This window comes from Chryseobacterium sp. TQ-BC-N36, from assembly GCF_058382295.1.
In genome coordinates this window covers 2,479,875-2,595,217 of the sequence record NZ_CM178175.1, presented here as the reverse complement: position 1 = coordinate 2,595,217, position 115,343 = coordinate 2,479,875, and the positions used below count along the sequence as shown (strand labels likewise).

Genomic DNA, 115,343 nt, shown 5'->3' with positions numbered 1-115,343 from the left:
GACTTTGCCTGGGAAGATTTTAATGGTTTCTCAGAAGATTCCTGTATTTCAAAGGAGTGATTCCTATGTTTTCTTTAAAACATCTGGTAAAATGACTCTGATCCGCAAAACCGCATTCCAAAGCAATATCTGTTAAAGAAGAAGGGGTGTTGAGAAGTTTCATGGATTGGCTGACTTTTATTTTCCGGAGGTATTCCCCCAGATTGCAATGGAAATATTTATGAAAATCTCTGCTTAAATGAACAGGGTGGATGTTCAGAGTCTTGGAAATTCCGCTAAGGGTAAGTTTTTCGGTAATACTTTCATGCAGAATTTCATTGATCTGACCTACCCATACAGGTTTTCTTTCTTTGTTTTCCTTTTCGCAGGTCAGTTCGCCGAAAAGATGTAATAACAGCTGATTGACGTTGGCTTCCAAAGAGTTGTTATTCATTTTGGTTTCTTTGAATAGCTGATAAACCAATAACTTTAAGGCTGGATTTTTTATGCTAAAGCTTCCCTCAGCTTTATTTTTCTGAATATCAAACCGATCAAGCCAATCCTGGGTGATTTCAATGTGAAAGCCTCTTGTAAAGATATCCGGTTTAATATTATAGTGTGGATCTTCCCAATGATGATATAATAATGTTCCGGCAGAACAGTCATAGGTTTCTTTCCGGTTTCCTTCCGTCATATTACCCTGAAGCAGGAAGGTAAAATAAGCGTTTTCATGATAATGCCAGTCTACATAAGGATGGGTATATTCCGTATCGGTAATGGTCAATCCTTCCAGGTTGATCATTTGATTGGTTTCTCCGAAATATTCGCCTTTACGAAGACTGTTCATAATAAATTCTGTTTTAACTGTTCAATCTGTTCATACATCTTATTAAAAAATATTTTCCTTTCACGGTTTCCGGATTCATTTAATGATTTTGAGTTTTTGATCTGATGTTCAAAATAGCTCAGAGAATCTTCACAGGTGATTTTATCATTGGTCATCATATATCCGAACATGCTGAAAGGAACAAAAAAGGAACACTGTTCTTCATTTTTGAATAAAATACTGTTGTTTAAAATTACTAAATCATTTACATATATCTGGAAATTAGTTTTTTCCAGTGTTTTTATTTCAAGTCCTTCCAATAATTTCCTCAGATCATCAAGGATAAGTTCTGCATCATTTTTCTTCAGTAATCCCATTTCATAATAAAACGAAATCTGTCTTAGGGCGCTCATAATAGTAGTGTCATTCCAGATTTCGGTTACATTTTGTTTGTCATAAAGATCTTTCAGCATTTCATTTTTTACAGAATGGTATTTCATCGTAAATTCATGAAACGGACTTAAGAACTTATCCTGGTTCAGTAAATTCATCCAGACGTAAAACTTGAAACGGGACAAAATAGAATCTGAAATGGTATAGAAAAAAGGGATGTCTTTTGCCGAATAAAATACCTGAGAATGGGTGATATTCTGGAAAACATTCAGAATTTTCAAAGAGTTTTCAAAATAATTTAAAAGGTCCTCGGTAGTTTTTACAGGCTGTGTTCTCTTGACTACTAATTGATTTTCTGTTCCCAGAAACTGATCCAGTGAGATCTGATAATATCTGGCAAGTTCCAGGGCTTCCTCAAAACTGAACTTCGCTTTCATAGAAGTTCTTCTGTGGGCCGCATCATAGCTGATATTAAGGATGTTGGCGATCTCATCATTTAAAGATTTTTCTCCTATTTTTCTCCGGATTTCCTTCAGTAGAGCTTCCTGGTGCATGGTTTTGTGATTTTCACAAATGTAGTATTTTTTGAGGAAAGAGTTTTTGATTTTCTGCTTTGAAGGCTGGAAGCCTGAAGCTGGGAGCAGGGAATTATTGAGTGGCGAAAGAATTACTAACAATTTAAGACAATTTGATATTGTAATGATTATTAATATTGATTACTGAAAATCACTTCCAGCCTCCTTCTTCCCGCTTCCGGCACCATGATGTGAAAAAAAAATCATTGTCATTATTTATACTTTTTGTGATTTTCGCAAACAGTATATTTTTTTTTATTTTTTTTCACATTCGGAACCTTGATTTCTGCCGATAATTTTGAACTGTAATTTTAAAATAATGAGTTATGAAAACACGGATTTTAGTAATAGCAGTTTTTTTAGTCCATAGTCTGATATACGCATCAGACAGTCTGAAGGTAGATTCTTTGAAGCCAAGATTAATTGCAGCTTCGCCCTCAAAGCATGTTCGGAATGTCAACGGGATTTTATTTAAATATTTTGATGAGGAAGACCATTTTAAGCCTAAGAAAGTAAACGGATTAGGAATGGGATTTAATTTTATAGGGATTTTCCTTCCACCACTGATGCTTGTCACCCTCCAGCCGGGTAATTGGAATCTTAGTGATTATGTAATTGTTCCCCGTAAGAAAATGAATACGATTAACGGGCTGCAATTATCCATCATCAATATGGAGCCTACATTAACCAATGGTTTGGAAATCAATATTTCCAGTAATGTCAATACCTATGCTATCACGAACGGGATCTCTGTTTCTCCGTTTTTTAATCTGCACCATGAGATAAAAGGAGTTTCTGTAGCACCTTTTGCCAATATTGGCCAAAAGTGTAGAGGAGTTCAGATCGGATTGTATAATAAATGTGAGAATTTCAGAGGAGTACAAATCGGGATGTGGAATGAGAATGGAAAGAGAAAGCTTCCTCTCATCAACTGGAATTTTAAAAAACAGAAAACAAATAAGGAACTATGAGAAAGTTTGTTGCAATCATTACCATATTTCTTTGTGGCTTTCTGAAAGCCCAGTTTGAAGAAATCAAAGAGAAAGAATGGCTGGTCTTTCTTCTCAGTACGAGAATTGAGGGAACTTCAATGGATAATAAGGCATTTCTCTCAATAGGAACAAAACTTACTGATGGTGATAAGAATTACTACAGTTTAAGAGGGTATTTCCCACTAAAGGATTTCGCTACGGTATAGGAATTAACCTTGTTTTTTAAATAATTAACACAATAATTATGAAACCAAAAATCAGATTTAAAAAAGCAACCTCTCCTTTCTATTCGGAATTACGTGAAGAGGTCAATATATTACTGACAGATGAAATCACTAAAAAGGCAGAAAGATTGATGATCATCAAATTCTTATTGTATTCTCTGACCTTCTTGTTTTTATATACCAATCTTTTTAATCCGTTTATAGAAGATAAGAACTGGCTGGTAACCTTGAATTATATTGCTTTAGGGCTTGCCGGAATATTGCTCGCTTTTAACTGCGCCCATGATTGCGTTCATAATACCTTTTCAAAGTATAAAAAACTCAACAGGATCATTTACTACATTACATTTAATCTGCAGGGAGTGAATGCGAGGTTGTGGAGAAAAAGACATATAGCGTCTCATCATGTATTTCCTAATGTGGATGGCTGTGATGCTGATATCGATGATAATATTTTTTTAAGGCTGTCTGCCCATCATCCTAAAAGGAGTATCCATGCTTATCAGCATTTGTATGCTACGGTGCTGTATTGCTTTTATACACTGCACTGGATTGTTATCAAGGATTTTATATATGTCAGGAAAAAAGATTTGGCTAATCTCAGAAATCAGAAACATACAATAATCTCTGTGGCTGAAGTTATCCTGTTGAAATTAGCTTACTTCGTTTATATGCTGGTTGTTCCTGCTGTTTTTACCCCTATTCCGGTACTGACGATACTAGTATCCTTTATTATCATGCACTTAACGATTTCATTATTCTTTGTTTTGACTTTGATTATTTCTCATCTGAGCCTTGAAACGGATTTTCCCGAACCGGATGATGAAGGATATCTGCCTTATGACTATTACGAACATCAGTTAGCCGTATCGTTGGATTATCACCCGACCAGTATGTTTGCGAACTGGATTTTCGGAGGATTCAATTCTCATGCAGCGCATCATCTGTTTCCTGGTCTGCCACATACTGTTTATACCCTTATTACTCCGGCTATCAAAAAAGCGGCCGCCAGAAACAGCTTTCCTTATCATGAGAAAAGTATTGTTAATGCTGTGGTTTCACACTATCAGTATCTTAAAAAATTAAGTAAATAATTGTAACCATAATATAATAAAACCATGAAAAATTATAAATTGATCTTGTTTTTACTGATGATGTCAGTCCGTATTTTTTCACAAAATGCAGTGAATGATACATTGAAAACCAATATTGAAGAGCCTTTCGACTATAAAAAATATTATGACTGTGATTTTGGAGAAGGAAATGTTTTGATTATCATTAAAAAAGGAAAAGAATTTACGGACCTTAAAGATTTAAGAAAATCTGGAAAAGGTTTTGCCGTTAAAATGGAAGCCATATACAGCATGGAATTTGCAGATGGCCAGAGATATGAATCAAGTGTGGTGAAAACTATTACACAGGATAGTATTTCGATCACGAATTTTTTCAATGAGAATGCAGCGAAGCTGGCAGGAAAGCCTTTTAAGTTAATTACTTATCCTCTTTCATCTTTGAAATATATTCGTTTTATTAATGATCGGATGTTGTCTCTGTATAATAGAAAAAATATTCAGAAGGATTTTGATCTTATTGTGAAGAAAATGGAACAGGCAAAAATGTGTCCCGCAGTTCTTCAGTTTAAAGAAAGGAATGGTGAAATGAAGGTCTGTCATTTTTATCTTACCTCTCAGGGCTATGACCTTTTGTATGAGAGCAATGGAAGAGTATATTATCTGGAAGGGAAAGTAGAATGGAAATAATATTGTAACAATATCATTTTGGCTGGCAGATCATCATGGATGATTTTCATAAAAATATTGAATAATAACAGGAAAAAAGCAAATGCAGTGATGCGTCTACTGAAGAAAAATAATATTTTTGTAGTATAGCTCGGATGAATGATGAAAATAAAATGTTTAATACTGTTTTTTATTATTGGAAATCTGTTTTTTCATGCACAAACCAATAATATAGAAAAAAATACTTCGGAAAAGCGGACTTATAAAGAATTGGAAAAAGAATTCTACAGTAGTCATATCGGAGATGTGAACAGTAAAAGAATTGCAGAAAGTTATCTTAAAAAGGCAAAAGCTGAAAAAAATACCACTCAGATTGCTGAGGGATATGTTATGCTTCATTTTGAAGAGACTCTGCCCAATGCATTAAAATATCTTGACAGCTTACAGAATATCACAAAGAACTCTAAAGAAAATACATATCCGGCTAGAATCTATCTTTTAAAAGGAAATCTGTATTTCAATACAGATAAACTTCAGTCTGCATTAAATAATTATATCCTGGGACTGAAATATGCTAAGGAAAAAGGAAATAAAAGGCAAATTGCTATGGCGCATATCAGTATTGCTTACCTGAATAATTATATCGGGAAGCATGCAGAGACAGCAAAAGTACTCAGACATTATGCATATGATGCCGATTATATGAACGAAGATGAGAAGAATTCTCTCAAATTAAATCTGGCTGATGCTTATATAGAGATTAATAAGATGGATTCCGCCTATATCCTCATAAAGGAAGGCTTACTGGATTCTAAAAAGAATAAGAATGTCTACCGCTATCATCAGAACCTTGGACTGTTAGGATACTTTTATTTACATTCAAAAAATTATAAGAAAGCGATTGATGGCTTATTGGAGTGTGAAAAATATTTCTTTACCAACAATAACGGAACTAAAAGAAATCATAATTATACTTTTTTATATTTAGGAAAATCCTATGCAGGGCTCAACGAAAAAGAGAAAGCAGTAGACTATTTCCGGAAGATTGATTCTATGGTTCTTAAAACCAACTATATCTATCCGGAGCTGAGAGATGTATATACTTATCTTATTGATTATTATAAAGAAAACGGGGATAAGGAAAAACAACTGTATTATGTAGATCGTTTTTTAAAAGTTGATCAGGTGCTCGATACCCAGTTCAGGTATATTTCCAGAGAACTTCCTAGAAGATACGATACTCCGGAACTTCAGCAGGAAAAAGAAAGCATTACCAATGAGCTTACCAAAAGAAAAAGTCTTTTTTATATTGTCTTAAGTCTTTTGTTGATATCCCATTTATTATTTATCAACGTTTATTTTAAATACAAAAAATCCGAGAAGAACTATAAGAAGATTGCCCAGGACCTTATCCTGTCTGTTAACGAAAACAAGGTGGGGAAAAACAGGGAGGTTGAGGCCCGAGAAATTCTTCATGACATTCCTGGGTCAGAAAATACAGAAGGTTCTGAGGACAGAACATCCAGAACCATTTCTGAAGATGTAGCCCAGACCATCTTAAAAGAGCTTGAAATATTTGAAAACAAAGATCAGTTTTTGAATAAAGGAATTACACTGGGAAGTCTTGCCAAAAAAATAAAAACAAACTCAAAATACCTGTCGGAAATTATCAATACCTATAAAGGGAAAAACTTTGCTACCTATCTTAATGATCTTCGTATTGATTATGCCATCAACAGATTGGCTAATGACAAAAAATTCAGGTCTTATAAAATTCCTTTTATCGCTGAAGAATTAGGATATAATAATGAACAGGCCTTCACTTTGGCTTTCAAAAAGCGAACCGGAACCCCTCTTTCTATCTATCTGAAAGAAATTGAAAACATGCTGGAGTGATTTTTTTAATTTGTTGATTTTCATTTATTTGTATTTATAAATTCATGATTTTAAATATATAGATTTATGAATCTATATACCATTCACTTGCCTCGTTGCTCCTCTTTTCTGCATCTTTGCTTCAAGGTAAAAACGCAACATTTTTTGTATGTGCACAATACAAAATATCAGTTCTGAACAATAGGTTGATTAAAAATAAAATTCGGAACTGCAGTAACAAAATTATTAACGAGGCTGATAAAAATGAGAAATAAAATCAGCGCAAAAAAACAAAGATGTAGTAATGAATCAATTGTTCATAAGTTAGAGATGTAAAGAATAGTGATCATTTAAAAAATCATGAAACAAGTAAACAAAATCCGTGAATCCTTCATAATGTTTAAAAGTAGTATAGTATAGTCTAAAAATGGATGTAAGACCCGGTGGTTGGCCATAAGTTATCGCTTAAAAACTAATAACCATTTCAATACATTAAAACTAATTCCATGAAAACTCAGAGTAAAATGAAAGTTTTATTCTTTCTAAAAGTGGTAGCGTAGTGGTGTTCACTCCGGGTCAAATACGGATTTATTTTGAAATTCAGGGCAATATTGAGTGGAAATGTAACCTGAAAATGAAGAAGAACAGGCAGGAGAAAAGGTAAAATTCCTGAATCAAAAATTTAAATGTTTGTTAAATGATTTTTAAAGACGGCGCAATCATCAAGTTGCGCTGTTTTTTTGTAACTTTGCAGACATTAATTTTTACACAAAAAATTTATCATCAACAAATGAAAAAGCAAACGATCAAAGAAATCCTGAAGGATTACAAGAAAGTATTACATCATGACATTACAGTTTACGGATGGGTAAGATCATTCCGTGCTAATCGCTTTATTGCACTTAATGATGGTTCTACGATTAATAATTTGCAGATAGTTGTTGATTTCGAAAATTTTGATGAAACGATCATCAAGAATATCAGTACAGCTTCATCCCTTAAAGTAGTAGGTGAAGTGGTGGAGAGCCAGGGTGCAGGACAGTCTGTGGAAATTATTGCTAAAAAGATCATTATTTTAGGGGATAACTTTACGGAAGAACTTCAGAGTACAATTCTTCAGCCGAAGAAACACAGCCTTGAAAAACTTCGTGAGCAGGCGCATTTAAGATTCAGAACAAACCTTTTCGGGGCAGTTTTCAGAGTGCGTCACGCAGTAAGTTTTGCTGTTCATTCATTCTTTAACCAGAACCAGTTTTTCTATATCAATACACCGGTTATTACAGGTGCTGATGCGGAAGGGGCAGGCGAAATGTTTGGGGTAACCAACTTTGACCTGAACAATATGCCAAGAACAGAAGAAGGAGAGATTGATTTTGCGCAGGATTTCTTCGGCAGAAAAACAAACCTTACCGTTTCCGGACAGTTGGAAGGAGAAACTGCAGCTATGGGATTGGGAAGAATTTATACTTTCGGACCGACTTTCCGTGCTGAAAATTCCAACACGACAAGACACCTTGCTGAATTCTGGATGATAGAACCGGAAGTGGCTTTCAATAATCTTGAAGACAATATCGACCTTGCGGAAGATTTCTTAAAGTATGTAATCCAGTACGTATTGGATAACTGTAAAGATGACCTTGAATTCTTAGACAAACGTTTTGAAGAAGAACAAAAATCAAAACCTGAAAAAGAAAGAGCAAAAGAAGGTCTTATCGAAAAGCTTCAGAACGTAGTGGCAAAACGTTTCAAGCGTGTAAGCTACACAGAAGCGATTGAAATTTTATTAAATTCTAAAGAGAATAAAAAAGGAAAATTTGCTTACCCGGTTGAAAAATGGGGAACTGACCTTCAGTCTGAGCATGAAAGATACCTTGTTGAGAAACACTTTGAAAGCCCGGTAGTATTATTTGACTATCCAAAGGAAATCAAAGCTTTCTACATGAAACTTAACGATGACAATAAAACCGTTGCAGCCATGGATGTTCTCTTCCCAGGTATTGGTGAAATCATCGGTGGATCAGAGAGAGAAGCAAGATTAGATGTTTTAAAACAGAAAATGACGGATATGCACGTAGATGAGCACGAACTTTGGTGGTATCTTGATACCAGAAAATTCGGTTCTGTACCGCATGCCGGCTTTGGTTTAGGATTAGAAAGATTAGTTCTTTTCGTAACGGGAATGACGAATATCAGAGATGTAATCCCTTTCCCTAGAACGCCGAAAAGCGCTGAATTCTAGAACAATAAAAAAAGCCTTAATCAGAAGTTAAGGCTTTTTTTATTCTTTAATAGTTTATTATGTTAGGATAAGTAATGCAAAAATCATGCTAAATGCGTTTTTTATCAAATAAATTTATTAAATTCGTAGAATATGTTATGTTAAAACGCAAATAAAGAATATGCTTAAACAACACTTACAACTCAAATTAGGACAGAAGCTGGCCCCTCAGCAGATCCAGTTGATGAAGCTTATTCAGCTTCATACTCTTGAATTTGAAGAGGAGTTGGAGAGAGAGTTAGAAGAAAACCCAGCTTTGGAAATTGCGAAAGAAGATTCTAAGGAAGATGATTACTCTTCCCTTGAAGACGCTTATCAGGATGAGGGTACAGAAAGCATTGAAACAGATTTCGACGTCAATGAATATATTTATGACGATGAACCCAGCTATAAAACCGCATCCAGCAACTACTCTCCGGATGATGAGGAATTTGATAACGAGAGTCTTTTAACGGAAGGACAGTCCTTATATGATTATCTTACAGAACAGATTCATCTGGTGAATATCAGTGATGAAGATCTGAAGATTGCAGAATATCTTATCGGGAATTTAGATACGGACGGCTATCTGAGAAGAGAGATCAAATCTATTGTTGATGATCTGGCTTTCTCACAGGGAATTTATACCACCAAAGAAAGAGTGGAGGATATCCTGGAAAATTATGTTCAGAAACTTGATCCGCCAGGAGTGGGAGCAAGAGGACTGCAGGAATGTCTGTTATTACAGATTGAAAAGAAAGTGAGTTCTGACAAAGCGGTTTCTTTGGCTGCCAACATCCTGAGACATCAGTTTGAAGCTTTAACCAATAAGCACTATAATAAGATCATTCAGAAATATGATATTGAAGAAGATGATCTGAAAGATGCACTGGATGAAATATCAAAACTATCTCCTAAAGTGGGAGGAAATTTTGATACACAGACGATTACAATCAATCAGGAAATTATTCCGGATTTTGTGATTCAGGTGAAAGATGGTCAGGTAATCCCTATGCTGAACAGTAAAAATGCACCTACTTTAAGGGTTTCTGAAGAATACAAAGACATTCTGACAACGTATTCCCATGATAAAAATTCATCAGAGCATAAGCAAGCCGCTTTGTTTATCAAGCAGAAACTGGATGCTGCAAAATGGTATATCGATGCCATTAATCAGCGTCAGAATACTTTATTGCAGACGATTACAGCCATTGTGAAATTTCAGAAAGATTATTTCATCACTGGAGATGAAAAATCTCTGAAACCAATGATCTTGAAGGATGTTGCTGACATTACAGGATTTGATATCTCTACGATTTCAAGGGTAGTAAAAAGTAAATATGCAGATACACCTAACGGTATTGTATATCTTAAAGACCTGTTCTCAGACAGCTTAACGAATGATGATGGGGAAGAAGTTTCCACCAAAGAAATCAAAACTCATCTTCAGGAAGTGATTGATAAAGAAAATAAGAGAAAACCGCTTACCGATGATGCGTTAGTGGTCATTCTGAAAGAACAGGGATATAATATAGCAAGAAGAACGATTGCAAAATATCGTGAACAGCTCAATATTCCGGTAGCAAGGTTAAGAAAAGAACTTTAAAATAAAAAAACAAAAAGCATTTCAATCTGAAATGCTTTTTGTTTTTTTATAATAGATGAAGCAATGGCTCTTTGCCCTTTTACAATTTAGCTTTTCTGCCAAATTAATTTTGTCTTACATTTTCAAGTCCAAGTTCTCGCATCGAAATCTCCCGCATCTCCACTTTTCTTATTTTTCCGGAAATAGTCATTGGGAATTCATCTACAAATTTCCAGTATTTCGGAACTTTATAATGGGCTATTCTGTCTTTGCAGTATTCCTGAAGTTCTTCCGCGGTGATGGTAAATCCTTTTCTTACCTTCACCCAGGCCATTACTTCTTCCCCGAATTTTTCACTGGGAACTCCAATGATCTGAACATCCAGGATATTGGTATAGGTGTATAAGAAATCTTCAATTTCTTTTGGAGAAATATTTTCTCCGCCACGGATGATGAGGTCTTTTATTCTGCCGGAAATAGTGATATAACCGTCTTTATCCATTATGGCCATATCTCCGGTATGCATCCATCGGGCATCATCCAGCACCTTCCTGGTATTTACAGGATCATTCCAGTATTTCAGCATGACAGAATATCCCCTTGTGCAAAGCTCGCCATGTTCCCCGCGTTTTAATGTTCTTCCGTTTTCATCAATAATTTTTATTTCAAGATGATCCTGAGCTGTTCCTACAGTGCTGACCTGTTTATCCAGCGGTGTTCCAATTAAAGTCTGGGTAGATACAGGTGATGTTTCCGTCATGCCGTAGCAGATGCTCATTTCTTTTATATTCATCAGGCTTTCCACTTTCTTCATGATTTCCGGAGGACATACAGAACCTGCCATAACACCGGTCCTTAAGCTTGAAAAATCATAGGTTTCAAAATCTTTTACGGCCAGTTCAGCAATAAACATAGTCGGTACACCATATAAAGAAGTACATTTCTCTTCCGAAACGGCTTTTAAAGTAATCTCCGGATCAAAACTGTCATTAGGGATGACCATACAGGCGCCATGAGCAGTACAGCATATATTTCCGATTACCATGCCGAAGCAATGATAAAAAGGTACGGGAATACAGACACGGTCTTTTTCAGAATATTTTAATCGGATACCTATAAAATAGCCGTTATTGAGGATATTATGGTGAGAAAGCGTAACGCCTTTCGGGAAACCCGTAGTTCCGGAAGTATACTGGATGTTAACAGGATCATCAAACTGTACGTGCTCTTCAAAGCTGTGAAGGACTTCATCTGAAATTTCCTGTCCGTTATTGACAAAATCTTCCCAGTTTTCATCGAAGAATATTTCGTGTTCCAGGGTTGGGCATACTTCTTTTGCATACTCAACCATTTCTTTGTAATTGCTGGTTTTAAAATTTAAGGAAGAGAAAATAAAGCGAACTTCGGATTGATTAAGTACATAAGTTAATTCATGAGTTCTGTACGCCGGATTGATATTCACTAAAATAGTTCCTATCCTCGCAGTAGCATACTGCAAAAGTACCCATTCATAACGGTTGGAAGACCAGATCCCGATTCTGTCACCTGCTTTAGCTCCCAAAAACAATAACGCTTTTGCAACAGCGGTTGTCTGATTATAAAATTCCTGGTAAGTAGCTCTGTAATTCTGATGAACGCAGACTAAAGCTTCCTGATGAGGGTATTTTTCGACAGTACTTTTAAGATTAGCTCCGATGGTCTGTCCTAATAATGGAACCTCAGAAGTTCCATACACATAAGATAAGGGCATAGTTTAAGATTTGGTGGAATAAAATTAATAATTATATCCCGAATTATGCCTATGGATATTAATTTTCCTGAGAATCTATTTCTTTAAGCTGCTTTAGATTTTTATCAAGCTTTTTGATAATCGTGCCATATACCAGTCTGTAGTAAAGCCAGATCATAGAGACTGCGAGCAATGTGCTTACAGCAATTCCAACAATAATAATGGTAAGATTGGAGCCGCTGGGCTGTATATTCTGGGAATTCAATATATAAAATATAAAAGCAATCAGTACAAAAGTGAATATTAAAAGTAATACAATGCTGATCAGGATAAAAGCATTGACGGTGGTTTTGAATTTAATGATCCTGGTGATAAGTCCTTTCAGGTTTTCTTCGATCTTTATTTTCCGGTAATTCTGATAAAATTTCAATACAAAATAGGCTGTGATTAACAGGCTTAAGACTTTTATAGCCAGATAAACATGACCGAAATTATTTTCTGCTTCGGGAGCTTCCTGAGCTCCTAATCTTTCAAGCATCTTACGGAAACTGTCTGACTCTTCTTCCGGGAAAAAGTAGAACAGTCCCAATACTGAAAAGAACAGTAATTCTACAACACTGATCCAGAAAATATATTTCACATAGTTGCGTGACTTTCTGTTCAACATCTGAAGAATTTCACTGTTGTCATATTTAGGCTGAACAGGCTGTTCCTGCCACGTTTTCTTAAAGCTGTCTAAATCAAATTCAGGCATATTTTTCCATCTGTTCTTTAAGGGTTTTCTTTAATCTGTTCATTTTCACGCGTGCATTGACTTCAGTGATTCCGAGGTTTTCTGCAATATCCTTGTATGGCAGATCGTCAAGATACATCATGACAATGGCTCTTTCTACATTGGGAAGAGTCTTGATTACAGTATACAAAAGTGATACCTGCTGCTGTTTTTCATCGTCATCTTCCACAAAATCCCTGTGGTTGATGTCCAGCTCATTTGTAGGAAGGCTTTTGCTTTTTTTTCTAAAGAGGGTAATGGCTGTATTGAGCGCTACACGGTACATCCATGTGGAAATTTTGGAATTTCCTTTAAAAGAATCATAACTTCTCCAGAGCTGTAACACGATTTCCTGGAAAAGATCCTCCTCATCTTCCAGAGAATTGGTATACAGGCGCGATACTTTGATAATCAGTCCCTGATTATCCTTAATAAGCTGCGCAAATTCTTTTTCTCTGGAATTCATAGATATATAATGGCACGAAGATAATAATAAACTGGTAATTAGGGAAAATTATCATGTAAAATAGTAAACAGGCAAAAAAGTAAAAGAGAAATATTATAAATGAGGATCATTTATACAGAACCAAAAACCATTGGGGTGTTTAGCTGTTTTATCTTTTTACCACAAAATTTGTGTACCTTTGCCTCCGCGAGAAAATCGGCCTGTTGATTTCCCGTTTAGCGGGAGGTAGGAAAGTCCGGACACCACAGAGCAGCAAAGCGGATAACATCCGTCATCCGTGAGGGTAGGACAAGTGCAACAGAAAGCAGGTACAGTTCGGCTGTAGTGAAACCAGGTAAACTCTTTGCGGTGCAATGGTAAGTATATCGGTTCTTTTCAGCAATGAAAATAGGGGCGGCTCGTCCTGAAAACCGAGGGGTAATCAGCTCAAGTGCTGCAGCAATGTAGCACGCAGATAAATAACAGGCACTTCTTCGGAAGTACAGAATCCGGCTTATAGATTTTCTCGTGATTTTTTTTAAAAGCTGAAAGTTAGAAGCTGGAAGAGTGAAGTTTTCTAAACGTAATGATTTAAATCTCCATCTTCATGCTTCCTTCTTAAAGCCAATTTTATTCGCTCTCCAATTGTTTTTTGGAATCCTGTAATTCCTGCCTGTCTTTATCGGAAAGGATAGGGTATTTAAGATTCATTTTTTCCAGCGTATCAATAATGATCTGGATAGCAGCTACTCTTGCAAACCACTTGTTGTCAGCTGGAAGAACATACCATGGAGCATGCTCTTTTGATGTTTCGTTAATAGCTGTTTCATAGGCTTCCATATACTGATCGAATAATGCTCTTTCCGGAAGATCTCCTGCAGAGAATTTCCAGTTTTTTTCCTGTTCATCAATTCGATCCAAGAGCCTTTTTTTCTGTTCATCTTTAGATACGTTTAAAAAGATTTTTACAACTGTGGTTCCGTTCTGTGAAAGGTGTTTTTCAAAATTCCGGATGCTTTCATATCTGTTTTCCCAAAATTTGGCATCGAAATCTTTTACGGAAGACCATGTTTTTTCACTCAGATTATATTCAGGATGCACTTTGCATACAAGAACGCTTTCATAATGGGAACGGTTGAAAATTCCTATCATTCCTTTTTGTGGAAGAGCCAGATAATGCCTCCATAGAAAATCATGGGAATATTCTTTGGAACTGGGTGTCTTAAAACTGGTTACATTACATCCCTGGGGATTCACTCCTCCGAAAACATGTTCTATCATGCTGTCTTTCCCTGCGGCATCCATAGCCTGTAATACAACCAACAGAGACTGGCTCCCGTCGGCATATAACTTTTCCTGCAGTTCACGGAGCTTTTCTTTCTCCTGAATCAGCATCTGCTCTCCTTCTTCTTTAGTGAGCTTTCCTTTATAGGAAGTTGAAGCTTTTTTTATTGAAAATTTTCCGTTTATCTTGAAGTCATCTGAGAAATTGGTGTCCATATATTTAAGATTAAAAAATTAAAAAATTAAAAAATTAAAAAATTAAAAAATTAAAAAGATTTTGATATTAAAATTCAATAGGGAGGGCTTTAGCCCATCCATTTAAAGGTAAATCCCGGGGCTTCAGCCAAAACCTAAATAATATATTTGATCAATGTCAATACATTTACTTCAGACTATTACCTATCATCTGCAACCTAATCCAACATAAATGTAATAAAAAAACCGCCTCAATAGAGACGGTTTCTTTATTTTTTGAGTAGAGCTTACTTTGCAGCAGCCTTTTTAGCAAGTTTTGCAGCTTTTTTCTCAGCTTTAGCAGCTTCTTTCTGCTCAGCAGGAGTCAATACTTTTGGCTCAGGAGCGTTAGCATCTACGTTACCTTTGATGTAGATTACACTTCTGTTGTTTGCAGGGTCATTAGAGAAAACTTCAATCATTTTGTTGAAAGGTCCAGGGATTGCTGTGTTATACCCAACCTTAATCTTAGCAGATTTACCCGGCATGATCGGATCCTGACTGAATTCAGGAGTCGTACATCCACAAGAAGGCTTTACATTTGAAAGGATCAAAGGCTTATCACCTGAATTCGTTACTGTAAAGAATCTTGTACCATCAGCATTAGGCTTGATCGTTCCGTAATCGAAAGTTGTTTTATCAAATGTAATTGTTTGTGCAGATGCCAGAGCAAATGTCCCGAATAGTGCAATTCCTGCAATTAGTTTTTTCATATTCTTGAATGTTAATATGTTTGTTAGATAAATTTTGTGAAACAAAGTTAAAAATTATTTTAATTCATGCTTAAAAATTTTTTTCTTTAGACTATTTTTGCAAATTGCAAGCCAAAGAAATAGAATTTATGCAGATTTCAGAAAAGTACAATCCACAGGAAACAGAACAGAAATGGTACAATTACTGGCTGGAAAATAAATTTTTCCACTCAGAGCCTAATGACAAACCACCATATACCGTGGTCATTCCTCCGCCAAACGTAACGGGGATATTACACATGGGGCATATGTTGAATAATACCCTTCAGGATGTTCTGGTCCGCCGTGCAAGAATGCGCGGATTTAATGCTTGTTGGATTCCGGGAACAGATCATGCTTCCATTGCTACCGAAGCTAAAGTTGTTGCTAAACTGAAATCTGAAGGAGTCAGTAAATCAGATATTACCCGTGAAGAGTTTTTAACCCATGCCTGGGACTGGACCAATAAATATGGCGGAACCATTCTTGAGCAGCTCAAAAAATTAGGATGTTCATGTGACTGGGACAGAACCAGATTCACTATGGAAGATAAACTTTCGCAACAGGTTATCAAAAGCTTTGTAGACCTTTATAATAAAGGGCTGATCTACAGAGGTTACAGGATGGTCAACTGGGATCCGGAAGCGAAAACCAATATTTCTGATGAGGAGGTAATATTTAAAGAGCAAAACGGGAAATTATATTTCCTTAAATATAAGATTGAAGGTTCAGAAGAGTTTCTTTCAGTGGCGACTACACGTCCCGAAACTATTTTTGGAGATACAGCGGTATGCATCAATCCTAACGATGAAAGATATGCCCATCTGAAAGGTAAAAACGTAATTGTACCGATTGTTGACAGAGTAATCCCGATTATCGAGGATGAATATGTTGATATTGAATTCGGAACAGGAGCGTTGAAAATTACTCCTGCCCATGATATCAATGATTACGAGATCGGACAGAAACATCAGCTGAAAATGATTGATGCTCTTGACGATGATGGAAATCTTAATGAGCATGGATTACATTATGCAGGGAAAAACAGATTTGAAGTAAGAAAACAGATCGCTAAAGAACTTGAAGAAAAAGATCTTTTGCTTAAGGCTGAAGATTATGTAAATAAAGTAGGAACTTCTGAGAGAACAGGGGCTGTTATTGAGCCCAAAGTTTCAGTACAGTGGTTCCTTAAAATGGCTGAAATTGCCAAGCCGGCTTTGGATGTTGTAATGGATGATGAAGTAAAGTTCTATCCGGAGAAGTTTAAGAACACCTATAAGCACTGGATGGAAAATATCCGTGACTGGAATATTTCGCGTCAGCTTTGGTGGGGACAGCAGATTCCTGCGTATTACTATGGAGAAGGGGATGAAGATTTTGTAGTAGCAGAAACCAAAGAAGAGGCTTTAGAACTGGCGAAGCAAAAAACTGGAAATGCAGGTTTAACATTAGAAAACCTTAGACAGGATGACGATGCATTAGATACATGGTTCTCATCATGGCTGTGGCCAATGTCTGTATTTGACGGGTTACTGGATCCGGAAAATAAAGATATTAATTATTATTATCCTACTTCTGATCTTGTAACCGGACCGGATATTATTTTCTTCTGGGTAGCCAGAATGATTATGGCAGGGCTGGAATACAGAAAAGAAGTACCGTTCAAGAATGTATATTTTACAGGGATTGTAAGAGATAAGCAGAGAAGAAAGATGTCAAAATCTCTTGGAAACTCTCCGGATCCTCTTGAATTAATGGATAAATATGGTGCTGATGGTGTACGTGTAGGAATTCTATTGAGTTCTGCAGCTGGAAATGACCTTCTTTTTGATGAAGATTTAATGCTTCAGGGAAGAAATTTCATGACGAAGATCTGGAATGCTTTCCGTCTGATCAATATGTGGAATCATGAAGACAAACCAGCTGCTGCTACCGATAACCAGGCTATTGAATGGTTTGAAAATAAATTGAACAAAACAATCTTTGAAATCAATGATCAGTTTGAGAAGTTCAGAATTTCCGATGCACTGCATTTGATCTATAAATTAATTTGGGATGATTTTTGCGGTTGGTATCTTGAAGCGATTAAGCCTAACTATGGAGAAGGGGTTTCAAAAGAAGTATATAACAAAACCATCTATTTCTTTGAAGAACTGATGAAGTTGCTTCACCCGTTCATGCCTTTCTTAACTGAAGAATTGTGGCAAACCATCTCAGAAAGGAAGATTGATGAAGCTTTGGTGATTGCTCAGCAGAAAGAGGCGGGACTGTTTGAAGAAAATATTATTAAAAATTTCGAAACTGCTGCGGAATTGATTTCAGGGGTTAGAAATTACCGTCAGACAAAAGGAATTTCACCAAGAGAAGCTGCTGAGATTTATACCAATGCTTCTGAGTTTGCCAATGAAGCAGTGGTAAGAAAGCTGGCTAATGTTTCTGAAATCCACTTCGGACAGAAAACAGATAAGCCAAGCTTTACCTTCCTGGTAGGAGCAACTGAAGTTTCTATTCCTTTAAGTGAAAACTTAGATTTAGGAGAGGAAAAAGCTAAGACTGAAGAAGAACTGAAATACCTGAAAGGATTCCTGGTTTCAGTGGAAAAGAAGCTTTCCAATGAAAAATTTGTGGCGAATGCAAAACCGGAAATCGTAGAGGTAGAGCGTCAAAAACAGAAAGATGCCTTAGATAAGATTGCGATCCTTGAAGAGAAACTGAAAAGTTTGTAAAATATAGACAATAAATTTGTCAGAAATCTCAGGCTGGATACACATGAAAATTGTATCCAGCCTGATGGTTTAAAGAATAAATAAAAATGACACATATAGAAAACATAAAAAAGCTATTCTCGAAAGACTTTGTAGAAAGTCCGTTGCTGGAAAGTTTTGAAGTAGGGAAAATTTATCTTTCCAGTGGGAAGCTGGTTGCCTGCGATCCGTTGATCACCAATGATATGCTTCCTTTCACTACAGAATTCCCCAAAGGAGACTTTTCTGTAATGCTGCACAAAGAACGGGAAAGTAACTGCGTGGCCTATGCAGAGATCATATTCAGTAATTCTGAAGTTAAAGAGTGGAAACTGGCAACCACGTCAGGGCAGAAAATAAGAGATCTGGAGGAAGGGGAAGTTTTTGGATATCCTGTAGAAAGTGGAATGGGATGTTTTATGGATGTTGATACCCAAAACAGTCTCAATGAACTTGAACAGAGATTGTATCAGAATAAAGGAGGTGATTTTATGGGAATCTACGAAGAATTTTTTCATGATTACTTCTTTGATGAAAACGGAGCCATAGATCAGTATGCCTTTCTGAAACCTGCAAAGGAACACCCGGGGACGATCTTTGCTTTTGAAACAGGATATGGAGAAGGATTTTATGCCAGTTATATAGCTTATAACAAAGATCAGCAGCCGGTAAAAATAATTACTGAATTTATAGAAATAAGTTAAATTAAAATTAGTTATTTTAGAGACTTAATTTTATCAGGTATAAACTTTAAAGCTAATACAAAACACAATGAATTTCTCGTCAGAACAGCCCCGTATTATTGTTGTGGGCAGCTCATCCATAGATCTGGTTCTTGAAACCGAAAAACTTCCTTTGCCTAACGAAACGGTTTTGGCCGTTAAGTCAGACAGTTATTTTGGTGGTAAAGGAGCTAATCAGGCGGTAGGAACCTCCAGATTAGGAGCTAGTGTATACTTCATCGGATGTGTAGGGATGGATCCTCTTGGCCAGCAGATCATGAGAAATCTGGTGAGTGAAAATGTGAATGTAGGTTTTGTTCATGAAACCGATAAGGAGGCTACGGGGACAGCGTATGTGACAACTTCTCACGGAAGTGCTGCTATCGTTGTGGTACCTGCAGCCAATAAATATCTTCGTAAATCGCATATAGACGAAGCAGACAAATATTTTCATACTACAGATCTTGTGCTGGTACAGCTGGAGGTTTCTATGGAAGTCGTAGAGCATACCGTGAAAAAAGCCAAACAGTACGGAAAAAAAGTAGGATTGTATGCTTCTCCTGCCATGAGAGTAAGTGAAGATATTTTGGAAAAAGTTGATTTTATCGTGGCTAAAAGCAACGAATTATATATTATTTTCGGAGAAGAAAAAAGAGAAGAAGTCCTTAAAAAATATTTCAATAAGGTTTTTGTAAGGGATGATACCAATTCTACCATTTATTTTGACGGTACTGAGATGAAATATTACAGAAATGATAAGGATGAAACCGTTTATAAAATGGGGATGGGGGATGCCTTTACTTCAGGATTTGCCATAGCACTTTGTCATGGAAACTCTATTGAGGAATGTGTGAAATTCGGAAATGAAGTTTCCTCAAGAGTTTCAGGAGGCAAAGGTTCGCAGACAGGGCTTCCACGAATTTCAGATTTCTTTTCTTAAAGCTATTTACGACATATCAAAAGTCTGAAACTTAACATAAAAATATAAGTAAAATGTCCACTTTTATAGTGGATTTTTTCTTTTATACTATGGAAAAACTAATATTGACCACAGAAGACCAGGTTGCCCTGACAGTCCATTTGTTTAAACCCGAAAAAGATAATGGGAAGCTATTGCTGATCAATTCTGCAACAGGTGTAAAGCAGCAGGTGTATTTTTCCTTTGCAACTTACTTTTCAGAGCAAGGATTTACGGTAATTACTTATGATTACAGAGGAATAGGACTGTCTAAACCAAAAAGCATGAGAGGATTCCATGGCTCAATGAGACTATGGGGTTCAAAAGATTATAAAGCTATAACACAATATATCAAGGCCAACTTTAATGATTTAAAAAAATACTGCTTAGGCCATTCTGTAGGAGCATTAATTCTGGGAATGAATGAGGATTCTGAAATGTTTGAAGAATTGGTGTTTGTAGGAACACAAAATGCTTTTGTCGGAAACCTTAAAGGAATAACAAAAGTTGAAGCATATTTAGGTTTTGGAATTGCCCAGCCATTAACTACTTCACTGTTAGGGTATTTTCCCGCACATTGGTTTGGATTGGGAGAAAGTCTGCCAAAAAATTGCGCATATGACTGGAGAACCTTAATTTTAAACAAGAAATCAACCAACAGACTGTTGGAGAAAATTGATAACTTTTCAGAGAAGCTGACACAGAAAGTATTTGTAATCCGTGCTGAAGACGACATATGGCTGACAGAAAAAGGAGTATTAAGCTTGTTGAATAATACCTATCCCAATCTTAAACCTACTTACAGGCTGGTTGCCGTTTCTGAATCTGATAAAAAGGAAATAGGGCATATCAATTTTTTCAGAAGCTACAACAGTAAACTCTGGGATATTATTTTAAATGAACTGACAGATAAATGAAAAGTACGATTGATAACACCGTAGCATTTGTAAAAGAAAAATTAGAGGGAGCAGAAGCAGGACATGACTGGTTCCATATTGAGAGAGTATGGAAACTGGCTGCTCAAATTGCAGAAACAGAGGATTGTGACAAAGAGGTAGTAGAATTATCTGCACTTCTTCATGATATTGCAGATCCTAAATTTCATAATGGTGATGAAACTATTGCTCCCAAAATATCCAGAGCATTTCTTGAAGAGCAGAATGTTCCGGAAGAAACCATACAGAAGGTTTTGTTTGTAATTGAGAATATTTCATTTAAAAACAGAGACCAGGCTCCAACCAATCCACCTATTGAGCTTCAGATTGTACAGGACGCCGACCGTATTGATGCGATAGGAGCTATCGGAATTGCCAGAACATTCAATTTCGGAGGCTTTAAGAATAATCTGATGTATCATCCGGATATAAAGCCAAAACTTGGAATGTCAAAAGAAGAATATAAAAAATCGAATGGGACAACCATTAATCATTTCTATGAAAAACTATTGCTTCTGAAAGATATGATGAACACCGAAAAAGGAAAGAAAATGGCCGAAGAAAGACATGATTATATGCTGAATTTCCTCGACCAGTTTTATAAAGAATGGAATGTGGACTAGAAAATTGGTCACCGTTATAGATAAAATATAGAGAAGAAGTATCTTTGCAGAATATGACACTCATTATTTTTATAATATTCCTTGCTTCTGTTGTTTCTTTGATCCTGTTTAAGGTTACGTCAGGAAGGATGGCAAAGTGGGCGAAGCTGTTTCGGGTTGTGACAGTGGTTTTTTCAATTTCTGTGTTTACCTATTGGTTTATCAAGAAAAGTGCTGTGGCATTTGTAGATAATTCTGTGGGGCTGCAAGTGATCAATAAGCTTCCCCAAACGTTGGATTTTTATCTCATTAATGTCAATAAAAACGATAAAACCTCAACTCTTGAACCCAAGCATATCGGGAAAATACGTCCTGAATATTACAGGATAGAATATCTGAAAATGGATAAGTCTGATGAATACTGGATTGTAGGATATCTTGGAAAGAAGAATCTCGTATATTTTTCTCAGCATTCCGTACCGAATAAAAATATTGACCAGATTGTAGAAGTACAGAATTATATCAACCAAAGTATGAAGCTTTCTGAAGCAGCCAAAAAACAGGTTGATTCCTATAATTATGAGAATACAAAGCTAGGGATATGGATTACACTGGATTTCCTGCTTCTGTTTCTTAATCTGGTATTGCTTATGAGAAAAAATAAATAAAAAAGGTAATGAGTATAAAAAGCTCATTACCTTTTTTATTAAGGATAATCCAGAATCTGCATAATCCGTTCTTTAAATTCTTCGGGGCATGATTTGATAAGTTTATCCTTATTCTGCTTACTGATTTCTTTAGGCTCTAGCCATTCAGACTTATTGGAATTCAGACTGTGGTTGTCATATACTCTTTTTATGGTGTGGTTTTCATAAAAAACATATTCATCACCAAGCCAGTTATTGGCAATACTGATTGTACAAATTTCCTTTTCCATGATTTATGTTTTAAAATATAATGTTTAGTGAAATACACTATACTCTAATTTACGATTTTTTTTGTTACGAAAAGGAATTTTCAGCTATTTTTAAAGAAAATAAATAAAGCTGTTTAATGTTTTGTTTCTGTCATTCAGAACAGCGTTCCTGTACTTTCTGTTGCCATTTGGGGAACATGTATATCAGTATTCCATTCTTCGTTTATTTTCTTTATAAAATAGGCAGATAATAAAGGTGAGGCTTTTTCAATATTCTGGTGTACAAAAAAGTAAAGATTCTGAAGACCTTCTTTTTTCCATTTTGTGAGGTGTTTCAACCAATCATCCAGCCTTTCATAATCACTTTCTGCATTGGCACCTACATAACGTATGAATGCATTTGGAGTAGTAAGACGCATATGAAGCATATCTCTTCTTCCTGCAGTATCTACGATAATGTTGGTAATATTATAGGCTTCAAAAAGTTCACATGTTGTATTAAGAATTTCCTCGTCGGTAAACCATTCTGTATTTCGGAGTTCTATAGCTAATGGGACTTCTTTAGGCCATTCTTTTACAAACTTTTCCAGTCTGTCATAATCTTTAGGTTTAAAATTATCATGAAGCTGAAGAAAAGCCATTCCCAGCTTTTCATCAAAATTGATCACGGCGGAAGCAAAATGAGTCACCGGATCTGTCACATCAATTAATCTTCTGAAATGAGAAACGGTATTGGTGATCTTTGGAAAGAATTTAAAGTTTTCAGGAGTTTTCTCTTTCCATGTTTTTACCTGGTCAGGAGTAGGCATTCCATAGAAAGTAGCATTGAGCTCTATAGAATTAAACTGAGTGGCGTAATACGTCAACTCATCTTTGGTTCCTTTAGGATAAAATCCTTTAAGGTCAGTCTTATTCCATTTAGCACATCCAATAGAAATATTTTCCAATCCCTTTTTATTAAGAGCCAGAATCTCCTTTGTTCTGGGATGGTCTTTAGGTAATGTGAAATTTATTTTAGAAGGGTCTTCTACTTGTCCGAATTTCATATCTGTAGTTTTGGTATTAAACAATAAACACAAATATAAACCAAAAATCCCAGAGCATTTCATGATTTTCAGGGAAAGTAACTGATGGATAAATTGGTTGGTTTCACAATGACTTTGAGGAAATATATTCTTTTCCGGATGCTCTTCATAAGAGAGTATATGCTTGTAAAGTCTTGTAAACAGAAGATTCTTTATTTTCTGTAGAAAATTTCGTGAGGATGATACTATCTTCTTATTAAGTTTTTTTTAAGGAAATATTAAACATTCTGTTACGTAATGTTAATTTTATGTTACCACACTTCATATTTAGGAGATCTAATTTTACACCAAGTTTATAGCGAATAAAAATATGAAGAAAAAAATCATCTGTGCTTTTGCCCTGTTATCTTTTGGGTTTGCATTTTCACAGGAAACCAGCTCTAAAATTTTTGGAAGATTAAAGGGAATTTCTTCCGAAGTTACGGTAAAGGTAGTGCATATTCCTACCAACAGTACCTTTGAAACGAAAAGTAACAGCAAAGGGCAGTTCAGCTTAGATAATCTTCAGCCTGGAGGACCTTATAAAATTGAAATATCAGATGGGGCACAGGTTATTTATGAGAACCCGAACCTGCAGCTTTCCTTGGGAAATAATGATCTGCCCGTAGTAGAAATAGGAAATAAAGAAAAAACAATTGACGAGGTGAAAATTACCTCCAAAAAAACGACTGCAAAATATGGGGTAGGAATCAGCCAGGCTCAGATTTCCGGGCTGCCAAATATCAATCGTGGTATCCAGGATGTCACTAAACTGGTTCCCCAGAGTGCCAACAATTCTTTCAACGGAACCAATTTCCGTTATAATAACGTAACGATTGACGGTTCTATCAATAATGATGCAATTGGTTTCAGCCCTTCATTGGGAGGACAGACAGGAACTTCCGGAATGCCCGGAAGCAGTACCCGATCCAATTCTATAAGCCTGGATGCTATTCAGGATGTGCAGGTGTATATTGCTCCTTATGATGTGAAACTGGGAAATTTCCTTGGAGGAAGTATCAATGCGGTAACCCGAAGCGGAAGCAATGATGTTACAGGTTCTGTCTATGCATATGGAAGAAATGCTGCGATAACAGGAAGAAACAGAGTGGGAGACAATTCTAAAATGCCGAAGGATTTTGAAGATTTTATCTATGGGGGAAGAGTAGGACTGCCAATTGTAAGGGATAAAGTATTCCTGTTTACCAACTTGGAATATACCAAAAGAACGGATCCTGTATTCTATAATGCCAACGATCCGGGAGCACTGGTGAACGAACAGGTAGCCCAGCAGATTTCTGATTTTGTACGCAATAAATATGGCTTCAATGTAGGAAGCTTTAACCAGTACAATAACTTTTCAGAAAGTTCAAAGCTTTTCAATAAGCTGGATTGGAAAATTAATGACAGACATACATTGTCCATTAAAAACAATACGGTATTTTCACAGGCATCCAACCTGGAAAGAGACGGGGCCAACTTCAGATTCTCCAGCATGGATTTCGTTCAGAAAAATACAGCTTCCACTACAACACTTGAATTAAAAAGCCGCTTCAATGACCAGTGGAGCAATAATCTGGTACTGGGATATTCTTCGATTCATGATTACAGAGACCCCACTTCCGGTAACGCAATGTTTCCTCAGGTGGAAATTGCTTACAATGGCGGAACTATCCTGTTGGGAAATGACAGAGAAGCCACCGTTTTCAATATGAAACAGAAAACTTTTGAAATCACCGACAACCTTACTTATAAAAAAGGAAATCATACCTTCCTTTTGGGAACTCACAATGAGCTGTATAATATCAACTACGGTTTTGTAAATGCCCTGAACGGAAGAATTTCCTATAAAAACCTGACTGACTTTTATAATGGGACACCGGCCAGGATAAGAGGTACTTATCCTTTTAACGGAGACAGTAGACAGACACTTTTTGATAATCCTTATGCTCAATATAAAGTAAATCTCCTTTCCTTATATCTTCAGGATGAAATCAACTGGGGCAGAGTGAGACTGTCACCGGGAGTTAGAGTGGATTATACAGATTTACCGAATAAACCACAGTTGAGTCCATTGGTAACCAATTCCCCTCAGGATCCGAATTACGGAAATACCTATAACTATACTCCATTGAGCCAGCTTACTAATAACTATCTGAACAAGCCGACATTTTCTCCAAGACTTGGATTTACCATTGATCTTACAGAGAACAGATCGATGGTGTTAAGAGGTGGATCAGGTATTTTTGTGGGGAGAATTCCTTTTGCATGGCTGGGATATGCTTATTACAACGACGGAGTAGGTTTCGGAAGTTATGACTACAACGGACCAACAGCGGCACAGCTTGCTGCCAACGGAGATCCATTGAACAGTTCCAATTTCCCTAAATGGCAGAACTCTTCAAAAGTACAGGTAGACCTTATTGATAATAATTTTAAAATGCCAAGGGTATGGAGAAGCTCATTAGCTTTTGATTATACACTGGCCGGGTACAAACTGACATTGGAAGGTATTTATACAAAGGTACTTTATGATCTGAAATTCCAGCAGGTAAACAAAACAGACAATGTTAATTATTACAGCTATGATGTGAATCATGAAATGCCAATCTATACGACAAATATTAACAGTAATTTTTCCAATGCCTATCTTTTGTCCAATACCAAAGAAGGGTATCGCTATAATCTGACGGCACAGCTTTCAAAATCATATGATTTCGGATTTAATTTTTTTGTAGCCTATACTTACGGAGATGCTAAAGATATCACCAATGGTATCAGAAACTCGATGGAAAGTAACTGGCAGATGAATCAGTCTCTTACACCTAATGATCCGAAACTGACCACCTCCAATTTCGCTATCAAAAACAGAGTGGTAGCCAATCTTGGATATGCCTTTAACATTTCTGATATGAACAGGTTATCCACCAATGTGTATTTCAATGCCCAATCCGGAAATCCTTTTTCATGGGGGTTTGTGAACAGTACAATTGCCAATACCGGACAGGCTGCAGGGCTTGCATATATCTTTAAAGATGCTGCAGAAGCTGCCAAATATATTGTTCCTATAAAAGATGCAGCAGGAAATGTAGTGGTAACTGCTCAGCAGCAGATCGCAGATTATGAAAGCTTTGTCAACAGTAATGACTATCTGAAATCCAGACGAGGTAAATTTACAGAGAGAAACGGCGATGTTACTCCATGGAATATTCAGGCGGATATCAGAATCATGGATGAAATCAGGCTGAGCAAGAAATCTAAGAATAATATACAGATCTCATTGAGTATCATCAATTTTACCAATCTGCTGAATAAAGATTGGGGAAAAGTATATTTTGTACCTAATACCTTCAACTCCACAGCAAGTGTAGGATTGACAAAAGTTGGGAATATAGCATCAGGACAGCCTTCTGCCGGAGATCCTACATATAATTTCAAAACACCGGGACTGCCTTATACCATTGATCAGTTTGCATCAAGGTTCCAGGCTCAGCTGGGTATCCGATATAATTTTTAATTACGCTTTTACATTTTACTTCATAATTCTTTTTCAAAGGTCCGGATTTTCTTTCCGGACCTTTTTATAAATGATAATTCATGAATTATAGATCGCTGATACAGAAATTGCAATTTATCTTTACCATCAATTAGATAAATTAATGCAATCATCTGCGGAAATCTGCGTAATCTATGGTTAATTAAAACTCATACAAATGATAGCTATTCAATAGGAACGGGCTTTAGCCCGTTTTCATAAAATAAGCCATAATATCCATTGGCTTTAGCCAAAACTTATTAATACCATAGGAAGATCTGTAAAAATCTGTGTAATCCGCGGACGAACAAATTAAACTGACCTCATCCCAACCTATTATGTTATAAAACGACAAAAGCACACCTTTCAGTATGCTTTTGTAAATATAGCGTGTTTATTACTTGGTCCTATGCCTCGCAGCTTGAGCATGATACGAAGTTAACCATCATTTCTTTTGAAACCGATGAACTTCTCTGGTAGTAAAGCGTTTTTACGCCTTTTTTCCATGCTTCAATATAAAGATAGTTAACATCTTTTACAGGCATTGTAGAAGGAATCTGAAGATTCAGTGACTGTGCCTGGTCAATGTATTGCTGTCTCTGTGCTGCCTGAGAGATAATCTCCATCGGAGAGATTTCTTTGAACGTTTTGAATACTGCCTTTTCTTCAGGAGTAAGCTCGTTCAGGTGCTGTACCGATCCATGGTTGAGCATGATGGTTCTCCATGTTTCTTCGTTATCCAGCCCTTTTTCTTTCAATAGCTGTGCAAGATATTTGTTCTTACGCATAAAGTTTCCTTTGGCAAGACCTGCTTTATAATAGTTAGAAGAGAAAGGCTCAATTCCAGGAGAAGTCTGTCCTAAGATTGCAGAACTTGAAGTGGTAGGAGCAATAGCCATTGTTGTGGTGTTTCTCAATCCATATCCTTTCAATACTTCCGGCTCTCCATAGATGTTCGCAAGTTCTCTTGAAGCCTGCTCAGCCTGTTCTTTGATATGTCTGAATGCTCTTGCGTTGAACTGAGTCGCCTCAAAGCTTTCAAACGGAATCATATTTTTCTGTAAATAAGAATGATATCCTAAAACTCCTAATCCAAGAGCTCTGTGACGCATCGCGAAGTTTCTGGCACCCTGCAGGTAATAGTTACCTTCAGTTTTGTCAATAAATTCGGATAATACAGCATCAAGGAAGTATACGGCTAATTTTACGGCATCTGTATCTTTCCACTCATCATACAATTCAAGGTTCATGGAAGACAGACAGCAGATGAAAGATTCTTCCATTGTGGATGGAAGCATGATTTCAGAACAAAGATTACTTGCATTCACCGTCATTCCTAGATCTTTGTAAACCTGAGGTTTATTTCTGTTTACGTTGTCTGTAAAGAAAATATACGGAAGACCTTTTTGCTGGCGACTTTCCAATACTCTTGCCCAAACTTTACGTTTTTCCATATCACCGTCAATCATATCCTGCATCCAGTAGTCCGGTACGCATACTCCGGTAAACAGGTTCTGAATCGGACTACCAATATCTTTAATAGATAAAAATTCTTCAATATCTCCGTGGTCAATATCTAGGTAAGCAGCAAAAGCACCTCTTCTTACTCCTCCCTGAGAAACAACATCCATAGCCGTATCGAAAAGTTTCATGAATGAAACTGCACCTGAAGATTTTCCGTTATCCGTTACAGCGGTTCCTCTGTTTCTCAATTCTCCAAAATATCCTGAAGTACCCCCTCCGATTTTAGTCTGCATGATGACCTCACCCATTTTGTGAGTAATTCCTTCAATACTGTCCGGGATGTGAACATTGAAACATGAGATAGGAAGACCTCTTTCTGTTCCCATATTAGCCCATACAGGAGAAGAGAAGCTGATCCATCCTTTCGTGATCATTTCTTTGAATGCCGGTTGAAGTTCAGGTTTGTATAACCTTTTTGCAGCGGCAGTGGTAATTCTGTCGATCGCTCCGTCTACCGTTTCACCTTTCAACAGATATCCTCTGTTAAGCATTTGCTCAGACTCTTCATTGAGCCACCATATATTTGAATTTTGCTCTTCCATAGATGTTATATTTTCGAATTCCGGAATGAGAGAATCACTCCGGAATTTTGTTTTTTTATAGTATTGATTGTAAAATTTCTACTTTGTGGGAACCGTTCAGTCCGCTTTCATCTCTTAATCTCTGAAATTCTTTAAAAGACGGAACATTCAAAACCTCATGCTGAACTTCTTCATTGATGTAGTTTGAATAATGTACAAATGTAACACCATCTTCCTTTACAAAAACTTTATATTCAAAGGTGGAAGAATCTAAATTTTTGAAATCTTCCAGAAACTTTTGGATATTAGTTTTATTATTGGGAACAAATTCGGGTTTTACCGTGTAGGTTACTATTACATTGATCATTTCTTTTGTATTTGTGCTTTATTCATGAACAGCATTTCCACATATTAATCAGCAAAGGGTAATCCTGATACTGACTGCTTTGACGCTCGCTTCGCTCGCGCTCCAATATTAGAACAAATCGTTTGCTGTAATACTCTTGTCGTGCTTGGTATAGTCAACAGGTCTTTTTGCAAAGAAATCATCTAATGAATTGGCGAAAACTTCCTCTTCGAACCATACCATTGGTCTGTATTGTTCAGGAGTAATGTTGTATTTTGTTTTCATGTTGATTTTCTTCAAGCTGTCATCTACACGGTATTTCATGAAGTTTAACAGGTCTTCTTTAGAAACGTTGTCGATTTCTCCCAGTTCAAAGATCCAGCTAAGAATGTCTCCTTCTCTTGCGATAGATTCATCCACCAAAGTGTAAATGTCTTCGATATCGCTGTCTGTTAACAAGTCAGGCTGTTCCTCACGGATTTTGTTGATCAGATAAATTCCGGCGTTAGCGTGAATTTGCTCATCTACGGAAGTCCATGCAATGATATTGGAAACATTTTTCATAAACCCTTTGAATCTTGTAAAAGAAAGGATGATGGCAAACTGCGAGAAAAGAGAAACGTTTTCCACCAAAATACTGAATAACAGTAAAGCGGAAACATACTCCTTAGGAGTAGCCGAATTAGCATGTTTTAAAGCATTTCCAAGGAATTCGATTCTTCCTTTTACAGCAGGAATTTCGATGACGTTAAGGAATTCATCATTATATCCTAAAACCTCTAATAAACGGGAATATGCTTCAGAATGACGGAACTCGCATTCTGCAAAAGTAGATCCTAATCCATTGAATTCCGGCTTTGGTAAGTGGTTATATAAATTTCCCCAGAATGTCTTTACAGACACCTCGATCTGTGCAATGGCTAACAGCGCATTCTTCACAGCGTGCTTTTCATGTGGTTCCAACTGCGAATGAAAATCCTGAACATCTGCAGTAAAGTCCACTTCCGAATGTACCCAGAACGATTTGTTGATGGCTTCTACAAATTGAAGAACCTCCGGGTATTCAAATGGCTTATAGCTTACTCTTTTATCAAAAATTCCCATATTAAATATCTTTATAATTAAATAATTTAGATCCTTGTGGATAACGTTCCGGAAATACTTAACTTTTTGTTTTTCTGCGGGTTGTGAATTGAAGTTATTCACTTTTGCAAATCCATATTTCTTGTAAAGAACTAATAGCAAAGTTCGAAAAAAAGAACTGATTTTGAAAGGGGTAAATACTAATCGGCTGACTTTTAGCCGGAAAAGTTTTCCACATTTACATGAAACAGCCTCGGATAATAGGCTAGACAGCAATCCTGAGGATAAATAGATGGAAATTGGAAGTTACAGTTAAACAATATTTTGTAAAGTATTATAAATAAAGGTTTAATTTGTTAAACAAAAAAATATTTGAATAAATTTTTATTCTTGTAACAATTTGAAAATATCGTCTACTTATTGGGTATAAAACATACATCACTTAATGTTAGTAATTCAGGATTTAAATAAGTCATACGATACAGGAAAAAGCAAGCTTCATGTTCTCAAAGGAATTAATCTGAATATTTCTGAGGGCGAGTTTGTTTCTATTATGGGAAGTTCCGGTTCCGGAAAATCTACACTTCTTAATATTATTGGGATTCTGGATGAAAAAGATTCTGGAACCTATGAGTTAGACGGAGTACCTATTGAACATTTATCTGAGGTAAAAGCTGCAGAATACAGAAGCCGGTTTTTAGGATTTATTTTTCAGTCTTTTAATCTTATCAATTACAAAACAGCTTTAGAGAATGTAGCGCTTCCTCTGTATTATCAGAATGTACCGAGGAAAGAGCGAAATCAGAAGGCACTGGAATACCTGGAAAAAGTAGGATTGGCACAGTGGGCGAACCACCTTCCAAGCGAACTTTCCGGAGGACAGAAGCAGAGAGTAGCTATTGCAAGAGCTTTAATTACTGATCCAAAAGTGGTGCTGGCAGATGAACCTACCGGAGCATTGGACTCTAAAACTACTCATGATATTATGAAACTGCTTCAGGATATCAATAATGAAGGAAAGACAATCATCGTTGTAACCCACGAACCCGATGTAGCTGCACAGACCAAAAGAAATGTAGTGCTGAAGGACGGGGTTATTGAAAGTGATGAGTTTATTAAGCAGATTGTACTATAGGTGAATAGTGAATGGTCAATTTTGCTTCGCAAGTGAATTTTACAATGAGAATGGTAATTAATTTACAACACACACAAATGAATATGAAAAAAAATAAAAATGTTTTTAAATCTGAACCATTATAAACTTGATGTTTATCAGTCAGCCAGAGAATTAAGAATAGAATGTTATAAGATTTTATCTAAAATTCCTGATCATGAAAAATTTAATATAATCGATCAGATACGGAGAGCTTCTACTTCAGTGGTATTAAATATTACCGAAGGATGTTCAAGAAAGTCTGAACTGGAAAGGAAAAGGTATTTTGAAATTGCCAGAGGTTCGGTTATTGAGTTGGATTCTTGTTTTGATATTGTTATAGAATGTAACTATATTAAAATAGAAGAATTAACAAAAATTGGAAATTTAATAAAAACAGCATTTATCTTGTTAAGTAAAATGTTGAAAAAAGATTAGAAATGTAAAAATGAATTTTGCTTCGTAATTAAAGACTTATGAAGAATAAATTGACAACAAAGTTAATTGACTTCGAAGAAAATTGAAAGCGCAGCTAATTGACTTTTTTACAAAGTAAAAAAATAAAAATTATGTTTGACCTAGATCGTTGGCAGGAAATATTCAGTTCTATCCGGAGCAATGTGCTAAGGACGGTACTTTCGGGGTTTACGGTAGCTTTGGGGCTGTTTATTTTCATTGTACTTTTCGGAATTGGAAAAGGGCTTCAGAATGCTTTCTCTGAAGGGTTTTCAGGTGATGCCAAAAACCTGATTACCATTACTACAGGAAAAACGACATTGGCTTATAAAGGATTACAGTCGGACCGTACGGTTACGTTGAATAATGGTGATTATGATTTCCTTATCAATGCTGACAAAAAGAATGTAGGAGCTTCCAGCCCTAGGTATAATGCCAGTTTAATGGTGAAATATGGCAAAGAAAGCGGGATTTATCAAATCCATGGAGCAGAGCCGGGTGAGCAGATTATTGAAAACCGGAAAATGATTGACGGCCGATATATTACGCCGAGAGATCTGGAAGGAAAACAAAATGTTGCTGTTATCGGGAGAATGGTTCAGAGAGATTTGATCAAGAACGGAAGCCCCGTAGGAAAAGAACTTGATATCAACGGAACCATGTTTAAGGTGGTAGGTGTATTTTCTGATGATGGCGGTGACTGGGATGAGAGACATATCACAGTACCTATTACCACTTTGCAGCAAATGAAAAAAGGTTCTGATACAGTAAATATTGCCTATATCTCCTACAGTGATAAACTCACTCCGCAGGAAGCCATTAAGTATGGAGATGAGCTTAAAGATAAACTGAAATCAAGAAAAAATGTTTCCCCAGATGATGAAAATGGGGTGCGTGTCTGGAACAATGCTAAAAACATGAATGATACATTCACCTTTATGGCTGTACTCACGGCGATTGTTGGATTTATCGGACTGGGAACATTGCTGGCCGGAATCATTGGAATCAGTAACATTATGGTCTATATCGTAAAAGAAAGAACCAAAGAAATTGGCGTACGAAAAGCTATTGGTGCAAAACCAAGCGGAATTGTAGGACTGATTGTTCAGGAGAGCGTTGTGATTACAGTGGTTTCCGGACTTGTTGGAGTAGGAGTAGGCGTTTTGACTTTAAGTCTTATCGGAAACAGTCTTGAAGAGTTCTTTATTAAAAGCCCAAGTGTAGGTTGGGGCGCCATCATCATGGCATTTATCGCTTTGATTTTCTCAGGATTGATCGCAGGATTTGTACCGGCATACAGAGCTTCAAGAATTAAACCGATCGAAGCTTTGAGAACAGAATAATTGGCGAAAAAATAAACGGATTAATGAAATTCATAACTCATAATTTATAACTTATAATTCAACAAGGTGAATATCATATTTAAAAAAGATACTTGGCAGGAGATTTATTACTCATTGAGGAATAATAAACTCCGCACATTTCTTACCATGATCGGCGTAGGATGGGGGATGTTTTTGTATGTAAGCCTTCTTGGAGCAGCAAAAGGAATGGAGAATGGTTTTGATAAATTATTTTCAGGTTTTGCCACCAACTCTATATTTCTGTGGGCGCAGAAAACATCTATCCCTTATGAAGGATTCCCGAAAGGAAGAGAAGTTCATCTGAATTTAACCGATATGGAAATGCTGAAAAGGAAAATAACCGCCATAGATTATATATCGCCGCAGAATGCAAGAGGAAGCTTTACCGGAACACCAGGAGAAGCAATGTCAAGGAATGGAAAAAACGGAACCTATTCGCTTACCGGAGACTACTCTGTAGGAAATAAAATCTCAGAAAAGAAACTGATTTTTGGACGTTATATCAATGATGCTGACGTTTCCGGAAATAAAAATGTAGTGGTTATCGGAGAAGAGATTTATAAAAACTTTTTTGATTCCAAGAAAAAAGAAAATCCGATAGGAAAATCCATCAATATTAAAGGACTGTTTTTTAATGTAATTGGAGTTTTCCGTGTAAAAAAAGGAGGGGGATTTGAAAATGATCAAACGGCTTTCATTCCGCTTTCTACCTATACGAAAATGTATAATGCCGGAGACCAGATCGACATGTTTGCTATTGTAAGTAAGCCTAATGCCAATGTGAATTCTGTAGAAGAAGATGTAAAGCAGGCTTTGAAAACCAAAAATAAAGTGTCACCTGAAGATACCAATGCATTTGGAAGCTTTAACCTTGGAAAAGAATTTAAAAAACTGACGGGCTTTCTTACAGGAATGCAGCTACTGACCATTATCGTAGGAACCCTGACGATTCTTGCAGGAGTCATTGCTATTTCAAATATCCTTTTGATTACGGTAAAGGAAAGAACCAAAGAAATAGGAATCAGAAGAGCATTAGGAGCAAAGCCGTCAGAAGTGAGAAATCAGATCTTGCTGGAAAGCGTTGTGATCACACTTTCATCAGGATTAATTGGTTTTATGTCAGGGATTTTTGTGCTGATGATTCTGAATGCTGTTACTCAGGGGCAGGATTCTTTTCCATTTTATAATCCGACGGTCAACTATGGAAACGTATTTGCTGCCATGTCTGTCATGGTAATTTTAGGATTGATCATCGGAATGATTCCTGCACAAAGAGCAGTAAAAATCAGGCCTATTGAAGCCTTAAGAACAGAGTAATTAATTTGAAAGTAAAATCATTTTAAGATTTAAAAGCAAAAAATAATATAGAGAATCAATATTTAAATTTTAAATCTATTTAATAAAAAATAAACTATACATATGAAAAAGAAATTCACTTGGAAAAAAGCCATTTATATAGTGTTGGGGCTTTTATTTGCAGTGGCATTGTTCTCAGGGATTGGCTATCTTATCAAATCTAATTCTAAAGAAGGAGAAGCTTTCCTTACCCGTAAGCCTACCGTTCAGAATATGGATGATAAGGTCATGGCAACAGGTAAAATTGTTCCCAAGGAAGAAATTGAAATTAAACCCAATATTGCGGGAATCATAGATAAAATCTTAGTAAAAGAAGGAGATAAAGTAGAAGTAGGGCAGCTGATTGCTACTGTAAAGATTGTTCCGAGCATCTCTGAGGTAAACGCTGCACAGCAGGAGGTTCAGAATGCACAGATCCAGATCAGCAATGCACAGATGAATGTGGGAAATATGCAGAAGCAGTTTGATATGCAGGAAAAGCTTTATAAGCAGGGGGTGGCTTCCAAACAGGAGTTTCTTAATTCTCAGCAGCAGTTATTCTCTCAGCAGCAGACTTTGAAAAATGCCCAACAGCAATTGAATACGGCTCAAAAAAGATTGCAGATCGCTAAAACAGGAGCGACTCCTGAGCTGAAGGGACAGGGGCTGGCGACTACTGAGATCCGCTCAAAAGCTTCAGGTACCGTACTTGAAGTTCCTGTAAAGGCAGGAAGTCAGGTGATTGAAGCAAATAACTTCAATGCAGGAACTACAATCTGCTCGGTTGCGGATCTGAATGTTTTGATTTTTAAAGGAGAAATTGATGAAGCACAAGCGGGAAAACTGAGTGAAGGAATGGATATGAATATCGTAATTGGAGCATTACAGAATAAAACTTTCCCTGGAAAACTTACTATGATAGCCCCTAAAGGAAAAGATAATGCAGGAACTATTAAATTTCCGGTAGAAGGTAACGTAAGTAATCCTAATAATGAGTATATTAGAGCAGGTTTTTCTGCAAATGGTGAAATTGTCCTGAGCTCTCAGAAAAATGCATTGTTACTGGATGAGTCTTTAGTTCAGTATGAAAAAAAGCAAGGAAAAGATGTCCCTTTTGTAGAAGTGAAACAGCAAGACGGGAAATTTAAGAAAGTATATGTAAAACTTGGAGCAAGTGATGGAATCAATGTCCAGATACTTCCGGGGTCAAATATCACTAAAGATTCAGAAGTGAAAGTATGGAACCCTTCTGATAAAGATAAAGAAGAACTGAAAGAAAAGTCTAAGAAAAAATAATAAACTACACTATACACTTTTAAACTGTTGAATTCCGGAGGATTTTTTTCTCCGGAATTCTTTTTATGTCAATACATTTCATGAGTAAATTCCTATATTTGAATCAGATAAATCAAGAATGTGTCGATACGCAGTAAAAACCTACAAATCACACTATGTTTGCTTTACATGCCGGAAATCATTTAAACAGCCGGCGGTATATGATATCTTACGTAGGATTGAAAAAGAAAAAGTATATCAGGGACCTGATGGTAAATCAATAAATATTGGATCCGTTTTTGTTAACCGCAAAGAAAGCCGGCTTTTTAAACTGCCAAATACAGAAGAGGGAAAAGAATTGGTGTCCACACTGGAAAACCGTGTTATAAGGTGTCCTGAATGCAGAAGTATAATGGCTGACCTTGGAAAAGACTTTAAGGCTCCTAAAAAGACAGCAGCCAAAGAATGGAAAATCATAGAAAGTCTTTTTAAAACAGGGAAATGCTTTCATTCATGCGGCTGTGATGGAATAGGATATATTCCTAAAAATCCCATGGACTATCAAATGTACTTGAAAACAATATTGCAGGATTATCAGGTTTCCCTGACTGACTGCCAGAAGATACCAATAGAAGAATTTCCGGATAAAGCTGAAGAGATTGAATACTGGTCAGACAGAATTCAACGGATAAAAACTGAAATTATAGATAATAAGTTTGAAATCATGTGAATTATGTAACAAAAGAGAGCACTATACTGTCTTACCTTTAAATTCCAAATTATATCCTATGAAAAAAGACTATTGGATTTTATTTCTTTTTATCGTTGCAAAATTTGTTCTTCAATACTCGCTGATAAGTCCTGAGTATGAACTTCACCGGGATGAATATCTGCATCTCGATCAGGCTAATCATCTGGCGTGGGGTTATTTATCTGTTCCCCCTGTAAATTCCTGGATAGCCTGGATGATCAAGATGTTAGGGAGCTCTCTATTTTGGGTTAAATTTTTCCCTGCTTTATTTGGAGCACTGACGATATTCCTGGTGTGGAAGATTGTTGAAGAACTTAATGGGGGCCTCTTTGCTAAAATACTTGCTTCTTTAGGTATCCTGTTTTCAGTGCTGCTTCGGGTAAATATGCTGTTTCAGCCAACGTCTTTAGAAATTCTTCTGTGGTTGTTCCTTTATTATAGCCTGATTAAATATTTTAACTCCCAAAAAGTAAAGTGGATTTACATAGGAGCTGTTGTTTTCGCAGCAGGAATATTAAATAAATACAATATTGCTTTTTCATTATTGGGACTTATTCCTGCATTATTGCTAACAGAGCAAAGAAAAATTTTGATGCAGTCTCATGTATATTGGGCCGCTCTTCTGGCTTTGATTATTGTTTTTCCCAATCTTCTCTGGCAGTATCAGAATCATTTTCCGGTAATCCATCATATGAAAGAGCTTTCTGAAAAACAGCTCGTGCATGTGGATAGAATGGGTTTTATGAAATCTCAGATTCTCTTTTTCATAGGAGTTATTTTTGCTATTATAGCAGGGTGGGGAGCATTACTGTTGTACAAGCCCTTTGAGAAATTCAGGTTTTTCTTTTGGAGTTATATCATCACCATTACCCTGTTTTTATTTTTTAAAGCAAAAGATTACTATGCGATAGGGCTGTATCCGGTGTATATTGCCTTTGGTTCCGTTTTTCTGGGTCACTTATTTGAAAAAGGATGGAAGAGATTTTTAAAACCTGTCAGCATCCTTATCCCTATACTTTTATTTCTTCCTTTATATAATGTAGCCTTCCCCAATAAGAGTCCTGAATATATTGAGTCCCATCAGGATCAGTACAAAAAGTTCGGACTGCTTCGCTGGGAAGACGGAAAGGATCATCCGTTGCCTCAGGATTTTGCCGATATGCAAGGCTGGAAAGAATTGGCTCAAAAAGTAGATAAAGAATATTCCCGACTGTCAAAATCCGGAAATACCATGGTGTTGTGTGATAACTACGGGCAGACTGGCGCTATTAATTATTATTCAAAGGCAGGTGTTGTAGCCATGTCATTTCATGCGGATTATATTAACTGGATAGATTTAACAAAAAAATATAAAAATGTTATCAGGGTTAAAGATGCTCCTGAAGCAGGAAAAGAACTTAAAGAATCAGGCTCCTTTTTTGAAGTTGCAAAATTATATGATTCCATTACCAATCCGTACGCAAGAGAAAGAGGAACGGCAATTTTCAGTTTGCAGGGAGCAAAAATAGATATCAGTAAAAGAATTCAGGACGAAATTGATGAGACTAAAGATGAATGGAAATAATAAGATAGAAGAATGATAATTAGTTTTAAGATATAAAGATAATAGATAAAAAACATTATCGCAACAATATTGCATTAATGAAATTTATTTTATTTTTGCACTATCAACTATCAACTATCAACTATCAACTATCAACTATCAACTATCAACTATCAACTATCAACTATCAACTATCAACTGAACTATGGAAAACAAAAATTTTGATGTCATTATAATAGGAGGAAGCTATTCAGGATTATCCGCAGGTATGTCATTGGGAAGATCTTTAAGAAATGTCCTGATTATTGACAACGGAAAACCTTGCAACAGGCAAACACCACATTCCCATAATTTTGTTACTCATGATGGAAAAACACCGTCAGAAATTGCAAGGCTGGCAAAAGAAGATGTAGAGAAATATAGCACTGTCCGGTTTTATAATGGAACAGTTGTAAAAACAGTAAAAACAACTGATGGTTTCGGAATTGAAACTTCATCCGGCGAAAAATTCCAGGCTAAAAAACTTATTTTGGCTTCTGGAGTGAAAGATAAAATGCCTGATATTCCCGGATTTGCAGAATGCTGGGGGATTTCTGTTATACATTGTCCATACTGTCATGGCTATGAAGTGAAAAACGAGGTTACCGGAATTCTTTCCAATGGGGATATGGCTTACGAATTTTCAAAACTGATTTTTAATCTGACTAAAAATCTTACCCTGTTTACAAACGGGAAAGCTGCTCTTACTGATGAACAACTCGAAAAACTGAAGCAGAATAAAATTATTCTTAACGAAGATGAAATTAAAAGTATTGAGCATACAAATGGTTCCATTCAGAAAATAATTTTCAAAAACGAAAAAGAAGTTGCTTTACAGGCTTTATATGCTAAAATTCCTTTTGAACAAAACCTTAATGTATCCGATGACCTGGGATGCGAACTTACAGAACAAGGATTTATTAAAGTGGATATGATGCAGAAAACAAATGTTCCCGGAGTTTTTGCCTGTGGAGATAATGTGACTATGATGCGCTCCGTGGCTAATGCTGTTGCACAGGGAAATTTTGCAGGTGCAGTGGTCAATAAAGAACTTGCAGACGAAGAATTTTAAAGGGTTTTTGATCAAATTAAAACAGCTATAATATTTGATTTATTGATGAGGTTCTCATTTTTTAGTGTTTAAAATCATTTTTTCAATAGAAAAATCTCGACGAAAATTCCGTACATTTGGGGTGAAAATTTCAAAAACTAAAAGTAAAATGGATATTATTTTCGACCTGATTGAAAAAGAAAGACAAAGACAAACCCATGGATTAGAGCTTATCGCATCAGAGAACTTTGTTTCTGAAAACGTGATGAAAGCAATGGGAAGTGTACTGACCAATAAATATGCTGAAGGATATCCCGGGAAAAGATATTACGGAGGATGTGAAGTAGTAGATGAGGTTGAAACTTTAGCTATCAACAGAGCTAAGGAGCTTTTCGGAGTAGATTATGTGAATGTTCAGCCACATTCCGGTTCTCAGGCGAATGCAGCCATTTATCTTGCAGTTTTAAAACCTGGTGATAAAATCATGGGGATGGACCTTTCAATGGGAGGACACCTTACTCACGGTTCTGCAGTGAATTTTTCTGGTATTCAATATAATGTAGTTTCTTACGGAGTACAGCAGGAAACAGGTCTTATTGATTATGACCAAATGAGAGAAGTAGCGTTGAGAGAAAGACCAAAGATGCTTATTGCTGGTTTCTCAGCGTATTCAAGAGATCTTGATTATGCTAAATTCAGAGAAGTTGCAGACGAAGTGGGAGCTACTCTTTGGGCAGATATTGCTCACCCAGCTGGTTTAGTGGCAAAAGGATTACTGAATTCTCCATTCGAACATTGCCATGTAGTAACTACCACTACCCATAAAACTCTGAGAGGTCCAAGAGGAGGGATGATCATGATGGGGAAAGATTTTGAAAATACATATGGTCACAAAACTCCAAAAGGAGAAATCAAAATGATGAGTCAGGTATTGGACGGAGCTGTATTCCCGGGAATTCAGGGAGGACCACTTGAGCATGTAATCGCTGGTAAAGCAGTAGCTTTCGGTGAAGCTTTAGACGTACAGTTCGAAACATATGCAAAACAGGTTAAAGCCAATGCTCAGGCATTATCAAAAGCAATGATCAACAGAGGATTTGATATTGTAAGTGGTGGTACAGATAACCATTTGATGCTGGTAGACCTTAGAAATAAAGGAGTAAACGGTAAAGAAACTGAAAAAGCATTAGTACTTGCTGATATTACCTGTAACAAAAACATGGTTCCTTTTGATGATAAGTCTCCATTTACGACATCTGGTATCAGATTGGGAACTGCTGCTATTACAACAAGAGGATTGAAAGAAAATGATATGGATACCATTGCAGGATTAATTTCTGAAGTAGTAGATAATATCAAAAATGAGGAAGTTATTGGTTCTGTAAGAAAGAAAGTTAACGAATTAATGGAAGGTAAAGCTCTGTTCAATTACTAACAGACATTCCAATATTATATAAAGAATGAGCAGGCTGCTCATTCTTTTTTTATTCAAATGGAAAAGAAATCTTATACTTTCGACGAAATCAAGCAGAAACTGGTCAACTATTGTGTTTATCAGGACCGCTGTCATGCTGAAGTGGAACAGAAGATGAGGGAGTTCATGCTTATTGATGAAGCCAAGGAAGAAATTATTCTGTATCTTCTGAAAGAAAATTATTTGAATGAAGAAAGATTTACCCGAAGCTATATCAGAGGTAAATTTTACATCAAACATTGGGGAAAGACCAAAATCAAAATGAATCTGAAGCAGAAACAGATTTCCGAGAAGCTGATCAATTCGTGTTTTGATGAGATTGATGATTCTGATTATGAGAAAACTATCCGAAAGATTTTTGAGGAGTATTATTCTAAGCAGAAGGGTTTGAAAGAATATCAAAAAAAAACCAAGACTATAAAGTATTTGATGGGTAAAGGTTTTGAATATGAAAAAATAATTAATATTTTTGACTAAATATTAATAAAATTTAAAAAACTTGACGTATGACTTTTAGGGAAAAAAATAAGCAGTTCATTGAAAAAGATTGATATATAGGGATTTAGTAATTATTTTAAAGAGAAACAGCTTAAATAAAGAACTTTAACAGATATATATCACCTTTGTAAAGAGTTTTTATGGTATGATTTTTGTCACTGAGTTTAGCTGTACCTAATGAAATTGTTAGATTTCATAAAATATAACATCAAATTTATTTTTGATTTCAATATATTGAAATAAATTTATTTATTTTTGTATGATTGTATCAGAATTATCTTTGATTGGATAATCAGATATTATACCTTAATTAAATATGAACACCAATAAAGACAATGTACAATTCTCTTAGAAAAACAATATTTGGAGGGGATAATGTTGTCAATCTCTCAGACGTAAGATATCTTCCTCGATGGATAATTCTTGTAATAGACATTATTATTCTGATCATATCTTTATTTCTTTCCACTTACATTATCGCAAAGATTACCAAGCAGGAGTTTATATACCATGAAGATAAAAGTTTAATTTTTGCTTTTATTATTCTGGTAAATACTGTTTTTATGTATGTCTTCAAGACTTATGCCGGTATTATTCGCCATTCAACATTTATAGATTTATTTAAGCTTCTGATATCCTGTTTCTGCACGATGCTGACTATCGGAACGATAAATATTCTTTATTTCTGGACTACAGGAAGTAAGTTTATTCTTACCCCTTATCTGGTACTTTACTTTGTCATTTCTTTTATGGGATTATTCCTTTTCAGATTATATGTAAAAGAGTTTTTCCATATTGTAAGAGAATACAGAAGAAGTGCGCTGAAAAAAAGAATTCTGGTATTGGGAATTGATGAACAGTCGATTGCAATTGCACGTGCTATTCTGGATAACCCAAGCCTGCCTTATCAGGTGGTTGGTTTCTTAACTCAAAGAACAGATTCTAAAAGAGCATCTCTGCTGGGAAAACCAATTTACGAAAAACAAAAGATAGAAGAGCATTCAAAAGAAGATCTTATTATTGATGGGGTTCTTGTTGTTAAAGAGATGATGGCAAGAGATGAAATGAATGCTTGGGTAAATTTATTTTTGGAGAAGGACCTGAATGTCTTTAAAGCACCATCCGTACAAAAACTAAGAGACAGTGATCTTGGCGGTTCTATCAGGAATCTTCAGATTGAAGATCTGTTGAATAGAAAACCTATCAAAATCCAGAATGAAAAAGTTAAAAGCAGACATTTTGCTAAGACTGTATTGGTAACCGGTGGAGCGGGATCTATAGGAAGTGAGATTGTAAGACAGGTTGCTCATTTCAATCCCTCTTTAATTGTAGTGCTGGATCAGGCCGAAACTCCGCTGTACGAAATTGAACTTGAAATGAGAGAAAAATTCCCTCATATTACTTTCAAATTTGTTTTAGGAGATGTTTCTAACCATCATAGAATGGAATCTCTGTTCCAGACGTACAATTTTTCAATGGTATATCATGCTGCTGCCTATAAGCATGTACCTTTAGTCGAAGAGAATCCTCATGAAGCCATTTTTGTTAATATATTGGGTTCAAAGATAGTTGCAAAATTATCCAGCAAGTATAAAGTAAACAGATTCGTAATGGTATCTACAGATAAAGCTGTAAATCCAACTAACGTAATGGGAGCTTCAAAACGTGCTGCAGAACTTTTCGTACAGTCCCTTCAGAATGTAGAAGGTAATGTGACCAAGTTTATTACAACAAGGTTTGGAAATGTATTAGGCTCCAACGGTTCGGTCATTCCGCATTTTAAAAAACAAATCGAGGCTGGAGGTCCGGTAACCATTACCCATCCTGAAATTGTAAGATACTTCATGACTATTCCTGAGGCTTGTGAACTGGTTCTTCAGGCAGGAACAATGGGAGAAGGAGGTGAAATATTTGTCTTTGATATGGGAGAACCTGTTAAAATTATTGATCTGGCGAAAAGAATGATAAAATTATCAGGATTCGAACCTAATATTGATATTAAGATTATTTATACGGGATTAAGACCTGGAGAAAAGCTCTACGAAGAACTTTTAAGTGATGATGCAAAAACGCTTCCTACTCATAATGATAAAATTATGATTTCTAAAGACCCTTCCATGGGATTTGAAGATATAGATAGGCTTACTAAAGAAATTACCAAAGCTTCTCTGCGAAGAGATAAAGTGGAAGTAGTAAGGATTCTTAAAACAATAGTGCCGGAATTCCGAAGCAATAATTCAATTTATGAGGCTTTGGATAAATAGAAAAAATATAAATGTATATTTGCACAATTTAACAAAATAATGAAAGGAAAAATATTAGCAGTAGTTTTGGCATCCTCTTTAGTGATTTCCTGTAAAGTGAATCCCAATGCTAAGAACGATTTAAATTATATGCAGAATATAGAAAAAGTGGCTATAGATGCATCAGCTAAAAATTCTAATAATACGATACAGGCTGGTGATCAGATTGTTATTTTGATTACTGCCAAAGATATGGATGTGGTTAAACCTTTTAATCAGAATTACTCTTCATCCGAATTTATTCAAACAAATACTTTAGCAGGGAGTAATACCCCTAATCAGGGAGCCGTGACTATTTCAGGTCCTACTTATATTGTTGATACTAATGGAGATATTGACTTTCCAATTCTGGGTAAAATCAACACATCCAATAAAACTCTCGTTGAGCTTAAAGATGAATTAAGAAATAAGATGACCAAATATGTTATTGATCCTACAGTTAATATAAGACTTGCTAATTTTAAAATAACCGTTTTAGGAGAAGTTAATAGGCAAGGAGACTATACAATAGCTAATGGTCATGCAACAATTTTAAATGCATTAGGTCTTGCAGGAGATTTTACAACATATGGAAAAAGAGATGAAGTTTTGGTGATCAGAACAGAAAACGGACAGGTTTCACATGGACGTATAAATCTTTTAGATGCGAATGTCATCAATTCACCTTATTATAATCTTAAACAGGGTGATGCTATTATTGTTTCTTCGAACAATACAAAAGATGCTATTTCAAAACAAAACCCAAATACAGGACTATATCTGACTGCTATTTCTATTGGGGTGACTGCCATAGCAGTAGTAGTAAGTTTATTTAATAAGAAATAAAAAATTGATGGATAACCAGGAATCTACACAATTTTCAGGAACGGAGAAGATTTCGAATAAAATTAGTACCAATGAGATAATCAAACCATATTTACGAAAATGGCCATGGTTTATTTTCAGTGCAATTTTAACTCTAATAGTTGCCTTTATAGCTGTAAAGTTTATAACACCAGTCTACTCTGTTGAGACAACACTTCTTATAAAAGACTCAAAAAACTCATCATCTGATGAATTGGGAGTACTTTCAGATTTATCTGGATTAGGAGGAATGAAAACCAACAGTATTACAAATGAAATTGAGGTTCTGAAATCGAAAAAACTCATGACTGATGTAGTGGTTAGCCAAAACCTTCAAACAAATATTATAGCCAAAGGTAGAATAAGAAGTATTGAGCTTTACAAAAAGTCATCCCCTATTGAAGTTAAAGTTGTAAATGAAAAATCTAAAACTCCAAATAACCTGATTAATGTAGAATTAAAAGGCAATAAAGTTGTAGTAAATTATAATGATTTAGAAAAAGAAATTGTTTCTGAATATGGAAGAATAATCAATCTTCCCTTTGCAAATATTATTATTACAAAAAATAATAAATATGATGCCAAAACTTCACAAGGGGTAAATACCAATAAATTAGAATTAAATATTTCAACTGTTGAAGCCAAAGTTAATAGTTTATCAGATGCACTTAATGTCAATTTAGCTAATAAAGATGCTACTGTACTTAAGCTAGCAATGAATTATCCACAAACGGAAAAGGCTAAGGATATTCTTAATTCTTTGGTAAATGCTTATAATTATGATGCAATTTTAGACAAAAATTTTGAATCCAAAAAGACATTGGATTTCATTGAAGACAGAGTAAGGAAACTATCTGTTGAGCTTGGACAGGTAGAAAATGAAAAAGAAAATTTTAAAGCTAAAAATAACCTTACTGATCTGGAGACAGAAGCTAAAATTGATTTAGAAAGTTCAGCTACAGCTCGTGGTAAGCAACTGGAACTTGATGGACAAATTGAGTTAACCAACTCATTAATTACTTTTATTTCCAAACAAGGTCAATATCAAATTTTACCGTCAAATGTTGGGTTAAGTAATGCCGATGCAGCGTCTGGTATTACAGCCTATAATCAACTGATATTACAAAGATCAAGATTACTGGAATCTGCAACTATTGACAATCCAGTGGTTGTAGAACTTAATAAACAGATTAATGCTATGCGAACTTCTGTTGTTCAAGCTCTTCAAAGAAATAAAACAGGGTTGGAACTTGCCAGAAATGAATACATAGGAGAACAGAATAAAGTGTCTGGAAAAATTGCTAAAATTCCATCTATAGAGAAAATTTTTAGAGGAATAGAGAGGCAGCAACAAATTAAAGAAAATTTATATTTACTATTACTACAGAAAAGAGAAGAAACCGCAATAGCACAGTCTATTACAGCACCTAAAGCCAGAGTTATTGATGTGGCATATGCTTCTCTTAATCCTGTGGCTCCAAAGAAACAGGTTATTTTGTTGGCTGCTTTATTTATAGGATTACTTATTCCATTTCTAATTATTTATTTATCAGAACTATTAAATAATAAGATTGTCACTAAACATGATCTGGAAAAACTGGTACATGCACCTATTATAGCAGAATTACCAAGTCTTGAAAAAGGAGATTCTGAAATCGTAAAAATGAACGATATTACTCCTATGGCGGAGGCATTTAGAATTCTTATTACGAATATGAACTTTATGCTTTCAAAAGAGAAAAAAGGAAAAGTTGTATTTGTCACTTCAACAGTGAAAGGAGAAGGAAAAACCTTTACTTCAGTCAATTTAGCTTTAACATTGGCTAATCCTAAAAAGAAAGCAATTATCATAGGATCTGATATCAGAAATCCTCAGCTTCAAAGATATAATCCGGCAAGAAAAGGACTTACGGGACTTACAGAGTATCTTTATAATGATGAAACCAAACTTGAAGATATTATTCATGTCTCATCCTTTAATCCTTACCTGGATGTAATTTATTCAGGAATGATTCCTCCTAACCCGACAGAATTATTATCCAACGGCCGTTATGAGTTCCTTTTAAGTGAATTGAAAGAGAAGTATGAATATATTATCCTGGATACTGCACCATTGCTCCTTGTTACAGATACTTTCCTTATTGCTGAACTTTCTGATGTTACCATCTATGTGTCCAGATCTAAATATACCGAAAAGGCATTATTAGAATTTGCCAATAGCAATATCGATCAGAAAAAAATCAAAAATGTTGGGTTTGTACTTAATGATGTGAATAGGGAGAATTTAGGATATAGTAACAAATACGGTTATGGCTATAACCAACATGCAGAACAATCTTGGCTTCAAAAAATAAAAAATAAATTTAGTTAATGATAGCAGCATATACAATAGCGGTTATAGGCCAGGGTTATGTAGGCCTTCCTCTATCCCTTGAATTTGCCAATCACTATCCTGTCTTTGGTTTTGATATTAATACACAACGTGTTGATCAGCTTAATAACGGAAAAGATATAACGCTTGAGGCTGATGTTGATAAATTAAATGACGGACTGAAAAAATATAAAGAATCTAATGGTTCTTTAGGCTATAAAGCCACAAGCCGATTATCTGATATTTCTGAAGCTAATATATTCATTGTAACTGTTCCTACTCCTATTGACAAATATAATGCTCCGGATCTGACTCCTTTGATTTCTGCTTCAAAAATGTTGGGAGAAATTATTAAAAAAGGAGATACTATCATTTATGAATCGACGGTTTTTCCTGGCTGTACAGAAGAAGAATGTGTGCCTGTGCTTGAAAAATATTCAGGACTTAAATTGAATGAAGACTTTTTTGTAGGATATTCCCCGGAAAGAATTAATCCGGGAGATAAAGTGAATACACTTACAAGCGTTAAAAAAGTAACTTCAGGTTCTACGGCAGAGATTGCTGAAAAAGTAGATCAATTATACAAGAAAATTATTACTGCGGGAACCCATAAAGCGCCTAGTATTAAAGTTGCAGAAGCCTCGAAAGCTATTGAAAATGCACAAAGAGATGTTAATATTTCTTTTGTTAATGAATTAGCCTTAATCTTCGATAGAGTAGGTATCGATACCAATGATGTATTGGAAGCAGCAGGTACAAAATATAACTTTCTTAAATATAAACCAGGATTGGTGGGAGGACACTGTATTTCAGTGGATCCTTATTACCTTGCACACAAAGCAGAACAGCTGGGTTATCACCCGGATGTTATCCTATCCGGAAGACGTGTAAACGATTCTATTGCCAAGTTTGTTGCTGCTAAAGTAGTGAAACTTCTTATTGCAAAAGGTGGAGTAATAAAGAACTCTAATGCACTGATTTTAGGCGTAACATTCAAAGAAAACTGTCCCGATGTCAGAAATACTAAAGTAGTAGATATTTACAGAGAACTTGCAGATTATGGTGTAAATGTAGATATTTATGATCCATGGGCAAGCAAAGAAGAAGTAAAGCACGAATATGGAATTGATATTCTGGATGTTCTTCAGGAAGGAAAAAAGTATGATTCATTAGTTATTGCTGTTTCTCACAATGAGTTTCTGGAAATGGATCTGGATCAGCTTAAAAAAGAAAATGCCGTGGTTTTTGATACCAAAGCATGTTTAGACAGAAATCTGGTTGATGCAAGATTATAGCAGGTAATGAATTATGATATTATCATCATTGGCGCAGGTTTGGTAGGATTGGCTACAGCCTATCAGACTAAGCTGAAAAGTCCTGGTTCTAAGATTCTGATTTTAGAAAAAGAAAATGATGTGGCATTGCATCAGTCGGGACATAACAGTGGAGTAATCCATAGTGGAATTTATTATAAACCGGGAAGCCTTAAAGCTAAGAATTGCATTGAAGGATATAACTCGGTAATTAATTTTGCTGAAAAACACGGAATACGATATGACCTTTGCGGGAAAATAATTGTAGCCACTTCCCAGGAAGAATTGCCTCTTTTAGATACTATTTATAAAAGAGGAGTTGAAAACGGACTTCAGGATTTAAAGTATCTTTCAAGGGAAGAATTTCGTGAAATTGAACCCCATTGCGAAGGAGTAAAGGCGATCAGAGTCCCACAGACCGGAATTATTGACTATCCCGGAATAGCTAAAAAAATAAAAGAACTTTTTGAAGAATTAGGAGGAGAAGTAAGGTTTAATAATGAAGTAAGAAACATTATTGATAAAAGCTCTGAAATTATTGTAAACACCAATGTTTCCGAATTTAAAACTAAAAAACTGATTTCCTGTGCGGGATTATATTCTGATAAGATAACCAAAATGACCAACGAAAAAAATGATGTGGTCATTATTCCTTTCAGAGGAGAATATTATAAAATTAAGGATGAAAAAAAACATCTGGTAAAACATCTTATTTACCCGGTGCCTGATCCTAACTTTCCGTTTCTTGGGGTACATTTTACCAGAATGATTGATGGCAATATTGAAGCAGGCCCTAATGCCGTTCTCGCTTTTAAAAAAGAGGGATACCATTTTTTCGATTTCAATTTCGGTGAAACCATGCAGACTGTGTTATGGCCTGGATTTAGGAAAATTGTAGCGAAATATGGAAAAACAGGAATGGGAGAAATGCACCGTTCACTCTCCAAATCTGCGTTTACAAAAGCCCTCCAGAAGCTCTTACCGGAAATACAGGAAAATGATCTTGTGTCGGGAGGTTCAGGAGTAAGAGCCCAGGCTTGTGACAGAAACGGAGGCCTGATTGATGATTTTGATATCGTGAAAAACGGAAACATCATTCACGTCAGAAATGCTCCGTCCCCGGCTGCCACTTCCTGCCTTTCTATAGGAAATAAAATAAGTGAACTTATTACAAGTTAAAAACGCACCTCTAAATACTCTCAAAAAACTAAAAGATGAAAATTCAAATGGTTGATCTTAAAGGTCAATATCAGAAAATAAAAAATGAAATTGATGCTGGAATTCAGGATTGTATTGATAAAACAGCATTCATCAATGGTCCTGCGGTAAAAGAATTTCAACAGGATTTCGAAAAATATCTGGGAGTAAAACATGTTATTCCATGTGCTAACGGAACAGATGCACTTCAAATTGCCATGATGGCCCTTAACCTACAGCCCGGAGACGAAATAATCTGTCCAGCCTTTACTTATGTAGCGACAGCAGAAGTTATTGGTCTTTTAGGATTGAAGCCTGTAATGGTAGACGTAAACGAAGATACTTTTGATATACAGCTGGAAGATCTTGATAAATATCTTACACCCAAAACCAAAGCAATAGTTCCTGTCCATTTATATGGGCAGAGTGCTGATATGGAACAAATTCTTAAATTTGCAGAAAAACACAACCTTTTTGTTATAGAAGATAATGCTCAGGCAATCGGTTCTGATTATACTTTCTCAGATGGGACTGTAAAAAGAACGGGAACTATCGGACATATCGGCTGCACCTCATTCTTTCCATCAAAAAACCTGGGATGTTATGGTGATGGAGGGGCATTGATGACAAATGATGATGAATTAGCCATCAAAATCAGAATGATTGCCAACCACGGTCAGGAAAAGAAATACTATCACAAAATTTTAGGTTGTAATTCAAGACTGGATACTATTCAGGCAGCTGTGTTAAAAGTTAAGCTTAAGTATTTAGATGACTATTCAGCTGCCCGAAACAGGATGGCAGATTATTATGATAAAAACCTTGTGGCTATTGCTGAAATTCAGATTCCTAAGAGAGCTGGAAATTCTACTCACGTATTTCATCAGTACACCCTTAAGGTGAAGAATGGAAAAAGAGACGGATTACAAAAATATTTGGCAGAAAAGAATATTCCAAGTATGATATACTACCCTTTACCTCTTTATAAGCAGGAAGCTTTTCTTCAATATGTAGCCGAGGGCTTTAGCCTTCCGGTTACAGAACAGCTCTGCAAAGAAGTCATCTCTCTTCCTGTCCATACAGAATTTGACCAGGGAGTACTGGATGTTATTATTACAGAAATTAAGAATTATTTTAATTAAATTATGGATTATTCTAAGGCAATACTTATCAGAGAATTTGAAAAATTACTTTTAGATCAATTTTCTAAAGGAAAACTTAATGGAACAGTCCATACTTGTGTAGGACAGGAAACTACAGCCGTAGCCATTGCTTCAAACTTTAAAAAAGGAGATCGAATTTTTTCCAATCATAGGGGGCATGGTCACTTTATTTCTATAAATGGAGATATTAAATCACTGCTTGCTGAAATGTTGGGAAAGGAATCAGGAATCTCTTCCGGAATCGGAGGCAGCCAGCATTTATATAATGATGATTTCATAAGCAATGGTATTCAGGGAGGATTGGCTCCTGTAGCTGTTGGATATGGATATGCCAATAAGCTCAAACAAAATGATAGTATTTCGATTGTCTTCTTAGGCGATGGAACTATGGGGCAGGGAATTGTATATGAAGCACTGAATCTGGGAGCGATCTATTCTTCTCCAACACTTTTTGTTATGGAGAATAATGGCTATGCACAATCAACTCCTTTTGAAATGATTAAGAGAGGGGAAATGAAAGACAGAATCGAAGGATTCGGGGTGAAATATATAAAAACTTCAATTTGGGCGTCAGACTTTGAAGAGACAGTAACCAGAGCAACCCTGGAGACAAGAGAAGGAAACCCTGTTTTTTTGGAGATTGAATGTTATAGGTTGAATTCACATTCGAAAGGAGACGACAATAGAGAAACAAATGAAATAGCTCATTATATTGAGATTGACCCTATTAATGTTTTTTACAAAAACTTCCCTGAAAAAGCATCCGGGTATGAAGCTGAAGCCAAAAAATTGTTGATGGCCTATCTGGAAGAACTTGAAGAAGAGAAGCCTTTGAGCTCTATGACTGAGCATATTTCAGTATTTAATTTAGAATCAGAGATAGAAGAATACAATATCGAAAAGTTAGGAAAAAGGATAAACAAACTTATTAATGAAGGTTTGGATATATTTTTAACCAACGAAAACTCTATTTTTTTGGGGGAAGATATTATGGAAACAACAGCTTATACCCCTGGAAATTATGGAGGAGCATTTAAAGTCTCTGAAAAGTTGAGTCATAAACATAATAACAGAGTATTTAATACTCCTATTTGTGAAAGTTCAATAATAGGATTTGCAATTGGATCTGCGCTGAATGATTACAAATCTATTGCAGAAATTATGTTTGGAGACTTTTTAACATTAGGATTTGATCAAATCTTACAACAGGCTTCTAAAATACCAGAAATGTTTGGTAGAAAAGTAAAACTACCTATGATTATCAGAACACCTATGGGAGGAAGAAGAGGTTATGGACCCACACATTCACAAAATATAGAAAAGCATTTCCTATTTATTCCTAATACTAGAGTCATAGCTCTTAATTCATTTTATAACCCTAGAGATATTTTTGAAACTCTATATCATAAGAATGATATATTAACTTTAATTATAGAAGACAAAATTGCTTATACAAAAGAAATCTTCTGGAAAGATCTGAAAGGATATAATGTATATAAAACTAAAGAAGATTTTCCGACTTTAATTTTTAAACCTGCTAAAATAAAGCCTAATCTGACAATACTATGTTATGGTGGTATGTTAGACGAAGTATTGGCTACAATAGAGGATCTTCTTGTAGAGGAAATCTTTGTACAAATCGTTTGTCCTACGCAATTGTCTCCATTTAATATTAATCAGGTCATTGAAAGTGTATCTGTAACAAAAAATATTTGTATCATAGAGGAAGGATCTAAATATGCCTCTTTATCAGGGGAAATTTTTTCTTATTTTACAGAGCATAAGATAGCACTGAATAAAGCACTTAGAATTTCTAATGAAAGTTTGATTCCTTGTGCTAAAGATGCAGAGTTAAGTGTGATACCCAATAAGAATTTAATTTTCAACAAAATCAAAAAATTTGCTCATGAATAAGTACTTTATTGAACAAATTAACGTAAGTGATAATGAATATTTAATCACTTCTATACCATTTAACAGCGGTGATAGAATTAGTAGGGGTGACATTATAATTTCCTATGAATCTTCAAAAGCTGATTTTGATGGCGATTCAAATGAAGACGGATATATTTATTACAATCCTTCACTTCAGTTGAAAAAGAACTATAAAATTGGTTATTTATTAGCTGTAATTTCTGAAGAACCTCTGGATCATTTAGATGAGATCTTTAATGAAGGAAGTCTATCCGGTAAGGACTCATTTCAAGATACAGATAAGATTATTACCAAAAAAGCGAAAAAACTTATAGATAGTCATAATATTGATGTAAATATCTTTGATGATGAAATTATTTCCGAAGAAATCATTTTAGAATATTTATCCAAAACAGAGAATCATTCATTTCAGGATATAGAATATTATTATTCTAAAAGTATTGATTTTAAAGTTAGAAATGGTCAGAAGAAACTGGCGATCATTGGAGCTGGAAAAGCAGCTCTACAACTTCTTGACACGATTTTTGAACTTAAAAATATAGACCCTGTTGTATTGTACGATAACAATTCTTCTATAATAGGTAAAACTCTTTTGGGAATTGAAATAAAACAACTCTCAGTTGAAACAATTATCGAAGATTATAATCAGAGGCTATATGATGAAATTATAATCTCTTTTTCGGGGAATATTGCAGAAAGAAAAAGGTGGTTTGAAGTATTGGATAGTAATCATATTCCTATGGCCAATGTTCTTCATCCTACTTGCATTGTTAGTAATTTTGTGAATATAGGAAAAGGAAATATCTTTTTTGCTAATACAAGAATTGGCCCATTTGTCGAAATAGGAAATAATAATGTTGTTTCTTCATATTGTAGTTTTGAACATCATAATAAATTAGGGAATCATAACACATTTGGCCCTTCAGTTATCTTTTCTGGCAGCTGTACTATTGGAAATGAAATAAAATTTGGAACAGGGATTTTTATAGAACCAAAAGTGAAAATAGGAAACCATAGTATTATTTCTTCAGGTTGTATTGTTCAGAAAAATATTCCTGAATATAATATTCTAAGAAATACAGCAAAATTTGAATTAAAAAAAATAAATACAGATGAATAAAATAAAATTTGCAGTTGTAGGATGTGGTCATATTGGGAAAAGACATGCTGAAATGATATCCAGAAATGAAGAGTGTGAATTGGTTGCTTTGGTGGATGTAAAAGACAAATCCGTTCTGGGAATTGACCGTTATGAGGTTCCATTTTTTAAATCTCTGGATGAATTATTGAATTCCGGAATTGATTTTGACGTCGTTAATATTGCCTCACCGAATGGGTTTCACTTTGAACAGGCCTATAAGGTAATAGACGCAGGGAAGCACGTGGTAGTGGAAAAGCCAATGACGTTATGCAAACAACATGCTGAAAAACTTATTTTTCAAGCCTTGCACAAACATAAGCAGGTTTTTGCGGTAATGCAGAACCGGTATTCTCCTCCATCAGTATGGATTAAAGAAATGGTGGAGAGTGGAAAATTGGGTAGAATATTTATGGTGCAGCTAAACTGCTACTGGAACCGTGATGAAAGATATTATAAACCTGAATCATGGCATGGAAAGCTTGATCTGGATGGAGGAACGCTATTCACACAATTTTCTCACTTTATAGATATTATGTACTGGCTGTTCGGTGATATTACCAATATTCAGGCAAAATTTGCAGATTTTAACCATGAAACTCTTACTGATTTTGAAGATTCAGGATTTGTTAGTTTTGATTTTGTAAATGGTGGGATGGGATCTTTAAACTATTCTACTTCAGTATGGAATCAAAACCTTGAAAGTTCTATGACGATTATTGCTGAAAATGGAGCCGTAAAAATCGGTGGTCAATACATGGATAAAGTGGAAGTTTGTAGCGTGAAGGATTATGTAATGCCTGAATTGCCGCCTACTAACCCAGGGAATGATTATGGAGCATACAAAGGTTCCGCGGCAAACCATCATTATATTATTGAAAATGTAGTAGATGTGTTAAAAGGTAGAAATGCCATTACAACCAATGCTTTGGAAGGGTTAAAAGTAGTAGACATTATAGAAAGAATTTATGCCCTAAAAGAATAATTATTTACTGTTAAAACAATAGTTGCTGGAATTGTATAAATATGCGAAATAGATGGGTTACTTCCAACAAAAAAATTATGAATGAAAAATTGTTTGAATAGCTTTGAATTTTAAAAAAATTTTAAATAGTGTAAAATCGAATTCTTTTTTACAAAACGTAGCGATATTATCTAGTGGAACTGTTATCAGTCAGTTGATAGTGATTGCGACCTCTCCTCTTCTTTCCCGAATGTATTCTGTTGAATCGTTCGGTATTCTTTCTATTTTTACAAGTTTTACCGTATTTCTGGCAGTCCTTTCAACCGGACGCTATGAATTGGCTGTCGGACTTCCAAAAGAAGATAGTAGAGCTTCAGCAATATTTAAACTTATTATTTATATTTCCATTACAGTAACATCATTATATCTTGTTCTGATTTTTTTATTGAAAAATGTTTTTCATATCCATGACAAAACACAGTTTCTCTCAAATAATGAGGTATATATAGCTCCCTTATATATTTTTTTTGGTGCTGTTTATTCTGCATTAGGATATTGGAATCAAAGAAATAAAAAATATAAAAAAATTACTTTTTCAAATGCTATACAAGTAATTACCTCTTGTATATTCAGTATTATATTCGGAATACTGGGCTACAAAAATGGGATGATAATAGGGATGATATCGGGAATCTTTACTTCTATACTTTATTTACTTTTAACAGATAGAGAGTTAAGAACTTTCTTAAAATCTCACCATAATGAATTAAAAAGTGTAGCAAAAGAATACTCCTCTTTTCCAAGATACATGATCATTTCTGATATGTCTCTTGCAGCTTGTCAACAATTCATCCCAATATTATTTTCTGTTTTATATAACACTACAATTGTGGGTTTTTTTTCAATGGCAAACAGGATGATAAGACTTCCAAACATTGTTATTACAACTTCAGTAGGGAATGTTTTCAGAAATGAAGCTATTGATGAAATCCGGGAAAAAGGAAATTGTAAGGACCTTTATAGATCTACTATTAAAAAACTTATTTTAATGTCACTTCCGATATACTTAGCCGTATTCATTATCTCACCTAAGCTATTCGTTTTTGTTTTTGGTGATAAATGGGAAGTTGCAGGCTATTTTGCCAGAATCTTGTCTGTTATGCTTTTGATAGAATTTGTTGTTACTCCTCTTAATACTTTATTTTATGTAGTGGGTAAACAAAAAATATTAATGAGACTGCAGGTTGTAAATGCTTTGTTGGTTTTTATTTCAATTTATTCAGGGTATTATTTCTTTTCAGATTACTATATTTCATTGATATTATTTTCTGGAGTTTCTATTTTATCAAATATTATTTTCTTAATTTTTACAAATAAATTATCAAAAGGTGTATACTGAAAAAGTAAATAAATTACAAGTCGTTTTTTTGGTTCTGATGCTTTATGGGTATGAACTGGTATCTTTTTTTCCTAGTTTACTGAATATGGAGTCATCAAGACCTGTATCTGTAGGATATAGAGTATTTGTTTTTTTATTGGCTAGCTGGGTAATTCTTAAAAATAAAATCAGATTAACAAATAAACACCTTTTAATATATACTTTCTGGTTCCTGTATTTATTACGATTATTTTATGATTCAGCATTGACCTCAAAAATAATACAATCTCCTATTGTAGATTATTGGGCTTTCTCTGCAGGGATTATTGGCTGTTCTTTGGCTTGTACAACAAATTTTAATCAAAATACCATTATATCCGCACGAAAATGGGTGGTAATTGTTTTATATATCGTTAATTTATGGGGGCTGTATAATAACATTACACAGCCTCAGATAGTACCAGATGATGTGCTGGTAAGAGCAGATGCTAATGCTGCTCTTAATACTGTTTCTTTCGGTAGGGCAGCCGCTGTTATGTTCTTTATTTGTTTTACTATATTTTTAGAAAAAAATACAGCCTGGCAGAAAGTTTTGCTTGGTATAGGGATGGGGATCAGCCTTTTCAATTTGTTTATGGCGGGGTCAAGAGGCCCTTTATTACAGCTAGTGATTGTTATTATTGTATTTTTATTAAGTTCAAGAAAACTTATTAAGCCGAAATATATTCTCTTATTTGTCATTATGGTAGTAATACTGATGACCCTTTTTCCACAATATTTAAATATTTCAGAATTAGTTTTTGAGAGATTTAAAGAAACAGGTTTTTCTTCTAATGATAGTGATCGGTTTAGAGCAGAATTATTTAAATCAGCCTGGAATCAGTTTCTTGATCATCCCGTCTTTGGTGACTCGATTGAAACTGTTTTTGAAGGTACTTATCCCCATAATCTGTTGCTTGAATCCTTAATGAGTATTGGTTTTGTGGGAGGAATAATGATTATTATAATTATCATAATAGCATTCATTAATGCTGTCAGATATATAAAAATACCCTATTATAATTGGCTGGGAGCCATTTTATTGATGGATGTGATTTCATCCAATTCATCAGGATCTATTGCCAATTATTTATTATTCTGGCCGTTATTGGCATTTACCATTAATAGCCATATTACAAAACAACAAAACGGAAAAACAATACAGATATGAAAATATTAATGCTGTGTGATGCCTACTTTATCGACTTTCAGTATCAGGAAAATTTAATTGCGAAAAGTTATATTAAATTAGGATATGAAGTGGTCGTGATAACAAATACAAATGAAAAAATTCTTGACTTTATTAATGATATTCATGATAATTCACTTCCTGAAAAAATTGAATATGATAATGGAGTTAAAATTTATAGAGAGCCTTATAGTATAAATATTCTACACAGGGTAAGACGCTTTAAAAATGTTAAAAGAATTCTGGATCAGGAAAAGCCGGATTTTCTCTTTTCTCATGATATACAATTTAATATCGGAGATCTGGTAGATTATAAAAAAAAATATAATACCAGGATTATTATGGATTATCATGCTGATTTTTCAAATTCTGGAAAAAACTGGGTGTCAATTAACATTCTTCATAAAATTATACGAAAAAAATACCTGTATAGATATAAAAAATATATTGATAAAATATATCCTGTAGTTCCTGCCGGTGAAGAATTCCTCCATAAAATCTATGGAATTTCATATGATGAGATGGAACTTCTCCCTCTTGGCTGTGAGTATGATGAATGTGAAAAATTTAGAAAAGAAACGGATATTATAAAACTTAGGGAAGAATATGGTATTTCACCCAATGATATTGTGATTATCACAGGTGGAAAATTCCATAAGTTGAAACGTACTGATTTGGCTGTAAAGGCAGTGAAAAAAATAAATCAGAAAAATGTACATATGATAGTATTCGGTACGGCAGATAAGAATCATGAAGAGTACTTAAAAACTATGCTGCAAGATGCTGAAGGCGCCAATATACATTTTACAGGATGGGCAGATAGTAAAAAAATTTATGAGCTAATGGCAATTTCTGATATTGCATTATTTCCGGCCAGTCAGTCAGTACTCTGGCAGCAGTCAATAGGGATGCATTTACCTCTTATTGCTGGGGATGCTGGGGGTCAGGATATGTCTTATCTCAATCAGAATGGTAATCTTATAAAAATTGATGCCTCTGATATTAATGAAGATTTTATTAAAGAAATTTTGCTAGATTTAATTCAGAATCCTGAGAAAATTGAATCAATGAAAAAGGGAGCTGAAAAAACAGCAAAAGAGTATTTAGATTATTCTATTATTGCAAAAAGAACTCTAAGCTAAGCAGCTGTCAGATAAGTCTTATGAAAATAGTACAAATAAGCAGTGAAGTAAATATTGGATCTGTAGGTAGAATTGCCGAACAGATTGGAGAAAATGTCCTGAATGAAGGATGGAAAAGCTATATTGCTTATGGAAGAGAAGCTCTTCCCAGTAAGTCTGAAGTTTTTCAGATCGGAAATAAACTGGATATTTATAAACATGTTATTTTGACAAGACTTACCGATAGACACGGATATGGATCTGGAAGAGCAACAGAAGAGCTTATCGAGAAAATAAAAAAAATTAATCCGGACATTATTCATTTACAACATGTACATGGATATTTTGTAAATATTGATATTTTGTTTAATTTTTTAAAAGAGGCCAATTTACCTGTAGTATGGACTTTCCATGACTGCTGGTCTTTTACAGGACATTGTGCCTATTATGAGTTGATAGAATGCAATAAATGGGAAACACAGTGTAGTGAATGTCCGCAAATTTCAGAATATCCAAAGTCTATATGGAAAGATAATTCGAAAAAAAATTATATTGACAAAAAGAAGTTGTTTACCTCAGTACCCCGAATGACCATTGTACCCGTATCCAGTTGGCTCGAAGGTGAAGTGAAAAAATCCTTTCTGAAAAGTTATAATGTGAAGACTATTCATAATGGTATTGATATTCAGCAATTTGTGTATAGAGAGAATGATTTTAAACAACGGCATCATATTGAAAATAAATTTTTAATATTAGGAGTAGCTAGTCCTTGGGATAAGCGAAAAGGATTAAAGTATTTTATAGAATTATCAAAAATGTTATCCGATGATTATAGAATTGTATTGGTTGGATTAAGTAAAAAACAAGTAAAAGCTCTACCTGTAAATATTATTGGATTTGAAAGAACAAAAGATGTAAATGAGCTGGCAGAACTCTATTCCGCTGCGGATGTGTTTGTAAATCCTACGCTGGAAGACACTTTTCCAACTACCAATTTAGAAGCTCAATCTTGCGGAACGCCGGTTATTACTTTTAAAACAGGAGGTTCCCCGGAAGCGATCAGTGGATTAACGGGAATTGTGGTAGAAAAAGGTGATGTTTCTGGACTTGTAAACGCTATCCAGGAAGTACGGAACAACACCCGTGCTTTTTATTCTGAAAACTGCAGAAAAAGAATCTTGGATTTATTTGATAAAAAAAATGCATTCAAAAATTATATAGATTTATATAAAGAATTAATAACTAAGAATTAAAAACGAATACTAAAAAACCAAATAGATATGAGTTTCACTGTAAAAATACGATCTACCATCAATGCATTGACCGGAAAAATTACTAATGTAAAAAGAAACATAAATATAAACCATAAATGGTATGGTAATGATTACAGTGGTTTTTATGTTTCTCCGGTAAAACTTAGTGAAAAATCGATTATCTATTCTTTTGGAGTAGGCGAAGATATTTCATTTGATGAAGATTTGATCAAAGAATTTGGATGTAAAGTATTTGCATTCGATCCGACTCCAAAATCCATAGAATGGATTAAAAATAGAAATATACCTTCAGAATTTGCTTTTTTCCCCTATGGTATAGATGACCATACAGGAGTAGTTGAATTTTTGTTACCTAAAAATGATAATCATGTTTCAGGAAGTGTGATCAATCAGATCAATGTGGATGAAAAGAAAACTGTAAAAGCATCAATGAAATGTCTTTCAGATATTGTTAAAGACTTGGGGCATTCATATATAGATATCGTAAAAATTGATATTGAAGGTTCTGAATACAAGGTTTTAGAGAGTATATTGTCTGCTCCGGTAGAGATAGGTCAGATATTAATAGAAATTCATGAGAGGTTTTTTTCAGATGGAAAAGATAAAACCAAAGAACTTCTTAATATGCTGGATCAAAAAGGATTTAAATTATTTGGAATATCAGATTCAAAAGAAGAATTGTCTTTTATAAAACTATAGTTGCTTATTTCTTTTTTAATAATTGTAAACAGAAAATTATGAAAAGTTTATTATCATCATTATTTTTACTGTTGATGGCTTGTACGTCAACTTCACAAGTTAAAAATAACCAGACAAAACTCTATTATTCATTGGGTACAATAGGAAACAAGGCTGACAATTATTTTAAACAGATAGGAGCTGTTGAAGTGGGCTTTTTAGACGAAGGGCAGTTCATTTCCAGGACCGGAGATAAGTACTATCTGAACAGAGAATTACTAGAAAAAGAAATCAATAGAGGAGTTCCCGATAAAAATGCAAAAGGTATTGTTTATATAGACCTGGAAATGCCATTTGAAGATATGAATGGTAAGGATAACAATCTTGCCATGAAAGGCATGAATTATTGCCTTGAAGTATTAAGATATGCTAAAAAAGCAAGACCAAATATAAAATGGGGATTTTATGGATTCCCATTTACCAGTGTTTGGGGACCGAATAAGGAATTTTTTGATGAACAAAACAAATTTGCACCTCTATTGAAAGAATGTGATATTTTTTTTCCGTCACTATATACCTTTTATAGTAATCCTGCAGCGGTTCTTGCTAATGGTAATTACTTAGAAAATAATCTGAACGGGCTTATAAAATTAGGAACTGCTTATAAAAAGCCTGTTTATGTTTTTATGTGGCACAGATACCATACCAGTAATGAGAAAGATGCTATGAAGGAAATTTCAGATAAGATATGGCAGGAACAGATGGAAACTGTTGCAAGTCAAAATGTAAATGGTAAATTTGTAGATGGAATTATGTGGTGGGGAGCAGATGCCTATTTTTATGAGAGACCTGAAGCGGAAAATATGAGAAAAGAATTTAAAGGGACCCTCAATAATTTTATTTCTCATAATGATGAGTCGATAATAAGGAAAGCCAAGATAATAAAAGACGTTTTACAAAGTAAAAAATGATGAATAAAAGACCATATCAGATCTGTACAAAAACTATAATGGACACTACAGACCCGAATATTATTTTTAATGAAAGGGGAGAAAGTGATTATTATACCAATTTTAAAGAAAATATTGAACCCAACTGGCATACAGATCAGCAAGGATACGACGAATTGATGAAAATTGCTGATAGAATCAAAAAAACATCTAAAAATAAAGATTTTGATTGTATTATTGGTCTGAGTGGAGGATTAGACAGTTCTTATGCAGCTTATATAGCAAAAGAAGTTATGGGGATTCGTCCCTTGATTTTTCATGTTGATGCAGGATGGAATACAGACAAAGCCGTGGGAAATATTGAAAAACTGATCAATGGTCTGAATCTGGATTTATATACTGAAGTAATCAATTGGGAAGAAATGAAAGATCTGCAGGTCGCATTTTTAAAGTCTCAAATCTCAGATCAGGATTTACCACAGGATTATGCTTTCTTTTCTGCCCTATATAAATTTGCAAAGAAAAATAAAATCAACTATGTACTTACGGGAAGTAATTTTTCTACTGAATGCTGCAGAGAACCTGAGGAATGGGGAGGGTTCCCCGGGATTGACACCACCTTGGTAAAAGATATTCATTCCAAGTTTGGTAAAAGACCTCTTAAAACATTTCCGTTAGTTGATATTCTTTCTTATAAAATTCTTTACAAATATGTATACGGAATGGAAGTATTCAAACCTCTGAATCTGGTTCCGTTTCATAAAAAAGAAGCTGAATCCCTTTTAGTAGAAAAGTTTGGTTGGGAGCCTTTCCAACACAAACATCATGAATCAAGATTTACCCGTTTTTATGAAGATTACTGGTTACCAAGGAAATTTGGTTTTGAAAAGAGAAAAGCACACTTTTCTTCACTGATTCTTACCGGGCAGATGACCAGAGAAGAGGCTTTGGACAGAGTGTCAAGACCTGAACTGTCAGAAGAATTTTTACAGAAAGAATTTGAATATGTCGCAAACAAGTTAGACCTTACACAAGAAGAACTGCAGCAGATCTTCGAAGGAAAAAATAAGACATATAAAGACTATAAAAATAAAATGGGTATCATTAAATTTGGTGCTCAGACCATGCAAAAGTTAGGGTTAGAAAAGAGACTATTCAGATGATTACAATTATTGACTACGGTGTAGGAAACATTAATGCTTTTGTAAATGTGTATAAAAGAGTGGATGTTCCTGTTAAAATAGCCAGAACAAAAGAGGACTTAGAAGGAGCGCAAAAATTAATCTTGCCCGGAGTAGGGCATTTTGACCATGCAATGGCTCAACTGAATAATTCGGGGATGAGAGAGAAGCTTGATGATTTGGTACTCAACCAGAAAGTACCTGTTATTGGGATCTGTGTGGGAATGCAGATGATGGCTAACAGAAGTGATGAAGGAGTCATGGAAGGTCTTAAATGGATTGATGCTACTGTTAGGAAATTTGACGAAACTAAAATACAGCAAGTAACCAGATTACCCCATATGGGTTGGAATGATGTGAAACCTGTAAAAGATGTAGGGTTATTTAACGGATTACATGAGAATTCAATTTTTTATTTCCTTCATACGTATTATTTTGAATGTAATAATAATGAAGATATCATGGCAGTAACGGAATATGGTGGAGAATTTGCTTCTGCTGCCCATCATGAAAATAAATTTGGAATACAATTTCATCCGGAAAAAAGTCACCATTATGGTGAGATTTTATTACACAATTTTGCAAAACTTTAAGAGTCTATGTTAAGACCCAGAATTATACCTTCTCTTCTGATACAAGATAACGGACTTGTAAAGACAGTCAATTTTAAGAATCCTAAATATGTAGGAGATCCTATCAATGCAGTAAGAATTTTCAATGAAAAAGAAGTCGATGAGCTTGCTATATTTGACATAGACGCGACTGTAAAAGGATTGGAACCTAACTATAGTTTAATTGAAAGAATTGCTAACCAATCCAGAATGCCTCTTTGCTATGGAGGTGGAGTAAAAACAGTAGAACAAGCTCAGAAGATTTTTGGACTTGGCATAGAGAAAATTGCACTTTCGTCTGCTGTCCTTCAACATCCTCAGCTGATCACTCAGATTGCAGAAAGAGTAGGTTCACAAAGTGTTATCGTGGTGTTAGATGTAAAGAAAAAATTATTTGGTGGATATGAAGTTTATACCCACAATGGTAAGAAATCCACCGGAATTAATCCTTTTAAATTTGCGGAAGAGGCTCAGAAATTAGGAGCAGGAGAAATTATTATCAATTCAATTGATCAGGATGGGGTAATGAAAGGATATGATATAGGACTAATAGATAAGGTAAGAGAGAAAATCTCACTGCCTCTTACGGTTTTAGGAGGAGCCGGATCCTTAGATGATATAAAACAGGTCATCGATAAACATGGTATCATTGGTGTGGCTGCAGGCAGCTTATTCGTGTTTAAAGGAGTTTACAAAGCTGTATTGATCAATTATCCTTCCTTTGAAGAAAAAGAAAAATTAAGACACAAATAATTATTGATGATATGAAATCGTTCTTTTAAGATTGTTGCTTGTTTCCCTAAAAGAGCTTTCTTAAGAATTATCAATATCATGTAGAAAAAAAATATTACTATGCACATAAAAGATAAAATACTTCTCATTACAGGCGGAACAGGTTCATTTGGCACAGCTGTTTTAAGAAAGTTCATCAATACAGACCATTTTAAGGAGATCAGGATTTTTTCCCGTGATGAGAAAAAGCAGGATGATATGAGAAATCAGTTTAAAAATGATAAACTCAAATTTTATATAGGGGATGTAAGAGATTATAATAGTATTGAATCTGCCATGAGAGGAGTAGACTATATTTTCCATGCAGCAGCACTGAAACAAGTCCCATCCTGTGAATTTTTTCCGATGCAAGCCGTAAAAACAAATGTAGAAGGAACGCAAAATGTTATTGATGCAGCGGCCAGGAATAAGGTGAAAAAAGTTATCTGTTTAAGTACAGATAAAGCTGCTTATCCCATCAATGCAATGGGAATTTCCAAAGCTATGATGGAAAAAGTTGCCGTTGCAGCATCCAGAAATCTGGAAGAAACTGTAGTTTGCCTTACAAGATACGGAAATGTAATGGCTTCAAGAGGATCTGTAATTCCTTTATTTATCAAACAGATCAAAAACGGAGAGCCAATAACAGTTACAGATCCTAATATGACCAGATTTTTGATGTCTCTTGAAGAGGCTGTCGAACTTGTATTGTTTGCTTTTGAACATGGAAACTCTGGAGATCTGTTTGTCAACAAGGCCCCAGCAGGAACTATAGGTGATTTGGCGCAGGCTCTAAAAGAAATGTTTCAGGCTGAAAATCAGATTAAAATAATAGGAACAAGGCATGGTGAAAAGCTTTATGAAACACTATGTACTCGTGAAGAAATGTTAAAAGCCGAAGATATGGGAAATTTCTATAGAATTCCTGCTGATAACAGAGACCTGAACTATGCACAGTTTTTTTCAGAAGGAGTGGAAGATGTCTCAAAAATAGAAGACTATCATTCCCATAATACTGAGCAGCAGGATGTAGAAGGAATGAAGAAGCTATTATTGAAATTACCTCTGATCAGGAAAGAAGTTTTAGGTGAGGATCTACTGCAATATCCGGATTAATAAAAAGAATATCTAATGAGTTTACCTAAGGTTTTCAAAGGAGGAAAGTATTCGGATGAAAGAGGATGTCTTTTCTTTAATAATAACTTTGATGCATCTGTAATTAAAAGAATTTACTATATCGAAAATACTGATTTACAGTTTATCAGAGGCTGGACGGGACATAAGATTGAGCAACGCTGGTTTTCAGCTTTGTTAGGAAGTTTTATCATAAGGCTGATCAAAATAGATGACTGGTCTGTGCCTTCCAAAGGATTGGAAATTTTAGAATATCAGTTAGATACAGACCAATTGGATGTGCTCCATGTTCCTGAAGGCTACGCAAGTGCTATTCAGGCTAGAGAAAAAGCATCAAAATTATTAGTAATGGCAAATTATTCTTTAGGAGAAATAGATGATGATTATCGTTTTCCTATAGATTATTTCGAAAATTTATAAAATGAAAAGAATAGGAATTACGGGACAGAATGGGTTTGTAGGATCTCATTTATATAATACTTTAGGGTTAAAGCCGGAAGAATTTGACAGAATTGAATTTAAAAAAGAATATTTCAACAACCCTGAGAAACTGGACCATTTTGTAGAACAATGCGATATCATTGTGCACTTAGCCGCTATGAATCGCCATCCGGATCCCGAAGTTATTTTTGAAAATAATATCAATCTGGTTAAAGAGCTGATCGCTTCTTTAGAGAGAACCGGATCAAAGGCTCATATTCTGTTTTCCTCCTCTTCTCAGGAAGAAAAAGAAAATTTATATGGAAAGTCTAAAAAAGAAGGAAGAGAACTGTTCTCAGAATGGGCTAAAAGATCTGGAGGTACTTTTACGGGAATGGTGATTCCAAATGTTTTCGGCCCTTTTGGTAAACCCAATTATAATTCATTCATTGCAACTTTCTGTCATAAACTTACTCATGGAGAAACTCCAAGTATTGATCATGATGGAGAAGTTAAACTTATTTATGTAGGAGAGCTTGTGCAGGAAATTATAAATAATATCTATACAGGAGAAACGAAAGAACTATACGAAGTTTCCCATACCTCTGTCAATAAAGTTTCGGAGGTACTGGAAAAACTAAACAGCTATAAACAGCTTTATTTTGAAAATGGAGAAATTCCGGAATTAAAAACCAAATTTGATTTAAACCTATTCAATACTTTCAGATGTTATTTTGATGTTAAAAATCATTATCCTGTAAAATTTACACAGCATATAGATCCGAGAGGTGCTTTTGTAGAGGTAATTCGTTTAGGAATTGGCGGCCAGTGTTCCTTTTCTACAACAGTTCCCGGGATTACAAGAGGAAACCATTTTCACACCAGAAAAATAGAAAGATTTGCTGTTATTAAAGGTAAGGCTTTGATACAGTTAAGAAAAATAGACACAGATGAGGTACTGGATTTTTATCTGGATGGAAGTGAACCTGCCTATGTAGATATGCCTATCTGGTATACACATAATATTAAAAATATAGGTAATGAAGAGCTTTATACGATCTTTTGGATCAATGAACCATTTAATCCTGAAGATGCGGATACTTACTTTTTAAACGTCTAAATATGATCACGATAAAGAAAAATTATATTGAGTATATTTTTATTTTTTTTCTGACTTTTGGGTATATCTTTTTTTACTCACTTGCAGTTCCTCTGAATGTTCCGAATACGCTCTTTTCGGTTCCTTTTCGTGTTGTGCTGCTCCTCATCAGTTTTTACATTATCTATGCCAATTTTGATACGATAAAGAAAAGAAAAACGACAGTCATTTTTGTTATTCTTTTTTGGGGGTTCTATCTTATAAAAGCAATCTATAGCTTTAATACAGATACCTATCTGCAGAAAACATTAAATAATGAACAACAGATTTATATAAGAATTATCGGGTTGAATTTAATCCCTTATATTGCTGTTTTAAGTATTCATTTTTCAAAAGAAATTGTAATAAAACTGAACCGCTTAATATTTAATTTTTTATTAATCATATTAGGAATAAGCTGCTTATATACAATATTTGTCTTTCAGTCTTTTGAAAAATCAAGCGGGATATTTGCCGGATATTATATTAGTACCGGGCATTACGGTTTGTCGTTACTCATATTATCTGTGTACTATTATTTTGTTTCACCACAAAAAATCAAATCTTTTTTAGGAATACTTATTGGAGCTTTTACTGTATTTAGTTCTTCAGCAAGGAGCCCTATGTTAGCCGCTTTTGTGATCTTATTTATCGTATTATTATATGTTAATAAATTAAAATACTGGGTGGCATTATTGCTTACAGTACTTCTTTTTATTATAAGCATTTATATTTTGAAACAGGTTTATATGTTTGATTTTGAATTTGTTGAAAGGATGTATAATGCTATTTTTAAAGGAGATGGATCCGGGAGGTCTTATTACTTAACAAAAGGATGGGATGTTTTCAAAAATAATATACCTTTTGGAGGGCGTATTTTATTTGAAGATGGTTTGTATCCGCATAATGTTTTTATGGAAGTTCTTATGAGTATGGGGATTGTTGGAATCATTTTATTCTTTTCGTATTTTAAAGATGTATGGAAGTTTAGGATGAAATTTATAAGTGAGAATACATACTACTTACCATTTATTCTATTTTTTATACAATATTTTGTTCTTGTCCTGACTTCTTATAACCTATTTGCTAATATGGAATTCTGGACTTTTTCAACAGTATTTATATCCATAATTTTATTTTGTCATGATGAAAAAATTAAAAGTAATGACGGTCGTGGGAACACGGCCGGAAATCATTAGATTATCAAGAGTATTATCAGCATTGGATTCATCTGAGGCTGTAGAACATATTATTGTCCATACAGGGCAGAATTACGACTATGAGCTTAACCAGATCTTCTTTGATGATCTTGGATTAAGAAAACCAGATTATTTTCTGGAAGCAGCCGGAAAGTCGGCTACGGAAACAGTTGGAAATATCCTGATCAAGATTGATCCGCTTTTAGAAGAATTGCGGCCAGATGCTTTCCTTGTTTTAGGGGATACCAATTCATGTCTCTGTGCAATTCCAGCTAAAAAAAGACAAATTCCTATTTTCCATATGGAAGCAGGTAACAGATGCTTTGACCAGAGAGTGCCGGAAGAAACCAACCGTAAAATTGTTGATCATACATCAGATATCAATCTGACATATTCGGATATAGCCCGTGAATATCTGCTGAAAGAAGGACTGCCTGCGGATAGAATTATCAAAACCGGATCTCCCATGTTTGAGGTACTACACCATTATTTACCACAGATAGAAAGCTCTGATGTTCTGAAAAGGTTAGACTTAGAAGAAGGGAAATATTTTGTCGTTTCATCACACAGAGAAGAAAACATAAACTCTGAAAAGAATTTTCTGGGATTAATGGAAAGCCTTAATACAATTGCAGAAAAATTTGCATATCCAATTATTGTTTCTACCCACCCCAGAACAAGAAACATGATTGATAAAATGAAGATATCTGTAAGGCCTGAAATACAGTTTTTAAAACCTTTGGGTTTTCATGATTATAACGCACTTCAAATGAGAAGTTATGCCGTATTATCAGATTCAGGCACGATTTCAGAAGAATCTTCAATTCTTAATTTCAGAGCCCTTAATATCAGAGAAGCACACGAAAGACCTGAAGCTATGGAGGAAGCATCAGTAATGATGGTAGGCTTATCTCCTGAAAGAATCTTACAGGGATTGGTTCAGCTTCAACAACAAAAAACAGGGAAAGAAAGAAATTATAGACCGGTATCAGATTATTCTATGCCAAATGTTTCTGAGAAAATGGTGAGAATTATTCTTAGTTACACAGATTATGTAAACAGAGTGGTCTGGAGAAAATAGAAAATATGGCTAAAAAAGTACTCATTCACAGTATTGTTTTTGCTCCTGATGCTGTTTCTACAGCTTACCTTTATAATGATATTGCATATAATTTAAAAAAGAACGGCTTTGAAGTGGAAGTTCTTTCCACAATGCCACATTATAATAAAGTTGATCAGAGTAAAACAAAATTTAAAAAGAAATTACTAGGACTTTATTATTCCAGTAATTATAAAGGGATCAAAGTATATCATGTACCTCAGAAGAAATATGAAAGTGTTCTTTTAAGAGGATTTGTTATGATTTACTGGCATTTGCTATCGTTTTTTCTTGGAATGAGAATTAGAAATGTTGATGTGATTATAAGCCCTTCACCTCCTCTTACTATTGCACTGGTATCTATTGCATTGGCAAAACTAAAAAAGGCGAAGTTTATCTATAATGTTCAGGAAATCTATCCGGATTTTTTTGTGAACCAAGGCAAAATGAAATCTCAATTTGTTTTAAATATTCTTAAGAAGCTTGAAAAATTTGTTTACAGGCATTCAGATTCACTGGTAACAATAGACCAGAATTTTAAAAATACATTGATTCCAAGAGTTGAAAATCCTGATAAAATTGAGATTATTGCTAATTTTGTAGATACGGAACTTTATCATCCAATAGATCTTCCGGTAGTTAATACTCAACTATTTCCTGCTAATGATCATTTAAAGGTAATGTATGCGGGTAATATTGGTTTTGCCCAGGACTGGATTCCGCTTATAGAAATTGCAAAGAAAACAAAGGGGATGGCTATCAGTTATTTTGTTATTGGTGATGGGGCCTGCAGATCATGGCTTAAAACCCAAATTGAAACACATAAGCTGAATAATATAAGTTTAATTGATTATCAGGCGAGAGAAACGATACCTCATATGATTAATTATGCAGATCTGCACTTCATCTTTATGAATAAAAAATTAGAAAAAGATGGTCTTCCCTCCAAAGTGTATACAATTATGGCATGTAAAAAACCTTTGCTGGTAATCAGTAATAAGGATACACCTCTGTATGACCTGCTGGAAAATACCGGTGCTGCATTTTTAATTGAAAATTCTTCTAATCATGTTAATGAAGAATTATTTACTGTACTCCAGGACGTATTGAATCATAGAGATAAATTAAAACAAATGGGGGAGAAAGGATTTAATATGGTACAAAAAGATTATACAAAAGAAAAAGTTACCGAAAAATATTATCAACACATCAATAGTGTCATGAATAGCTAATAAAAAAACAACGATGAAAATAATAATTATTACTCAGGAGGATTCCTTTGTTGTTCCCAAAAATATTGAAAAGATTCTGCATTTAGAAAATGTGGAGCTTTTAAAAGTAGTAGATATTGATTCTAATTATAGTCTTGTTAATAAAAAATCATACTTTATTAAAGGTTTTGGATTACTGCAGACTATAAAAATGGGTCTGAAAGTAATCTCGGCTAAGGTCTTGAATAGTGTAGATATCTTTACATCTTACAGACTTGCTATTAAACCTAAAAGTCTGAAAGCCGTTTCGGGACGATACAATATACCATTTGAAAGGATAAAAAACCCCAACTCAGTAGAGTTTTTAGAAGAAGTAAAAGCTTTACGGCCGGATATTATAGTGTCCTATTCTGCACCTGTGGTATTTAAAGAACCCTTATTGGAGATTCCTAAACACGGGTGCATCAATCTGCACTGTTCATATTTACCTTATTATGCAGGGGTAATGCCTAGTTTTTGGACATTGTATAAAAAAGAAAAAACAACGGGAGCTACAGTACATTATATGGATTCAAAAATTGATAATGGGGCCATCCTAAATCAAGAGGAAATTCAGATTTCTCCAAATGAAACTATGTTTTCCTTAATTTTAAAAAGCAAAGAAATAGGTGGAAATCTAATGTGTGAAACTATTCGTAATATTCAAAATTCTACTGTTAGCATTAAAGAGAATTTTGCTGAGAAAGGCAGTTATTTTACCTGGCCTACGGTTGACCAATTTCAGGACTTTACTAAAAACGGAGGAAAATTAATATGAATAAGTATGCTGTGCTTAGTATGGATGTAGAAGAGTGGTATCATCTGGACTATTTTACAAAAGAAGAATGTGAGTTGAGTCAGTCAACTTTAGACGGATTGGATATTTATTTGGATATTTTAGATCAATATGATATTAAAACTACCTTTTTTATTGTAGGAGAACTTGTAGAAGTTTTAAAGGATAAGATTAAACATATAAAGGATAAAGGTCATGAAATTTGTATGCATTCGTATGCTCATAAAAGACCTCTTCAGCTTAATCTTGATGAGTTTAGAAAAGATACCATTAAAGGAATCAATTCATTTCAAGAATTTACGGGCCTTGCAGTGGATGGATACCGGGCTCCATGCTTTAGTTTAGATAGACCCCGGCTGGAGATTTTAAGAGAATTAGGATTTTCATTTGATTCGAGTAAAATAAAATTTGATGCACATGACTTATATGGAAGCATTAATCTTGATGATTTTGAGGAATTCAGCCCAACAATATATAAACAGGGGTCATTTTATGAGTTTGAAGCTTCTACCGTAGAAGTATTGGGGAAAAACCTGCCGGTTTCAGGAGGGGGATATTTAAGAATTTTTCCTTGGGCACTTACGAAAATGCTTTTAAAAAAATATTTTAAAAAAAATCAGCATTATTTCTTTTATATTCACCCATTTGAGTTTTCGAAAAATTATAATATTACTGTTCCCGACAATACAGATTTTAAAACAAAAATCAGATTTAGCCAAGGAAGAAAGAGCGTGGAAAATAAAATGCATAAACTGATTAAATTGTTGAAAGAGAATAACTATAAGTTTGTTACATTTAACCAAATTATTAGAAATGAAGGCTAAGTTGCTTTTGACAGGAGCTAGCGGATTTATAGGTTCACAAATATATAAAGCTCTGAAGGATAATTTTGATGTTACTGCGGTCTCTTCTTCTTCTGTAGGAGAAGAATATACAGCTCTCGACCTTTTGAATCAAAGTGACTGTGAATTATTTTTTAAAAATAAAGAGTTTGATTATATTATTCATGCTGCAGCAATAGCCCATGGCAATAATAAGAATAGCAGAATGGAAGTGGGTGAAGCTAATGTTTTGATGACCAGAAATATTTTTAATTCTCTGGATGTAAGAAATACAAAAGTTATTTTTTTAAGCTCGGTTTCTGTATACAGTTTCAAAAATAATAAAGAAATAATTTCAGTGAATGATCAGCCATTACCTGTTACAGACTATGGGAAAAGTAAGCTGGCATGTGAAGAATTGTTAAAAGGGAAAAAGCCTGAATCACTGCATATCCTAAGATTAGCACCTGTTTACACACAAAATAATTTAAAAGATTTAGGAAAAAGAGTTTTCCTTCCTGTACTGAAGATCCCTTTCATTACAAAGCAAAAGAGAATTTATTCATTATGTCATGTCGATGTGGCTGTGAGTGAAGTAGTAAATTCTATAAGTGCAAGCCAGGATTCATTAAAGATTGTAAAGGATTTTAAAGATCATACACAGGAAGAGCTGTTATCATTTTTTAAAATTAAAAAACCGCAAGTGGTTGTCAATCAGGATATTGTTAAACCATTATTTTTTGTATTAAGCTTAATCCCTGTTTCAAAGTCGAATATTGTAAGAGATATGTTTACGAAGTTATTTTATTCGGCTGTATATATTAATTAATTTTACTTTTGATGAATGAATTTATTTATTTAGTGATAATTTTATTACTTTTTTTGGCTGAATTGATTTATTTCAAAATAGCCGATAAATATAATATTATAGATAAGCCTAATCATAGAAGTGCCCATACCCAGGTTACTTTAAGAGGTGGCGGAATTATATTTCCAATTGCTTTTATACTTTTTAGCCTTTTCAATTTCAGTGAAGTAATTAAAGAGTACTGGGCTTTTGGTTTAGGAATGCTTGCCATTTGTACCATTAGTTTTATAGATGATGTCAAGCCATTATCAAATAAAATAAGACTTACGGTTCAGTTTATTTCTGTTGTTTTACTTTTGTACTTTACAAATGCATTTGCTTTGATACCGTTTTGGGCATGGCTGATGACGTTTATTGTGATTGTTGGAACATTGAATGCTTATAATTTTATGGACGGAATCAACGGGATGACAGGATTATACAGCCTGGTTACCATTGGCTGTCTTATTTATATCAATAGTAATATTGTTCAATTTACTGAGAGTAACTTTATTTACTATCCGGCTTTGGCGTGTATTGTATTTCTTTTTTTTAATTTTAGAAAAAAAGCAAAATGTTTTGCAGGAGATGTGGGAAGTATGGGAATTGGTTTTTGGGTGATAGGACTTATTACGCTATTGATCATGAAAACTCAGGATTATAAATACATACTACTGTTATCTGTTTACGGAATTGAAGTCGTTTTGACAATCATTGAAAGGATTATATTAAAAGAAAATATCTTTGAGGCACACAGAAGACATCTGTATCAGCTTTTTGCCAATGAAAAAAAAGTTTCCCATCTGTTGATAAGTTTTGTATATTCCTTTCTGCAACTGGTAATAAATGTTTTTTTAATATACTCTGATTTTCCAATCTGGTTAGTTGCTCTTATGGTTTTTTTACCCATTGGAGGATTGTATCTGATATTAAAATGGAATATTAAAAAACAATATAATCTCTAAACTTTTTAGAAATAAATCATGAAAATTAAAGAAACCCCGCTTAAAGACTGCTACATTATAGAGCCTACTGTATTTGAAGATGAAAGAGGCTATTTTTTTGAAAAGTTCAACGAAAAAAAATTTGAAGAACTGACAGGGATGAATGGTCATTTCGTACAGGATAATATCTCTAAATCATCTTATGGTGTATTGAGAGGACTGCATCTTCAGAAAGGAGAACACGCCCAGGCAAAATTGGTTTCCTGTCTTGAAGGAAGTGTATGGGATGTAGCTGTAGACCTTAGAGAAGATTCCCCTACTTATGGAAAATGGTTTGGAATAGAACTTACCGCTGAGAATAAATTACAGCTTTATGTACCGAGAGGTTTCGGACATGGATTTTCTGTGCTGAGTACGCATGCTGTATTTTCTTATAAATGTGACAATTTTTACAACAAAGAATCAGAAGGCAGTGTCAGATTCAATGATCCGGATCTTAATATTGACTGGAAGATAGATGAAAAAGATACTGTGCTTTCAGAAAAAGACCAGAACGCTCCTGGATTCAAAGAAAAAAACTTTTAAAGCATATCCCTGAAAACCACTTTTATAAAGTGGTTTTTATTTTTTGATTTTAACTCTTCAATATTTTGTATCTTTGCAGACTCAAAATCAAAACGATGCGTACAAAATCTGTAGGGAAGAAGAAAATCAATGTAGTCACTCTTGGATGTTCCAAGAATGTATATGATTCTGAAGTATTAATGAGCCAGCTGAAGGCCAACGGCAAAGAAGTGGTTCACGAAGACCGTGGGGACATTGTTGTGATCAATACCTGTGGATTTATTGATAATGCTAAAGAAGAATCTATCAATACCATCCTTGATTATGTAGAAGCGAAAAACAGAGGTGAAGTAGAAAAAGTATTTGTTACAGGATGTCTCTCTGAAAGGTATAAGCCGGATTTGATCAAAGAAATTCCCGATGTGGATCAGTATTTCGGGACAAGGGATCTTCCGGTACTGTTAAAGCACCTTGGAGCTGATTATAAACATGAGCTGGTAGGAGAGAGATTGACAACAACTCCCAAACATTATGCATACCTGAAAATCTCTGAAGGATGTGACAGACCATGCTCTTTCTGTGCTATTCCACTGATGAGAGGAGGACATATTTCAACCCCTATTGAGAAACTGGTTTCAGAAGCTCAGAAACTGGCAAAAAAGGGCACCAAAGAATTGATTCTTATTGCGCAGGATCTTACGTATTATGGTCTTGATCTTTATAAAAAAAGAGCACTGGGTGATCTTTTAAAAGAACTGGTAAAAGTGGAAGGTGTGGAATGGATCCGTCTTCATTATGCTTTTCCGAGCGGTTTCCCTGAAGATGTGCTTGACATTATCCGTGAAGAACCTAAAGTTTGTAATTATATAGATATTCCTCTTCAGCATATCAACTCCGATTTGTTGAAATCAATGAAAAGAGGAACTACCCATGAGAAAACAGATGCTCTTTTAGGAAAATTCAGAGAAAAAGTACCTGATATGGTGATCAGAACAACGCTGATTGTTGGATATCCAGGAGAAACAGAAGAGAGATTCCAGGAGCTTAAAGATTGGGTAAGAGAGCAGAAGTTTGATAGACTAGGCTGCTTTACTTACTCTCACGAAGAGAATACAACGGCTTATGTGTTGGAAGATGATATTCCACAGGAAGTAAAAGAAGCAAGAGTAGAAGAGATCATGGAGCTGCAGTCTCAGATTTCATGGGAAAAAAATCAGGAAAAAGTAGGTAAGACATTCAGATGTATTTTTGATCGTAAAGAAGGAAATTATTTCATTGGTAGAACAGAGTACGATTCACCGGATGTAGATAATACGGTGCTGGTTTCCGCTGAAGATACCTATATTTCTATCGGTGAATTTGCAGAGGTCAAAATCACTTCCGCTGAAGAATTTGATTTATACGGAGAATTGGTATAGCTAAATACTTATTAATCAGGAAAAAAAAATAAATTTAAAAATTAAGATATTCATAGAATTTAACATAATTTTGTTTCTCTAGATTATTTTTAAACAATTGTTTTCCAGTTGATTATGTTTTTGTGAGATTAAGAATTTTTAAATTTTTTTCTTAAATTATTAAAATTCGAAAATTATGTCTTAAATTTGCGCAATAAGCAATATTTTTAAATCATGTGCTTTCAATAAGTTAATCATTTAAAGTGAGCTAAAAACATAGGAACGAATTGTTTTGTTTTTAAATGCTTTGATATTCACAAGTTGGGATGCAGTTTTCTATAGAATATTGATTAAAATGTAATTAAAAATCTTTAAAAACTTATGAAAAAATTTTTATTAACAACAATTATGCTTGTTGGCCTTTCGGCGCTTTCCAAGGCTCAGCAGGGGCGAGTGGGGATTAACACAACCACACCTGCCACAACCTTAGACGTAACAGCAAATACTGCTGATACTTCTAAACCTGATGCCTTATTGGTCCCTCGTTTGACAAGAGCTCAATTATTAGCAAAAGATGCAGCTTATACTGCAGATCAAAATGGAGCCCTTACATTTGTTACAACAATAGATGGTACAGCCACTCCAAAAACAACGAATGTTATTACAACAGGTTTTTATTATTATGATGCCCCAAACTCTGTTTGGAAGGGCGTAGGTGGAGGATCTTCTACTCCCAACTTCCAAATTCAAAAAGGAAGACTTCACTCAGCTAACGCTCCAATTGTATGGGCTGCTGATGACTACTCTGTTGTTACAACAGCAATGGGGGGTACGAGCCAGTTATTATTACCTAATGCAACAACATTACCTCTAAACTCAGTAAGATGTGTGTCTTCTAACGGACCCGGAAATGTGGGATGGGATCCTGCAGCAGTTCCAGGTACTACAAGACCCATTAACAATTTACCAAGTACAATTACTTCAGGAGGATCTTTCTGCTTTATCATAGTTGATCAGGCTGGTACGAACGTTTGGGCTATGCTTTCCGGTAGATAATAGAATTTAGTTGTAATATTTAATTTAAAACAAAATGAAAAAAATAATATTTGCGCTTCTTGTAGCTTCAGGTACATTAGCAAGTGCTCAGGTTTTATCTAATGGTGCTATCGCCAATCAGTTCCCAAATGAGAATGTATTCTTAGATGCTTCTACAAATAATAATGCTACAGTTAATGATGGTAAAGGTTTATTATTTCCTTCAACTGATTTAACTCAGTTTACTTTTAAAACGGCCAGCCTTGACGGAATTAACTTTCCATCTGCCTATGATGGTATGGTAGTTTATAATACGGCTACTGGTAATACTGTAACAGGAAATGGAATTGTAACTGCTGTAGTTCCAGGATTTTATTACTTCTCAAACCCTGGTCAGACTACAAATGTTGCTCCAGGTAGATGGGTTCCGATGGGAGCTAACCCTAATGCAGGTAAAGTAAATATCCTTACTACAGAGACTATTACTAATACTTCTGTAAATGGAGCCCAGGTATATGCTGTGAAAGGTACATTTACTACTACAGGAGCTTCTACTGCTGTATCTATTCCTTCACCATCAGGAATGACTTCATTATACGGAATTACTATTTATAAGACTTCAGGTACGGGTAACAAAGTAGTATACTCTAGAGATCTTTATTCTTATAATCTTGGTAGCACAAATAATGCTGTTACAGGTTCTCCCAGCATGTCTGTAGTATACCCGGCTGATACATATGACTATGTATTAGAATACGTGAAATAATAAAGAATTAATTATATTATAAAAAACCAATGAGCAATCATTGGTTTTTTATTTTTAAGAGACTGTACGTTCATTGATTTTTTGTAACTAAAAGTAATACGGATCAAGCGCAAAAGTTTGGGGCTCGTACAAAATCTATACTTTTTATTGAACCACAGGCCATTTTTTAATCGCAAAGAAAAACGATTCAAATGTTTTATTTCAGGAAGCTAAGAAGTGCAACTTTGTCGTTGAAGAAGCTTAGTGGATATGTATTTGCTAGAAAGAATCAATGAAATTGATTCCATCCTTTGCTCCTTGAAAATATGAGATAAGAGGCTAAAAATTTAAATTCCATAAATACAATATCCCCCAGCTTTTGAGACTGATCCAGTAATACTGATTCAAATATTTAGTATTTAATCCTAAATATTTACTGAAATTAGAACATTCTGGAATTTTAACAATCTGTCAGCATGTTAAAATCTTTTTTGGAAAATATAACTTTACAGGGCTGTACATAGTCTGTCAGCAGTTTTCTTCATATCCGGATTTTAAGACTTTTATTTTTAAAGATAATTATTTTGATTCAGAAATTAACATTGCGTATTTTATAATTACCTGATTATCAGTTATGTTTTAATTTGTATTTTTTAAATTATGCACAAATTAGTTAATTATGTTAACTTTTCAGATGTTTTTTTAACGTTTTTTAACAGTGTGACATAAAACCCCTATTCATAGGATGTTGCAGGGTTTGTTAACATTTTATTAGTGTTTTGTTAACTGTTTTTAACATGTGGAGTAGGGTTTTATAAAGATTCCTGATACTTTTGCTCCGTCAAAACCAATAAAAGTTCAACATGATGAAAAGATTCATTCTCGTAATCATAATGATGATTTCAACCTTAGGTATTTATTCTTTTACGAGTAATGCCTTAGATGCGAAAAAAACAAGTTATGCATCGTACTACCACGATAAATTTAACGGTAGAAAAACCGCTAGCGGAGAAATCTTTGATAACTCAAAGTTTACCGCAGCAAACAGAACGCTTCCATTTGGAACAAACGTTAAGGTAACGAATCTTAATAACGGGAAAGAAGTAATAGTAAGGATTAATGACAGAGGACCTTTCCATTCATCAAGAGCTTTAGATATGTCTAAAGCAGCGTTCGATGAGATCGGAGATATCAATCATGGTACCATTCCGGTTGAATATGAAATTGTCGATTAATTTTATGATTTAAATTAAAAAAAGCCAGCTGACAAGCTGGCTTTTTTGTATGGATATTATCCCATTGATTATATATTAAGTTCCAATAATGCAGGGCAGTGGTCAGAATGTACTGCTTCCTTTAAAATAACAGCTCTGCTGAGTCTGTCTTTTAAACTGTAAGAAGTAAAGTTATAATCCAGTCTCCATCCTTTATTTCTTTCCCTGGAATTTTGCCTGTAGCTCCACCATGTGTAATGATCAGGTTCATTGTTGAAGAATCTGAAACTGTCAATAAGTTCACATTCATTAATGAAATTGGTCATCCATTCCCGTTCCATAGGAAGAAAACCTGAAACATTCTTTAAGCCGACAGGATTGTGAATGTCGATCGCTTCATGACAGATATTGAAATCACCGGATATAATCAGGTTGGGAATTTCCTTTTTTAAATTTTTGATATACTCCAGAAAGTCATGGCAGAACTGCATTTTAAAATCCAGCCTCTCAATATTAGATGCTGAGGGAACATACACAGAAATAGCAGAAAATCCATCAAAATCTGCACGGATGATTCTCCCTTCATTATCATAACTTTCAATACCGCACCCGTACTCTACATGATTAGGTTTGATTTTTGAAGCAATTCCGACACCGCTATAGCCCTTTCTTACTGCTGAGTGCCAATAACTGTGATATCCCAATTTTTCAAGGCTTTCAATGTCTATCTGATCGTTTCCGGCCTTGCTCTCCTGAATACAGATAACATCTGGATCAGCAGTCTTCAGCCAACCCAGAAAATCTTTAGTAAAAGCGGCCCTTATTCCGTTGACATTGTAAGTGATTAATCTCATAAACAAAATAAATTTTTTCAAATGTAGGGAAATAAAAAAGCCGGTCTTTAATTTCAAAGCCGACTTTTTATATTTTTAGGAAGTGAGTTTATTTTTTAAAAACTGTTTTACCATCCTTCGTTAGTTCTATTTCCTCACCTTTTCCTCTCAGTTCATAATGATCATTCTTGTACCATATTCCTGAAGCAGGCTTTTGCCCCTGCAGTTCAATCGTTTCATTGTTGAATACTACTGTAGCTGTATTTTTGGTATTGTTGAAAGTCATTTCCAGAGTTTTTCCATGGCTGTCTTTCGAGGTGCTTTTTACAATCTCATCCTGATTCCCTGCAACAACGGCTGAATCAGTCGGTTTAGAAGCAACACTGTCTACAGAGGCAGAAGTAGAATCTGTTACTTTGTTTTCTTTTTTACATGAAGTTAAAAGTAGTGCAACAGCTGCTGCAGCAATAAAAATATGCTTTTTCATAAATATATATTTGTTTAATGTTGTATTCTAGCATGCAAAATGAATGCCTAAAAAAGAAGCGGAAAAAATCAATTGATTTTTTCCGCTTTAAACCCAAAATTAAATAAACTATGAAAAAAACTACTTGGGTTCTAAAATGCTGATAGGAATGATGCACTCTTCCAGTGATATTCCTCCATGCTGGTAAGTTTCTTTATAGTAATTAACAAAATGATTATAGTTCTTAGGATAAGCAAGAAAGGTATTGTTTTTGGCAAAAATATACTTTGAGCTCAGGTTTCCTTTTGGAAGGAAAAGTTTTTCAGGATTGGTAATAGCCCATACATCACTGTCATCATACGTCAGGCTCTTGCCGGTTTTATATCTGATATTGGTAGAAGTCTCCCTGTCTCCAACAACTTTGCTCGGTTTTTTTACATAAACAGTCCCGTGATCTGTCGTGATGACCAGTTTATATCCGTTTTCTGCAGCGGTTTTGATAATCTTCATCAGTGAAGAATTTTCAAACCAGTTAAGGGTAAGAGAACGGAAGGTTTTATCATCACGGATCAGCTGATCAACAATATGGTTGTCTGTTTTGGCATGCGAAAGAATATCGATGAAATTGTATACGATCACCAGCAGATCGTTATTTTTATGCTGGTTAAAATCATCATAGATCTTTCTTTCAAAATCAGCGTTCAGTACTTTAAGGTACTTCATAGACTTGGAACCAAGGCCAATTCTCTTCATCTGATCTTCAAGGAAGTCACGCTCAAATTCATTTTTGTTTCCTTCTTCGTTGTCATTGAACCATTTGTCAGGGAAACGTTTCTCAATTTCAGACGGCATTAATCCCGCAAAGAAAGAGTTTCTTGCATATTGTGTTGCGGTAGGAAGTATGCTGTAGTAATAATCTTCGGATATTTTATTATAATATTTCGTGAACAGGGGTTCAATAACTTTCCACTGGTCATAACGAAGATTGTCCACCATCAGTAAAAGAACTTTTTCTTTTTCTACTTCCGGTTTTATTTTTTCCTTGAAAAGCGTATGGCTCATCATGGGTTTATCAGAATCTGTAAGCCAGTTCTCATAGTTTTTCTCAATAAACTTGGCAAACTGAATATTGGCTTCTTCTTTCTGGGACTGCAGAAGATCTGCAAATTCATTATCTGCTACCTTATCAAACTTAATTTCCCAGCTAAGGATCTTTTTATAATATTCAGCCCATTCCTGATATGTTCTCAGGTAAGAAAGTTCCATAGAAAGGTTTCTGAATTCCTGCTGATATTGTAAAATCGTTTTTTGCTCCACCAGGTTATCCTGCTGAAGGTTTTTCTTTAGGGAAAGTAATATCTGATTAGGATTGACAGGCTTTAATATATAATCGGCAATCTGAGAGCCGATAGCCTCTTCCATGATGTGTTCTTCTTCGCTTTTGGTAACCATTACGATTTTTAAGGAATTATCTTTTTCCTTAATCATAGGAATTGCTTCCAGTCCTGAAATACCAGGCATATTTTCGTCGATCAGCGTTAAAGCAAATTTCTCTGAATCCATAAGTTCCAAAGCCTCATTCACATTATTAACAGGGGTTACCTGGTAACCCTTTTTTTCTAAAAATACGATATGAGGTTTAAGTAAATCTATTTCATCATCGATCCATAATATCTTTTCTGACATAATTTATTTTTTACATGGTTATTGTATCAAAATGTTGACCAATTCCTTTTAAAATCTCACAAAATCGAAAGATTAAAAGTTAAATATTAGTTAAATGGAAATATCGTAAAATATTTCACATTTTATGTTTCATTCAATTGATGGTCTTTATATATTCCAAAGCCCTTTCCAGGACTTCATCCTTTCCGTTTTTAAGCCCCTCAATACTGGGCTTTACAGTAATATCAGGAATGATGCCTATCCTTTGTGTTTCTCTGCCATCAGGATAATAAGCTCCAAGGCCTGTAAACCGGGTATCAAGACCGGCAATTTTAAATGTGATAACATCGCCGTTGGCTCCTGAAGTATGACTGCCGATAATTTTGGCTTTCGGATGCTGCTTCAGCATCATCGTGGTAGTCTCGGCCTGGCTCTGAGTACTTTCATCTACTAAAACGATTACATTTCCTTTATAGTATTCGGGATTCTTTCTGCCCGTAACATTTTTTCTGCTGTAGAATTTGCCGGGATAGCTGCTGTCCGGAAAAGTAAACTGATAGTAAACTGACATTTCGGGAAGCAGTAAATAGCTTAAAGGTACAATAGTTTGTTTGGGATAATTTCTAAGATCAAAGATAATGGATTTTGTTGACTTTAAATTTCTGTACATATCATCCAGATCTCCTTTCTCTATAATTCCCATATTGACATAGCCTGTTTCCTTTTCGTTGTCAATGAATTTCCACTTTTGAATCACTTTATCTTTGATGTGAATAATGTCTTTGACAAAATATGTTTTGGTTTTGATTTCTCTATTTTGTCCTTCTCTTTCAATCATTAGAGAAAGAGAATCGCTATTGCTGAAGAGAAGTTTTTCTTTTATCTTATTTACTTTACCCCAGGAGTTGGATGCGGGTACATATTTTCCCAGAATGTTGATCATCTGCGGAATTGTTTTACCTTCAATGGCATAGATAATATCTCCGGTCTGGAAAGGGCTTTTTTCTCCGGATCTTGTGGAATTGATTTTTGTAATCACCAATTTCCCTTCTGCATAGGAATATTCCACGGGAACTTTTCGGTTTCCGTACAGATTGCGCTGGATCTCTTTCGAGGAAAGATAGGCATGGGAGTCATCTGTTTTGGTAACAAGTTCTGCCAGTGCCAAATGATAATTTTCATCATCTCCGATCATCAGGAATTTTGGGATCATTTCGGAAAGAACATCATTCCAGTTCTGATCAGTTTCATACTTATAGGGGAAAAAGTATTCAACATAATTCCAGTATCTGAATAATTCCAACAGGCTGACTTTTCTGGATGTAAATCCGGAACCATAAGATTCTTCATTTCTGAAATATATTTTTCTGCCACTTTTACCCAAATAATGATTGTCACCAAGATTCCGGTTGTTTTCAATATAATGAAGTTGTTGGGATAATTCATTTGAGAAAATAAGGTGGTTATCCATCCAGCTCACGTCAAAGTTTTTAAGAAAATAGACTTTATTCTCTTTTATTGGGCAGTCTCTGCAAAGGGAAACTTCTCCCAGACTTTTGATCCAGTCAGAATAAAAATGGTTCAAAGCTTCTTTATTATCGATATTTTCCAGGTCATCAATTTTCTGAAAAAGTTGTCTGTCCCAATTCAGATTTCCTTTCGCGACGTAAGGATGATAGTATTTAAGAAACCCCCAGATCCTGCAGAGAGATTCCAGTTTTTGTGTTTCTGTGACAATCTGCGCGGAAAATTTTAAACTTAACAATAATAAAAGTAGGAGAGAGAAACGTCTCATTAAAGGGAGTGTGTTTTCTCTCAAAGATAATGCTTTATCACAACAGATACAAAGGTTTTCAAAAAATTGGATTAAAGATACAGGCGTTTGGGTAATTTCTGAAAGCCGGTAAGAAGGTCATTTGCAGAAAAGATGATGGGTGTGATGGCCGTGTGGCCATCTTTTAATAGTAATTTAATAAAATGCTAAACTTTAAAATGCCTAACTTTGTTTACTAATACTGAAGTTTCAATGCAGAATAAGCTAAAAATCATCAACGATCCTGTTCACGGATTTATCAAAATTCCACACGAAATTTTATTTGATATCATTGAGCATCCTTACTTTCAGAGATTAAGAAGAATCGGACAGACCGGACTTTTGAACCTGATATTTCCAGGAGCAACCCATACAAGGTTTCATCATGCCCTTGGAGCAATGCATTTGATGTTTACAGCCCTGGAAACATTGAAACAGAAAGGCGTGAAAATTTCTGAGGAAGAAGAAAAAGGAGCAATGCTGGCTATTCTGATGCATGATATTGGTCATGGTCCGTTTTCACATGCGCTGGAAAGCATGCTGATGGATGACTGGCATCACGAAAACCTTTCTTTATTGCTGATGAATAAACTGAATGAAGAATTTAAAGGAGAGCTTTCCATGGCCATTGAAATGTTTCAGGGAAAGTACCACAGAAAATTTTTCAACCAACTCATCTCTTCCCAACTGGATGTTGACCGTTTGGATTATCTGAAAAGAGACAGCTTTTTTACCGGAGTATCAGAAGGGAATATAAATACCCAGAGAATTATTTCCATGATGAATGTCTGTGAAGAAGGCGAACTGGTGATTGATGCAAAAGGGATTTATTCTATTGAAAATTTTCTGACAGCCAGAATGTTTATGTACTGGCAGGTCTACTATCACAAAACTTCTGCATTGGCAGAGTTTCTTTTGGTTAAAATCCTCGAAAGAGCAAAATATCTGATTTCTCAAGGCATGGAGCTTCCAGCGACGGATCATCTGAAATATTTTTTATGTAGGGAGAAAAGTGCGGCAACGGATGAAGATATAGAAAGATTTACCAGGCTTGATGACAATGATGTCATCCAGGCAATGAAAGAATGGCAGAATTCCGATGATTTTGTGCTGTCCTATTGGTGTAAATGTGTAATTCAGAGAAATTTACCCAAAACAATCATTTCATCACATCCGTTCAAAGCGGAAATAATTGATGAAAAAGTGAAAAATGTCAATAAATTTTTCGGAATTGATAATGGCCATGAATTGGTTCATGAAATAAAAAGAAAATTACTTCCTTATCATGCGGAAAAGCAGCCTATCTATTTGTTGCATAAAAATGGTAAAAGAACAAGGCTGCATGAGTCAGAAGACCAGCTTTTATCAGGGTTGATGGTGAACAAGACAACCCGCTATATCCTTATGTTTCCAAGAGATATGTCCGGACTGGATTCTTAAAGAATATTAAAATTTACGATCTGAAACTAAAACGTGTTTGCAAATTATAGAATTTCTTATCTTTGCAGAATATGGAATTTACAGCTTCGCAAATTGCAAGTTTTATTGACGGAAAAATAATAGGTGACGAGAATGCGCTTATTACAGGGGTTTCACCAATTGAAAATGGGGAATCAGGACATCTTTCTTTTATAGCACAAGATCGGTTTTCTCATTTTTTGAATACCTCAAAATGTTCAGTTATCATCGTTTCGGAAAAACTTCTCGAGAAAAATCACTATAACCCTACCTTAATCGTTGTAAAAGATGCCTATCTTTCTTTTCAGGTTCTGATGAATCTATACCAGGAAATGCAGGGGAGAAAAGAAGGTATTGAAAATGGTTCATCCATACACGATACAGCTATAATAGGAGATAAAGCTTATATTGGAGCATTTACCTATGTTTCGGAAAAAGCTAAGATCGGGGAAGGATCACAGATCTACCCACATGTATATATTGGAAAGGGAGTAAAAATTGGTAAAAACTGTAAAATAGACAGTGGTGCCAGAATTTATGACTATTGTATCATAGGAGATAATTGTGTGATTCATTCCAATACGGTTATTGGTGGTGATGGTTTTGGCTTCCAGCCGACAGCCGAAGGTTTCAAAAAAATACCGCAGCTTGGAAATGTAATTATTGAAGATGATGTTGAGATCGGTTCAAACTGCAGTATTGACAGGGCTACAATAGGCTCTACCGTTATAGGAAAAGGAACTAAAATTGATAACCTGATCCAGATTGCCCACAATGTGAAAATAGGTCAGAATAATGTGATTGCAGCCCAGGCAGGAATCGCAGGTTCTACTACAATTGGTGACTGGAACCAGATTGGCGGCCAGGTAGGAGTTGTAGGGCATATTAAAATTGGAAATCAGGTGAAAATTCAGGCTCAGAGCGGTGTGAATTCCAGCGTTAATGATAGAGAAACACTGTATGGTTCACCGGCCATCAGCTATAACGACTATTTGAGAAGCTATGTTCATTTCAGGAATCTGCCTGGAATAGTAAGTAGAATAAATAATCTTGAGAATAACTCAAAAGATAATACTAATGAGTGATATGCAAAAAACACTTCAGCAAGAGGTAACTCTTTCTGGAATTGGTCTTCACACGGGTAAAGAAGTAAAACTTACCATTAAACCTGCCAAGGAAAATACAGGTTTTGTATTTGTAAGAACAGACCTGGAGGGACATCCACAGGTAGAAGCAGATGTAAACTATGTTGTAGCAACGGAAAGAGGAACTACATTAGAAAAATTAGGGGTAAAAATTACCACTTGCGAACACCTTTTAGCAGCCCTTGTCGGTTGTGATATTGACAACGCCATTTTAGAAATGGATGCCTCTGAACCTCCTATTCTGGATGGATCTTCAAAATATTTTGTGGAAGCTATAGAAAGTGTAGGAGTAACAGAACAGAGCATAGCAAGAGAATATCTTGTGGTAAAAGAAGTTCTTACTTACAGTGATCCGGCTACAGGTTCGGAAATTACAATCATTCCTTCAGATACTTACGAAGTAACGACAATGGTGGATTTTGGGACTAAAGTATTAGGGACCCAGAATGCCACTCTTAAAAATATTTCAGAATTTAAAGATGAAATCTCATCCGCAAGAACTTTCAGTTTCCTGCATGAATTGGAAATGCTTTTGGATCATGGGCTGATCAAAGGTGGAGATATTTCCAATGCCATCGTATATGTGGATAAAGATCTTACACCTGAAACAACAGAAAAATTAAAGAAAGCCTTTGGAAAAGATAATGTATCAATCAGACCGAACGGTATTCTCGACAATCTTAATTTAAATTATCCTAACGAAGCTGCGAGACACAAATTACTGGATGTAATCGGTGATCTTGCTTTGGCAGGAGTAAAAATAAAAGGTAAAGTTATTGCCAACAAACCGGGACACTATGTGAATACCCAGTTTGCCAAAAAACTAAACCGCCAGTGGAAATTGCAGAAAAAGAAAAATGTTCCGGATTTTGATCTGACGAAAGAGCCGGTATTTGACATCAACGGAATTATGAAGCTTATGCCGCATAGACCGCCGTTCTTATTGATCGATAAAGTTCTTGAACTTTCAGATTCTCATGTAGTAGGACTGAAAAATGTAACCATGAATGAGCCTTTCTTCGTTGGGCACTTCCCTAAAGAACCTGTAATGCCCGGAGTTCTTCAGGTAGAAGCATTAGCACAGACAGGAGGTATTCTTGTACTGGCAAGTGTTCCGGATCCTGAAAACTATTCTACCTATTTCATCAAAATCGATAAGGTAAAATTCAAAAGAAAAGTAATTCCCGGAGATACGCTTATATTCAAAATTGAATTGATAGAGCCAATCAGAAGAGGAATTGTTCATATGCAGGGGTATGGATATGTAGGCGATACCGTAGCAGTAGAAGCAGAGCTTATGGCTCAAGTTGCAAAAAATAAAGTTGATTAAATGATTCATCAATTAGCAGCCGTAGATAAACGTGCGAAAATCAGCAAAAATGTAATTGTAGAACCTTTCACTACAATTGCAGGAGATGTGGAAATCGGAGAAGGAACCTGGATCGGTCCTAATGTTACCATCATGGATGGAGCAAGAATAGGGAAAAACTGCAGGATCTTCCCGGGGACAGTAATTTCTGCGATTCCTCAGGATCTGAAATTCGATGGCGAAGATACACAGGTAATTATCGGAGACGATACAACAATCAGAGAGTGTGTTACGGTAAACAGGGGAACAAAAGCCCTGGGATATACTAAAATAGGTGCCAACTGTCTTATCATGGCTACTTCGCATATAGCACACGACTGTGTCATCGGAGACCACGTTATCATCGTAAACGGTTGTGGTATTGCAGGACATGTGGAGATTGGAGATTATACAGTAATGGGAGGTTTATCTGCTGTTCACCAATTTGGTAAAATCGGGAAACATGTCATGATTTCCGGAGGTACCCTGGTAAGAAAAGATATTCCACCTTATGTAAAAGTAGCGAGAGAACCAATGTCCTATGCAGGGATCAATTCTGTTGGTTTAAGGAGAAGAGGATTTACCAATGAGAAAATCTTCGAAATCCAGAAAATCTACAGAGCAATCTTCCAGATGAAAATGAATGTTTCCCAGGCAATTTCCCATATTGAAAAAGAAATGCTTCCAACCGCTGAAAGAGATGAGATTCTGCAGTTCATTCAAAACTCACCGCGAGGTATCGTAAAAGGATACGGAACCGGAAAGGATAGAGAATAACTGAATAACAAATACTATCATACCATGAAAAGTTTAATCTTACTTATGGCACTTTCTTCAATATCTTTTTTGTCCGGACAACAAACAGAAAAGTCTGAAAGAGTAAAAAAAGAAAAACCTTTCACCATAGAAAGGAAGCTTTCTGAAGAGTCTAATGATAGTATTGCAAAGAATAATTTAAATGGTATTCTGAAACAGAAAAATACCGGAAGTTCAATTTTAGGAACAACTGATCAGTATAAATCTGATATTCAGATGAATGTCATTCGATTGAATAACAATGTGAATACATTCAATAATAATACATTTAACAGGATGCAGCAGCAGGGGCAGGGGATACAGTTTAATAAAAGAAAATAAATATTTACATATTAATGGCAACAAGTAACGATATCAGAAAAGGGCTGTGCATTGAGTACAGCAATGATATTTATAAAGTAATCGAATTTCTTCACGTAAAACCAGGAAAAGGACCTGCTTTCGTAAGAACAAAATTAAAGTCAGTAACTAACGGTAAAGTAATAGATAATACTTTCTCTGCAGGACACAAGATTGATGAAGTAAAAGTAATTACCAGAAAATTCCAGTATCTGTATGATGATGAGAACGGATTTCACTTCATGAACAATGATGACTTCTCTCAATTATATATCAACAAAGAAATGATCGAGAACTCTCAGTTTATGAAAGCTGGTGAAGAAGTAACAATCATTTTGAAAGAAGCTGATGAAACTCCACTTTCTGCTGAACTTCCACAATCAGTATACCTTGATGTTATCGAAGCTGATCCGGGTGTGAAAGGGAATACTGCAACCAATGCTCTTAAAAACGCAATCGTTGAAACAGGAGCAAGAGTAATGGTTCCTTTGTTCATTGAACCGGGAGACAGAATTAAAGTAAGCACTGAAGACGGTAGCTATTTAGAAAGAGTAAAAGAATAAATAAAATTTACATAAATTCGGTTTGCATCAGCACTCCGAATTTTGTTTTATAAGAAAATCTATTGTTATGAGATTCCATTCTCCGCAAAAGCTTAAAACCATTGCAGATTTAATAGGCTCAGCATTTGTAGGGCCTGAAGATTTTGAAGTATTGGGAACCAATGAAATTCACATGGTAAAACCAGGTGATATCGTTTTTGTGAACCATCCTAAATATTATGACAAAGCATTAAACTCTGCAGCGACTATTATTTTAATTGATAAGGAAGTAGAATGTCCTGAAGGTAAGGCACTTTTGGTTTCTGATGATCCTTTCAGAGACTTTAATAAAATCAATACTCATTTCACCAGAATATATAACTTTACAGAAGAACTTCATGATGTTGAAATAGGTGAAGGTACCAGGATTCACCCTTCTGCAGTCATTGGAAACAATGTTAAAATCGGAAAAAATACCCTTATCTTCCCCAATGTTGTGATTGGAGACCGTACAGAAATCGGAGATAATGTGATTATCCAATCCGGTACTGTTATCGGTGGAGATGCTTTCTACTACAGAAAACTGAATGGAAATTTTGACCGTCTGGTTTCAGTCGGAAATGTGGTGATTGAAAACAATGTGGAAATTGGTAATAACTGTACCATCGACAGAGGTGTTACAGATTCTACCGTGATTGGAGAGGGATCTGTTTTGGATAACCTGATTCAGATCGGCCATGATACTGTGATCGGGAAAAAGTGTCTTATCGCTTCTCAGGTGGGAATTGCAGGATGCTGTATCATTGAAGATGAAGTAACCATGTGGGGACAGGTAGGAATTGCCTCCGGTCTTACCATTGAGAAAGGGACCGTTTTACTGGCTAAATCCGGCGTTAATAAAGATCTTAAAAAAGGAACATACATCGGTCTGTTTGCAGAAGATTTTAAAAGCTATCTGAAAAAAGAAGTAAAGCTGAGAAATCTCAAATAAACAATTCCAAAGGTTTTATCTGAAATCAAAGAAATTTAAGTAAATTTGTGAGCATTAATAAAATAATAAATAAATTAAAACAACAATAAAATGTCAATTTTAGTAAACAAAGATTCTAAAGTAATTGTACAAGGATTTACAGGGAACGAAGGAACTTTCCACGCTGGTCAGATGATTGAATACGGAACAAACGTAGTAGGTGGTGTTACTCCAGGAAAAGGAGGAAGCGAGCACTTAGGAAAGCCGGTATTCAATACAGTAGCTGACGCTGTTGAAAAAGCAGGAGCCAACGTAAGTATCATTTTCGTACCACCGGCATTCGCAGCAGACGCTATTATGGAAGCTGCTGAAGCAGGGATTAAAGTAATCGTATGTATTACTGAAGGTATTCCTGTAGCTGATATGGTAAAAGTAAAATCTTACATCGCTGACAGAGACTGCAGATTAATCGGACCAAACTGCCCTGGAATCATTACTTCTGAAGAAGCTAAAATTGGTATTATGCCAGGTTTCGTTTTCAAAAAAGGTAAAGTAGGTATCGTTTCAAAATCAGGTACCCTTACTTACGAAGCTGCTGATCAGGTTGTAAGAGCTGGTTACGGTATTTCTACTGCAATCGGTATCGGTGGAGACCCAATCATCGGAACAACTACCAGAGAAGCATTAGAGCTATTTATCAACGACCCTGAAACTGAAGCTGTTGTAATGATCGGTGAAATCGGTGGAGGTCTTGAAGCGGAAGCTGCAAGATGGTACAAAGCAAGCGGATCTACTAAGCCGGTTGTAGGATTCATCGCCGGACAAACTGCTCCAAAAGGAAGAACCATGGGACACGCAGGTGCCATCGTAGGTGGTGCTGAAGATACAGCTCAGGCAAAAATGGAAATCATGAGAGAAAACGGTATCAACGTAGTAGATTCTCCAGCTGATATCGGTGCTACTGTAGCAAAAGTTCTAGGATAACATAAAATCACACCATATGAAAAAACTTTTATTGGCCTCAGCTTTGACTTTTTCTGCTTTATCCTTTGCACAGGTGCAATGGAATAATACAAGATTCGGTCTTACAGCAGGTTTAAACTACTCAAGAGTAGCAAATGCCCACAATCCCTCTGGCCCTAGATACACCTTTCAAGGTGGAGCTTTGGCTTTGATCCCCGTAGGGAAGGCAAACCAATTCTTTATTCAGCCGGAAGTACTGTATTATGGCGCAGGAGAAACCGGAAAAGATAAAGATGCTAAAGGAAAAGATGGTTATGATGCAGTATATGCCAATAATTATCTGAGTGTACCCCTTTATTTTAAAGGATACTTTTCAGAAGCTGAATCGGAATTCTTTGGATTAATAGGTCCTAGATTTAACTTTTTAGTGAGTCAGGATGTTAAGAATGCTCCTATAGGAAGACCTTACTATGATCCGGATGTTACTGATCCTACACAGCCACCGGGAGTAAACGGAAAAGCAAAAAGCTTTAACTGGGGACTCGGACTTGGTATAGGATACAGCTATAAGAGGCAGCTTGAATTAGCTTTAAAATATGATTTAGGTTTATCAGACACCTACCCAGGTCTTGTGAAAGAAAAGGGAGGTACAGATAAGAAAAAATCAGAACAGGTAATCGCTCTTACTTTAAGCTATATATTCAAATAGAATATTTCAAAATAAAAAAAACCGGAAACTCAGTTTCCGGTTTTTTTGTTATTTTATTTTTATCAACGGGCACAATTGGATTTCTCAGCAATTTTTCCCTTTATATTTTCGCTTTATTATCCTTTAATCCACTTCCAAAGTTCTTTTAATGTAGCCTTATTTCCGTACATCAAAATACCTACACGATAGATTTTTCCTGCCAGGAAGATCATGAAAACAGTAGTTCCCAGCAATAATACAATAGATAATGCAATCTGCCATGCAGGAACACCAAACGGAATTCTTGCGATCATGGCTACCGGTGAAGTAAACGGAATAATGGACAGCCAGAAACCTAAGGGACCATCTGGATTATTCATCAATGTAAAACTTCCATACATGCCTAATGTTAATGGTAAAATCGCAAATAAAGTAAACTGCTGCGTCTCTGTTTCGTTATCCACAGCAGAGCCGATGGCTGCATAAATAGAGCTGTAAAAGATATATCCTAAAAGGAAAAAAACAATAAATACAAAGATAATCAACGGAAAGTTCAGCTCCAGTAAACTGTGAGAAATCTGGGTAGCAAGCTGTCCTACGTCCAGTTTATTGGCAAGTTCTTCATTTCCGCCAGGAATATTTCTCTGAAGAGGTGAGAATCCTGTATTTAATACCAATGCTCCTATGACAGACATGGTAATCCAGATAACAAACTGTGTAAGCGCTACCATCGTTACCCCCAGAATTTTCCCCATCATCAGTTCAAAAGGTTTTACAGAAGAAATGATGATTTCCACAACGCGGTTATTTTTCTCTTCCAGAACACTTCGCATTACTCTTACTCCATAAATAATGATGAACATAAAAGTGACATACATCAGTACCATACTCAGCCCTGATTTAACCCCAAAAACAAGATCAGAATCCTCTTTGTTGTTGTCTGTAACGTTGATGGTTTTTAAAGTAAAGCCTTTATCCAGATTAATTAACTGGGTTTCCTGAATGCCCAGCTGCTTGATTTTTTCTTTTTTTACAACATTGCTGATATCAGAAACAATTCTCTGTTTTGTGTCAAATCCTATTTTGCTGTTGATGACCAATCTGGTATCCTTTTCAAGCTCATCAAAATTCTGATTTTTCAGCTCAGGCAGGATCAGAATACCGTCCAGGGATTCATTTCCTTTCAGATTGTTGATCTTTGATTTTTCGTCGGCAGCAGAAACAAAAACGTAATTTAACTGATCATTGGATTTCAGCTGATTGGTAAACAATCCGCTTTTATCAACAACTTCTATAATACTGTGTGACTCATTCGCTTTAAACATTAATCCGATTACGGCTCCGAAAGCAATAATCATAACGGGAGCAAGCAGCGTCAATATAATGAAAGATTTTTTCTTAACCTGGGTAAGAAATTCTCTTTTGGTAATTAAAAAAATATTATTCATAAAAATTAAGAATGGTTACTTACAGCATTAATAAACACTTCATTCATACTAGGAATCCTTTCGTCAAATGATCTTACTTTACCCACCTGTACAAGATCAAGGAGAACATTATTCTGGCTTTCTTCATTTTTCAGCTCAAAAGAAACAAGATTGTTGTCATTCGACAAATTGAAAATATCATACTTGTTTCTGAAACTTTCAAACTGATCATGACTTACTTCAGAAAGCGTAACCCCAAAAATATTTTTCTTGAACTTTTCTCTTACATCAAAGACTCTTCCGTCAATAATCTTCTTGGAATTGTTGATCAGGGCGACATAATCACACATTTCCTCCACACTTTCCATTCTGTGGGTAGAAAGAATGATCGTTGTTCCGTTATTTTTAAGATCAATAATCTGATCTTTGATTAAGTTGGCATTTACCGGATCGAAGCCTGAAAAGGGCTCATCAAGGATTAAAAGATGAGGCCTGTGAAGAACCGTGACTACAAACTGTATTTTTTGAGCCATCCCTTTTGAAAGCTCAGAGAGCTTTTTTTTCCACCATTGATCGATATTCAGCTTTTCAAACCATTTTTTGGCTTCATTCAGGGCATCGCTTTTACTCATCCCTTTCAATTCTCCAAAATAAAGAATCTGATCGCCGACACTCATGTTCTTATACAATCCTCTTTCTTCGGGCATATAGCCAATATCTTTAATATGGCTCGGATTCAGTTTCTGTCCATTGATATAGATATCTCCGGAGTCTGCCTGTGTAATTTGATTAATGATGCGGATAAAAGAAGTTTTTCCGGCTCCGTTGGGACCTAAAAGGCCATAAATACTGCCTTTTGGTACATGGATGCTGAAATCATCCAGTGCGACCTTTTTTCCGGCATTATAGGTCTTTTTAATATGTTCAGCTTTTAGCATTAAATTGTTCTTTTTACTATTAGTATTAAAAAGTTCCGAAAGTTACGGAAATATTAAAACAGAATTAATGTAAAAGAAAAAATCCTGATGATTATCAGGATTTTAATTTATTGTTTCACGATTTGGGTAACTTTTTGTGTGTTATCACTTAAGATATAGCGAATCATATATTTCCCAGGTTTCAATTTTTCAATATTGATCTCCCCGGAATTCATGTTCACAGTATAGTTAGCGACCTGCATACCCAAAATTGAATAAAAAGTCACACTTTTGATTCTTAAAGAAGAATCTTTTGCCTTAATAATAAGGAAATCCTTTGCAGGATTTGGATAGGCAAGCAATACACCATCATCCGCCTTTTGAGTGATGGAACCCGGCTCTCTAAGCTGAGCTTTAAAATTGTTGGAAAATCCAACAAAAGTGCCTACAAATAGAAATAAAAGTAAAAGTTTTTTCATCAAATTTATAATTTCTCGAATATATATAACAAATGTAATACATTCTGCAATTTCATACAATAGTTTTTTGCAGAACTTGTAGTAAATTTGTAAAAACTTATTCAAAAAGTATTCCAAAAATGATACATTCAAGAAATAGAAGACTTAGAGTTAATGAATCTATCAGAAGTCTGGTAAGAGAAAATGTGCTTACAACTGATGATTTTGTAATGCCGATCTTCGTAATGGAGGGCGAAAACAAGCAGGAGGCGATCCCATCTATGCCGGGAATTTTCAGGCGCAGTATAGATCTAACAGTGAAGGAATGTAAGGAGTTATTTTCTTTGGGAGTAAAAGCAGTCAATTTGTACATGAAAGTGTCAGAAGATCTGAAAGACAATACAGGAAAAGAAGCCTGGAATAAAGACGGATTAATGCAGAATACGATCAGAGCGATCAAAGATGCTGTTCCGGGAATGATTGTTATGCCTGATGTCGCCTTAGATCCTTATTCAATCTACGGACACGACGGAATTATTGAAAACGGAAAAGTGCTGAACGATGCATCCAATGATGCTCTGGCAAGAATGTCTGTATCCCATGCAGAAGCAGGAGCAGACTTTGTGGCACCAAGTGATATGATGGATGGAAGGGTACAGGTTATCCGTGAAGCATTGGAAGAAAGCGGTTTTACAGATGTAGGGATTGTAAGCTATGCTGCCAAATATGCAAGTTCTTTCTATGGACCTTTCAGAAGTGCTTTAGACAGTGCTCCGAAAGACAATATGGAAATTCCGAAAGATAAGAAAACCTATCAGATGGATTTTCACAACTCACGCGAAGCTTTGAATGAAGTATTTAAAGATATTGAGGAAGGGGCAGATGTTATCATGATCAAACCGGGACTTCCTTACCTGGATATCGTTTCAAAAGTACGTGAAGCCATTGATCTTCCAATTGCAGTATACAATGTAAGTGGAGAATATGCAATGGTAAAAGCTGCTGCCCAAAATGGATGGCTGGATAATGACAAAACGATCATTGAAAGTTTAACATGTTTCAAAAGAGCTGGTGCGGATATGATCTTTACGTATTTTGCCAAAGAAGCTGCTATCCTATTGAATCAATAAGCTGATATTCAATTATAAAAAATCGGCGGTTCTGATCAGAACCGCCGATTTTTTATAATTAAGTTCATTATTTCTTATAGCCAGCCTTTTTTGCCATATACATAAGTGTCATCAAATTGTTTGTCACTCATAAAGAGATATAAAATGCCTTCGATAAAAGGAATAATAGAAGCTGCTCCTAAAGTGACAACATTCAGAACAAGCTGAATGATTCCCTCCTTTGTATACCCCAGATAAAATTTATTTAAAGCCAGCCAGCCTACAAGAATTCCCAATAAAGCTGCAGGGATTTTCTTTTCTGAACGGTAAGGGACACCGCTTTGCTGGTTTTGTTCATTTTCTGTTTTTGTGTAACCGTAATTTTCCATTGCTTAGTATTTTGTAATTGATTGATATGTTTTACAATAAGTAGTTTAAAATGATAAAAAGTTACAATAATCAAGAGAGTGGAAAATCAAAATTGCAAATTGGCTGTACACTACTATAGAGATTTTAGCTTTAAAATTGAAAACCGTATATCAAAGCTGCAAATTCACCCAATTCTCCTTTTGTTATTTAGCCTTTTAGCCTTTTTGCTCTTTCGCCTATCCGCGAGTTTATATTTTTGATATATTTGCCTTATGATTTTACGAGGAGAAAACTTAATCAAGGAATACGGTCCTAAAAAAGTTGTAAAAGGAGTTTCTGTACAGGTTCAACAGGGAGAAATTGTTGGTTTGCTGGGTCCAAACGGAGCAGGAAAAACCACATCGTTTTATATGATCGTAGGGTTGGTTAAGCCCACTTCAGGGAAAATTTTTCTGGATAAACAGGAGATTACTACTGATGCCATGTACCGAAGAGCTCAAAAGGGAATCGGGTATCTGGCTCAGGAAGCCTCAGTTTTTAGAAAACTTTCCGTAGAGGAAAATATTATGGGAGTATTGCAGTTGACTAAACTTTCAAAACGGGAGCAGCAGATCAAATGTGATGAACTGATCGAAGAATTTTCTTTACAGCATGTCCGTAAAAACAGAGGAGATCTTCTTTCCGGAGGAGAAAGACGTAGAACCGAAATTGCACGCTGCCTTGCCACAAGCCCGAACTTTATCCTTTTGGATGAGCCTTTTGCCGGTGTAGACCCGATTGCTGTCGAAGATATTCAGAAAATTGTAAGAAGCCTTGTAGATAAAAATATCGGAATTCTCATTACCGATCACAATGTACAGCAGACCTTAGCAATTACCAACAAAACCTATATTATGTTTGAAGGAAAGATCCTTAAAGAAGGGCTTCCTGAAGATCTTGCGAACGATCCGCAGGTAAGAGAAGCATATCTGGGCGAAAACTTTGTTTATCAAAGCATTCTGGATAAGCCGAAAAAGAAAAAGTACGCCTATAATATCTGGGCAGGTAATTTTGACTCAAAGGTACAGTTTCAAGGATTTGTAGATGAAAATTTCAGACAGTTTGATGACCTGAGACTGATGTATGGATTCGAAGATATTAGTTTTGCCTCATTAGCCAACTCTGAAATTGAGCATATTTTTAATGATGTGGTGGATAAAAATGCCAACAATTCATTTGTTTTCCAGAAAAAAGAGATCAACAGCCAGTATTCTCTGGAACAGGCAGAAGCAGAGTCTAAAGAAGCCAGCAGGAAAGAACTGCATTACCTTACGACTTATATGTATGAAGGATAAAATATAAAGCATTTATTTGCTGAACATGATAATAAAACGTACCTTTTTCTTTTGAAAGCGGTACGTTTTTCATTTAAAATGATTTCTATGGCTAAACCTTTTAACAGAACCGTTACCTTATTCGGAATCTATAAACAGCTTGTCCCATTTATCAGACCTTACCGCCCTATGATTTATGGAACACTTTTTCTTACATTTCTCGGGGCTTTGGCCGCACAGGTCAATCCGATTGTTTTGAAATACACGGTTGATGAAGTGACCCAGCTTACCCATCTTCCACATCCGATGTCCGAAGGAATTCATATCCTTATTATTATTTCCATTATTTTACTGGGAAAGGAATTGTTGAATATTTTTATCAATTTCGGACAGAAGTTTTACGGAGAGAAGATCAGGATCAATGTTAGTTCCGTATTGGCACAGTCTGCGATTGATAAGATTCTGACCTATAAAGTTGCTTATTTTAATGATGAAAATCATGAATCCGGAAAATTGCAGATCAGAATAGATCGCGGTATTGAAAGCTTAACAAAACTGGTCCAGAATTTTTTTATTGATATTCTTCCGTTGTTTTCCAATGCCATCATTGCTCTTGTTATTATGTACATGCAGAATATGTATGTAGGAATAGTCTCTACAGTTATTGTTCCGATTTATTTTTATATCAGTTCCCTGCAGGCGAAAAAGCTAAGCGGAGTACGCCGCCAGCTCAGAAACCAACGGGAGAAAAAGACCTCAGGTCTGTTGAATCTGATTAATTCGATAATGGTTATTAAAAGTTTTGTTCGTGAAAAATTTGAAGGAAAAAAGCAATATGATCTTCAGATGGAACTCATGGAAAGCCAGATGGTAACCAGAAGAACCAATTTTATTTATGATGGTTTAAAAACCTTTATTGAACAATTTGGAGTGGTTCTAATTATCCTATTAACCGTATATCTGGTACTTGATCAACAGATGACGATTGGTGCCATCATGCTTCATATCATGCTTTTTAACAATGTTTCGGCACCTATTCGCCAATTGCACAGAATTTATGATGATATGAACGATGCGATGATCTATGCAGAAGGGTATTTTGATATTTTAAATGCAGACAATGAAACTGAACCCAACGGAGGCTTTATTGAAAAAGAAATCAAAGGAACTTTTGAATTAAAAGATGTAGACTTTACTTATCCTAACGGAACGAAAGCATTGCATAATGTTTCTATGAAAATTGAAAACGGAAAGACTACCGCTCTGGTAGGATTAAGTGGAGCTGGAAAATCAACAGTGATTAATCTGTTATGTAAATTTTATCTTCCGGATTCCGGAGAGATTGTATTGGATGGAGTAAATCTTAATGAATATGACAATACTTTTCTGAGAAGCGACCTTGGGCTGGTGCTTCAGAAAAATCATATTTTCCAGGGCAGCATTGAAGATAATATCCGGTATGGAGATATGGATGCAAGCTTTGAAGAAATTCAGGCGGCGGCGAAGAAAGCTTATCTGCACGAACAGATTATGGATCTTCCGGAGAAATACCAGCATGATGCCACGCAGCTTTCCGGAGGGCAGCAACAGAGAATTGCAATTGCAAGACTGTTTCTTAAAGATCCTCCGATCATCTTTCTGGATGAACCGACTGCCAGCCTGGATGCCATCGCTACAGAACAGATCAAAAACTCTCTGGATGCTATAAAAGAAGGAAGAACAGTCATCATTATTTCTCATTCCCTGTCACAGATTCTGGATTCTGATATCATTTATGTGATGAAAAAAGGAAGAGTGGTAGAGAACGGAACTCATGATGAACTTTACAATAAAGAAGGTACTTACCGTGAGATTTTTGATGCCTCTGCCCGCAGTCTGAATCTCGATAAACTGGTGAATACTTTTAAAGAAAATTAATAAAAAACTCAGCGGTCAGGCTGAGTTTTTACATTTTAAAAAATCATTTATTAGGCTTTTTCAGAAACCTGATATGCTCCTACATCTGCCCCGAATGCAATATTTATTCTGTTATAGCTGTTAATAGCAATGACAGTCATGGTCAGATCTACCATTTCAGTTTCAGAAAAGTGATGGCTTACCTGTGAATAAATTTCATCATTCACTTCTTTACCACTTAAAGCAGTTAGAGTTTCAGCCCATAATAACCCGGCCTTTTCTTTATCCGTATAAAATGAACATTCTCTCCAGGCGCTTGCCAGAAATATTCTCTGTTCCGTTTCTCCTTTCGCTCTTAATTCTTTGGAATGCATATCCAGACAAAAAGCACATCCGTTCATTTGGGAAACCCTGAAATATATCAGTTCCAGGAATGAATTGTCCAGTGAAGAATTCTGTACCTGAAATCCCATGTTATGAAGGGCATTTACCGCTTTGTTTCCGATCGCAAATGCGTTGATTCTTTGTGACATAATATTTGTTTTTGATGAATTATGTGACAAATGTAGAATGGAATTTTTCTGATTTTTTTTACAAATGATAAATTTTAAAAGAAAAGATTTTTTGAAGCTGGAGGATGGGAGCTGGATGCTGGAAGTTACTATTAAGTAGTTGATATATTCGGTCTTCAATAACTTCCCCCCTTCCAGGCTTCCTTTACTCTAAAGTTTCTGTGCCCTGATTCTGCTCAAAGAAACCTGGGTGATGCCAATATAATCTGCAAGATCTCCAAGGCTGATACGTTGAATAAGATCAGGTCTTTGCTTCAGAAAATTATGATAGCGTTTTTTTCCGTCGTCTTCGAGCATTTCACTGATCCGCCCCATCATATTGACCGGAGCTTTTGAATAAAGTTTACTGAAAAGTGTTTCTGCGGTATGATATTTTTTACATAATCCCTCAATGACGTCTTTGTGTACACGAAGTACCTCAGTGGTTTCTAGGGCAACGATCATATACTTTGACGGCTGTCCTGTAAGAAAACCACTTAATTCTGCGAAAAAAGCATTTTCTGCAAAAAATGTCATGATAAAATCCTTATCACCATTATCAAAAAACAGTTTCACCAGTCCTTTTTCAATGAAATAAAAATACCTGCAGGTTTCATCAGCCTTTAACAGGAAATCTCCCTTCCTGTAAGTTTTGGTTTCCATATGGGAAACAAGTCCATCTATGACTGCCTGTTCCGGTTTTAAAACTTTTTCAATAGACTGAACAAAATGAGTATGAAGCATAAAGAAAGAATCTGTTTTTGTAAAAAATAAATTTAATAAAAAAGCTGCCATATTTATAAGCCATACCTCAAAAAAGAATTTTAGTTTTGCTATATAATGAATGATCACTACCTTAAAAAACTCGATCGGGTAACGGCTATCCTTACCCAGTTACAGTCGAAATCTGTTGTACGCGCACAGGATCTGGCTGAAAAGTTCGATGTAAGCATCAGAACCATTTATCGTGATGTGAAAACTCTGGAAAATGCAGGGATTCCTATTGTTGGAGAAGCGGGCAACGGATATTCTCTTATGGAGGGCTATAAACTTCCTCCGATCATGTTTACAAAGGAAGAGGTCTTAAGTTTCATCACTGCTGAAAAACTGATGCAGAAATTTTCCCACCAGAGTTTGGGAAATCATTATCAGGCCGCTATGGAGAAAGTACGTTCAGTGTTGAAATATTCTGATAAAAATCTGATCAAAAATATAGAAAAGCAGATTGATGTTTTCAGCTTTCATACAGATTCGGGCGACTCACTGAAAAATGTAATTCCTATCATTCTTGAAAGCATTGCTGAGAAGACCCAGCTGACTATAAAATATCAGACGGTAGACGGAAGGGTAAATCACAGAACCATTGAAACCGTGGGGATGTTTTTTGAGTTTAATTTCTGGTACATCATGGCCTTCTGTACTTTGAGAAAAGATTTCAGACAGTTTCGTATAGACCGTATTCTGGAAATTTCAAAGACGCAGAATCCCTTTTTGCAGGAATACGGACAGGTGAATGATTACCGTAAAAAATCAAATGGAAATAAGATAAGGGCTAAACTTCTGGTAGACAAAAAGGTCATGTCTCATCTGGTGAATTCTAAAAAATACTACGGACTCGTAGAAGAAGTAGAAACCGAACAAGGGGTAGAGCTTACTTTTGAAACCGAATGGATCAGTGACGGTTTTCCCCGATGGCTCATTACTTTTGCCGATTATGCTACTGTTCTTGAACCGGAAAGTCTTCGCACACGATTGAATGAACTGTTGATAAAAATGATAGAAAGACATCAATAAAACACCAACAGATATCTGTTGAGGTTTAAAGACTTAATTGAGGCAAATAAATGAAATGGCTTGAAGTGAAAAGGCAGAATTGCAAATAAGCAGATTTGTTTTGTCGCAAAAAAAGATATGAGTTTGTTTAACCTTTTTGCAATTTTACCTTTTCGCTTTTATTAAAATCTTTCCCAGAAGAAAGGTGGTTCAATCCCTAAAGCTCTTAAATAAACATATCCCTGCCCACGGTGGTGGATTTCATTGTCAATGAAATAAAGAATATTTTCATACACGGGGAATTCATATTGTCCGAACAGGTTGAATACTTCCTGGAAACGCTCTTCAGAAATCTGATTGAAATAGTGGTTGATCACTTCTGTTTCTTCATCCCATCTTTTTAATAATTCTTCTTTAGTTGAAGGATTGAAGCCTTCTTCATTATAACCTTCCATATTTCCTTCAATGATTCCTTTCAAAGCAGGACCTGCAATGCTGATCATCTCCGTGGCAAGTTTGGCAAAAGGTCTCATCCCTCCAACAGAAAATTCAAATAATTCTTTTTCAGGAAAAGCTTCAATCACTCTTCTTGTAAGATTTCTGTGTCCCTGCCAGTCTTTTAATAACTGATCTGTAGTCATGAATTGCTTAGTCGCTGTGGCTGTAGTTGTCATAATATTATTGTTTTTGTTTGTTGTTGATACAAAGGTAAGATGAGATAATGACAACAGTTTGTCAGTAGTGTTTCTGATATTAAAAAAATATTTTTTTCTTTGCTAAAATATCCTGACCTATTTTTCCGTTAGAAGTAGGGATATTAATAAAAAATCGCTATTATTAGAATTATGAAGAAGTATATTTTACCTGCTATTACCACTTTTTTATTAGTATCATGCAATAAGATTGAGGAAAAAATTGATCAGACTGTTCAGAAAACAACTGAAACCGTACAACAGAAAGCACAACAGGCTGTTGAAGAAACAGTGAAGAAAACAGTCAATGAATCTGTGAATTCTTTAATTAATTCTGAGGACGTTAAGTTTAGTACTGTTTTTCCGGGCACAGGTGCTTCCATTGTTTCCGAAGAAAAAGGGAAAAAGATCAAAATTCCGGGAAGACCTGAAGGTTATATTTTTAAATACAAAGCGGATATAGCAGCAGTACTTCCTTTTTTAGAGGGGCAGCCTACTTCTGATGAAAGTAAATCTGATAATACTGCCCGAAAAATAGATGGACAAAGCATTGTAGATAAAATAAGCTTCTTATCTAAATTCCTTCCTGACAACACATTGGATACTGGTATTCTGGAGGATATAAAATCAGACAAGAATATTCAGTATTATAAGCTGAAAAGATTTCCCAAAAGCAGTACCATTATCTACAACCCAAAAAATCAGACCATCATACAATACGTAGAGGTAAATAAATAATTTGGATATGGCCGGTTTCTCCCGGCCATTTTTTATTCCCATTCATTGCAAGCCATAAGCGAAGCAATCTCAACCCGTTGAAAATTACTTATCAGAACGAATAAAATCATGTTTATTTCTGATGTTAACTGATTGATTTTTTTTATACAAATATGATGTTATTGATTTATTTTTTTTCATGTTTTGAGTAAATCACTTTATGTTTTGTAGATCAATTTTTATTTTAATGAAATGGTATGATTTTGGCAAATATGAAATTAAATTGTTATTATATATTTTATTTTTATGATTAATGTTTATTTTTTTATTAGATTTATTGAATAATTAATAATTAACATGGGAAAAAATTTATTTAATAGAAAAATCTATGTCTTAGTATTAAGCGGAGCTGGTGCTATGGGATATGCTCAGGACAGCATAAAACAAAATAAAATAGATGAAGTGGTGGTTACCACGGGTAGAACTAAGCCCAGAACCATCATTACCTCAGCAATTCCTATAGACAATATTTCGGCAGCACAGCTAAAATCTACAGGTCAGGTTACTTTTGATAAAGCTTTAACCTATGCTGTTCCATCTTTCAATTCATCACAACAAACTGTTTCTGACGCCACGGCCCATTTTGATCCGGCAGACTTAAGAGGTTTGGGGCCTTCCAGAACATTAGTTTTAGTCAATAATAAAAGAAAAAATCAAAGTGCTCTTATTTATGTAAACGATACGCCGGGAAAAGGTGAAGTAGGTACAGATCTGAAAAGTATTCCTTCAGCAGCCTTACAAAACGTAGAGGTATTAAGAGATGGTGCATCTGCACAATACGGATCTGATGCTATTGCAGGTGTGATCAATATTATTCTTAAAAACGGTGTTGGGAAAAGCACAGTGAATCTCTTTTCCGGAATTACTTCAAAAGGAGATGGCTTTAATATCGGAGCAGATTTTAATACAGGAATCAGAATCGCAAAAACAGGAAGCCTGAATCTTACACTAGGATTTTCCTCACAAAATAAAACTAACCGTGCAGGTTCTGTTACAAAAGATGAACTTTTTGGTGTGGATAATGCCTGGACACAGGCTAATCCTGGTTTAGGAATGATCATTGGGCAACCGGAGACAAAAGTTGCCAATATGTTTGTGAATTTTGAATTGCCAACCGGCGAAACGGGTAAATTTTATGCTTTTGGCGGTACAACTTACAGAAATGGGACCAGTTTCGCTTTGTATAGAACACCTTATTGGGTATCATCAGATTTTGGTTTATTAACTCCAAAAGGACAGCCTTACAATGGATTTCAGCCGGAATTTAAAACCGATGTTTATGATTATAATTTAACCTCCGGATGGAAAGGCATGTTTGGAAAATGGAGTTTTGATGGGAGTGCCACCTTTGGCTCTAATGCAGTAGATTATGTGGTAGGAAATACCATTAATACATCTTTGGGTGCAAAGTCACCAACAAGTTTTAAGGCAGGTGGTCACCAGTTCAGTAATATTATAGGAAACATAGATGTCAGCAGGGATTTTGGTGTGCTTGTTTTAGGAGCCGGAGTAGAGATGCGCAATGAAAACTATCAGGCAAGAGCAGGAGAAGAGGCATCTTATATAGGAAGTGGTGCAGAATCATTTCCAGGACTGCAGCCTCAAAATGAAGTCAATAAAAATCGTCAGAATATTGGAGCTTATATGAATGCTGAATGGGATGTTACAAAAAACCTGCTGCTTGGAGGAACAGTAAGATACGAAAACTTTAGTGATTTTGGAAATAATGTTTCCTGGAAAGGAAATGCAAGGTATAAATTGCTGGATGATAAATTAGTTTTCCGTGGATCTGTTTCCACAGGATTCCGTGCACCTTCATTACACCAGATTTACTATTCCAATGTTCAGACCAAAATTACTGGGAATACGGTAGCTAATCAGGGTACCTTTAATAATGACTCTCCCATTGTAAGATCTGATCTTGGGGTACCCAAATTAAATGCTGAAAAAGCCTTTAACATTACCGGAGGAGTTGCCGTAAAACCTTTTAAAAATCTTACTATTACAGCAGATTATTATAGAATAAAAATTGAGGACCGTGTACTTTTTTCAGGTGATATTGGTTACAAAACCGGTGCTCCGGGGAGTCCGGACCTGTCAAACCCTGTGGAAGTCATATTGAACAATAATAAAATAACTTCCCTGAAGTTTTTCACCAATGCTGTAAATACAGTTACCCAGGGAGTAGATTTCGTTGCGAATTACTATACTTCCGCTATTGGAAAAGGAAGATTAGGCGTTATTGCAGCCTTCAATTATAACGAAACTAAAATAGTGGATAATATTGCCGTTCCGTCTATTTTGGCACAAAATGGCTATTCAGAAAACTTTTTTGACAGAAAAGAACAATCCAGAATTACTTCCGCAAGGCCAAAAACAAAAACGATCCTTAGTCTGTCGTATGACATTGCAAAGTTTAATTTCAATCTTAATAATACTTACTTTGGTTCTGTTACATGGCAGCACGCTACTGATCCTGCCAAAGATCAGACATTTTCCGGTAAGGTAGTTACAGACATTGTTTTAACCTATAAAATTACGAATGATCTTAAAGTTTCCGGAGTTGTAAATAATTTATTTAATATTTATCCGGACGTAATAGACAGCAAAGGAGATGTGGTAACAGATCTTGGAGGAAGGTTCAAATATCCGTGGGAGGTTAATCAGTTTGGATTTAATGGTACAACTTTTCAGCTTAATGTAAATTACACCTTTTAGCTAGTAAATAAGGAATTGGAATTGTTTTGTCATGGTTAACAGGGGAAGTCAATTTCAAAAGATAAACCAAACTATATGAAAATTGCCTGACCTTAACTAAGGTCAGGCAATTTTTTTCAGATAGAACAGGACGTTATTACTACATTTTACTTTTTACATTGTACAAAAAAAGGTATTTTAGTCCTATGAAAATTTATACAAAAACAGGAGATAAAGGTCAGACGGCATTATATGGCGGAACAAGAGTTTCCAAAGCCAGTGCAAGGGTAGACAGTTATGGAAATATAGATGAACTGAATTCATTTATCGGAATTGCAAAAAGTCATATCGAAAATGAAGAAGTTTTAAGACAGCTGAAAAAAATACAGTTTGATTTGTTTACTGTGGGTTCAGAAGCTGCAACACCGGTAGATAAACTGATGCTTGCCAATGGGAAATCCCGCCTTCCTATCATTATTTCAGAAACAGAAATAGAAGAACTGGAACAGTGGATGGATGCCTTTGATGAAAAACTGGAACCGCTTCAGTATTTTATTCTTCCGGGAGGAGGGAAATCGGCCACTTTTTTACATGCGGCAAGAACAATTTGCAGAAGAGCAGAACGTTCATTGGTATTTTTGAATGAATCCGAAGAAGTACGCCCGGAACTGATTAAATATTTAAACAGACTTTCAGATTATCTTTTTGTGTTAGCAAGATACATTTCAAAACTGAACAACGAACCGGAAGAATACTGGAACCCGAATGAGAGATAAAGTGTTACTTTTCATCAACGGAGATGCTCCAAAATCATTACCCAATCCTGAAAATTATGGTTTGATCGCCTGCACAGACGGGGCCTTCCATTATTTGAAAAGAATGGGCTTTCCTTTAGATAAACTGGATTTTATATCCGGTGATTTTGATTCGCACTCCGGATCAGATGAAGATATGTATGAAGAAAAATTTATTCTTACATTAGATCAGGACAAAACAGACTTTCATAAAGCTCTGGAAATTATTCAGGAAAAAGGTTTTTCAGAGATTGATGTTTTTGGAGGAAGTGGAGGTGAACAGGATCATTTTCTTGGAAATCTTACCGTTGCTTATACTTTCAAAGATCATATGGATCTAAAGTTTTATGATGAATATTCAGTGTATTATTTTATCACTAAAAACTTTAAGGTAGAAGGAGTGAAAAATAAAATGATCTCCCTATATCCCTTTCCTTCAGCGGAAAATATCACCACAAAAGGGTTGAACTGGCCATTGGAAAATGGAAGCTTATCCATTACTTCAAGAATTGGAACCCGGAATTTCGCTGTTGAAGATGAGATTTCCATAGAATATGAATCAGGAGACGTTTTATTTTTTGTAGGGATCAAGGAGATAGAATATCCTGCAATCTATTAAATATTAAAAGAGTCTTTATTGGCATATTCTCCTATCAATAGGAGCGGGCATTAGCTCGTGTAATTTAAAACAGATGAATCCATTGGCTTTAGCCAAAACTTATTAAAAACCATTGAATAAACTAATCAAAATATCAGTTTTCACCATTTCATTATGCTGCATTGTTTCATGCAAAACACCGCATTTTGAAACCCCGGAATACGGAAAAAATGAAGCTGAAAAAGTGATCCGGCTTAAAAAAGTACACAATTTCCGGACCGTAGGAAATATCAAAAACACAGAAGGGAGAATATTAAAAGAAGGAAAGCTGTATAGAAGTGCTCATCTTCATAAACTCAAAAAGAAGTCTTTTGACCGTTTTGATGAACTGGGAATTAAAGAGATTATTGATCTCAGAAATTCTAAAGAAATAGCTCAGAAGCCTGATCAGCTTCCGGCAGAAAGTGCATATAAAAAATATTCGGCATTTGAAGATGAAGGCGATCAGCTGGCTCAGGCAAAAAAACTGGTTCTTAAAGGCAAAGTGAATGCTTCTGATGCGGATAAAAGAATGATCGATTTTTACCGTGAATACGTTACGGAAAATCCCGAAACCATAAAAATGATTATCACCGAAGTGCTGGAGTCCAAAGACCCTGTTCTTTACCACTGTACAGCCGGTAAGGACAGGACCGGGATTATCACAGCACTGATCCTTACCATTCTGAAATTTGATAAAGAAACCATTTACAACGATTATCTTTTATCCAACAATTACAGGAAAGACCTTGTTCAGAAAAGGCTCCGCCTTGCTGGCAGATTACATTTCCTCTATCCGAAAATGGATTTGAAGGTGCTGGAAAAGCTGAGCTGGGTTGAAAAAAGATATCTTGACGCAGCTTTTGAAGAGATCAATAAAAAATATGGCTCCACAGATGCCTATATTCAACAGGTATTGGGGATTTCAGAAGCCAAAAGAAGAGAATATATTCAGAAATTTACCTATTGATTTTCAGGGGGAAATTTTTACCGGATTTAATATTGGCTCTTTATTTAAAATTATAATAATTTTAACACCTAAAAATGAAACTTTTTTAGCAATTTTGCATTTCTTAATTCACTTGTTTAGAAATGAAAATAAAGTACTCGGAACTTATTGATCAGACATTATATTTTCCTACGGAGGAATTTAATGTTTCTGAGAACAATTTGTTGTTTCACGATATTCCGTTGATGGATGTTGTTGAACAATTTGGCACTCCGCTAAAGATTAGCTACCTGCCGAGAATTTCTCAAAATATTCAGAAAGCGAAAGGCTGGTTTAAAGAAGCTTTTGAGAAAACCGAATATAAAAAGAATTATACCTACTGCTACTGCACAAAATCCAGTCATTTTAATTTCGTATTGGAAGAAGCTCTGAAGAATGATATTTCAATAGAAACATCGTCTGCTTATGACATGGATATCGTAAAATCTCTTTATGAGAAAGGTAAGGTAGATAAGAATATTGAAGTAATCTGTAATGGTTTTAAAACCGATGATTATCTGGCCAAAATTTCAGATATGATCAATAACGGATTTGAAAACATTACTCCGATTCTTGACAATTACAGAGAGCTGGATAAGCTTACAGAAAGCATTGATTCTACTTTTGATATCGGGATCAGAATTGCATCGGAAGAAGAACCGAAGTTCGAATTCTATACTTCAAGATTAGGGATCGGATATAAAGATATTATTCCTTATTACAGCCAGAAGATTGCGGAACATCCGAATGCAAGGCTGAAAATGCTTCATTTCTTTATCAACACGGGGATTAAGGATACGGCATATTACTGGAACGAATTGTATAAATGTCTTCGTGTATATGCACGTCTGAAGAAAATCGCTCCGGAAGTGGATTCACTGAACATCGGAGGAGGTTTCCCAATCAAAACTTCTTTGAACTTCGATTACGATTATCAGTATATGGTAGAAGAAATCGTTTCCCAGATCAAGAAATTCTGTGAAGAAGAAGGAGTAGAGGAACCCAATATCTATACTGAGTTTGGAAGTTTTACCGTAGGGGAAAGTGGAGCCAACCTTTATAAAATTATCTCTCAGAAACGTCAGAACGACAGAGAAAAGTGGAATATGATTGACTCTTCTTTCATGACCACTCTTCCGGATACATGGGCCATTTCAAGACACTTTATCATGCTTCCGCTTAACCGTTGGGAAGATACTTATGAAAGAGTGTTCCTTGGAGGACTGACTTGTGATTCAGACGATTATTATAACTCTGAACAGCATACCAATGCTATTTATCTGCCGGTTTTCAGTGATACAAAGCCTTTGTATATAGGATTCTTTCATACAGGAGCTTATCAGGAAACAATCGGTGGTTATGGCGGAGTTCACCACTGCCTGATGCCTCAGCCGAGACACGTTCTGATTCAGAAAGATGAAAACGGTGAATTACAGTACGAAATTTTCCGTGAAAAACAGGAGCCGGAAGATGTATTGAAGCTTCTTGGATATAAATAATTTTATGATCAATAGAAATGGGCTTTAGCCCATTTACAATCAATAGAAAAGTCAATTGGCTTTAGCCAAAACTTATACAAAACAAAAGCTCTCAGATTTTTCTGAGAGCTTTTTATTTAAAAATATTTTGAAATCTTATCCAGTTCTAATTCTTCATAATCGGAAACCACTGTATCTGCTAAGGTATAATCCTGGTTTTTTGAATGTTGGCTTCTGTATGCAGCACAAAAGATTTTTGCCCTGTGAGCCGCAAGAATGCCGTTTGTGGAATCTTCAATCACCATACAGTTTTCAACAGGTTCTCCAGCCATTTCAGCTGCCAGCAGAAAAACTTCAGGATGAGGTTTTGATTCCTTTAAATCGGCGCCGCTGATCTTTCCACTGAAATAGGGCTCCAATCCGAATTTTTCAAAAACCATATTAATGGTTACCATTGTAGCAGAAGAAGCCAGGATAAGCTTTATCCCATTTTCATGATAATGCTCAATCAGTTTTCTTACCCCCGGAATTAGGTCAAATTCTTCATCATTGTAAAAATAATCCTTGAAATGAGATCTTTTGATTCCTGCGATCGTTTCGTAAGTCTGATCTAAGTTAAATTCAGTAATCAATGTTTCAGAAACTCTTTTGGTAGAAGCTCCTGTAAAAGAGGTGTACAGTTCCTCGGGTACTACAATTTCCAGTTCATCAAATGTTTTGAAATAGGCTTTTCTATGTAAGGGTTCCGTATCTACAATTACCCCATCCATATCAAAGAGAACAGCTTTTAAAGGCATATCAGTAGTTTTATACAAAAATAACTTTTAAAATTTAAATAGGGAAAGATTTAAAAATTTAAAAATCAGGATAAAGGTTAAATATTCATAACAAACCGTTCATCATTTATAACTCGGGTACTATTTTGTATCTTTGCGGAATCATTTAATCTTTCAATCATTTAATTTTTTAATTAATAATTATATATGAAAACATACGCAGGAATTCCCGAGGAAAATGCAACGTTAGAGAATTCGAAAGTAATGTTGTTAACCGTTCCTTACGATGGAACTTCAACATGGGGTAAAGGGGCTGATAAAGGTCCGGAATTATTCTTAGATGCTTCTGAAAACATGGAGCTTTATGATATTGAAACCCAAACAGAGCCTTATCTTCAGGGGGTATATCTGGCAGGAGAAGTTTCTGAAAATTCCAGTCCGGAAGCAATGACAGAAGCCGTTTATCAGAAAACAAAAGAGCTTTTGAACAATGAAGGGAAAGTATTTACTTTATTTGGAGGTGAACACTCTGTGTCTATCGGTTCTATCCGTGCAGTAGGAGAGAAATTTGAAAACCTTACCGTTCTTCAGCTGGATGCTCATACAGACTTACGTCCTGAATTCCACGGTTCTACTTCTAACCATGCTTGTGCGGTGTTTGAAGCTAACCAGAAACATAATTTAGTTCAGGTGGGAATCCGTTCTATGGATGCTGAAGAAGCTCAGTATTTACCGGAAGGAAGAGTATTCTTTGCTCACGAAATTGCGAACAACGAAAACTGGATCAATGATGTACTGGAAAAAGTTTCAGGAAACGTATATATTACAATAGACTTAGATGCTTTTGATCCTTCTATTGCTCCATCTACAGGAACTCCTGAGCCAGGCGGGTTACAATGGTATCCGACACTGGAATTATTAAGAAAAGTATTTGAAAAATGTAATGTTGTAGCATTTGACATTGTAGAGTTGATGGATTCTCCAATGGCTAAGCCAACGGCTTTCCTTGCTGCTAAGCTATATTATAAAATGCTTGCTTATAACGATATTTATAACAACAACTAATATTCCGCAAGAATCGGATTTTTTCTGCCGTATATTCTTTGGAAATTTGTGAGGTAAAATCATAATACAATGTCCACACAAAGTCAGATAGATTATAACAGAATTGCAAAAGCGATAGAATATATCCAGAGCAATTTCAGGCTTCAGCCAAGTTTGGAAGAAGTGGCAGAAAATGTTCACTTAAGTCCGGCCCATTTTCAGAAGATCTTTACAGATTGGGCAGGAACAAGTCCGAAAAAATTTTTACAGTTCATCAGCCTTGAACACGCTAAAAATTTATTGAAGGAAGAAAAAGCAAGTTTGTTTGATACTGCATATGAGACAGGCCTTTCAAGCACCAGCAGGCTCCATGACCTGTTTGTGAAAATAGAAGGAATGTCTCCGGCAGAATATAAAAACGGAGGAAAAAGCCTCAATATTCATTACAGTTTTTCCGAAAGCCCTTTCGGAAATCTGTTGGTAGCTTCTACAGAAAAAGGAATCTGCTATATGGCTTTTGAAGACGATAAAGAAAAAGCATTCGGGGAACTGAAGCAAAAGTTCCCTAATGCTTCTTTTATTGAGCAGCAGGATGCTCTTCAAAAGAATGCACTGTCCATATTCGATAAAGACTGGACTCAACTCAATACGATTAAATTACACTTAAAAGGAACTGATTTTCAGCTGAAAGTATGGGAAAGCCTATTGACAATTCCTATGGGTAAACTGTCTACTTATGGCAGTCTGGCTGAAAAAATAGGAAATCCTAAAGCATCCAGAGCGGTAGGAACGGCTATTGGGAGTAACCCTGTTGCATTTCTGATACCTTGTCACCGTGTGATTCAGTCTACCGGACACCTCGGCGGTTACCGATGGGGAAGTGAAAGAAAACAACTTATTGTAGGTTGGGAAGGTTCACAGATGTACTCGTAATATATTTTTACCACAAAAGACACAAAAGGATTTTTGAGAGATGGATCATAAGATTAAAAATTATCTGTAATAAAGTTCACAACAATAAAATCAAAGATCTTCGAAGGCTTTAGTATACTTTTATGTATGAATCTTGTTAGTTAAATAGTAATGTATTATAACTTTTGTGGTTGAAAAATATTGAGCCTTAAGTTTTGGCTAAAGCCAATGGATTAACTCTCTTTTTATTAAACGGACTAAAGTCCGTTCCTATTGATAAAAAAGAATATGGTGTTATTTGTGATCTGTATTAGTGTCATTTGTGTTTAAATAAAAGCCATAAATACATTTTACATTCTACCTTTTACAAAATAAAGCATTTAAATTAAAAAAACGATGATGAGTCTCTTTGAAGAAATTTCAGATTATCCTCTCAACATACTTCCGCATGACGGAACCGTTCATTATTACGGCAAGGTTTTCTCCAAAGAAAAATCTGATTTTTATTATGATTATCTGCTTAATCAGATTCCATGGGAGAATGATGAAGCAATCATCTTTGGAAAATTGATTTTAACTAAAAGGAAAGTAGCCTGGTTTGGAGAAAAAGCATTTGAATATACGTATTCAAAAAGAACAAAATATGCAAAGTTCTGGACTCCGGAATTATTGGAACTGAAGAAAAAGTGTGAGGAAGTTTCAGGAGAAATCTATAACTCCTGCCTGCTCAATCTATACCATGACGGAAGTGAAGGAATGGCGTACCACAGTGATGCAGAAACAGATCTTAAGAAACACGGGGCAATCGCTTCCCTGACTTTCGGAGCGGAAAGAAAGTTTTTATTTAAACATAAAACAACCAAAGAAAAAGTTGAAATATTCCTGGAAAGCGGCAGTTTGTTAATTATGAAAGGAACTACTCAGGACCACTGGCTTCACAGGCTTCCGCCTACCACAAAAGTGCATACTCCAAGAATAAACCTGACTTTCAGAACCATTGAAGAATAGTTTTAAGAGGATATTTATCCACAATGTTTGTCTATTATATTTATCAATAGAAGTGGGCTTTGGCCCACTTGAACAAAAGAACCAATACATCCGGCTTTAGCCAAAACCTAAAATAAAACCTCAGATCTTTAAAAAATAAAAAGAGACGAACAGCTTTTCAATTTATTTTAAAACATCAGCTTCAATAGAGCTGTCATCATATACTTTGATAAATGCCTTGGTGTAGTCCTCCTTGTTGGCAAAATTCGGATTATCCATAAACTTCTGCGGGTTGATCGCGAAAAGTGGAAACCATGTACTGCTGATCTGGATCTGAATTTTATGTCCTTTCTTGAAGGTATGAACCACATCCTGAAGTCTGAAATTGACCGCTGTTTTCTGATCAGGAACCAAAGCTTCTCCCTTTTCTCTTGTATTTCTGAATCTCGCAGGCATGATCTCACTTCTTACCATCTGGTGATAGTTGCCATAGATAACGCCTTCTTTCTTTTCTGCTGGTTTGAAATCTTCAGGATATACGTCGATCAGTTTTACTGCAAAATCAGCATCGGTAGAAGAAGAGGCAATGTTCAGTTTGGCCATGATCTCTCCGGCGAAAGTAATGTCATCCGTTAAAACATCGGTAGTGAAAGTTAATACATCAGGTCTTCCCACTGCAAATCTCTGATCTTCCGACATATAATTTTTTGGAGTAAAGCCATTAAAATCTTTTAAATGATCCGAACTTAGAACAGGATTGTTCGGATCACTGTAATATTCGGAATAACCTTGTCCTGATGATTTTTTTAAGGTCTTATCAGCCAGATAGAAATTCACTTTCTGTGCATTTTTAGGAGGGTAAGAAGCAAATTCCTTCCATTGTTTAGCCCCTGTATCATACATCAGCGCTTCAGGAAGTCCTGCATCTTCTTTGGTATTACCTTTCAGATAATGATTGAAGAATTTTGTTTCAATATTTTTCTGATAATACGTTGCAATACTATCCCCAAAATACGTTTCACTGTGGAAATGTTTTCCCTGTTCCTGTGACCAGCCGCCGTGGGAGAAAGGTCCCATTACAATAGTATTTTTGGCTTTAGGGCTTGTTTTTTCGATGGTCTTATAAATATTCAGAGGACCGGAAAGATCTTCTGCATCAAACCATCCGCCGACAGTCATTACAGCGTGATTGATGTTTTTTAAGTGAGGGAGAAGTCCTCTTTTCTGCCAGAACTCATCATAGTTGGTGTGATTCATAATCTCTGTCATGAAGAAATTATTCTTATAATATTTTTCATAAGCATCCTTCAATGTACCAAGGTCTCTGTAGAATTTTAATCCGTCTTCGGAAGTTTGCTTAATGAAAGAATTCATATACCACGCCTGCTTTTCAGGTTGTGTCTTCTGAATTCCGAAAACCGGGAAGGTTCTGAAATATCCTAACATAAATCTTCCGTTGTGAAGAAAATCATCATTCCAGAAATCGGAAATAGGAGCCTGCGGTGAAGATGCTACCAGAGCAGGATGCTGTGATAATGTCCCCACAGCAGTATAAAAGCCCGGATATGATGTTCCGAACTGACCTACCTTACCATTGTTATCTTTAACATTTTTCAAAAGCCATTCGATGGTATCATAGGTATCCGTACTTTCATCAACATCTTTTTTCGTTTTACGCTCTACCTGTGGTGTCATATTGGTAAATGTACCTTCACTCATATACCTTCCGCGAACATCCTGGTACACGAAAATATACTTGTCTTTCATAAGATAGGTATTGGGGCCTACCTTGGTCTTATATTCATTCTCTCCATAAGGAGCAATGCTGTAGCAGGTTCTCTGCATCAGAAACGGATATTTGTTCTTGTTCGATATATCTTTCGGGATATACACGGCTGTGAAAAGTTTCACTCCATCACGCATCGGAATATAAAATTCTTTCTTGGTGAAATTGTCTTTAACGAAAGTATCTTTCTGTTCTGTTTTCTGGGCTTTTCCAAAAATGAAAAAAAGAACACATAATACTGAAATAGGGATTTTCATAAAAAAAATTTGCCGCTAATTTAAAAATAAAAACAGTTTTATTCGTAAATCTTGTTTAAAAGGTTGTTGTTGTAAGACCACCCCGTCAAAAATTCTTTGAATTTTCGC

The 115,343-nt window shown here is 35.4% G+C and carries 103 protein-coding genes, 1 other RNA gene and 1 pseudogene; 80 read left to right on the top strand and 25 right to left on the bottom strand.

Translation table 11 applies throughout. The annotated features are described in order from the left end of the window. Positions 1-19: 19 nt before the first annotated feature. Together AC3FI7_RS11555 and AC3FI7_RS11550 are read right to left on the bottom strand one after the other, a co-directional pair. Positions 20-826: an AraC family transcriptional regulator gene (locus tag AC3FI7_RS11555; RefSeq protein ID WP_491462058.1), complete on the bottom strand. Its 807-nt coding sequence runs from the start codon at positions 824-826 to the stop codon at positions 20-22. Beyond that, positions 823-1,875 (bottom strand): helix-turn-helix domain-containing protein, encoded by a 1,053-nt coding sequence (locus AC3FI7_RS11550; RefSeq protein WP_343659537.1) that lies wholly within the window; start codon positions 1,873-1,875, stop codon positions 823-825. The genes AC3FI7_RS11555 and AC3FI7_RS11550 overlap by 4 nt, the downstream gene beginning before the upstream one ends. Positions 1,876-2,099: 224 nt before the next feature. Between AC3FI7_RS11550 and AC3FI7_RS11545 the strand changes: the two genes are divergently transcribed. The 7 genes from AC3FI7_RS11545 (at position 2,100) to rpoN (ending at position 10,466) form a co-directional block, all read left to right on the top strand. Beyond that, entirely contained in the window at positions 2,100-2,744 is a 645-nt protein-coding gene (locus tag AC3FI7_RS11545) for an LA_2272 family surface repeat-containing protein (RefSeq protein WP_142724908.1), read from the top strand. Then, positions 2,741-2,971, top strand: coding sequence for a hypothetical protein (locus AC3FI7_RS11540; protein ID WP_142724907.1), 231 nt, complete (start codon positions 2,741-2,743; stop codon positions 2,969-2,971). Before AC3FI7_RS11545 ends, AC3FI7_RS11540 begins: the two co-directional genes overlap by 4 nt. 38 nt (positions 2,972-3,009) lie before the next feature. Beyond that, positions 3,010-4,083: a fatty acid desaturase family protein gene (locus AC3FI7_RS11535; protein ID WP_142724906.1), complete on the top strand. Its 1,074-nt coding sequence runs from the start codon at positions 3,010-3,012 to the stop codon at positions 4,081-4,083. A 24-nt stretch (positions 4,084-4,107) separates the two neighbouring features. Continuing rightward, the gene (locus AC3FI7_RS11530; RefSeq protein WP_142724905.1) at positions 4,108-4,749 is read left to right on the top strand and encodes a hypothetical protein; all 642 of its coding nucleotides are present in this window, start codon (positions 4,108-4,110) and stop codon (positions 4,747-4,749) included. Between the two features lie 138 nt (positions 4,750-4,887). Then, positions 4,888-6,624 carry a helix-turn-helix domain-containing protein gene (locus tag AC3FI7_RS11525; protein ID WP_142724904.1) on the top strand — a complete coding sequence of 579 codons (1,737 nt, stop codon included), beginning with the start codon at positions 4,888-4,890 and terminating at the stop codon, positions 6,622-6,624. Positions 6,625-7,393: 769 nt separating this feature from the next. Beyond that, entirely contained in the window at positions 7,394-8,842 is a 1,449-nt protein-coding gene (asnS, locus tag AC3FI7_RS11520; protein WP_142724903.1) for an asparagine--tRNA ligase, read from the top strand. A gap of 160 nt (positions 8,843-9,002) precedes the next feature. Next, on the top strand, positions 9,003-10,466 hold the full coding sequence (gene rpoN, locus AC3FI7_RS11515) for an RNA polymerase factor sigma-54 (protein ID WP_002976989.1): 1,464 nt from the start codon (positions 9,003-9,005) through the stop codon (positions 10,464-10,466). Positions 10,467-10,569: 103 nt separating this feature from the next. Here rpoN and AC3FI7_RS11510 read toward each other — a convergent pair whose 3' ends face one another. The 3 genes from AC3FI7_RS11510 to AC3FI7_RS11500 are packed head-to-tail and all read right to left on the bottom strand — an operon-like array spanning position 10,570 to position 13,412. Continuing rightward, complete coding sequence (locus AC3FI7_RS11510) at positions 10,570-12,195, bottom strand: AMP-binding protein (protein WP_491462057.1); 1,626 nt, start codon at positions 12,193-12,195, stop codon at positions 10,570-10,572. Positions 12,196-12,253: 58 nt separating this feature from the next. Beyond that, positions 12,254-12,928, bottom strand: coding sequence for a DUF8845 family protein (locus AC3FI7_RS11505; RefSeq protein ID WP_343659529.1), 675 nt, complete (start codon positions 12,926-12,928; stop codon positions 12,254-12,256). After that, complete coding sequence (locus AC3FI7_RS11500; protein WP_142724900.1) at positions 12,921-13,412, bottom strand: RNA polymerase sigma factor; 492 nt, start codon at positions 13,410-13,412, stop codon at positions 12,921-12,923. Before AC3FI7_RS11500 ends, AC3FI7_RS11505 begins: the two co-directional genes overlap by 8 nt. A gap of 187 nt (positions 13,413-13,599) precedes the next feature. Here AC3FI7_RS11500 and rnpB point away from each other — a divergent pair. Next, an RNA gene (gene rnpB / locus AC3FI7_RS11495) (RNase P RNA component class A) lies at positions 13,600-13,924 on the top strand. Between the two features lie 97 nt (positions 13,925-14,021). On the opposite strand, the gene AC3FI7_RS11490 is transcribed toward rnpB, so the two are convergent. Further along, positions 14,022-14,891: a polyphosphate kinase 2 family protein gene (locus tag AC3FI7_RS11490; RefSeq protein ID WP_142724899.1), complete on the bottom strand. Its 870-nt coding sequence runs from the start codon at positions 14,889-14,891 to the stop codon at positions 14,022-14,024. Positions 14,892-15,157: 266 nt separating this feature from the next. Continuing rightward, on the bottom strand, positions 15,158-15,622 hold the full coding sequence (locus tag AC3FI7_RS11485) for a DUF1573 domain-containing protein (protein WP_002977002.1): 465 nt from the start codon (positions 15,620-15,622) through the stop codon (positions 15,158-15,160). A gap of 128 nt (positions 15,623-15,750) precedes the next feature. On the opposite strand from AC3FI7_RS11485, the gene AC3FI7_RS11480 reads away from it, so the two are divergent. The 6 genes from AC3FI7_RS11480 (at position 15,751) to AC3FI7_RS11455 (ending at position 22,269) form a co-directional block, all read left to right on the top strand. Further along, positions 15,751-18,366: a valine--tRNA ligase gene (locus AC3FI7_RS11480; RefSeq protein WP_491462056.1), complete on the top strand. Its 2,616-nt coding sequence runs from the start codon at positions 15,751-15,753 to the stop codon at positions 18,364-18,366. 86 nt (positions 18,367-18,452) lie between these two features. Next, the gene (locus AC3FI7_RS11475) at positions 18,453-19,088 is read left to right on the top strand and encodes a DUF4241 domain-containing protein (RefSeq protein WP_491462055.1); all 636 of its coding nucleotides are present in this window, start codon (positions 18,453-18,455) and stop codon (positions 19,086-19,088) included. Between the two features lie 67 nt (positions 19,089-19,155). After that, on the top strand, positions 19,156-20,046 hold the full coding sequence (locus tag AC3FI7_RS11470) for a ribokinase (RefSeq protein ID WP_343659526.1): 891 nt from the start codon (positions 19,156-19,158) through the stop codon (positions 20,044-20,046). Between the two features lie 89 nt (positions 20,047-20,135). Further along, positions 20,136-20,981, top strand: a complete 846-nt coding sequence (locus AC3FI7_RS11465) for an alpha/beta hydrolase family protein (protein ID WP_491462054.1) — start codon at positions 20,136-20,138, stop codon at positions 20,979-20,981. Next, positions 20,978-21,622, top strand: coding sequence for an HD domain-containing protein (locus AC3FI7_RS11460; protein ID WP_291899015.1), 645 nt, complete (start codon positions 20,978-20,980; stop codon positions 21,620-21,622). The genes AC3FI7_RS11465 and AC3FI7_RS11460 overlap by 4 nt, the downstream gene beginning before the upstream one ends. Positions 21,623-21,675: 53 nt before the next feature. Further along, positions 21,676-22,269 (top strand): hypothetical protein, encoded by a 594-nt coding sequence (locus AC3FI7_RS11455; RefSeq protein ID WP_142724893.1) that lies wholly within the window; start codon positions 21,676-21,678, stop codon positions 22,267-22,269. Between the two features lie 38 nt (positions 22,270-22,307). Here AC3FI7_RS11455 and AC3FI7_RS11450 read toward each other — a convergent pair whose 3' ends face one another. Beyond that, a complete protein-coding gene (locus AC3FI7_RS11450) occupies positions 22,308-22,538 on the bottom strand; it encodes a hypothetical protein (RefSeq protein WP_142724892.1) in 231 nt (76 codons plus the stop codon). 134 nt (positions 22,539-22,672) lie between these two features. After that, positions 22,673-23,563 (bottom strand): DUF72 domain-containing protein, encoded by an 891-nt coding sequence (locus tag AC3FI7_RS11445; protein ID WP_142724891.1) that lies wholly within the window; start codon positions 23,561-23,563, stop codon positions 22,673-22,675. Positions 23,564-23,912: 349 nt separating this feature from the next. On the opposite strand from AC3FI7_RS11445, the gene AC3FI7_RS11440 reads away from it, so the two are divergent. Next, positions 23,913-27,098 carry a TonB-dependent receptor gene (locus AC3FI7_RS11440; RefSeq protein ID WP_343659522.1) on the top strand — a complete coding sequence of 1,062 codons (3,186 nt, stop codon included), beginning with the start codon at positions 23,913-23,915 and terminating at the stop codon, positions 27,096-27,098. A 425-nt stretch (positions 27,099-27,523) separates the two neighbouring features. Here the strand turns inward: AC3FI7_RS11440 and AC3FI7_RS11435 are convergent, their stop codons facing one another. From AC3FI7_RS11435 to AC3FI7_RS11425, 3 genes are all read right to left on the bottom strand, one after another. Beyond that, positions 27,524-29,182 carry a ribonucleoside-diphosphate reductase subunit alpha gene (locus tag AC3FI7_RS11435; RefSeq protein WP_062673967.1) on the bottom strand — a complete coding sequence of 553 codons (1,659 nt, stop codon included), beginning with the start codon at positions 29,180-29,182 and terminating at the stop codon, positions 27,524-27,526. 55 nt (positions 29,183-29,237) lie between these two features. Further along, a complete protein-coding gene (locus tag AC3FI7_RS11430; protein ID WP_142724889.1) occupies positions 29,238-29,528 on the bottom strand; it encodes a hypothetical protein in 291 nt (96 codons plus the stop codon). Between the two features lie 108 nt (positions 29,529-29,636). Then, positions 29,637-30,611 carry a ribonucleotide-diphosphate reductase subunit beta gene (locus tag AC3FI7_RS11425; RefSeq protein ID WP_062674779.1) on the bottom strand — a complete coding sequence of 325 codons (975 nt, stop codon included), beginning with the start codon at positions 30,609-30,611 and terminating at the stop codon, positions 29,637-29,639. A 424-nt stretch (positions 30,612-31,035) separates the two neighbouring features. Here AC3FI7_RS11425 and AC3FI7_RS11420 point away from each other — a divergent pair, with 424 nt between their 5' ends. The 43 genes from AC3FI7_RS11420 (at position 31,036) to AC3FI7_RS11210 (ending at position 78,572) form a co-directional block, all read left to right on the top strand. Continuing rightward, on the top strand, positions 31,036-31,725 hold the full coding sequence (locus AC3FI7_RS11420; RefSeq protein ID WP_142724888.1) for an ABC transporter ATP-binding protein: 690 nt from the start codon (positions 31,036-31,038) through the stop codon (positions 31,723-31,725). A 99-nt stretch (positions 31,726-31,824) separates the two neighbouring features. Beyond that, entirely contained in the window at positions 31,825-32,181 is a 357-nt protein-coding gene (locus AC3FI7_RS11415; protein WP_062673974.1) for a four helix bundle protein, read from the top strand. 131 nt (positions 32,182-32,312) lie between these two features. Next, the gene (locus AC3FI7_RS11410) at positions 32,313-33,542 is read left to right on the top strand and encodes an ABC transporter permease (RefSeq protein WP_142724886.1); all 1,230 of its coding nucleotides are present in this window, start codon (positions 32,313-32,315) and stop codon (positions 33,540-33,542) included. A 66-nt stretch (positions 33,543-33,608) separates the two neighbouring features. Continuing rightward, entirely contained in the window at positions 33,609-34,880 is a 1,272-nt protein-coding gene (locus AC3FI7_RS11405; protein WP_491462053.1) for an ABC transporter permease, read from the top strand. A gap of 102 nt (positions 34,881-34,982) precedes the next feature. Further along, positions 34,983-36,194, top strand: a complete 1,212-nt coding sequence (locus AC3FI7_RS11400) for an efflux RND transporter periplasmic adaptor subunit (protein WP_291898992.1) — start codon at positions 34,983-34,985, stop codon at positions 36,192-36,194. Positions 36,195-36,312: 118 nt separating this feature from the next. Next, the gene (locus AC3FI7_RS11395) at positions 36,313-36,903 is read left to right on the top strand and encodes a hypothetical protein (protein ID WP_491462052.1); all 591 of its coding nucleotides are present in this window, start codon (positions 36,313-36,315) and stop codon (positions 36,901-36,903) included. A gap of 58 nt (positions 36,904-36,961) precedes the next feature. Then, complete coding sequence (locus tag AC3FI7_RS11390; protein ID WP_491462051.1) at positions 36,962-38,488, top strand: glycosyltransferase family 39 protein; 1,527 nt, start codon at positions 36,962-36,964, stop codon at positions 38,486-38,488. A 184-nt stretch (positions 38,489-38,672) separates the two neighbouring features. Continuing rightward, positions 38,673-39,578: an NAD(P)/FAD-dependent oxidoreductase gene (locus AC3FI7_RS11385; RefSeq protein WP_491462050.1), complete on the top strand. Its 906-nt coding sequence runs from the start codon at positions 38,673-38,675 to the stop codon at positions 39,576-39,578. A 148-nt stretch (positions 39,579-39,726) separates the two neighbouring features. Further along, on the top strand, positions 39,727-40,992 hold the full coding sequence (gene glyA, locus AC3FI7_RS11380) for a serine hydroxymethyltransferase (RefSeq protein WP_142724880.1): 1,266 nt from the start codon (positions 39,727-39,729) through the stop codon (positions 40,990-40,992). A gap of 51 nt (positions 40,993-41,043) precedes the next feature. Continuing rightward, positions 41,044-41,508 carry a regulatory protein RecX gene (locus AC3FI7_RS11375; RefSeq protein WP_491462093.1) on the top strand — a complete coding sequence of 155 codons (465 nt, stop codon included), beginning with the start codon at positions 41,044-41,046 and terminating at the stop codon, positions 41,506-41,508. Positions 41,509-41,864: 356 nt separating this feature from the next. Further along, positions 41,865-43,793, top strand: coding sequence for a polysaccharide biosynthesis protein (locus AC3FI7_RS11370; protein ID WP_142724878.1), 1,929 nt, complete (start codon positions 41,865-41,867; stop codon positions 43,791-43,793). 39 nt (positions 43,794-43,832) lie between these two features. Beyond that, on the top strand, positions 43,833-44,657 hold the full coding sequence (locus AC3FI7_RS11365) for a polysaccharide biosynthesis/export family protein (protein WP_142724877.1): 825 nt from the start codon (positions 43,833-43,835) through the stop codon (positions 44,655-44,657). Between the two features lie 7 nt (positions 44,658-44,664). After that, entirely contained in the window at positions 44,665-47,046 is a 2,382-nt protein-coding gene (locus AC3FI7_RS11360) for a GumC family protein (protein WP_142724876.1), read from the top strand. Next, entirely contained in the window at positions 47,046-48,341 is a 1,296-nt protein-coding gene (locus AC3FI7_RS11355) for a nucleotide sugar dehydrogenase (protein WP_142724875.1), read from the top strand. Before AC3FI7_RS11360 ends, AC3FI7_RS11355 begins: the two co-directional genes overlap by 1 nt. Positions 48,342-48,347: 6 nt before the next feature. Next, entirely contained in the window at positions 48,348-49,538 is a 1,191-nt protein-coding gene (lhgO, locus tag AC3FI7_RS11350) for an L-2-hydroxyglutarate oxidase (RefSeq protein ID WP_343659516.1), read from the top strand. A gap of 35 nt (positions 49,539-49,573) precedes the next feature. After that, positions 49,574-50,698, top strand: coding sequence for a DegT/DnrJ/EryC1/StrS family aminotransferase (locus AC3FI7_RS11345; protein WP_491462049.1), 1,125 nt, complete (start codon positions 49,574-49,576; stop codon positions 50,696-50,698). Between the two features lie 3 nt (positions 50,699-50,701). Next, the gene (locus AC3FI7_RS11340; protein ID WP_491462048.1) at positions 50,702-52,633 is read left to right on the top strand and encodes a dehydrogenase E1 component subunit alpha/beta; all 1,932 of its coding nucleotides are present in this window, start codon (positions 50,702-50,704) and stop codon (positions 52,631-52,633) included. Further along, complete coding sequence (locus tag AC3FI7_RS11335; protein WP_142724871.1) at positions 52,626-53,774, top strand: acetyltransferase; 1,149 nt, start codon at positions 52,626-52,628, stop codon at positions 53,772-53,774. The genes AC3FI7_RS11340 and AC3FI7_RS11335 overlap by 8 nt, the downstream gene beginning before the upstream one ends. Continuing rightward, positions 53,767-54,777, top strand: coding sequence for a Gfo/Idh/MocA family protein (locus AC3FI7_RS11330; RefSeq protein ID WP_491462047.1), 1,011 nt, complete (start codon positions 53,767-53,769; stop codon positions 54,775-54,777). The genes AC3FI7_RS11335 and AC3FI7_RS11330 overlap by 8 nt, the downstream gene beginning before the upstream one ends. Positions 54,778-54,880: 103 nt before the next feature. Beyond that, positions 54,881-56,155: a lipopolysaccharide biosynthesis protein gene (locus AC3FI7_RS11325; RefSeq protein ID WP_172617090.1), complete on the top strand. Its 1,275-nt coding sequence runs from the start codon at positions 54,881-54,883 to the stop codon at positions 56,153-56,155. Positions 56,156-56,240: 85 nt separating this feature from the next. Continuing rightward, a complete protein-coding gene (locus AC3FI7_RS11320; protein WP_172617089.1) occupies positions 56,241-57,344 on the top strand; it encodes an O-antigen ligase family protein in 1,104 nt (367 codons plus the stop codon). Continuing rightward, positions 57,341-58,504, top strand: coding sequence for a glycosyltransferase family 4 protein (locus tag AC3FI7_RS11315; protein ID WP_343659508.1), 1,164 nt, complete (start codon positions 57,341-57,343; stop codon positions 58,502-58,504). Before AC3FI7_RS11320 ends, AC3FI7_RS11315 begins: the two co-directional genes overlap by 4 nt. 20 nt (positions 58,505-58,524) lie before the next feature. After that, positions 58,525-59,736, top strand: coding sequence for a glycosyltransferase (locus AC3FI7_RS11310; RefSeq protein WP_491462046.1), 1,212 nt, complete (start codon positions 58,525-58,527; stop codon positions 59,734-59,736). 27 nt (positions 59,737-59,763) lie between these two features. Next, positions 59,764-60,456, top strand: coding sequence for an FkbM family methyltransferase (locus AC3FI7_RS11305; protein WP_142724865.1), 693 nt, complete (start codon positions 59,764-59,766; stop codon positions 60,454-60,456). A 38-nt stretch (positions 60,457-60,494) separates the two neighbouring features. Next, a complete protein-coding gene (locus tag AC3FI7_RS11300; RefSeq protein WP_142724864.1) occupies positions 60,495-61,406 on the top strand; it encodes a hypothetical protein in 912 nt (303 codons plus the stop codon). Next, complete coding sequence (locus AC3FI7_RS11295; protein WP_491462045.1) at positions 61,403-62,548, top strand: N-acetyl sugar amidotransferase; 1,146 nt, start codon at positions 61,403-61,405, stop codon at positions 62,546-62,548. Before AC3FI7_RS11300 ends, AC3FI7_RS11295 begins: the two co-directional genes overlap by 4 nt. Next, entirely contained in the window at positions 62,545-63,159 is a 615-nt protein-coding gene (hisH, locus tag AC3FI7_RS11290; protein ID WP_343659501.1) for an imidazole glycerol phosphate synthase subunit HisH, read from the top strand. Before AC3FI7_RS11295 ends, hisH begins: the two co-directional genes overlap by 4 nt. Before the next feature lie 6 nt (positions 63,160-63,165). Further along, positions 63,166-63,930, top strand: a complete 765-nt coding sequence (locus AC3FI7_RS11285; protein WP_142724861.1) for an AglZ/HisF2 family acetamidino modification protein — start codon at positions 63,166-63,168, stop codon at positions 63,928-63,930. Positions 63,931-64,029: 99 nt separating this feature from the next. Further along, a complete protein-coding gene (locus AC3FI7_RS11280; RefSeq protein ID WP_142724860.1) occupies positions 64,030-65,064 on the top strand; it encodes a polysaccharide biosynthesis protein in 1,035 nt (344 codons plus the stop codon). Between the two features lie 15 nt (positions 65,065-65,079). Next, on the top strand, positions 65,080-65,502 hold the full coding sequence (locus AC3FI7_RS11275) for a WxcM-like domain-containing protein (RefSeq protein ID WP_142724859.1): 423 nt from the start codon (positions 65,080-65,082) through the stop codon (positions 65,500-65,502). Position 65,503: 1 nt separating this feature from the next. Then, on the top strand, positions 65,504-66,622 hold the full coding sequence (locus AC3FI7_RS11270) for a polysaccharide biosynthesis C-terminal domain-containing protein (protein WP_291898928.1): 1,119 nt from the start codon (positions 65,504-65,506) through the stop codon (positions 66,620-66,622). A gap of 326 nt (positions 66,623-66,948) precedes the next feature. Further along, positions 66,949-67,839, top strand: a complete 891-nt coding sequence (locus AC3FI7_RS11265; RefSeq protein ID WP_343659497.1) for an O-antigen ligase family protein — start codon at positions 66,949-66,951, stop codon at positions 67,837-67,839. Beyond that, on the top strand, positions 67,787-68,920 hold the full coding sequence (wecB, locus tag AC3FI7_RS11260; protein ID WP_142725009.1) for a non-hydrolyzing UDP-N-acetylglucosamine 2-epimerase: 1,134 nt from the start codon (positions 67,787-67,789) through the stop codon (positions 68,918-68,920). The genes AC3FI7_RS11265 and wecB overlap by 53 nt, the downstream gene beginning before the upstream one ends. Positions 68,921-68,925: 5 nt before the next feature. Then, a complete protein-coding gene (locus AC3FI7_RS11255; RefSeq protein ID WP_343659494.1) occupies positions 68,926-70,170 on the top strand; it encodes a glycosyltransferase family 4 protein in 1,245 nt (414 codons plus the stop codon). Positions 70,171-70,183: 13 nt separating this feature from the next. Continuing rightward, positions 70,184-70,966, top strand: a complete 783-nt coding sequence (locus AC3FI7_RS11250) for a methionyl-tRNA formyltransferase (protein WP_343659493.1) — start codon at positions 70,184-70,186, stop codon at positions 70,964-70,966. Beyond that, positions 70,963-71,808: a polysaccharide deacetylase family protein gene (locus AC3FI7_RS11245; RefSeq protein ID WP_343659492.1), complete on the top strand. Its 846-nt coding sequence runs from the start codon at positions 70,963-70,965 to the stop codon at positions 71,806-71,808. Before AC3FI7_RS11250 ends, AC3FI7_RS11245 begins: the two co-directional genes overlap by 4 nt. Then, complete coding sequence (locus tag AC3FI7_RS11240) at positions 71,798-72,634, top strand: NAD-dependent epimerase/dehydratase family protein (protein WP_343659490.1); 837 nt, start codon at positions 71,798-71,800, stop codon at positions 72,632-72,634. Before AC3FI7_RS11245 ends, AC3FI7_RS11240 begins: the two co-directional genes overlap by 11 nt. A gap of 53 nt (positions 72,635-72,687) precedes the next feature. Then, a complete protein-coding gene (locus AC3FI7_RS11235) occupies positions 72,688-73,617 on the top strand; it encodes an MraY family glycosyltransferase (RefSeq protein ID WP_343659488.1) in 930 nt (309 codons plus the stop codon). 18 nt (positions 73,618-73,635) lie between these two features. After that, positions 73,636-74,181 carry a dTDP-4-dehydrorhamnose 3,5-epimerase gene (rfbC, locus tag AC3FI7_RS11230; RefSeq protein ID WP_142724851.1) on the top strand — a complete coding sequence of 182 codons (546 nt, stop codon included), beginning with the start codon at positions 73,636-73,638 and terminating at the stop codon, positions 74,179-74,181. A gap of 95 nt (positions 74,182-74,276) precedes the next feature. Continuing rightward, positions 74,277-75,578 carry a 30S ribosomal protein S12 methylthiotransferase RimO gene (gene rimO, locus AC3FI7_RS11225; RefSeq protein ID WP_491462044.1) on the top strand — a complete coding sequence of 434 codons (1,302 nt, stop codon included), beginning with the start codon at positions 74,277-74,279 and terminating at the stop codon, positions 75,576-75,578. A gap of 360 nt (positions 75,579-75,938) precedes the next feature. Then, positions 75,939-76,613 (top strand): phage tail-like protein, encoded by a 675-nt coding sequence (locus AC3FI7_RS11220; RefSeq protein WP_142724849.1) that lies wholly within the window; start codon positions 75,939-75,941, stop codon positions 76,611-76,613. Between the two features lie 34 nt (positions 76,614-76,647). Next, a complete protein-coding gene (locus tag AC3FI7_RS11215; protein WP_142724848.1) occupies positions 76,648-77,358 on the top strand; it encodes a phage tail-like protein in 711 nt (236 codons plus the stop codon). A gap of 842 nt (positions 77,359-78,200) precedes the next feature. Continuing rightward, positions 78,201-78,572: a septal ring lytic transglycosylase RlpA family protein gene (locus AC3FI7_RS11210; protein ID WP_142724847.1), complete on the top strand. Its 372-nt coding sequence runs from the start codon at positions 78,201-78,203 to the stop codon at positions 78,570-78,572. 68 nt (positions 78,573-78,640) lie between these two features. Here the strand turns inward: AC3FI7_RS11210 and AC3FI7_RS11205 are convergent, their stop codons facing one another. From AC3FI7_RS11205 to AC3FI7_RS11190, 4 genes are all read right to left on the bottom strand, one after another. Then, a complete protein-coding gene (locus AC3FI7_RS11205) occupies positions 78,641-79,405 on the bottom strand; it encodes an exodeoxyribonuclease III (protein WP_142724846.1) in 765 nt (254 codons plus the stop codon). 88 nt (positions 79,406-79,493) lie between these two features. Continuing rightward, a complete protein-coding gene (locus AC3FI7_RS11200) occupies positions 79,494-79,871 on the bottom strand; it encodes an MliC family protein (RefSeq protein ID WP_142724845.1) in 378 nt (125 codons plus the stop codon). 120 nt (positions 79,872-79,991) lie between these two features. Continuing rightward, positions 79,992-81,536, bottom strand: a complete 1,545-nt coding sequence (gene porX, locus AC3FI7_RS11195; protein WP_142724844.1) for a T9SS response regulator signal transducer PorX — start codon at positions 81,534-81,536, stop codon at positions 79,992-79,994. 133 nt (positions 81,537-81,669) lie between these two features. Next, positions 81,670-83,310: a S41 family peptidase gene (locus tag AC3FI7_RS11190; protein WP_491462043.1), complete on the bottom strand. Its 1,641-nt coding sequence runs from the start codon at positions 83,308-83,310 to the stop codon at positions 81,670-81,672. A gap of 231 nt (positions 83,311-83,541) precedes the next feature. Between AC3FI7_RS11190 and AC3FI7_RS11185 the strand changes: the two genes are divergently transcribed. The 9 genes from AC3FI7_RS11185 (at position 83,542) to AC3FI7_RS11145 (ending at position 91,618) form a co-directional block, all read left to right on the top strand. Then, positions 83,542-84,768, top strand: coding sequence for an HD domain-containing protein (locus AC3FI7_RS11185; RefSeq protein WP_491462092.1), 1,227 nt, complete (start codon positions 83,542-83,544; stop codon positions 84,766-84,768). A 71-nt stretch (positions 84,769-84,839) separates the two neighbouring features. Further along, on the top strand, positions 84,840-85,871 hold the full coding sequence (gene lpxD, locus AC3FI7_RS11180) for a UDP-3-O-(3-hydroxymyristoyl)glucosamine N-acyltransferase (protein ID WP_142724842.1): 1,032 nt from the start codon (positions 84,840-84,842) through the stop codon (positions 85,869-85,871). Next, a complete protein-coding gene (locus AC3FI7_RS11175) occupies positions 85,864-87,261 on the top strand; it encodes a bifunctional UDP-3-O-[3-hydroxymyristoyl] N-acetylglucosamine deacetylase/3-hydroxyacyl-ACP dehydratase (protein ID WP_142724841.1) in 1,398 nt (465 codons plus the stop codon). Before lpxD ends, AC3FI7_RS11175 begins: the two co-directional genes overlap by 8 nt. Continuing rightward, positions 87,262-88,056, top strand: coding sequence for an acyl-ACP--UDP-N-acetylglucosamine O-acyltransferase (lpxA, locus tag AC3FI7_RS11170; RefSeq protein ID WP_002977135.1), 795 nt, complete (start codon positions 87,262-87,264; stop codon positions 88,054-88,056). It begins immediately after the preceding gene. A 24-nt stretch (positions 88,057-88,080) separates the two neighbouring features. Further along, the gene (locus tag AC3FI7_RS11165; protein WP_228451268.1) at positions 88,081-88,416 is read left to right on the top strand and encodes a hypothetical protein; all 336 of its coding nucleotides are present in this window, start codon (positions 88,081-88,083) and stop codon (positions 88,414-88,416) included. Positions 88,417-88,430: 14 nt separating this feature from the next. Then, positions 88,431-88,997 carry an elongation factor P gene (efp, locus tag AC3FI7_RS11160; RefSeq protein ID WP_002977139.1) on the top strand — a complete coding sequence of 189 codons (567 nt, stop codon included), beginning with the start codon at positions 88,431-88,433 and terminating at the stop codon, positions 88,995-88,997. Positions 88,998-89,064: 67 nt separating this feature from the next. Then, positions 89,065-89,967, top strand: coding sequence for a UDP-3-O-(3-hydroxymyristoyl)glucosamine N-acyltransferase (locus AC3FI7_RS11155; protein WP_142724840.1), 903 nt, complete (start codon positions 89,065-89,067; stop codon positions 89,965-89,967). A 90-nt stretch (positions 89,968-90,057) separates the two neighbouring features. Then, positions 90,058-90,930 (top strand): succinate--CoA ligase subunit alpha, encoded by an 873-nt coding sequence (gene sucD, locus AC3FI7_RS11150; protein WP_034735515.1) that lies wholly within the window; start codon positions 90,058-90,060, stop codon positions 90,928-90,930. A 16-nt stretch (positions 90,931-90,946) separates the two neighbouring features. After that, positions 90,947-91,618: a porin family protein gene (locus AC3FI7_RS11145; RefSeq protein ID WP_142724839.1), complete on the top strand. Its 672-nt coding sequence runs from the start codon at positions 90,947-90,949 to the stop codon at positions 91,616-91,618. A 116-nt stretch (positions 91,619-91,734) separates the two neighbouring features. On the opposite strand, the gene AC3FI7_RS11140 is transcribed toward AC3FI7_RS11145, so the two are convergent. From AC3FI7_RS11140 to AC3FI7_RS11130, 3 genes are all read right to left on the bottom strand, one after another. Then, entirely contained in the window at positions 91,735-93,045 is a 1,311-nt protein-coding gene (locus tag AC3FI7_RS11140) for an ABC transporter permease (protein WP_343659469.1), read from the bottom strand. A gap of 5 nt (positions 93,046-93,050) precedes the next feature. Continuing rightward, a complete protein-coding gene (locus AC3FI7_RS11135; RefSeq protein ID WP_291898854.1) occupies positions 93,051-93,962 on the bottom strand; it encodes an ABC transporter ATP-binding protein in 912 nt (303 codons plus the stop codon). Between the two features lie 107 nt (positions 93,963-94,069). Continuing rightward, positions 94,070-94,420, bottom strand: a complete 351-nt coding sequence (locus tag AC3FI7_RS11130; protein WP_002977152.1) for a T9SS type A sorting domain-containing protein — start codon at positions 94,418-94,420, stop codon at positions 94,070-94,072. Between the two features lie 119 nt (positions 94,421-94,539). On the opposite strand from AC3FI7_RS11130, the gene hemB reads away from it, so the two are divergent. Beyond that, positions 94,540-95,529, top strand: a complete 990-nt coding sequence (gene hemB, locus AC3FI7_RS11125) for a porphobilinogen synthase (protein ID WP_491462042.1) — start codon at positions 94,540-94,542, stop codon at positions 95,527-95,529. Positions 95,530-95,603: 74 nt separating this feature from the next. On the opposite strand, the gene AC3FI7_RS11120 is transcribed toward hemB, so the two are convergent. After that, positions 95,604-95,897, bottom strand: coding sequence for a TM2 domain-containing protein (locus AC3FI7_RS11120; protein WP_142724835.1), 294 nt, complete (start codon positions 95,895-95,897; stop codon positions 95,604-95,606). 252 nt (positions 95,898-96,149) lie between these two features. Here AC3FI7_RS11120 and lptB point away from each other — a divergent pair. Together lptB and AC3FI7_RS11110 are read left to right on the top strand one after the other, a co-directional pair. Beyond that, positions 96,150-96,875, top strand: a pseudogene (gene lptB / locus AC3FI7_RS11115) (LPS export ABC transporter ATP-binding protein); the annotation flags it as partial. Positions 96,876-97,379: 504 nt separating this feature from the next. Next, positions 97,380-99,107 (top strand): ABC transporter ATP-binding protein, encoded by a 1,728-nt coding sequence (locus AC3FI7_RS11110; RefSeq protein ID WP_142725006.1) that lies wholly within the window; start codon positions 97,380-97,382, stop codon positions 99,105-99,107. 50 nt (positions 99,108-99,157) lie between these two features. Here AC3FI7_RS11110 and AC3FI7_RS11105 read toward each other — a convergent pair whose 3' ends face one another. Together AC3FI7_RS11105 and AC3FI7_RS11100 are read right to left on the bottom strand one after the other, a co-directional pair. Next, positions 99,158-99,619: a carboxymuconolactone decarboxylase family protein gene (locus AC3FI7_RS11105; protein WP_491462041.1), complete on the bottom strand. Its 462-nt coding sequence runs from the start codon at positions 99,617-99,619 to the stop codon at positions 99,158-99,160. A 189-nt stretch (positions 99,620-99,808) separates the two neighbouring features. Next, positions 99,809-100,432, bottom strand: coding sequence for a Crp/Fnr family transcriptional regulator (locus AC3FI7_RS11100; protein ID WP_142724832.1), 624 nt, complete (start codon positions 100,430-100,432; stop codon positions 99,809-99,811). A 45-nt stretch (positions 100,433-100,477) separates the two neighbouring features. Here AC3FI7_RS11100 and AC3FI7_RS11095 point away from each other — a divergent pair, with 45 nt between their 5' ends. Further along, positions 100,478-101,431: a helix-turn-helix transcriptional regulator gene (locus tag AC3FI7_RS11095; protein ID WP_291898840.1), complete on the top strand. Its 954-nt coding sequence runs from the start codon at positions 100,478-100,480 to the stop codon at positions 101,429-101,431. Positions 101,432-101,592: 161 nt separating this feature from the next. Here AC3FI7_RS11095 and AC3FI7_RS11090 read toward each other — a convergent pair whose 3' ends face one another. After that, positions 101,593-102,084, bottom strand: a complete 492-nt coding sequence (locus AC3FI7_RS11090; RefSeq protein ID WP_142724830.1) for a DinB family protein — start codon at positions 102,082-102,084, stop codon at positions 101,593-101,595. Positions 102,085-102,255: 171 nt separating this feature from the next. On the opposite strand from AC3FI7_RS11090, the gene AC3FI7_RS11085 reads away from it, so the two are divergent. The 6 genes from AC3FI7_RS11085 to AC3FI7_RS11060 all read left to right on the top strand — a co-directional run bounded on the left by AC3FI7_RS11085 (position 102,256) and on the right by AC3FI7_RS11060 (position 109,494). Further along, positions 102,256-102,840: a hypothetical protein gene (locus AC3FI7_RS11085; protein WP_343659461.1), complete on the top strand. Its 585-nt coding sequence runs from the start codon at positions 102,256-102,258 to the stop codon at positions 102,838-102,840. Positions 102,841-103,176: 336 nt separating this feature from the next. Next, a complete protein-coding gene (locus AC3FI7_RS11080) occupies positions 103,177-105,597 on the top strand; it encodes a TonB-dependent receptor plug domain-containing protein (protein ID WP_491462040.1) in 2,421 nt (806 codons plus the stop codon). A gap of 185 nt (positions 105,598-105,782) precedes the next feature. Then, on the top strand, positions 105,783-106,352 hold the full coding sequence (locus tag AC3FI7_RS11075; RefSeq protein ID WP_343659458.1) for a cob(I)yrinic acid a,c-diamide adenosyltransferase: 570 nt from the start codon (positions 105,783-105,785) through the stop codon (positions 106,350-106,352). After that, the gene (locus tag AC3FI7_RS11070) at positions 106,342-106,989 is read left to right on the top strand and encodes a thiamine diphosphokinase (protein ID WP_343659457.1); all 648 of its coding nucleotides are present in this window, start codon (positions 106,342-106,344) and stop codon (positions 106,987-106,989) included. The genes AC3FI7_RS11075 and AC3FI7_RS11070 overlap by 11 nt, the downstream gene beginning before the upstream one ends. A gap of 112 nt (positions 106,990-107,101) precedes the next feature. Further along, complete coding sequence (locus tag AC3FI7_RS11065) at positions 107,102-107,977, top strand: tyrosine-protein phosphatase (protein WP_343659456.1); 876 nt, start codon at positions 107,102-107,104, stop codon at positions 107,975-107,977. A 122-nt stretch (positions 107,978-108,099) separates the two neighbouring features. After that, a complete protein-coding gene (locus AC3FI7_RS11060; RefSeq protein ID WP_142724824.1) occupies positions 108,100-109,494 on the top strand; it encodes a type III PLP-dependent enzyme domain-containing protein in 1,395 nt (464 codons plus the stop codon). Between the two features lie 116 nt (positions 109,495-109,610). Here the strand turns inward: AC3FI7_RS11060 and AC3FI7_RS11055 are convergent, their stop codons facing one another. Next, entirely contained in the window at positions 109,611-110,270 is a 660-nt protein-coding gene (locus AC3FI7_RS11055; RefSeq protein WP_343659454.1) for an HAD family hydrolase, read from the bottom strand. Positions 110,271-110,456: 186 nt separating this feature from the next. Here AC3FI7_RS11055 and speB point away from each other — a divergent pair, with 186 nt between their 5' ends. The 3 genes from speB (at position 110,457) to AC3FI7_RS11040 (ending at position 113,213) form a co-directional block, all read left to right on the top strand. After that, positions 110,457-111,314, top strand: coding sequence for an agmatinase (gene speB / locus AC3FI7_RS11050; RefSeq protein WP_343659453.1), 858 nt, complete (start codon positions 110,457-110,459; stop codon positions 111,312-111,314). A gap of 69 nt (positions 111,315-111,383) precedes the next feature. Beyond that, positions 111,384-112,226 (top strand): bifunctional helix-turn-helix domain-containing protein/methylated-DNA--[protein]-cysteine S-methyltransferase, encoded by an 843-nt coding sequence (locus tag AC3FI7_RS11045; RefSeq protein ID WP_343659451.1) that lies wholly within the window; start codon positions 111,384-111,386, stop codon positions 112,224-112,226. A gap of 378 nt (positions 112,227-112,604) precedes the next feature. Next, a complete protein-coding gene (locus AC3FI7_RS11040) occupies positions 112,605-113,213 on the top strand; it encodes an alpha-ketoglutarate-dependent dioxygenase AlkB family protein (RefSeq protein ID WP_343660053.1) in 609 nt (202 codons plus the stop codon). Positions 113,214-113,375: 162 nt separating this feature from the next. Here AC3FI7_RS11040 and AC3FI7_RS11035 read toward each other — a convergent pair whose 3' ends face one another. Beyond that, positions 113,376-115,235, bottom strand: coding sequence for a CocE/NonD family hydrolase (locus AC3FI7_RS11035; protein WP_491462039.1), 1,860 nt, complete (start codon positions 115,233-115,235; stop codon positions 113,376-113,378). Positions 115,236-115,343 lie beyond the last annotated feature (108 nt).

Bases quoted from the DNA above. Each gene is read 5' to 3' on its own strand.
- AC3FI7_RS11555 (WP_491462058.1), bottom strand. From the start codon at position 826: ATGAACAGTCTTCGTAAAGGCGAATATTTCGGAGAAACCAATCAAATG.
- AC3FI7_RS11545 (WP_142724908.1), top strand. From the start codon at position 2,100: ATGAAAACACGGATTTTAGTAATAGCAGTTTTTTTAGTCCATAGTCTG.
- AC3FI7_RS11540 (WP_142724907.1), top strand. From the start codon at position 2,741: ATGAGAAAGTTTGTTGCAATCATTACCATATTTCTTTGTGGCTTTCTG.
- AC3FI7_RS11535 (WP_142724906.1), top strand. From the start codon at position 3,010: ATGAAACCAAAAATCAGATTTAAAAAAGCAACCTCTCCTTTCTATTCG.
- AC3FI7_RS11530 (WP_142724905.1), top strand. From the start codon at position 4,108: ATGAAAAATTATAAATTGATCTTGTTTTTACTGATGATGTCAGTCCGT.
- AC3FI7_RS11525 (WP_142724904.1), top strand. From the start codon at position 4,888: ATGATGAAAATAAAATGTTTAATACTGTTTTTTATTATTGGAAATCTG.
- asnS (WP_142724903.1), top strand. From the start codon at position 7,394: ATGAAAAAGCAAACGATCAAAGAAATCCTGAAGGATTACAAGAAAGTA.
- rpoN (WP_002976989.1), top strand. From the start codon at position 9,003: ATGCTTAAACAACACTTACAACTCAAATTAGGACAGAAGCTGGCCCCT.
- AC3FI7_RS11510 (WP_491462057.1), bottom strand. From the start codon at position 12,195: ATGCCCTTATCTTATGTGTATGGAACTTCTGAGGTTCCATTATTAGGA.
- AC3FI7_RS11505 (WP_343659529.1), bottom strand. From the start codon at position 12,928: ATGCCTGAATTTGATTTAGACAGCTTTAAGAAAACGTGGCAGGAACAG.
- AC3FI7_RS11500 (WP_142724900.1), bottom strand. From the start codon at position 13,412: ATGAATTCCAGAGAAAAAGAATTTGCGCAGCTTATTAAGGATAATCAG.
- AC3FI7_RS11490 (WP_142724899.1), bottom strand. From the start codon at position 14,891: ATGGACACCAATTTCTCAGATGACTTCAAGATAAACGGAAAATTTTCA.
- AC3FI7_RS11485 (WP_002977002.1), bottom strand. From the start codon at position 15,622: ATGAAAAAACTAATTGCAGGAATTGCACTATTCGGGACATTTGCTCTG.
- AC3FI7_RS11480 (WP_491462056.1), top strand. From the start codon at position 15,751: ATGCAGATTTCAGAAAAGTACAATCCACAGGAAACAGAACAGAAATGG.
- AC3FI7_RS11475 (WP_491462055.1), top strand. From the start codon at position 18,453: ATGACACATATAGAAAACATAAAAAAGCTATTCTCGAAAGACTTTGTA.
- AC3FI7_RS11470 (WP_343659526.1), top strand. From the start codon at position 19,156: ATGAATTTCTCGTCAGAACAGCCCCGTATTATTGTTGTGGGCAGCTCA.
- AC3FI7_RS11465 (WP_491462054.1), top strand. From the start codon at position 20,136: ATGGAAAAACTAATATTGACCACAGAAGACCAGGTTGCCCTGACAGTC.
- AC3FI7_RS11460 (WP_291899015.1), top strand. From the start codon at position 20,978: ATGAAAAGTACGATTGATAACACCGTAGCATTTGTAAAAGAAAAATTA.
- AC3FI7_RS11455 (WP_142724893.1), top strand. From the start codon at position 21,676: ATGACACTCATTATTTTTATAATATTCCTTGCTTCTGTTGTTTCTTTG.
- AC3FI7_RS11450 (WP_142724892.1), bottom strand. From the start codon at position 22,538: ATGGAAAAGGAAATTTGTACAATCAGTATTGCCAATAACTGGCTTGGT.
- AC3FI7_RS11445 (WP_142724891.1), bottom strand. From the start codon at position 23,563: ATGAAATTCGGACAAGTAGAAGACCCTTCTAAAATAAATTTCACATTA.
- AC3FI7_RS11440 (WP_343659522.1), top strand. From the start codon at position 23,913: ATGAAGAAAAAAATCATCTGTGCTTTTGCCCTGTTATCTTTTGGGTTT.
- AC3FI7_RS11435 (WP_062673967.1), bottom strand. From the start codon at position 29,182: ATGGAAGAGCAAAATTCAAATATATGGTGGCTCAATGAAGAGTCTGAG.
- AC3FI7_RS11430 (WP_142724889.1), bottom strand. From the start codon at position 29,528: ATGATCAATGTAATAGTAACCTACACGGTAAAACCCGAATTTGTTCCC.
- AC3FI7_RS11425 (WP_062674779.1), bottom strand. From the start codon at position 30,611: ATGGGAATTTTTGATAAAAGAGTAAGCTATAAGCCATTTGAATACCCG.
- AC3FI7_RS11420 (WP_142724888.1), top strand. From the start codon at position 31,036: ATGTTAGTAATTCAGGATTTAAATAAGTCATACGATACAGGAAAAAGC.
- AC3FI7_RS11415 (WP_062673974.1), top strand. From the start codon at position 31,825: ATGTTTTTAAATCTGAACCATTATAAACTTGATGTTTATCAGTCAGCC.
- AC3FI7_RS11410 (WP_142724886.1), top strand. From the start codon at position 32,313: ATGTTTGACCTAGATCGTTGGCAGGAAATATTCAGTTCTATCCGGAGC.
- AC3FI7_RS11400 (WP_291898992.1), top strand. From the start codon at position 34,983: ATGAAAAAGAAATTCACTTGGAAAAAAGCCATTTATATAGTGTTGGGG.
- AC3FI7_RS11395 (WP_491462052.1), top strand. From the start codon at position 36,313: ATGTGTCGATACGCAGTAAAAACCTACAAATCACACTATGTTTGCTTT.
- AC3FI7_RS11390 (WP_491462051.1), top strand. From the start codon at position 36,962: ATGAAAAAAGACTATTGGATTTTATTTCTTTTTATCGTTGCAAAATTT.
- AC3FI7_RS11385 (WP_491462050.1), top strand. From the start codon at position 38,673: ATGGAAAACAAAAATTTTGATGTCATTATAATAGGAGGAAGCTATTCA.
- glyA (WP_142724880.1), top strand. From the start codon at position 39,727: ATGGATATTATTTTCGACCTGATTGAAAAAGAAAGACAAAGACAAACC.
- AC3FI7_RS11370 (WP_142724878.1), top strand. From the start codon at position 41,865: ATGTACAATTCTCTTAGAAAAACAATATTTGGAGGGGATAATGTTGTC.
- AC3FI7_RS11365 (WP_142724877.1), top strand. From the start codon at position 43,833: ATGAAAGGAAAAATATTAGCAGTAGTTTTGGCATCCTCTTTAGTGATT.
- AC3FI7_RS11360 (WP_142724876.1), top strand. From the start codon at position 44,665: ATGGATAACCAGGAATCTACACAATTTTCAGGAACGGAGAAGATTTCG.
- AC3FI7_RS11355 (WP_142724875.1), top strand. From the start codon at position 47,046: ATGATAGCAGCATATACAATAGCGGTTATAGGCCAGGGTTATGTAGGC.
- lhgO (WP_343659516.1), top strand. From the start codon at position 48,348: ATGAATTATGATATTATCATCATTGGCGCAGGTTTGGTAGGATTGGCT.
- AC3FI7_RS11345 (WP_491462049.1), top strand. From the start codon at position 49,574: ATGAAAATTCAAATGGTTGATCTTAAAGGTCAATATCAGAAAATAAAA.
- AC3FI7_RS11340 (WP_491462048.1), top strand. From the start codon at position 50,702: ATGGATTATTCTAAGGCAATACTTATCAGAGAATTTGAAAAATTACTT.
- AC3FI7_RS11335 (WP_142724871.1), top strand. From the start codon at position 52,626: ATGAATAAGTACTTTATTGAACAAATTAACGTAAGTGATAATGAATAT.
- AC3FI7_RS11330 (WP_491462047.1), top strand. From the start codon at position 53,767: ATGAATAAAATAAAATTTGCAGTTGTAGGATGTGGTCATATTGGGAAA.
- AC3FI7_RS11320 (WP_172617089.1), top strand. From the start codon at position 56,241: ATGGAGTCATCAAGACCTGTATCTGTAGGATATAGAGTATTTGTTTTT.
- AC3FI7_RS11315 (WP_343659508.1), top strand. From the start codon at position 57,341: ATGAAAATATTAATGCTGTGTGATGCCTACTTTATCGACTTTCAGTAT.
- AC3FI7_RS11310 (WP_491462046.1), top strand. From the start codon at position 58,525: ATGAAAATAGTACAAATAAGCAGTGAAGTAAATATTGGATCTGTAGGT.
- AC3FI7_RS11305 (WP_142724865.1), top strand. From the start codon at position 59,764: ATGAGTTTCACTGTAAAAATACGATCTACCATCAATGCATTGACCGGA.
- AC3FI7_RS11300 (WP_142724864.1), top strand. From the start codon at position 60,495: ATGAAAAGTTTATTATCATCATTATTTTTACTGTTGATGGCTTGTACG.
- AC3FI7_RS11295 (WP_491462045.1), top strand. From the start codon at position 61,403: ATGATGAATAAAAGACCATATCAGATCTGTACAAAAACTATAATGGAC.
- hisH (WP_343659501.1), top strand. From the start codon at position 62,545: ATGATTACAATTATTGACTACGGTGTAGGAAACATTAATGCTTTTGTA.
- AC3FI7_RS11285 (WP_142724861.1), top strand. From the start codon at position 63,166: ATGTTAAGACCCAGAATTATACCTTCTCTTCTGATACAAGATAACGGA.
- AC3FI7_RS11280 (WP_142724860.1), top strand. From the start codon at position 64,030: ATGCACATAAAAGATAAAATACTTCTCATTACAGGCGGAACAGGTTCA.
- AC3FI7_RS11275 (WP_142724859.1), top strand. From the start codon at position 65,080: ATGAGTTTACCTAAGGTTTTCAAAGGAGGAAAGTATTCGGATGAAAGA.
- AC3FI7_RS11270 (WP_291898928.1), top strand. From the start codon at position 65,504: ATGAAAAGAATAGGAATTACGGGACAGAATGGGTTTGTAGGATCTCAT.
- wecB (WP_142725009.1), top strand. From the start codon at position 67,787: ATGAAAAAATTAAAAGTAATGACGGTCGTGGGAACACGGCCGGAAATC.
- AC3FI7_RS11255 (WP_343659494.1), top strand. From the start codon at position 68,926: ATGGCTAAAAAAGTACTCATTCACAGTATTGTTTTTGCTCCTGATGCT.
- AC3FI7_RS11250 (WP_343659493.1), top strand. From the start codon at position 70,184: ATGAAAATAATAATTATTACTCAGGAGGATTCCTTTGTTGTTCCCAAA.
- AC3FI7_RS11245 (WP_343659492.1), top strand. From the start codon at position 70,963: ATGAATAAGTATGCTGTGCTTAGTATGGATGTAGAAGAGTGGTATCAT.
- AC3FI7_RS11240 (WP_343659490.1), top strand. From the start codon at position 71,798: ATGAAGGCTAAGTTGCTTTTGACAGGAGCTAGCGGATTTATAGGTTCA.
- rfbC (WP_142724851.1), top strand. From the start codon at position 73,636: ATGAAAATTAAAGAAACCCCGCTTAAAGACTGCTACATTATAGAGCCT.
- rimO (WP_491462044.1), top strand. From the start codon at position 74,277: ATGCGTACAAAATCTGTAGGGAAGAAGAAAATCAATGTAGTCACTCTT.
- AC3FI7_RS11220 (WP_142724849.1), top strand. From the start codon at position 75,939: ATGAAAAAATTTTTATTAACAACAATTATGCTTGTTGGCCTTTCGGCG.
- AC3FI7_RS11215 (WP_142724848.1), top strand. From the start codon at position 76,648: ATGAAAAAAATAATATTTGCGCTTCTTGTAGCTTCAGGTACATTAGCA.
- AC3FI7_RS11210 (WP_142724847.1), top strand. From the start codon at position 78,201: ATGATGAAAAGATTCATTCTCGTAATCATAATGATGATTTCAACCTTA.
- AC3FI7_RS11205 (WP_142724846.1), bottom strand. From the start codon at position 79,405: ATGAGATTAATCACTTACAATGTCAACGGAATAAGGGCCGCTTTTACT.
- AC3FI7_RS11200 (WP_142724845.1), bottom strand. From the start codon at position 79,871: ATGAAAAAGCATATTTTTATTGCTGCAGCAGCTGTTGCACTACTTTTA.
- porX (WP_142724844.1), bottom strand. From the start codon at position 81,536: ATGTCAGAAAAGATATTATGGATCGATGATGAAATAGATTTACTTAAA.
- AC3FI7_RS11190 (WP_491462043.1), bottom strand. From the start codon at position 83,310: ATGAGACGTTTCTCTCTCCTACTTTTATTATTGTTAAGTTTAAAATTT.
- AC3FI7_RS11185 (WP_491462092.1), top strand. From the start codon at position 83,542: ATGCAGAATAAGCTAAAAATCATCAACGATCCTGTTCACGGATTTATC.
- lpxD (WP_142724842.1), top strand. From the start codon at position 84,840: ATGGAATTTACAGCTTCGCAAATTGCAAGTTTTATTGACGGAAAAATA.
- AC3FI7_RS11175 (WP_142724841.1), top strand. From the start codon at position 85,864: ATGAGTGATATGCAAAAAACACTTCAGCAAGAGGTAACTCTTTCTGGA.
- lpxA (WP_002977135.1), top strand. From the start codon at position 87,262: ATGATTCATCAATTAGCAGCCGTAGATAAACGTGCGAAAATCAGCAAA.
- AC3FI7_RS11165 (WP_228451268.1), top strand. From the start codon at position 88,081: ATGAAAAGTTTAATCTTACTTATGGCACTTTCTTCAATATCTTTTTTG.
- efp (WP_002977139.1), top strand. From the start codon at position 88,431: ATGGCAACAAGTAACGATATCAGAAAAGGGCTGTGCATTGAGTACAGC.
- AC3FI7_RS11155 (WP_142724840.1), top strand. From the start codon at position 89,065: ATGAGATTCCATTCTCCGCAAAAGCTTAAAACCATTGCAGATTTAATA.
- sucD (WP_034735515.1), top strand. From the start codon at position 90,058: ATGTCAATTTTAGTAAACAAAGATTCTAAAGTAATTGTACAAGGATTT.
- AC3FI7_RS11145 (WP_142724839.1), top strand. From the start codon at position 90,947: ATGAAAAAACTTTTATTGGCCTCAGCTTTGACTTTTTCTGCTTTATCC.
- AC3FI7_RS11140 (WP_343659469.1), bottom strand. From the start codon at position 93,045: ATGAATAATATTTTTTTAATTACCAAAAGAGAATTTCTTACCCAGGTT.
- AC3FI7_RS11135 (WP_291898854.1), bottom strand. From the start codon at position 93,962: ATGCTAAAAGCTGAACATATTAAAAAGACCTATAATGCCGGAAAAAAG.
- AC3FI7_RS11130 (WP_002977152.1), bottom strand. From the start codon at position 94,420: ATGAAAAAACTTTTACTTTTATTTCTATTTGTAGGCACTTTTGTTGGA.
- hemB (WP_491462042.1), top strand. From the start codon at position 94,540: ATGATACATTCAAGAAATAGAAGACTTAGAGTTAATGAATCTATCAGA.
- AC3FI7_RS11120 (WP_142724835.1), bottom strand. From the start codon at position 95,897: ATGGAAAATTACGGTTACACAAAAACAGAAAATGAACAAAACCAGCAA.
- AC3FI7_RS11110 (WP_142725006.1), top strand. From the start codon at position 97,380: ATGATTTATGGAACACTTTTTCTTACATTTCTCGGGGCTTTGGCCGCA.
- AC3FI7_RS11105 (WP_491462041.1), bottom strand. From the start codon at position 99,619: ATGTCACAAAGAATCAACGCATTTGCGATCGGAAACAAAGCGGTAAAT.
- AC3FI7_RS11100 (WP_142724832.1), bottom strand. From the start codon at position 100,432: ATGGCAGCTTTTTTATTAAATTTATTTTTTACAAAAACAGATTCTTTC.
- AC3FI7_RS11095 (WP_291898840.1), top strand. From the start codon at position 100,478: ATGAATGATCACTACCTTAAAAAACTCGATCGGGTAACGGCTATCCTT.
- AC3FI7_RS11090 (WP_142724830.1), bottom strand. From the start codon at position 102,084: ATGACAACTACAGCCACAGCGACTAAGCAATTCATGACTACAGATCAG.
- AC3FI7_RS11085 (WP_343659461.1), top strand. From the start codon at position 102,256: ATGAAGAAGTATATTTTACCTGCTATTACCACTTTTTTATTAGTATCA.
- AC3FI7_RS11080 (WP_491462040.1), top strand. From the start codon at position 103,177: ATGGGAAAAAATTTATTTAATAGAAAAATCTATGTCTTAGTATTAAGC.
- AC3FI7_RS11075 (WP_343659458.1), top strand. From the start codon at position 105,783: ATGAAAATTTATACAAAAACAGGAGATAAAGGTCAGACGGCATTATAT.
- AC3FI7_RS11070 (WP_343659457.1), top strand. From the start codon at position 106,342: ATGAGAGATAAAGTGTTACTTTTCATCAACGGAGATGCTCCAAAATCA.
- AC3FI7_RS11060 (WP_142724824.1), top strand. From the start codon at position 108,100: ATGAAAATAAAGTACTCGGAACTTATTGATCAGACATTATATTTTCCT.
- AC3FI7_RS11055 (WP_343659454.1), bottom strand. From the start codon at position 110,270: ATGCCTTTAAAAGCTGTTCTCTTTGATATGGATGGGGTAATTGTAGAT.
- speB (WP_343659453.1), top strand. From the start codon at position 110,457: ATGAAAACATACGCAGGAATTCCCGAGGAAAATGCAACGTTAGAGAAT.
- AC3FI7_RS11045 (WP_343659451.1), top strand. From the start codon at position 111,384: ATGTCCACACAAAGTCAGATAGATTATAACAGAATTGCAAAAGCGATA.
- AC3FI7_RS11040 (WP_343660053.1), top strand. From the start codon at position 112,605: ATGAGTCTCTTTGAAGAAATTTCAGATTATCCTCTCAACATACTTCCG.
- AC3FI7_RS11035 (WP_491462039.1), bottom strand. From the start codon at position 115,235: ATGAAAATCCCTATTTCAGTATTATGTGTTCTTTTTTTCATTTTTGGA.